Genomic DNA, 98,170 nt, shown 5'->3' on the forward strand with positions numbered 1-98,170 from the left:
GCGCGATCGCATTACTGACTCGTTTAATTACCGGGTAAGCCGCAGCAACAGCCTGCCCAGCCGGCTGCTGCCCACACTGAAGTTTCCCTTTGTGCTGCAAACCGGACAGAGTAAAACCCTGCTGTTGAGCGTAAAAGACAATGGCTTGGTGGCGCCGCAGGTTACCTTGTGGGAAAACCACGCGCTGGCAGTGCACGACCGCAATATGGTGTTGTTGTTCGGTGTGGCCATGGGCACTCTCTCCGTGCTGTTGGGGTATTTTCTTATTTCGTATTTATACCAGCGCACACCGGCGCGGTTCTGGCTGGCCACAACCTTTGCCATTCTGTTTGTGTTCGCTTTCGTTATACAAGGTGGGCTGGTTCATTGGCCGGCGCTCAGTAATCAGGTTGAGGCGGCCACGGTGATTTTACTGGCCGCTTTTCTGGCGGCGCAGGTAAGGGTCTGTCATACCCTGTTCCCGCGGATCCCGTTACCACTGCGGGTACTAACCCTGCTCGCGCCATTAGGGTTAGCCGCTGTGGTGCTTACCCAGTCAGCCTATCAGATGACCCTGGCCATATACCTGGGCAGCCCATTAATAGGTTTATTAATTATCCTGAGTGCCCTGCTCTTCCGCGACCGCCGCAACCCCACCCAAACCCGTACGTTTTTAATCGCCTGGCTGTTCCTGTTTGCTGTTTATGCGGTGCAGCTCGACCTGACGGTGAATGTCATGCCCGTCAACGTGCTTATCAGCCTGCAGTGTGTGGTACTGATGATGCTCGCCATGCTTAGTTTTGCGTTCAGCATTGAGGTAAAAGAAAAGAATTTAAACATTCAGCAACTGTCCGCACGGGAAAAAACCATTACCCAGCTGAACCAGTTCTACGACTTATTCCGCAATTCCGCGGAAGGCTTGTATACCTCTACCCTTGACGGAGAACTGCGCAGTATCAATCCGGCCATGTGCGCCCTGTTTGGCTATGAGGATGAAGACAGTATGTTGCGGGAAGTGGAAAACACCCGTAACTTTTATGCCTCCAAAGAAGATCGCGATCTGCTGGTGGGCGAAATCCTCGAAAAAGGTGCGGTGATGGGCCGTGAAATTAAAGGGATCCGGGCGGACGGCAGCGAATTTTGGTTCTCTCTGTCATGTCAGATCCGTAAAGAGGCTGCGGGGACCTTTTTGTATGGGTCCATTTTTGATGTGACTGAGCGTAAACAGTCGAGTATCAGCCTGGAATATCTGGCTACCCACGACTCGCTAACCGGCGTATTTAACCGCCGGGAGTTTGAGAAACGCCTGTATCAGGCACTGGATAGCCATAGCGAGCACGATTGTGTATGTCTGCTGTATCTGGACTTAGACCGCTTTAAGGTTGTTAACGACACCTGTGGCCACAAAGCCGGTGACGCGCTTATCAAGGACGTGGCCACGTTGTTTCAGGACACCGTGGGTAATCAGGGTGATCTGGCGCGACTCGGTGGCGACGAGTTTGCTATCCTCGTAACCGCCGCCTCGGAAGACGATGCCTACCTGCTGGGCGTAAAAATACTCAACGCGCTGCAGAGCTACCGCTTTGTATGGGAAAACCGCATTTTCTCAGTGGGTGTAAGTATTGGCCTGGTGGGCTGTGGCGATGACGGTGCCGGCCCTGAGCAGTACCTCAGTATGGCCGACGCCGCCTGTTATATTGCCAAAGAGCAGGGGCGCAACCAAATCCACCGCTATTCTAGTGACGACGACAGCCTCAAGCGTTACGAGGCGGAACTGGATTCGCTGGCGGCCATTAATGAAGCGCTGGAGCACAGCAAGTTTACCCTGTTCTACCAGCACTGCCGTCCGCTGCATACTCCCCTTGAGGGTGACAATTTTGAAATTTTGCTGCGCCTTGAAGGGGAAGAAGGTGAGCTCATTCCACCTAACGCATTCTTACCTTCGGCGGAGCGGTATAACCTGATGCCGAAAATTGACCGCTGGGTGGTGGAGAACAGCTTTCGCTGGCTGGCTGACCACCCCGATATTCTGGCCAGCCTGCAACGCTGCAGCATCAACCTGAGCGGCCAGTCACTGGGCGACCGCGACCTCAAGCTATTTATACTCAATGCGTTTGAAACCTATAGCATTCCCTACCATAAAATATGTTTTGAGATTACCGAAACGGTAGCCATCATTCGTATGGACGACACCAGATCATTTATGCACACCTTCCAGCGTCTGGGTTGCGAATTCTCGCTGGATGACTTTGGCAGCGGGTTTTCATCGTATACTTACCTTAAGCATCTGCCTGTTAACAGCGTGAAAATTGACGGCAGCTTTATTAAAGACATGCTTAACGACCCGGTTGATGCCGCCATGGTGGCCTCCATTAAAGATGTTGCAAAAGCACTGGGCATGAAAACCGTGGGCGAGTTTGTGGAAAATGAAGCTACCATGTCGCAGCTGGGCCGGATGGGGGTCGACTTTGCGCAGGGTTATGGGGTGGCGCGCCCTGCCCCGCTGAAAGAGTATCAGCCCCTGTAACTGAGCGTTGCATCGCTAGTGATACGTCAGTGACGGACCGCATGCGGGCATACCACGGTTCAAATAGGATTCTGCAGCCGCCCTTGCTATAATGCGATAATGTAACATTTATTAGCCAGCCGGCCTTGTAAACAGCAGGAACACCCCAAAGTTAACCGCTCCTGTGAATGGGTGTAGAAGTGTCATGACCATTAAACAACCTAAATATGAATATGTCAGCTCCGCAAAACTCCCCACCCGTATGGGCGAGTTCAGGATCCACGGCTTCGTGGAAGCCAGCGGGCAGGAGCACGTTGCGCTCTCTTACGGTGAGTGGCAGGAAAGCGATATTGTCCCTATTCGCATTCACTCGGAATGCCTGACCGGCGACGCCCTGTTCAGCACCCGTTGCGACTGTGGTTTTCAGCTGGAAAAAGCCTTGGCGAACATTGTCGAGCGCGGCTTTGGTGTGTTGTTATATCTGCGCCAGGAAGGCCGGGGTATCGGCCTGCTGAATAAAATCCGCGCCTATAACCTTCAGGACAGCGGCATGGACACTGTCGAGGCAAACGAACACTTAGGTTTCGACGCCGACCTGCGTAGTTATGACATTTGTAAGCTAATGCTGGATACCCTGAAGGTGGAGCAGGTTGAGCTGATGACCAATAACCCCCGCAAAATGGATGCGTTGCAGAAGCTGGGCGTGAAGGTGGCGGCCCGTAAACCCATCGACCACGGTATCACCAAAGACAATAAACACTACCTGAAAACCAAGACTGAAAAGCTCGGTCACGCCTTCGATCCGCACCTGCTGAAATAATTAACACAGTAACATTCCTGTACCAGGCTGAATCGGCCAGTTGGGTTCGATTCAGCTTAGGTTAATGCCCCACCGCCTATAACTTGTACAAGCTTTCAAGAAACCGCACCGGCATGTTGCCCACCGGTTTAAGGAGATTGTATGAAACAGTCCACACTGCCGCTGATTATATCGCTGGCGTTTTCCAGTCTGTTCCCGGTAGCCAACGTACAGGCGACGCCTGAGCCTCTGCCACAAATGGCCGAGAGTAGTTATAGCGATGCCGAACTGGATAGCCTGCTCGCGCCTATCGCGTTGTACCCTGACACGGTGCTCACCCATATCCTGATTGCCTCTACCTACCCACTGGAAGTGGTCGCGGCGGATCGCTGGCGCCAGGAAAATGCGCATCTGAATGCCGAACAGGTGGCCAACGCGGTGGAGGCCTATGACTGGGACCCCAGCGTAAAAGCCCTGGCGCCTTTTGACCAGGTATTACGCACCATGGCGGACGATCTTAACTGGTTGCAGTCGCTCGGCGATAATGTGCTGATCAGTCAGTCCAGGGTATTGGCCCGGGTGCAGGTGTTACGTCAGCACGCACTGTCGCAGGGTGCCTTGTCAGATAACGAATATCAGCGGGTAGAGCGCGATGCGGAGGTCATTGTCATTGAACCCCGTCGACGGGAAGTGGTGTATGTGCCCTATTATGATACCCGTGTGGTTTACGGGCACTGGTGGCATCCGGTGGCGCCGGTGCACTGGCACCACCCGGTCAACTATCGCAATCACTTTGGGTTTTACTGGAGCCCCAGTATCCGGCTCACCAGTTTCTTTTATTTCGGCGGCATTCACTGGCACAACCGCCATGTAGTAGTCACCCATCGCCCGGTTCGTCACTATCACCATGGGTATTCCCGTAAGCGGGTGTACAGCAAGGAATATCAGCGCTGGAACCATAATGTAAAACACCGCCGCATCCGGTATTCCGACCGGGTCGTGCGCAGTGCCCCAGAACGTTATGCGGTCGCACCGCAGCGCAAAGTGGTGCACAGTCAGTCGAAGTCCCGGCAGGTTGATTACCGGCAGCAACCCCGTCAGCGCCTGCAGGATGCTCGCAAAAATCACCGTCAGGTCACACCGGTGAAACCGAAGCAGGTCCGGACGCATGCGCCGGAGAAGTCCCGGGCACCTAAATATACCCGTGAACCGGTTCGCCACAGCAATGAGCGCGACGTGGTGAAGCCCAGGGTAAGTAAGCCAGAGGTGGTGCGCCGCCCTAACCAGGCCGCCCCGCGCACGCAACCAAAATCACCCCGTCAGTACACGAAGCCGGTGGAACGACCCACCTATCGCAGTGAAGCTAAACGTACTCACAAGCCGGCTGTACGTCAGCAGCGGCAGTCGACACACAAGGTGAAGCGTGACGTGGCCTCCCATAGCCGGCGGGCGGAGCGTTAAGCTCCCTCACATACGCGGCGTGTTTAGCCACCTGCGTGACGGCGGTTATAGCGGGAAAGGAAGGCCTCCACAAAACGGGGCGACGAGGCGTCATCCAGATTGAAGTACAGCGACGGCTCAATTAACTCAAGCTCCATGATGGCCCAGTGATTATCAAAGCGAATAATATCCACCCGGGCATACAAACTGTCGGTGGGCATGGCGGCCAATGCCTGCTCACACACCGCCAGAATATCATGGTCCGGCGTCACCGCCTGTAACGATCCCCCATGTTCTTCCTGCACTCTGAAATCGCCCTGTTTGGGTGTTTTCAGAATGGCATGACTGTAGCGGTTGTCACAATAGAACACCGAATATTCCCCGGCTTCGACCACGGCTTCGGCAAAGGGCTGGATCATAATTTGGCGTTGCTGATACAAGTCGCTGAGGGTGTCCTGTTGCATCACGGCCGTTTCGCCGGTGAGTAGAAACGTATCATCGGCATTCGCACTCAGCACCGGTTTCACAATGAGTTTATTGGTATTAAACCGGCTCCGTGCCTGCTCGATCGCATTCAAATCAAAGCCGCACTGCCACAGCGTGGGCAAGGTGGCGACCTCCTGTTCCTGCAGGACTTTCAGATAGGTCTTTTCCAGATTCCATTCCATCAGTGCCAGCGGATTTTCCAGATAAGCCGTGGAGCGCTCAATGTCACGTAAACACTGCAGAAACGACGCCGGGCTTTGCTGATAATCCCAGGGACTGCGCACAATTACCGCGTCGAAGTTATTCCAGTCGGTGGAATCCCGCCACGGTACCGATGTCACCTGCCAGCCCGCCTGTTCAAAATACGGGATCAGAAGTTCATCATAGACAAAAAAGTCGTCCAGGTTGTCCATAGATAAAAACGCAACGGATGGCATAGGTCCCTCCCCTAGAGTTCAATTACCAGGTGTTTATTTCTGATCTCAATGCGACGGGGCATCTGGTTACCGAATAACGGTAAGTTCAGCTCAGTAAAATCCAGCAGTAAAATCATCGGGAACTGGCGTCCCTGCATCTGATTAATTGCCTCAAGCAATTCACGGCTGTCTGACAGCGAGTTTTCCAGTACCCTGAAATCCACCAGCATGGGCTTTTCTATCTGCAGCTCTTTGCGGGCCGGGCGGTATTTCAGCAACCCTTGCATTTCACCTTCTGCCTCTAATGTCTGGTCGGCGCGCTCAGCACGGATCCTGACTTTCACGGCTACATCATCGTCCTCACTCCCCAGCGTCACCACGGGATCGGTAAAGGTAAGCTTAATGTCGTTGTAATACTGGGTTTGCGGAAAGGTCACTTTAACCATTTCATTGACATGTTTTTCCGACAGCGTGAACGTCACCGCCGACACCGGTAAGGCGAGTAACAGAAACAAAGCACACAGCAGTGGGCGCAGCATGGCAACCTCCAGATAATAAACCAGCCCGCACTTTACCATAACCACAAGCGTTGCCAGATGGGGGCGTACGCATTTTAATGTGATTATTTACAGCTCCCGTGATTTCCCGATAGTGCTCATAGACTTAGCCGGTTGCATGGCTGGTATTACGTCGGTGGGAGGGCTATGATGAAATTCTCATTTCCTTTACAGGACGTACCGTGAACGAGCTGATTATTCTCCTGCGCGAGACCTTGCAGACCGATGTATTCACGCTGTTCAACCATACCTTTAAGCTGGGCGAGCTGTTACTCGTGCCCTTGGCGCTGGTTGTCGGCTGGTGGCTGATTGATAAGCTGGCACACTTGGCCACCTACCGGCTGCGCAAAACCGGCGCCAGTGCTGACGCCGTGCATCTGTTTAAGCGTATTTTTTATATTTTCGCGTTTGCCGTACTTATTTTTACCTTGCTGGAAGTATTAAGCGTTCCGCTGACCGCCTTCGCGTTTTTATCCGGCGCCATCGCTATCGGGGTGGGGTTTGGCGCCCAAAATATCATTAATAACTTCATCAGCGGCTGGATCCTGATGTGGGAGCGCCCTATCCGTATTGGCGATTTTCTGGAAGTGGATGACGCCCGCGGTACCGTTGAAGCGATTAATACCCGGTCGACCCGTATTCGCCGGGTCGACGGTGTGCATATGCTGATCCCCAACAGTAAGCTGCTGGAAAACACGGTCATCAACTGGACCCTCATCGATACCCTTACCCGCACGTCGGTAAGAGTCGGCGTCGCCTATGGCTCGTCAACCCGGGACGTCGCCAGACTGATCGAAGAAGCCGCCGTGCAGCAGACCGATGTGCTGAGCGAGCCGAAGCCAGTGGTGATATTCGACGACTTCGGAGACAACGCGCTGGTGTTTGAAGTTTATTTCTGGGTAAACGCCACCATTGAACGTAATCTTCGCGTCATCCGTAGCCAGTTACGTTTCGATATAGACGAGAAATTTAATCAGGCCGGTATCGTCATTGCCTTTCCGCAACGGGATGTGCATCTGGATGGCACCCTGACCCTGCAACGCCGGCAACCGGGAGTATCTTCATGAGTGACAGTGGTGAAAGCAGCTTTCTGTGGGCATATCACATCTTGCCGTCAGGAGAAGTCAGCCGCTACGAGCCCCCCACTGCCCCCCCTGCGGTTCCGGACGAGGGTTTTTTATGGTTACACATGCAGTCAGACGCACCTGACAGTGCCGACATCATGGCGAACCTGGCTATGCCCGCCCCGGTCATCGACGCAATAACCCCACCGGAAACCCGTCCCCGGGCACTCGCGGTGCTGGAAGGAGCGGTGGTGTACCTGCGGGCGCTCAATCACAACCCGGATGCTGCCCTGGATGACATGGTGTCATTGCGGGTATGGATGACTGACCGGCTGATAGTGACCGCGCGTCGCCAGGGGCGCAGCGTACAGTCGCTGGCAGATGTGCGTAAACGTATTGAAGGTCGCCAGCCCCCGTTAACCGCGCCTGATCTTTTAATCAATATCATCGAGTCTGTGGCCGACCGCATTCACGAAGTCGTGGATGATATTGAGGATACCCTGGTAGCCTGCGAGACCGCCGAAGAGCTCGACCGCGACGATCGCGAGCAACTGGCCGCACTGCGCCGCCAGGCGGCCAGTCTGCGACGGTTTTTAGCGCCGCAACGGGATGCACTGGAGGCTTTGCATCGTCTGCCTGATCTGCTCACGTCTGAGCAAGCATTCGATTTGCGCGAAGAGTCTGACCGTATGACCCGCTATGTGGAAGAACTCGACCTTGCCCGCGAACGCGCCATCATGTTGCAGGACGAATTGCGCAACCGCATTGCTGATCGTCAAAACGTGCGCATGTATGTTCTGTCCATGGTCACCGCAATCTTTCTGCCGCTGTCATTTCTTACCGGGGTGTTTGGTATGAATGTGGCCGGATTACCGGGCACCGAATCTCCGGACGCTTTCAACACGCTTATGTGGTGGATGGGCGGATTAGCTGCCGTCATGCTGATTGCTATGTTATGGCGCCGCTGGTTGTAGCAACAGCCTCTCCCGGCTGAGCGCAATAGTTACTGACTGCGTTAATTTGTTGCCCACAATCCGCCCATTGGTATGTTATTTGTACAATACCGGTATACGGGCGTTTCTTAGGGTAGATCTCCGTAAGAAACGCAGACACCGCGCAAAAGTTACAGGAGGACAGCATGAGTAAAAAGGCCGTGTTATACCGTATGATGATGGAGAACCACGTGTGCCCCTTCGGCATTAAGTCGAAAGAGCTACTTGAGCGGGAAGGCTATACCGTAGACGACCGCCATCTGACTACCCGTGAAGAAACTGACGCATTTAAGGCAAAACATCAGGTAGATACCACCCCGCAGACCTTTATTGATGAAAAGCGGGTGGGTGGTTATGACGACTTAAGAGACTATTTTGGCAAGGAGCAGGAAGGCGAACGCAGCAGTTCTTACACGCCGGTTTTAATGATTTTCGCGCTGGCCGCGCTGATGGTGGTGGCGCTTTTGTCCTCTGGTCGGCTTAATGCGGCTCCCGCGCCGGTCATCATGCACTTTGTGGCATTCACTATGGTCATGCTGGCACTACAAAAGCTGCAGGACTTAACCTCCTTCTCCAACATGTTTATTACCTATGACCTGCTGGCCCGAAAACAGGTTCGGTACTCCTACGTGTACCCCTTTGCTGAAGCGTACGCCGGCATTGGTATGCTGGCCCTACTGCCCGCCTTGTGGGTCGCCCCTGTTTCGCTGTTCATCGGGACCATTGGCGCCGTATCGGTCATTAAGGCGGTGTACATTGATAAACGGGATCTCAAGTGTGCCTGTGTCGGCGGTGACAGCGATGTGCCCCTTGGGTTTATCTCCCTGAGTGAAAACCTGTTTATGGTCGGGGCCGGCTTATGGATGCTCTACCGCGACCTCGTATTGTTGGGCTAATCTGCCGCCGTGGCCTCACTTTGTCCGCTCAGACCGCGCAGGTGGGCCACCACACTGCGACCCAGCGCGCTGAGGTTATAGCCGCCTTCCAGCACACTCACAATTCGGCCGTGGCAGCACGCGTCAGCTACGGCGCGTAGCTCCCGGCTTATCCATTGATAATCCGCTGTGGTCAGCCGCAGGTGCGCCATCGGATCTTCAGCGTGACCATCAAAACCTGCAGAAATCAGAATAAGTTCGGGCTGAAAGTGCCGCAGTGCCGGCAACCAGTGCGCCACCTGTTGCCGAAACTCCTCACCACTGCAACCGGCTGCAAGGGGGACTGATAATATATTGCTGGCCAGCACCGGACTGCCGCTGTGCGGATAAAAGGGATGCTGAAAGCTTGAGCACAGCAGAATACGCTGATCACCTGCCACAATTTGCTCGGTACCGTTGCCGTGATGCACATCAAAATCGACAATCGCCACCCGCTTCAACTGATAGGTTTGCAAGGCATAGCGCGCGGCAATCGCCACGTTGTTAAATATACAAAAGCCCATGGCCCGGTCGTATTCAGCATGATGTCCGGGAGGCCGGGTTACACAAAAGGCCTGGCGGTCGTCTCCCGCCATAACCCAGTCCACGGCCTGACAACCGGCTCCGGCTGACTGCAAGGCGGCGGAAAGCGTGGCAGGAACCATCCCGGTATCGCCATCCAGCCAGTAACTGCCACTCTCCGGGGCCAGGTTCATGATCTCTTCTACGTAATCGGGCGCGTGGGCCAGGGACAGATATTCCCTGGCCAGCGGGCGGGCGTCGGCATGCTCACACACCATATCCAGCCCGGATGCCAGTAACTGATCATCAATGGCGTAAAGGCGGTCGGGGCTTTCCGGGTGTTCCGCACCCAAATCATGTTTCAGGGCGGCCTTAGCGCGGTAGATGCGTAATGTCATGCGTCCTTCTCCAGTGACAGTTGCAACTCTACATCGCTGGGATCATCCGAGACCCGCCGGGTAAAGTTCGCCTGTTCAAAAATCTTGATCATAGGACGGTTGTCCGCCCGCACCATAGCTACCATGCGGTCGATACCCCGCTGCCGGGCGATATCGATCAGCTGACTTAACAGCCGTTTGGCCATACCTTTGCCCTGCTGGTTCTCGCGGGTCACAAAGGCCGCTTCGCAGGAATTATCGTGAGGGTTGTAATAAAAACGCCCGACCGCGTGAATAGTGATCCGTGACCCCTCCTGACGCACAATACACAGCGCGGCGTCGGTGCTTTGATCCACACTCACCAAGTTACAGGACTTGGCCCGGGACATTTGCTTGGGATCGTGGTTGTAACGCAGTCGCAGGGTTTCTTTGGTATGGGAATAGAAAAACTCCTGCAACCGGCGCTCATCGGCCGGGTTAAGCGGGCGCATATAGAAGTTATCCCCTTGCAGAGTCAGCTTTTTCAGCTGAATATCACCCAGTTCCGGGATGTCCGTGGGATATTTGGCCTGATAGTGAGGTACCCAGTAATGCTGGCGCACTTCCTCAAGCAGCCCGGCTCGAAACTTCGGATGGGCCACCCGAATCAGCTCCAGCGCACGCTCCCGAATGCTCTTTCCTTTCAGAGAGGCGATGCCGTACTCGGTCACCACATATTGCACGTTGCCCCGGGAAGTCACCACCCCGGCCCCCGGTGTTACACAGGCGGTAATACGTGAAACCGTTTCATTCGCAGCCGTGGAAGGCAATGCGATAATGGCTTTACCATTTTTGCTCATAGCCGCACCACTGACAAAATCCACCTGTCCGCCGATGCCACTGTAAAAGTCATGCCCCAGCGAGTCGGCCACCACCTGGCCGGTCAGGTCCACTTCCAGCGCGCTGTTAATGGCAATCATGTTGTCATTTTTTGCAATATTCGCCGGTTTGTTAACGTAGCTGCTGGGGTAAAATTCAATGTGCGGATTATTATCAATCAGGTCGTACAACCGCTGGGTGCCAATCGCAAAGCTGGTAACCACTTTACCGGGGTGAAACGTCTTCTTGCGGTTGGTTATCGCACCGGCCTCAAGGGGGGCAAGGATACTGTCAGTCAGCATTTCGCTGTGGATCCCCAAGTCCTGATGCTTGGTCAGGTATTTAAGAGTGGCACTGGGAATTTTGCCTATGCCGAATTGCAGCGTGGCGCCGTTTTCCACCAGCATCGCCACATACTGGCCGATACGCTCGGTAACACTGTCAATGGGCGGCGTAGGCACCTCGACTAACGGTTCATCGGCTTCCAGGCACGCATCAATTTCACTGATATGAATATACGAATGGCCGGCGGTGCGCGGTACCTGCTTATTAATTTGCGCAATAACTTTGCCAGCCTGCCGGACCGCCGACATACAAATATCCACAGAGGTGCCCAGGGAGCAGTAGCCAAAGGGATCCGGCGGGCTTACGTTTACCAGCGCCGCATCCAGTGGCAGGGTGCCATCGCTGAATAAACCGGAAATTTCCGACAGAAAACATGGCGTGTAATCGGCCCGCCCTTCATCCACCGCCTTTCTGACTTCATCTCCGCCGATAAAAAAGGTATTGGCCTTAAACAAGGCCCGGTACTCTTCCCGTGCCCAGCGGGTATCCCCCAGCGTGAGCATATGCACCAGCTCAATGTCGGTAAAGCCAGTGCTGTGATCTATCAGGTGTTGGATAAGCGCGTAAGGGACTGCCGCATTCCCACCGACAAAGACCCGGCTGCCGGACTTAATTAACTCAGGCCAGTGCGGCGACGGAGGCAGTGAAACGGTCATTGGCGGGCTCCTGATAACGAACATTGCGCTAAACGTAGCGGGTAATGACCAGCCTAAGCAAGCTGGCGCTGAAAGACAATGCCCTGGCCAGTACAGACGGCCAGTTGGCATAAAAAACGCGGCACTCAGGCCGCGTTGTGATTAGTCTTTCTGGCCAGGAGCCTTGCCCCCGTGAAAGAGCTTCTCCACCATTACGTAGAACATAGGCACGAAGAAGATTGCCAGGAAGGTGGCCGCCAGCATACCGCCCATCACCGCAATACCGATGGCGTTCTGTGCGGCAGCACCGGCGCCGCTTGCCAGTGCCAGCGGCGTGACCCCTAAAATAAAGGCCATCGAGGTCATCAGTATGGGCCGGAACCGCTGCGAAGCCGCCTCTGACACTGCGGCCATCAGATCCTGCCCGGCTTCGTGACGGGTTTTCGCAAACTCCACTATCAGGATGGCATTTTTGGAGGCCAGCCCTACCGTGGTGAGGAAGGCCACCTGTAAGTACACGTCGTTCGGCAGGTTAAACAGGAAGGCCGCGGTGACCGAGCCGAGAATACCTAACGGCACCACCAGCATCACGGCGAAAGGCACCGACCAGCTTTCATACAGCGCCGCAAGACACAGGAACACCACGATGATAGAAATGGCATACAGCATTGGCGCCTGCGATCCGGCCTGTCGTTCTTCATATGACAAACCCGCCCATTCGATACCAAAGCCCTCCGGCAGTTTATCCACCAGCCTGGTCATTTCATCCATGGCTTCCCCTGACGACACGCCCTCGGCGGGACTGCCCTGAATGTTCACTGACGATAAGCCGTTGAAGCGTTCCAGTTTCGGTGAACCGTAGGACCACTGCTTGGTCGCAAACGCGCTGAAGGCCACCATGTCGCCGTCTTTATTGCGCACAAACCACTTGTTGAGATCGTCCGGGTTCATGCGATGCGGTGCATCGGCCTGCATGTACACCCGCTTAATGCGCCCGTTATCGATGAAGTCATTCACATAACTGGACCCCCAGGCAATTTGCAGGGTGGCATTAATCTCACTGAGGGAGACGCCCAGTGCGGAGGCTTTTTCCGAGTCGATATCAATTTTAAACTGCGGCACATCGCTCAGCCCGTTGGGGCGTACCCCGGTCAGTTTCGGACTCTGCGCCGCCATGCCTAATAATTGATTCCGGGCATCCATCAACGCTTCATGACCCAGTCCGGCTCTGTCAACCAACTGCATATTGAAGCCGGTAGCATTACCTAACTCCATGATGGGGGGCGGTATGATGGGAAACGCCATGGCATCCTCAATCAGCGACAGGGCACCATAGGCTTGTCCCTGCAGAGCAAACGCAGAATTATTCTCATCCCGTTCATCCCAGTCTACCAGGTGCAGAAAGCCCATGGCCGCGTTCTGCGCCGAACCGGCAAAGCTAAAGCCCACCACGGTAAACATGTCTTTAACTACGTCGCCCTTGGTCTCAAGGAAGAAATCTTCAGCTTGTTTTACCGACTCCAGCGTCCTGTCCGCCGTGGCTCCCGGCGGCGTGCTGATAAGCATCATCATCATTCCCTGGTCTTCGTTCGGAATGAAGGCCCCCGGCAAACGCATAAAAATGAGCGCCATACCGGCCACCAATACGCCGTACACCACGATGTAGCGTTTTACCCGCTTGGCCATATGACTGGCTGTGCGCTGATAGCGGTCGCGGCCTTTGTTGAAGTTACGGTTAAACCAGCCAAAGAACCCCTTATTTTTGTCGTAATCCGGGTCGTGTTTTTTCAGCAACGTGGCACACAGCGATGGCGATAAAATGATGGCCACCAGCACCGAAAAGGTCATGGCCGACACAATCGTTATTGAGAACTGCCGGTAAATTGCCCCGGCCGAGCCGCTGAAAAAGGCCATTGGAATAAATACAGTCGACAGCACTACCGCAATACCAATTAGTGCACTGGTAATTTGCGACATTGATTTTTTGGTCGCCTCACGGGGGGGCAAGCCCTCTTCTTCCATGATCCGCTCAACGTTTTCCACCACCACAATAGCATCGTCCACCAACAGGCCAATGGCCAATACCATGGCAAACATGGTGAGAACGTTAATACTGAAGCCAAAGGCATACAGCACGGCAAACGTGCCCAGCAGCACTACCGGTACCGCAATAGTGGGGATGAGCGTGGCCCGCCAGTTTTGCAAAAACAGCAGCATCACCAGAAATACCAGTACCACGGCTTCAATCAGGGTCTGTACCACCGACTCGATAGACAGTTCGATAAACGGCGAGCTGTCCAGCGGATAGACCACTTTGACGCCTTCCGGCAGGTTGCGTTTAAGCTCTTCAACCCGGGCTTTCACCCGGTCGATGGTTTCCAGCGCATTTGCCCCTGATGCCAGACTGACTGCCATACCGGCTGCCGGGTGGCGTTTGTACCGCGCAATGACATTGTACGACTCTGCGCCCAGCTCAACCCGGGCAACATCGCCCACCCGCACCTGGGAGCCGTCGGTATTTACCCGCAGTATTATATTTTCAAAATCTTCTACGCTTTGCAGACGGGACTGCGCCTGAATAGTGGCATTGATCTGCTGCCCTTCTATTGCCGGCAACCCGCCCAGCTGACCCGCAGACACATCAGTATTTTGTACCTGCACCGCAGATTGCACATCCACCGGGGTGAGGTTGTAGCTAAACAGCTTGTCCGGATCCAGCCAGATACGCATCGAGCGCTGGGCACCAAACACCCGCACACTGCCCACCCCGTTTACCCGGGATATCGGGTCCCGATACTGAGAAATCAGCGTGTCAGACAGGTCATACTGGGTCAGCTCACCGTTATCGGCATAAAACCCCACCACCAGTGCGAAGGAGTTATTCGACTTGGTGACCGTCACGCCTTGTTGCTGCACCTGCTGAGGCAGGAGGGAAATGACGCCCTGGACTTTGTTTTGTGTTTGGACCTGAGCAATGTCCGGGTCGGTGCCAGGGGCAAACGTGAGCGTGATGGACATGCTGCTGTTAGCACTACTGGCAGAAAAGTAACGCAGGTTATCGATACCAGACAGGCTCTGTTCAATAATCTGTGTGACTGAGTTCTCAACGGTTTTCGCTGACGCACCAGGGTAAGACGCACTGATGGATACCGACGGCGGCGCTACTTTGGGATATTGTTCTACCGGTAGCGACTGAATAGCCAGCACACCGGCCATCATGGTGATAATGGCAAGTACCCAGGCGAATACGGGTCTGTCTATAAAAAAGCGGGCCATATTAATCCTTGTCGCGATTACTGTGCGCGGGCGGTGTTACCCGCCGGCTGCCACTCGCTGGCATTTACCTGGGTACCCGGCTGTACTTTCTGGTAGCCGGTCACAATGACGCGCTCACCTTCACTGACGCCACCGGTCACAATGTACTGGTCGCGATACATGCCGGCTGTCTGCACTGTGCGGGTTTCAACTTTTTGCTCATCATTAACCACCGACAAGGTCAGAGACCCATCGGCCTGACGAGTGGTGGCACGCTGGGGCACCAGCAAGGCGTCCCGCTGGTCGGTCGTGACATGGGCCTTCACAAACATGCCCGGCATCAACAACCCGTCCGGATTAGGCACTAAGGCACGCAGCGTCACCGAGCCGGTGGACTGCTCCACGGTAACTTCCGAAAACTTCAGGGTGCCGGTATGGGGGTACTTACCTTCCATAGTTTCATCTAATGTCAGTGACACCGGCAGGGCATCATTTTTCTGCATGGCCCGGCGCAGCGTCAGCACGGCTTGACCCGACTCCTGCATATCCACATACACGGGATCGAGCTGAGTAATAGTGGCCAGTTGCTGGCTTTGACTGGCCGTGACCAGCGTACCTTCGGTCACATAAGAGCGGCTAATCTGGCCACTGATGGGCGCATACACCTTGGTGTAATCGGTATTTACCCGAGCCAGCTCTACTGCCGCTTCAGCAACCTTAATGGCGGCCTGAGCCTGATCTTTTTGCGCTACCACATCGTCATATTCCTGCTGACTGACGGCATTACGCCCCACCAGGTCTTCAAAACGGCGGGCCTTGGCCTGCAGCGTCTTCAGGTTTGCCTCGGCACTGCGCAAGTCGGCAATGGCGCTGTTTAGCTGTGCTTTATAGCGGGCGTCATCAATTTGATATAGCTGCTGGCCTTTTTCCACTGAGGCTCCTTCTTCAAACAAGCGCTCTGTAATGACCCCATTTACCTGCGGACGAATTTGCGACTGACGAAACGCGGTGACCCTGCCGGGCAACACCATATCCATAGCCACAGGCTGGCGACTGATGGTGGTTACAGAAACCTTGGGGGCCGGACGGGACTGGCCCTGCGCACCTGCCTTGGCCGGTTGCTCCGCATCGGAACAGGCGGCCAGAACCCCTGACAGAATTACTGCGCTGAGCAGCAAAAGGTGTCGTCTCATAATTTTTTCATTCCACTGATGTTAAGGCTGGACAAGCATACAAATTGTGTCTAATTTAAAAATACATTCATGTATGTATGTTGTCAATTTTTACTCAGGTAGTGTCATGCGTCGAACTAAAGCTGAAGCTGAACAAACCCGCCAGGCCATTCTGGATGCCGCCGTTGAAGTATTCAGCGAGCGGGGGGTAGCTAAGTCTACCTTAGAAAATATTGCCCAGGCGGCCGATGTGACCCGCGGTGCGGTATACTGGCACTTCAAAAACAAACAGGAAATCTTCGACGCCCTGCACGACAGGCTACATACTCCGTTTATTCAGAAAATTTTGGAAGGCCTGGAAGGTCAACACCCTGATCCTGTCGCTCAGTTGCAGATTATTTGTACGCAGGTGTTGGTGGATTTGTTCAACGAGCCTGACTCGCAGCGGGTGCTCACCCTGTTCTTGCTCAAATGTGACTACAGCGGCGATCTGGCCGCCAGTAAAACCGCCTTCAATGAGAAAAAACGTCGCACGTCTGAGGTGTTCACGGCGTATTTTGAAAAAGCGCTGGCCGCCGGCAAGCTGCCTGCCGATGCCAATCCGGCCATTCTTACCCGCGCACTGAACTGTTACTTTCGCGGTATCGTGGTGGAGTTTCTTGATGAACCGGAAGGGTTCGATCTCGCCCGCGAAGCACCGATGCTGATGGACATGTTTTTCCGCCCCTTGCGCACTGCCTCTGCGGCGTCTTAATCCACCAGCTGGGTGTAGAGTACCGAATAAGCACTCACGATAGCTTTGGTTTCCGCGGCGCTGCCGCCTTTATCCGGATGGCAGACGTGCAGCCGTTTGCGGTACTGTCGTTTGAGTTCAACAAGGCTGAGCACCTCATCTTCCGGCAGGGCCAGTTGCTGTTTCGCCTGGGCGACCGACTCTGCCCCCACGCTGTTTGCTGTTCTCTCACCCGCCATATTACGCCAGAAGCTATCCAGCAGTGCTTCCACATCCGCTTCCCCGGTTTGATCGAAGTGGGACCAGTCGAGATAAAACGCCCGCAGTGGATCCGGCTTAAGCAATCCCGCTTCACCGGCCGTATAGGGCTTCAGAACAATCCGGGTACCGGCAATATCCAGCTCCCCTGTCTGCTGCTGCCACCATTCGTCGCGCAACTGGTACAGGGCGTTATAGAGCGCAAAATGGGTTTGGAATAAGCGTAACGGATCGCGCAGGGCATCGGACGGGAAAAATTCCAGCGGCGGGCGCTGGAGCCGGGCAATGACATCGTATTCCGTGGTGCCGTCACGAAACCAGTCCTGCCAGTCGGCCAGAATGGCGATAAGGGGTGAGACAGGTTGCGTGGGTTCGGCAGTCATTAAGATTTTCCTTTAGTCCGGGTACTTGGTTTATTGGATGGTAAAAAGATACTTACAACACCCACACGCTCGACTTTTGCCCTACTTAAGATGCAATAATTTACATTCTAAATAAATACAAAATCTTGTACATGCTTGTCCAGCCCGTCACCCTCGCGAAAGCGAGGGTCTCCTTCGTGCCAGACGAAATCCGGTAATTGCTTCCGTCATCCCGGCGTCAGCATTGACTACCGTCATCCCGGCGAAGGCCGGGACCTCATCAACTGTCATTGTGCACGTGAAAAGAGTGATTATTGATATTGCGGTTAGTCGATGGAGGTTGCGGCCTTCGCCGCAATGACGCGTTTCCTTGAGCTAAAAACAGACCGTCATCCCGGCGAAGGCCGGGACCTCATCAACTGTCATTGTGCACGTGGAAAGAGTGATTATTAAGATTGCGGTTAGACGATGGGGGTTGCGGCCTTCGCCGCAATGACGCGTTTCTTCGAGCGAGTTAATTTCGTCAAAGTCAACTATCACTTAACGTCACCACCGCGAATACCATCATCGGGTAGCGACATGGCATTTTTTGTCCCAGCCTGCTTTTACGCACACGCCATTATTATTTGTTAGGTGCACACATTTATAGTGAATATTGTATAGAAGTAGCCCATATATAAGGTAAACATGAAATATACAGTGGTTATAGCGTAGAAACCGAATTTATTCTGATTCTTTCGGATGACGATTAACTTCATTAATGCACACTTATACTTTATAGCGGTAAAGGTCAAAGCAAGCGGGATGCTTGTGCTTAGCAGCAGGATACCATAGACCAATAAATTGTCATTCGTTGGTAATTCTTCACACCCTAAGGTTGTTAGCTGAATTATTAACAGGAAAAAGGAAGCTGAAAATAGGTATCCCAGGGTTTTAAAAAAAATCCTGAAGAACTTTCTTGCTATATATTTGTGTAATAATAACTCAAACATGCGTCACTGTACCTAACATTATAATGATGCAGACTCTAAGGGCCGGGTGTTAATTTGGTGACGGATGCTCTGAACTTTTCAGTCTAAGTGAAAAAATTAGCGCAATGGTAGAAGAAATCCAGACAATATTATTGGCACTAAACCCAAAGGCAATAACAGCTGGCTTTATAATAAACAGATGGAAAGCGAACGCCAAAGGCGCGAGCATTAGCAATATTTTCCAATCAACTGTCAGTTTTACTCTTGTAGAGCAATGAGTGCACAGGCGCTTTTTATTGAAGCCATTAGTTGTCTTTGAGAGGAGACCAATATTTCCTTTGCAGTGCGGGCACTTCATTATTTTTCCCTAGTTACATAACATTATAGTGAGGCGGCCCCTAAGGACCGCATTTTAATTTTTATCATACTGGACTTACTTTCGCTATCCCTGTCTGTGACTGCGATGGTATCACCTTAATTATTTTGCGAACCTGTTTATATGCGAATCACTATTGGCATAGTATAGCTTTACGATGCCATTCATAAAAAATGTTCTTTGGAATTAATTGAATTTACGTCGGGAAAACAATAATTGAAAAAACAATGCGAAACTTAGTTAAAGAGGCTCGAATATAGCCCTCTGCATGTGCAATATACCGAACCCCAATATAATTTACTATATTCTCTATAGGGACGATGGGTTTAAAGTTATCCGATCACGGATATATTCTAAATTTTCGTTTTTGAGACGTTTATTACCCACATCGACGATATTTAAAGTGTACTTTCTAAGTCACACAAGGCTTAGTAACAGTCAAACACTAGTTATAGGGCGGGAAATAAATTACTGAGGTCCCGGCCTTCGCCGGGATGACGGTAGCTAATACTGAGGCCGGGATGACGGGCTGTTTTTAACTCGAAGAAACGCGTCATTGCGGCGGAGGCCGCAACCTCCATCGTCTAACCGCGATATCAAAAATCACTCTTTTCGCGTGCACAATGACAGTTGAGGAGGTCCCGGCCTTCGCCGGGATGACGATAGGTATTACTGACGCCGGGATGACGGTAGCTTATACTGCGCTTCGGTAATGCCCGCTATTGGCGCATAGGAGACCCTCGCCTTCGCGAGGGTGACGGGCTGGTGCTGGCACCGAACGGACAGTCAAAACTTATTAAGCGCTACCATATTACGCCACCTGTCCGGCTGCCCAGCCGGATGACCATGCCCACTGGAAGTTGTAGCCGCCCAGCCAACCGGTCACGTCCACCACTTCACCAATGAAATACAAGCCTTCCACATTTTTCGCCATCATGGTTTTAGAGGACAGTTCATTGGTATCCACCCCGCCCAGCGTGACTTCCGCGGTGCGGTAGCCTTCGGTGCAGTTAGGCTTTATTTGCCAGTTGGCGAGCGTCTCGGCAATGGCCTCCAGCTCGCTGTGAGTAAGTTGCTTAACCGGCTTATTTGGCCAGTTGTGGTAGGCAATCAGGATTTGCACCATCCGTTTGGGGAACAGTCTGGCCAGGCAGGTCGCCAGCAGTGCATCCGGCGAGTCGGCTTTACTTTGTGTCAGCCAGGTATGGGCATTTTCGTGAGGCAGTGTATTCAGGTGCAGGGTGTCACCGGGTTGCCAGTAAGAGGAAATTTGCAGCATCGCCGGTCCGCTTAAACCGCGATGGGTAAATAGCATAGCTTCCCGAAAGGCGGTGTCATTGCAGCTGGCACTGACATCAACGGCCACGCCACTCAACTCACTGAGTACCTGTTTTTGTTCTTCATGCAGCGTAAAGGGCACCAGACCAGCGCGGGTCGGCAATACATTCAGACCAAACTGTTCAGCCAGCTTGTAACCGAACGGAGTCGCGCCCAGCTTAGGCATACTCAGTCCACCGGTGGCTATCACCAGCGACTCACACTGGTAGTCGCCCAGTGAGGTCGACAGCACATAGCCATCGGCCTGTTTGTCCACCGACAGGATCTCACAGCGGGTAGTCACTGTGGCACCCACGTCGGCGCACTCTTTCATCAGCATTTTTACAATATCGGAGGCCGCGTTGTCACAAAACAACTGACCGAGGGTCTTCTCGTGATAGGGAATACCGTGCTTGTTCACCAGCGCAATGAAGTCCCACTGGGTATAGCGGCTCAGCGCGGACTTACAGAAATGCGGGTTCTCGCTGAGGAAGTTCTCCGCACTGGCGTACATGTTGGTAAAGTTACAGCGTCCGCCACCGGACATCAGAATTTTGCGCCCGACCTTTTTAGCATGATCGAGGACTTCCACCCGGCGCCCGCGTTTACCCGCTTCGGCTGCGCAAAACAGACCGGCGGCACCCGCCCCAATCACTATCACATCTCGCTGAATCAACACTGTACTCCCGGTTAGATTGCAGGCGGATTATACGGGTAAACGGTGCCGGTCTCTACGTCACCAGCGCTTTTAGCGCTGTTCGCCTTAACCGGGACCCACATGCTGCATATAGTTCTGACTCCAGAACAGCAACTCGATGCGGTTTTTACAGTGGGTTTTACGAAAGATGCTGTAGATATGGGTTTTCACCGTGTTGATGCTGATATGCAGTTGCTCGGCGATGTCCCGGTTCTGCGCCCCCCGGGCGACCAGCTCCACGATAGCCCGCTCTCGTTTGGTGAGAACCGTTGACGGGGTTAGCAGATCATCACTGGTACGCGTTAACGGGCCAAAGGCTTGTTTCATTTTCTGGCGTAACACCCGCAGCGCACTGTTCAGTGACTGCCGACAGAACCATACATCGTGGTTGTGCACTTGCCGGAGCCCTTTGGCAACCAGCTCAGGCGGATCATCTGCGTAAAAGGCCCCTTCAATACCGGCCAGAATAGCACCGGACTCATCCAGCTCACCGCTGGGCAGGTTATACAGCACCCAGCGACCCGCACCCTGATACTGGCGGTAGGCAGGCATGATGGAGGCCGGATCGGTGGCATCAAAAAACACCAGGGCGTCATCTTCGGTTTCAGGTAGCTGGGCCACATCGGGGGTAACTGAGTAGCCGTACCCACACGAGCCCAGCAACCGGATGAAGGTTGCACCGGGTGCGTTCTGAGGTGCAGTCGGGGTAACAACGTAAATTGGTGTAGTAGTCATAGCATCACTCATTTTTTACCCTCCTTGGTAAACAACGAATGTGAACTGTCACGCATGTTCGTGACATACAAAGAAAAGATTCGAATGCGAAGACTGGCCAGACATGGCCACGCCAGGGGGCGTCCCCTGTTACCAGTATAAGCATACTACCAACAGGCTAAATTTCCACCAACAGTGGATTAAAAAAGGCGACCGGGCAGCCGCCTGTTTACCTAAAGGCTTTACAGCGCCTTGAGCATGGTTTCCGCGTCGCTGACTTCAAAGCGACCCGGATCTTCAATATTCAGCATTTCTACCCGGCAATCATTCACGATCATCGCGTAACGCAATGAACGGATCCCGCCGAATACGCTGGTGTCCATATCCAGGCCAATGGCTTTGGTGAACTCTGCGCTGCCGTCGCCTATCATTTCAATAGCGTCGGCATTGTGGGCTTTACCCCAGGCATCCATAACAAAGGCATCGTTTACAGCCAGACACACGATGGAGTCGATGCCTTTGGCTTTGATTTTATCTGCCAGCGCCACATAACCCGGCAAATGGGCATGGGAACAGGTGGGCGTGAACGCGCCGGGCACTGCAAATAATAGCACCCGCTTACCACCAAACAGGTCGTTGGTTTTCGGGTTAGTCATTTCGCCGTTTTTCAGTTGGCTAAAATCTGCTTCTGGCAGCGTACTTCCTTTTTGGATCATGGTGTTCTCCTAGGCTGTTTTTGTTATGTATACATCGAAACGATGCTTTTTGCCGCTAATTGCCATTGTGGGCGGTGTGTCGTTCAGCGCGCCAGCATGGTTGGGACGTTTCACCGCTACCCGGTAGTGGGCCAGTGCACACGCCGGGCTAAGTAAGTCACCCGCGTCATCATCCGGCCCCACCAATTGCTGAAATATGCGCATTTCTTTTTTCACCAACGCCGATTTCTTCTTGTGTGGAAACATAGGGTCAAGAAAGACTGCATCTACCCGTTCCGCATCCCAGTATTGCATTACCTGTGCGCTATTACCATGGTGCAATGAAAACCGCCCGGCGAGCTCACTATCGGCGCTGGCCAGCCGGCGAATACCGTCTTCCAGCAGGGCGGCTACCACCGCTGAGCGCTCTATCAGTGTGACCCGGCAACCCACACTGGCCAATACAAAGGCATCGCGCCCGAGTCCGGGCGTGGCATCCACCACATGGTAATCGGTATGGCCTTTCAGGCCGATGGCTTTCACAATAGGCTCACCCTTGCCCCCGCCGTGTTGTTTGCGGTAAATACTGCTGCCAGACAAAAAGTCTACCCGCACCGGGTGCAGCTTAGGCTCGGAAAAGTCTTTCAGGCTCAGACCCTGTTCATCCAGCAGCAGTCCAAATTCAGCGGGGGGCTGTGCAGAAACCACAAAGCCCCAGCGGTCGGCCAGCTGCCGGGCATGATCTTCCAACTGCGGGTCAGCTATATACAACTGCATTGATTCAGGCATGCCCATACTGCTCCTTCTGGCCTATCCAGCGGTTAATAATGGCCTGAGCGTGACTGGGGTAGTTCTCCCACAGATGACCAGCGATATTTTGTACCTGGGGAATAATGCCGGCATCGCGCACCAGGTCAGCGATTTTCAGTTCAGCCAGCCCCGTCTGTCGAGTGCCCATGAGTTCACCGGGGCCACGGATTTCCAAATCTTTCTGGGCGATAAAAAAGCCATCGTTAGACTCCCGTAATACCCCTAACCGCTGGGTCGCGGTTTTGGACAGCGGGCTTTGGTACATCAACACACACTGGCTCTCTGCCGTGCCCCGCCCTACCCGGCCACGCAACTGGTGAAGCTGCGCCAGACCCAGGCGTTCAGGGTTTTCAATAATCATAATACTGGCATTGGGCACGTCCACTCCGACTTCGATGACGGTGGTGGCCACCAGCAAATCCAGCCGGGCATGCTTAAAATCGTCCATGACCTGCTGTTTCTCGGCCGGTTTCAGACGCCCGTGCACCAGTCCTACCCGCAAATCGGGCAAAGCAGTGCGCAGGGTCACCGCGGCATCTTCGGCAGCCTGACATTCCAGCACGTCTGACTCATCAATTAAGGTACAAACCCAATACGCCTGGCGGCCCTGATCTTTACAGGCCTGTTGGACCCGGGCAATGACATCGGCACGCCGGGTATCTGGCAGTACCACAGTGGTCACCGGTGTCCGGCCAGGCGGCAACTCATCAATAATGGAGGTGTCTAAATCGGCATAGGCCGTCATCGCCAGGGTTCGCGGTATGGGGGTGGCCGTCATAATCAACTGATGAGGGAAGCGCCCCTGCAACTCCCCCTTTTCCCGTAATGCCAGGCGCTGATGCACTCCAAACCGGTGTTGTTCATCCACTATCACCAGTGCCAGGTGCTGATAGCTTACCTGTTCCTGAAAAATAGCATGGGTGCCCACCAGCATCTGAATGTCACCGCTTTGCAAGCGGGTGAGCACTTCATCCCGGGCTTTTCCTTTCAGCTTACCGGCCAGCCAGCCGACTTCAATGCCCAGCGGTGCCAGCCATTCGCGGAAGTTGTTGGCATGTTGCTCGGCTAACAGCTCAGTGGGCGCCATCAGCGCCACCTGATACCCAGCGCCAATAGCGGACAGCGCCGCCAGTGCGGCCACCAGTGTTTTACCTGAGCCTACATCACCTTGCACCAGACGCATCATAGGGCGCGACCGAGCCATGTCCTGCTGAATTTCTGCCACCACCCGCTGTTGCGCGCCAGTTGGGGCGAACGGCAAGGCACTGAGTAGCTTGTCTATCAGCCGGTGATCCACATCCACCGGAATGCCGGGCTGGGCATCGGATTGCTGACGGACTTTAAGCACACTGAGATGGTGGGCCAGCAGCTCTTCAATAATTAACCGGTACTGGGCCGGGTGGGCCCCTTCTTCCAGCTGGGTTAACGACACATCCGGCGGCGGCCGATGTACCAGATACAGGGCGTCGCGCAGGCTCACCTGTTGCTCGTACATACCATCCGGCAACAGATCGGCCAGCCCGCCTTTGTCGAGCAAGGCCAGGGCCTGGTCAGACATATTACGCAGGGTAAGCTGTTTAACGCCGTCGGTGGTGGGATAAACCGGGGTAAGGGTTTCTGCGACCGGTGCGGAGTCCGGGTCGACCAGGGCAAACTCCGGATGCATCATTTCCAGACCCCATTTGCCGGTACGAATTTCTCCGAAACACCGGACTTCGTTGCCGGGAGTCATAATATTACGCTGGGGTGCGCCGAAATGGAAAAACCGCAGGGTGATGGTGCCCGTGCCGTCCGACACTTTCACCACCAGCATCCGCTTCTTACCGTACTGAATGTCGGCGCTTTTCACTTCACCCTGAATACTTACATGGGTAAAGGGGCGGCAGTCCTGCACGGCATATATCCGGGTGCGATCTTCATAGCGAAGGGGTAAGTGAAACAGCACGTCCTGCACGGTAGCCAGATTCAGCTTCACCAGCTTTTCTGCCACCTTGGCACCCACGCCTTTTAGTGCCGTCACAGGCATCAATGCTAGAGATTGCATGGTGGTGATTATTCCTTCCCACTGCCGCTCCCGCCGCCTGACGCCGCTGCTACCGGTAAGTGCCAGGGTCTGGCCGGGTAGCGCGCAAAGGGGCTGGGTATGTGTTTAAAACTGTGCGGGAAGTGTAAAGGATTCTAAGATCGTTGGCGAGCCACCTGCCCGGCATTTATCCTTTCGGACAGGTAGCCGGGCGGGCTGGCAGCCATTAGCCGGCGGCTTCGTCAGCCTGCAAGGCGGCCACGGCCGCGGCAGATAACTGCATTTGCTGCCACCAGTCGTCGCTGGCGGCAATCTGGCCGTGCTCGTCGATAGGCGGATAAGGTAAGCCTTTGCGCACGCATAACTTTTGCAAGCGCGGGAAGCCCCCTTCAAACAACATCCGCTGGCATTCGTCTTCTGGCAAGTGTTGGGTGTCGTAGCACCCGGCAATCTGCCGCTGACGCTGAGCTTCATACAGCACCAGTGCGGCGGCCACCGACACATTCAGCGACTGCACCATGCCCACCATGGGGATCACAATGTCCTGATCGGCCATAGCGATGGCTTCATCGGTTACACCGTATTTCTCCTGCCCGAATAACACGGCGGTGGGTTTGGTGTAGTCCACATCACGAAAGTCCACGGCGCTGTCTGACAGGTGCGTGACCAGTACCTGCATGCCCTGTGATTTCAGGTTGCCGATAGCATCGGAAATATTGTCGTGGTTATCTACCCGTACCCACTGCTGGCTGCCCATTGCCGTGCCGCCGCGCAGTTTGTACTTTTCTTCCCATACGGTATGTACCCGGTGAATGCCGATAGCATCACAGGTACGCACAATAGCCGACACATTGTGAGGCTTGTGCACGTTTTCCAGGCATACCGTAAGGTCGGTCTGCCGTTTCGCCAGTACATCTCGGATGCGCTGGTATCGCTCTGGCGACATGTGCTTACTCCGGCAGCTCCATAACCCCATCAATTTCAATCTGCGCGCCTTTCGGCAACGCAGATACCTGTACCGCAGCACGGGCCGGATACGGCTTACTGAAATACTGGCTCATGATGTCGTTCACTGTGGCGAATTGCCCCAGGTCGGTCAGGAAAATATTGATTTTAACCAGGTCATTGGTGGTACCACCGGCAGCTTCGCACACGGCCTGAATGTTATTGAAAACCTGCGTGGCCTGCTCGGCAAACTCGTCAGAGACCATTTCCATGGTGTCTGGTACCAGCGGGATCTGGCCCGACAGATAAACGGTAGTGCCGGCTTTCACGGCCTGACTGTAAGTGCCAATAGCGGCGGGAGCGCGATCAGTCTGAATAATCGATTTCGACATAGTAGATCCTGTTCGTTGTCTCGTTAGTGTCTGGATTGACTGTGACGGGAGACGCGTTGCACCTCTGGCATGGTGCGTATTTTGCGCATGACGCGCGCCAGATGCACACGATTGTGCGTGGTAAGTTCAATATCAATGAAGTAGATATTGCTTTCTTTCTCTTCTGTTTGCAGCCCGATAATGTTCGAGTCGCAGCCAGAAATGGTGTTCGTGAGGGTCGCCAGAGTGCCCTGATGGTTGTACAGCTCAATACGCAGCGACGCTTTAAATTCACCCTGCAGTTTGTCGTCCCACTGCATGGGCAACACCCGCTGAGGCTCTTCACGGCTCAGTTTACGGATATTGGTACAGCCGGTCTGGTGAATAGTCATGCCTCGGCCGGGGCTTAGCACAGCCACAATCTCATCATCGGGGATGGGATAACAACAGCGCGCATAATGTACCAGTAAGCCTTCGGTGCCGCGAATGGCCACATGCCCTTTCTTGTCAGGCAAATCGCCGCTTTCGCCCAGTAACCGGCGCGCCACAATGGCACTCAGCTCGTTACCCAGCCCAATGTCCACCAGCAGCGAATCAAAATCACGGTGTTTGGTTTCTGCTACTACCCGTTCAATATCATCCTGATCGATGTTTTCCAGCTTCACCGCACCCAGTGCGTGACGCAGCAGACGGTTACCCATATTGACCGCCTCCTCAGAGTGTTGTTTTCTGAGGTACTGACGGATGCGGGTACGTGCCCGGGCACTGACCACAAAGTTCAGCCAGTTGGCGTTGGGTTTTGCCTTCGGCGAGGTAATAATTTCTACGGTCTGACCGTTTTCCAGCGGTTTACTGAGGCTGTAATTGCGCCGCTCTACCCGCACACCCACACAGGTGTTGCCGATATCGGAATGCACCGCGTAGGCAAAGTCGACGGCGGTAGCACCGGTGGGTAATTCTATAATCCGGCCATCCGGAGTAAATACGTAAATTTCATCGGGGAACAGATCGGTTTTGACCGACTCGATGAATTCAAACGATGAACTGGCCGACTGTTGCAACTCCAGCAGTGACTGCATCCACTTACGTGCCCGTAACTGGGCGGTGGTATCGCTGTCACCGGGCTCTTTGTACAACCAGTGGGCCGCCACCCCTTTATCGGCCATTTGATCCATGGCCTGGGTACGGATTTGCACTTCCACCGGGATCCCGTGGGGACCCACCAGCGAGGTATGCAGCGACTGATAGCCGTTGGTTCGGGGAATGGCAATGTAATCTTTAAAACGGGTTTCAATGGGCTTGTACAAACTGTGCATCGCGCCCAGCGAACGGTAACAGTTGTCTACCGTGTCGACCACAATCCGGAACGCATAGATGTCCATTACCTCGTTGAACATCAGTTCTTTGTTTTTCATTTTGCGGTAAATGGAGTACAGATGCTTTTCCCGGCCCAGCACCGTTGCGGCAATGCCGTATTCGGTGATGCGGGTTTCCAGCTCGTCGCGGATGTTATCGATAATTTCTTTACGGTTACCCCGGGCCTGCTTCACGGCTGACTTCAGCGCGCGGTGTCGCATGGGGTACATAGCCTGAAAACCTAAGTCTTCGAGCTCGTTTTTGACCTCATGAATACCCAGCCGGTGGGCGATGGGCGCGTAGATCTCGAGGGTCTCAAGGGCAATCCGGCGGCGTTTATCCGGCCGCAGCGCGCCTAAGGTGCGCATATTGTGGGTGCGGTCGGCCAGCTTGATGAGGATCACCCGAATGTCCTGCACCATCGCCATCATCATTTTGCGGAAGTTTTCGGCCTGGGCTTCCTGTTTGCTGTTAAAGGCAATTTTTTCCAGCTTACTCACGCCTTCCACCAGCTCTGCCACAGTGTCACCGAACGACGCCGCTAAATCTTCCTGGCTGTAGTGGGTATCTTCAATCACATCGTGAAGCAGCGCTGCCATCAGCGTTTCGTGATCCAGATGCATGTCGGCAAGAATGCCTGCCACCGCCACCGGGTGGGTAATGTACGGATCGCCACTGGAGCGCATTTGACCGTCATGGGCTTCATGCGCCAGCACGAACGCCTCCTGCACCAGTGTGACGCGGTCAGCTGGCAGGTACTCGGCGATTTTTTGTTTTAACCCTTCAAACAGATACACGGCAGGTAATGAAGTCCATTGAATTGTTAGTAAATGTCACCGTTAAGAATACGGTGAAATAAGGGGAAAGCCAATGCCAAAACGCCAGCGCACTTTGTTCAAGTACACTGGCGTTCTTAATGGGGTATTACGCGCGTGGGGCGTAATTACTGCTCAGAAAGGATATTGGCTACCGATGCAAACTCGGCGCTGTCCTGTTGTTCCTGATCGCGCAGATGTTCCTGTTCCAGCGTACTGGCATCTACCAGGCCTTCTTCAATTTCACGCAGCGCAGTAACCGTGGGCTTGTCATTCCCCACATCAACCAGCGGATCTTTTCCTTCAGTGGCAATTTGACGGGCACGGCGTGCTGCAACCAGCACCAGGTCAAAGCGGTTACCAATCTTATCTACAGCATCTTCTACGGTTACGCGAGCCATTAGTTTCTCCGAAAATAGGTTGAGCGAGTATTTCAAAAAACGGCCGCGTAGTATATAACACCGCTGGCCGCGATCCTAGTGTTTTGTGCGATTTAACAACAACGGGATCCGCGATCCTATTTGGCGCTGGTCAGCTGCGCCAGTAACACGTTATGGCGGATATCCTGCTTACTGGTACGTTGCCGCTGGGCACACACAATAGCTTCCAGTTCCTGCAGTGCAGTCGCAAAATCGTCGTTGACCAGCAAGTAATCAAATTCATTGTAGTGCGACATTTCCGACACTGCTTCGCGCATCCGCGCTGCAATAACATCGTCGCTGTCCTGTCCCCGCTTGGTCAGCCGTTCCCTCAGTACGTCTACGGACGGCGGCAGAATGAAGATCCCGCACGCATCCGGCAGCAACTTTTTCACCTGCCGGGCACCCTGCCAGTCAATATCCAGAAATACATCTATACCACGGTGCAGGGTTTGTTCGATGGTCACCCGGGAGGTACCGTAATAATTACCGAAGACTTCGGCCCACTCAAAGAACACGCCTTGTTCAATCAGGCTTTCAAATTGTTCGCGGCTGACAAAGTGATAATGCTCGCCGTCTACCTCGCCCGGGCGGGGTGCGCGGGTGGTGTGTGACACTGACACCTGCATCGGATACGGGGCATTTTCGCCATGCTTTTCCATTAACGCTTTGATCAAGCTGGACTTTCCAGCACCTGAGGGCGCCGCGAGTATAAACAGGTTACCGAGTAAAGAAGCCATAAGTTAATTAGTATTATCAGCAATTGGTCATTTCAGGGCACAATGGTAGCATAATGTGATGCTAAGCCGGAACGCTAGCCACAGACGGTTTTTGTGACGGTAACCACCACCCGAATTGCTGACAATTGAAAGGACAGGTTCAGATGAGTGAGAGTTTATTACCCTGCGTCGAGATTAACCCCGCCCAGGAGGCGACAGCCTGTGTTATCTGGCTGCATGGTCTGGGTGATTCCGGGCACGGCTTTGCCCCCATCGTGCCGGAACTGAAACTGCCCGACGAGCCCGCTATCCGGTTCCTGTTCCCCCATGCGCCTGAACGCCCGGTAACCATTAATAATGGTATGCGTATGCGCGCCTGGTACGACATTAAGTCGCTGGATTTTAACAGCCGCGCCGACTTAGACGGGGTGCTGGACTCAGCAGCTCAGGTAGAACGGTTAATCGAATCCGAGATTGAAAAGGGGATCCCCGCTGATCGTATTCTGCTGGCCGGGTTCTCTCAGGGCGGTGTGATTGCGTTGCACCTGGCTGCCCGCTATTCCCGCAAACTGGCAGGCGTATTGGCGCTGTCTACGTATATGTGTGAGCCTGACCGGCTGGCCAGTGAAGCCAGTGATGTGAATCGCGACACGCCCATCATGATGGCCCACGGCGAACAAGACGAAGTAGTGCCCATGGTACTGGGCAAGATGGCCTATGAGGCACTGAAAAGCAGTGACTTCACCGTGTCCTGGCACAGCTACACCATGCAGCACAACGTGTGTCTGCAGGAGCTTAAAGACATCAGCCACTTTATCAGCGAGCGCTTCGCCTAACCTGCCGTTACTGGCTGTGGGCATCCGGCAGCCAGCAATTGATTGACTGCGGTCACAGGTTCCCGGTGCGTGATGCAGTGGTTTTCGCTAGAATGCTCGTATTACTGAGCAGACATCACGCAGGACACCCATGACCGCGACCACTTCACGCACTATTCGTATTGCCACCCGCAAAAGTAAGCTGGCCATGTGGCAGGCCGAATTCGTCCAGGCTGAACTACTTAAACACCACCCTCACCTGACCGTGGAACTGGTGCCAATGAGCACCCAGGGCGACCGTATTCTGGATACGCCGCTGGCTAAAATTGGCGGTAAAGGGCTGTTTATTAAAGAACTGGAAGTGGCCATGCTGGAAGGACGCGCCGACATTGCGGTGCATTCAATGAAAGATGTGCCGGTGGCCTTCCCCGAAGAGTTTGGCCTGCACGCTATCTGTGAGCGGGAAAACCCCTTTGACGCATTTGTTTCCAACCACTTCGACTCACTGGATGCGCTGCCGGAAGGCGCGGTAGTCGGTACCTCCAGTCTGCGTCGGCAGTGCCAAATTCGTAAGCACCGGCCCGATCTGCAAATTCGCGACCTGCGCGGGAATGTGAATACCCGCCTGGCGAAACTCGATAACGGCGATTACGACGCCATTATTCTGGCCGCCGCCGGTTTGATCCGTCTGGAAATGGCAGACCGCATTAAGGCACCGCTGCCGCCGGAAATCTCCCTGCCCGCAGTTGGCCAGGGTGCCGTTGGCATTGAATGCCGTAATGACGATGCCGAGTTGATTGCGCTGCTGACCGACCTGAATCATCACGATACCCGCACCCGGGTTACCGCAGAGCGGGCCATGAACACCCGGCTGGAAGGCGGTTGCCAGGTGCCGATTGGCAGTTACGCCACCCTGGATAACGACGTGCTGACCATCACCGGTATGGTAGGCAAGCCAGACGGCACCACGCTGTTGTTTGCGTCTGCGACCGGCGACCGGTCGCGGGCCGAAGAGCTTGGCGTGGAAGTGGCAGAATCCCTGCTCGAACAAGGGGCGGGTGAAATCTTGCAGGCTCTGTACAACTAACCTTATGTACCTGATTACCCGCCCCCGTCCTAAGCTGAACGCCACTGCCACGGCTTTTACGGAGGCGGGGCTTACTGCCGCCGTTATTGCTACCAGTGATATTGACTATTGTCAGCCTGACATTGACGCTCTGCGTCAACGGTTGCAGGCTGAACCACCCCAGACGCCGCTCGTGGTAACCAGTGTGTTTGCCGCCCAGGTGTTGCTGGACCTGCCCGCTCAGTATATAGCTAAGCGACATATTGTTGCGGTGGGTGACGCTACAGCCCGTGCCTTGGCGCAATGCAACACAGTCATTGTGATCCCGCAGCCGCAGACATCCGAAGGCGTGCTGGCGCTGCCGGCACTGTCCGCAGCACAATGTCGGTCAGTGGTTATAATAAAGGGTGAAGGGGGACGTACCGCCATCGCTGATACACTAATATCGCGGGGCATTGCGGTAGCTGCGTACTGTGTATATCGCCGGGTGCGGTTAGCCGAACCGATACAATCGAACCATTGGCAGTGGTCGCACGTAAAAGGCATCATTGCCACCAGTGAAGAGATGGCGAGTCAGTTATGGCAACAGGCGCCACAGGCGCAAGCCGCTGCCCTTCCCTGGCTGACAGTCAGTGAACGGGTGGCCTGCGCTATTCGGGCACTGGGGGTTAAGGACGTTGCCGTTAGCGCTGGTGCTAGCGACCACGCATTGATAAAGTGGGTTAAGGAATTCTGGGAGTAGAACATGAGTAACCACAACGACAAGGACAAGCCGGAGGAGGCCTTACCGCCAGCTACCGTATCTGATGAGCCACCCGCCTCTGAGCATGTGGAACCCGCACCTACCGAAACCGACACCGAGTCAGAGACTGACAATCAACCCGAACCGCCTAAAAAAGCCAAAACCGGCGCGCTTTGGTTTATGGTGATAGTGTGTCTGCTATTAATTTTTGCCCTGGCTGGCGGTGCTTATTGGTACGAGACCCAGCGCACTGATAACTCCCAGGCGTTAGCGGATGCTCAGCGTACTCAGAGCGATCAGGTTAACGAGTTACAATCCACCTTGTCGACGCTGCGCAGTGAACTGGCCGCACTGAAAAATGAACGGCAGACCCTGCGCGGTGAACTGGATAATCTTGCCAGCAGTGATCAGGAAATTATTCAGCAGTCAAAGTCTGTGCAGCAACAAACCGAGTCACTGCAGCAGCAAATTGAAAACCTGGAAGGTCGCCGTCCTGCCGACTGGCTGATTGCAGAAGCCGACTACCTGGTGCGCATGGCCGGCCGCAAACTGTGGTTGGAACAGGATGTCCGCACCGCCATTATGCTGTTGGTGAATGCCGATAAGCGCTTGAAATCACTGGCCGACCCCTCCGTATTGCCGGTGCGGGCCAAACTGGCTGAAGATATTCAGGCATTGCAACAACTCAACCCTATTTCCCACACCTCTGTGGCGCTGGCCTTGTCTGGCATGCTCGGTCAGGTTAAGGCCCTGCCCCTGGATACCTTTGAAAAGCCCGCTGGCACCGGTGACACCAGTGGCAGTGAGGTGTCCGACTCACCTGACGACTGGCTGGCTAATCTGAAAGCGGTGTGGCGTTCGCTGGTTAACGACTTTTTGTCTGTGAAGGAACTGGATGGTCCGGTGGAGCCGGTGATGAGCCAGGAAACCCGTTGGCTCATAAAAGAGCAGCTGCGTTTTCAGCTAATGAATGCCCAGTCCGCCGCACTGAATGCCAACCAGCCACTGTATAACCAGTCGCTGCAAAACGCGCTGGCCATACTGAAAGAAAAATTCAGTATGGATGATGCCAAAGTGAGTGGCTTTATCACTGCCCTGAACAACCTCATCGAAACCGACGTCAGCCGTGAAATTCCTACCAAGCTGGCCGCTCAGCAGCCACTGGAAAATCTGCTCGAGCAAAGGGTTAAACAAGTCTTCGGGCAAGGAGCCAGTGCACTATGAGACGGTTGCTGATTGCCTTGTTATTTATTGTGGTCGTGGTGGCGGCAATGATTGCGGCACCCATGATCATTGGCGAAAAAGGTTATGTGCTCATTACCATGGGCAACACAGCCATAGAAATGACCGTGATCAGTCTGGTAATTTCGGTTGTGGTAGGGCTGGTTGCGCTGTGGATAGTACTTAAACTGGTGTTCTGGATAGCCAGCCTGTTCAAAGGCTCTCACCGTTGGTTTGGGAAACTGGGCGAGCGCCGTCGCAAGCGGGCGTTTTATCGTGGCCTGCAGGCGCTGGTAGAAGGTCAGTTAGAGGATGCCAAAAAGGCTTTTCAGCACACCACCGACGGTGACTTTGACGGCGTTAATTATTTAGCGGCCGCCCAGGTCGCCCGGGCGCTGGATGAGAAAGAGCGGGTGCGAGCCCTGCTGAGTGAAGCTCAAGACTACCCCAATGCAAAAGTCGCAGCCACCCTGGTACAGGCGCGGCTGGACATGGAAGAAGGCAACCATGAACACGCCTATGAGCGCTTAGACAAACTGGACGAGAAAAACGCCGACCATACTCAGGTAGTGAAGCTAAAAGCCGAGTGTCTGGCCCGGCTTGGCCGCTGGCAGACACTGGAAGACAATCTGCCGGGATGGAAAAAACACCTGGATAAACCCAGTTTCACCCGCTGGTCGCAGCAAATTGCCAAGGGTAAGTTTGCCGAGATAGCCAGCAAGCAGGGCGCCAATGCCCTGAAGCAGCACTGGCAAACGCTACCCCGTAAGTTACGGCACGATACCGCCTATCAGGCCGCCTACGTACAACAACTCCTGGAACAGGGTATGCACAGCGATGCGCAGGACTGTTTGTTGGAATGGCAAAAACGGGGGCCCGAGCCGGAATTTCTGCCGTTGATGAAACAGCTCAATCTGGCCAATGCGGCACCAACCCTGGCGGCACTGGAAAAGTGGATCAAGAAAGACAGTGACAACCCCGCGCTGTATTCCACACTGGGCCATGTGGCCTTCCATGCCGGCGATGATGCACTGGCGGAAAAGGCGCTGATGAAAGCCATCACGCTGTCAGAAGACAAGCAAGACTTGCTGGTGTTATCCCAGCTTAGTGAGCAGCATCATGATAGTGCCAAAGCACTGACGTTCTATAAGCAAGGTATGGCCCTGGCGGAGTAACCAGGCATTGGCATCACCGGCTGTGGCCGGTGATCTCATCAGGCTTCTTTGGCGAACGCCGCTAACGGGTGGGTAGTAGTGAGTTCCAGTTTGGCCCGTTCACCGGGCTGCAGGGCATTTTCGTGACTCACCCGTACTTTCATCTGGGTACCATTATCCAGCGTCACCGCATAGAGGCGGCTTTCCCCTTCGTAACGCTCCCAGTCTACGGTACTATTGGCAGCATCACTGTGCGAGACCAGTGACAAATCGTCCGGCCGCACCAGAATATCCACCGCCCCACTGGCACCATTTACCGGCGTACCCGGGACCTCACCGATATCTGTTTTGGCATTGCCGTCATGCAGCACGGCCGGTAAAAAACTGGCTTCTCCCAGAAAGCGTGCCACAAAGCGGCTGGCAGGCGTGGCATAACAGGTTTCCGGGGTGTCTATCTGATCCAGCACACCCTTATTCAGAATGCCTACCCGGTCGCCTACCGATAAGGCTTCTTCCTGATCATGGGTCACCCAGATAGCCGGCACACCGGCTTCTTTCAGGGCGCCACGAATTTCCCAGCGTAAGCTGTCTTTAAGGGCGGCATCCAGATTGGACAGCGGCTCGTCCAGCAGCACGAAGGCAGGTTCATGAGCCAACGTACGCGCCAACGCGACCCGCTGTTTTTGTCCACCGGAAAGCTGACCCGGCTTGGCATCGCGAAACTGCTCCATACCCAACAGCTCCAGCCAGTGATCGGCCAGCGACGTGTCCTTCAGCCGGAAGCAAACATTGTCTGCCACCGTCATATGCGGGAACAGGGCAAAGTCCTGAAACACCATGCCCACGTGACGCTTCTCCGGCGGCACCATTTTCTGGGGCGTAGCACGCCAGCGGCCCAGTTCAATGGCGCCGTCAGAAATAGGGATAAGCCCGGCCAGCGCCTGCAATATGGTGGTTTTGCCGCAACCGGTAGGGCCTACCAGCATCAGTATTTCGTCATGATCCAGCTCAATATTTAGGTTGTCTACCACCCGGGTAGCCCCATAATTCACACACAAATTACTGACTTTCAGCATTACCGCCCACCATCTTCAGACAGGGTGAATTCCGCCCGGCGTTCGCCGGACAACATCAACATTAAACCAATACCGGATAATAACACTAACAGCAGGCCAGGTACCGCCGCGCGACCGAAATAGCCAGCTTCGTAGACCCGCCACATATACGTAGCCAGGGTTTCATACCCGGTGGGCCCCAGCATCAGCGTGGCTGGCAGTTCCCGCATGGCTTCCAGAAAGACCAGCGCTGCCCCTGCCACCATGCCGCGCAGCGTGAGCGGCAGGGTAATTCGCAGGTAGGCTTCCCGGGGGCTGGCCCCCAATACCCGGGCTGCATTGACCAGCCCGCTATCCAGTTTTTCGGCGGTGGTACGCACGCTGCCGACTGCTAACGGCAGGAACCGCAACACATAGGCCACCACCAGCAGCGCCAGGGTTTGGTACAGCATGGGTAACTGTAGCCCCAGATACACCAGCGCCGTGCCCATGACAATGCCGGGCACACCAAAGCCGAAATAGGTAATGCGTTCCATTAACCGGCCGGCTTTTCCTGCCAGGGCAGCATAGGCCACCGGCAGCGCACAGATAATGGCCACGATAGCCGCCAGTACCGACGCGTACGCCGAGTTCCAGGCGAACTGCCATTCAAACCCGCCGGTACCTTCCCTGGCCAGCCAGGTCATAAACACCGCCAGCGGTAAAACTACGGCCAGCAACACAACCGGCATAGCCGCCACCAGCATGGCGGAATACTGCCAGCGTGAAGGCCATAACAATAAGTGTTTACCGGGGCGCTCTGAGGCACCGGCGACCCGGGATTCCAAGAATAATACCAGCGCCACGATGACCATCAGTTGCAACGACAACATAGCAGCCTGGCTCAGCCCAAACGCGTTGTATTCCACAAAAATGACCCGGGTAAAGGTGTCCAGCCCCATGATGGCAGGGGTACCAAAGTCTGACAGGGCATAAAGCGCCGCCAGCAGCGCCCCGGCGGCAATGCTGGTGCGCACCCGCGGTAACACCACCCGCCACAAACTGACCCACAGGGACTGCCCCAGCAGCCGCGCCGCATTAATTAAGCTGCCATCCAGGCTGAGCAGAGAGGCCCGGGTGGTCATCATGACAAACGGATAAGTGTACAGCGACATAACCAGCGCTGTGCCCCACAGGCCGCTGACAGAAAACATGGGAATACCGGTGAGCGATTCAATTTCGCCGCCGCGACCAAAGGAAAAATACATGGCGAAGGCGCCGATATAGCTGGGCAGCGCCAGGGGCGCGGCCAGTAAGATCAGCCACAGCCGTTTAAATGGCAGTTGGACATAGGCAGTAAACAGGGCCAGCGGCACCCCAATTAACACGGCGCCGATAATGGTGAGCACCATCAGGGCCAGGGTGTTGCCTAATACCCGCAGGTTGTGGCTGTCGAACAAGGACGCACTGTCGGCCGCCAGCTCAATTAATACTCCCACTGGCAAGAGGGCCAGTACCGCAATCAGGAACGCCAGCGGATACGGCTTCGGCCAGCGTGTCACAGTACGCCGACGTCCCGCATAATATTCAGGGTGGGGCGCAGGTCAGCCAGCTTACGTAAATCAATATCGGGTGGGGACAGGGTGTCCATCGCGGGCAAGCCCTGCGGCGGTGCCACGCCTTCAACCAAAGGAATTTCATAGGCTTCGGTGGCCAGATAAGACTGCACTTCCCGGCTTAGCAGGTAGCGCATGAAATTCACCGGCAAATCACCGTCACTGAGGGCCAGAATACCTGAGGCATTGACCAGGCAACCGGCGTCGTTTTTCGTGAATGCTAAGTCCACGTTAGCATCGGGCTTACCTGACTTCAGACGCAGCGTGTAATAATGATTGGCAAAACCAAGGTCAACTTCACCGCGCTCAACGCCCATCACCACACCCAGTTCACCGGCATACTTCTTGGCATTGCGGTTAACCCCGCGCAACCAGTTGGCGGTGGCTTTGTTGCCTTCCAGCAGGCGCATGGCGGTAACAAAAGACTGGAACGAGGCATAAGCCGGTGCCCAGCCAATAGCCAGATCACTGTCGGCCAGTGCCATAATGTCATCGGGGATAGCGTCGGGTTGCACCCGCTCGGTGTTATAAGGCAAGGTTCTTACCCGCCCGGTCACCGGGGTCCAGCCAGGATACTGAAAACCGGACTTAAGCTGACCGGTGAGATCTGACGGCAGCGGCTTTGCCAGCTGTTGGTCCGTCACCAGACCCACCGACCCGGTATCCACGGCCCAGAATAAATCGGCTCGCTTCACACCGGCCTTTGCTTCGGCAACAATGGTATTGGCCAGCGCGGCGCTGCCGCCCCGCCGAATGCGCAGATTTAGCTTGGGGTTGCGCTTTTGAATAGCTTCAAGAACATTTTCGTACAGACCACCTTCACCGCGGCCCAGATACAGGGTGAGATCGCCCACCAGCGGCGGCAGACTGTCTACCGATACGGCGCCGGGTGACGCCGCCCAACTCAGGCGACTGGCAAACGGCATGCTGCCAAATACGGCCGCCGCACCTAACCCCTGTAAAAATGTTCTTCTATGCATCACAAGCCCTTAAAATACGTCTTTGCGATTCTTCTCAGCGTCTGCCAGCAAGGTTTTGGCACGATCCAGCTTAGTTTGCATGGCTTCTACTATATCGCGCACTGCATCTACCCCGGCATCCTTTTCGATAGCCTGAGGCAGCGTTACGTTGAAGTCTTTTTCAAGATCTTCCACCAGCTCTGCATCATGCTCGATGAGGGCACCTTCGATGCCTTCAAAGCGCTGTAGATAGGTGTCGTGTACCAGTGTGGTGGCAACTTCGGTGAGCTGTTCCGCGTATTTCGCTACCACTTTGTGCAGGCGGTTCTTAATATCGTCTACCACTTCCGGCGCTGTCGTTGGCTCACTTTCGGTGGTACGTACCTTGTCTACCAGCCCTTGTTTCTGGTACTGGGCGGCAAGTTTAACCGCGCCCAGCGCCTGCCACAAGGCCTCTTTAAGCTTCTGCTCCTGCTCACGGACTACCGAAATATCCGCGCCGCCATCAATACCCTGCTTAATGCCGTAAATGGCTTGCCAGATAGAGGCGTAAATCGGTACATACTGGGTCTCGATAGCTGAGTGGAAGTTCACTTCTTCCCAGAATTCAATAAGCTGTGCCGTATCTACTTTACCTTTACCCTCATTGGCATAGGTATCTACCACGGCGCCATACTTGCCTTCCAGCCACTTTACTTCCTGGCTGTAATCGCCCAGGTGTTCAGACAGGTGATTTACCTGATCGGTAATTTCACCGTTGGCCAGAGCGGGCAAGCTCATGCTGCCGGCGGCCAGTGCTACAGCCAAAGCAATGTATCGGGGAGCTTTTGTAAACGTCATAGTATTCGTTCCTGCGTCTGAGTTCTCTGAAAATGATACTTATTATCATTAAGGGAGTAAAGCAAATGCGGATCAATCCGCTGCATACCGCGCGTAAAGAATGTAAACCTGCGCCACCGGCTTCGCTCAGCAGTGCGTATTGTGCGCGTCTCGTTTACGGGTTCAGGCCTGACCCAGTTCAGTTATCACTCGGCCCTCGTCCCGTTTTTGTAGTAAAAACCGCTGTTTTTTAGCTGGCAAGCTACTCGAAATTCGGGGTTGCATGGGCACCACAACAGCGGCGCAAACGGGCTAGCTGCGAAGCGTGAAAAAAATCTAAAAAAGACATTGTATTTCGTCAGCTTCCCACTAGAATCCGCGCAATAATTGGTCAGCATCCCGCTGACCTTCATCGTCTACTGAGAAGCCCGTGGATACCGCTGAATTTATCCAGATCCGAAAGTTTATTGTGAAGCTTGGCAAGATGCTGCACAAGTACGGCACGCCGTCGTTCCGGCTGGAAGCCTACCTGAATGAAGTGGCAACCTATCTGGGTGTGCACGCTTCGTTTATTTCTACCCCTACCTCACTCACGCTGGTTATCTGGAGTGACAAGCATGAAGACGAATATAACCATGCTGCCCGGCTGATGCCCGGCGAGCTGGATATGAACGCGCTGTCGCTTACCGACGAACTGGCCAGCTCGCTGCTGGCCGGGGAACTTACCCTGCAAGAAGCCGATAAGCGGCTCAGTGAAATTGATGTAATGCCCAGCCCGTATGGCAAGCTGGTAACCGGTGCCGCCTTCGGCCTGTCCACCGGCGCCTTTGCAATGCTGATGGGCGCATCGTGGCCGGAAATCTTCTGGTCAGGCTTACTGGGTCTGGTGGCGTATATATGGACGCTGTGGGCCATGCGCTCTAAACGGGTAAACCTGATGCTGGAGCCGGTCACCGCGTTTATCGCCGGTCTGCTGGCCTGCGCAATTGGCCGCTATCTGGACCCCGGCATCAATATACCGCTGATTGTACTATCGTCGGTCATTGTGTTTGTGCCCGGGCTGGCGCTGACCATGGGCCTGGCCGAACTCAGTTCCCGTAATATGGTTTCCGGCACCGCCCGCACTATGGACGCCGTGATGCAGCTGTTTAAACTGTACTTTGGTGCGTTTCTGGGGGTGTCCGCCGGCTTCAGCCTGTTTGGTGAAAACGTGTATCAGCCCGCCGAGTCACTGCCCTACTGGGCCACCTGGCTGGCCGTATTCCTGCTGTGTCTGTCGTTGGTGGCGATATTCCGGACCCGGCTTAAGCATTTGCCGTGGGCCATGACGTCGGCGTTCATTGCCTACAGCGCCACGGCATGGAGCTCTGAGTATCTGGATCAGGGGCTGGGCGCCTTCGTAGGTGCCTTCGCGCTGGGCGTATTTGCCAATGCCTTTACCCGCATTGCCAATCAGCCTGCCACCATTGTGGCCATGCACGGTCTGATCGTGCTGGTGCCTGGCTCAAAAACCTACATTGGCCTGAACTCGTTTATGACCGGCCAGGATTTTGTGCAGGCCGATCACGTAGGTCAGGAAGTATTTTTGATCTTCATGTCGCTGGTAGCCGGGCTGATCTTTGCCAATGTGGTGATGCCCACCAAGAAGGCTCTGTAGGCAGCTTACCGCAACAGTTTCATCAGTGCTTTGCCCAGCCGCACATTCAGTGCGCCGGCTGCCACGGCTTCGGCTGAGTTTTCCATAAAGCGGGCGGTTAGCGAGCCACTGATTTGATTGGCCACTTCGTCAGTGGCCAGGTCGAAAATACTCTGCGCGGCAATGTTCTGCGCCAGTACTTTAAACAGCTGCCAGTTACCCAGCGTGCCTGGCCGTAAACCGTAGACCTGGGCGACCCGCCGGATAGTACGAAAGCTTATCCATACAATCATCAGCGTTTGAATAAGGTGGTTGGGGCTGATAAACGTCAGGCTACCGGCGGTCATCGATTCTTTGTTAATGACCTCCTGCGCCCGCTTATCTACCGGTTTGACCACCGTACGCTGGTATAACGCCAGTGCTTCCTGGGCCGACACATCGCTGTTCAGCGCCTGGGTAAAGGTTTTATAACAGCGGGCGGCATAGCTGTGCGCCGAAAAACTGCTGGCGTGGCGTTTCAGGCTTGCCAGCAGCGCCGCTTTATCGCTGGTTTGCTCCAGTGCCTGATAATCCAGCTGCCGCGACAAATGCTTATTCACGTTCATAAAGCCTTTGGCTTCACGGCCCACCAGCGTCAGCATACATAGCACGAACCCGGCCAGCAGGCTGCCCAGCACCGTAGCCGTGATGGGATAGCTGTCAAAGTAACCCAGCACTGCCTCTACGGCGCTAACTACCCCAAAACCAATGGCGCAGGCGCCGCCCAGCAGTAAGGTGGTGGTGCCCAGCGACAGGCTGCGCTTTTCTGTGCCTGGCTGCCAGGTGGAGTCGTCAATTTTAGCCGGCATGTCGGCTTCAGGCTGCACGGTATTAATGGTGCGTTCGGTAACTTTAGAGCGATAGCGCTGCGTAGTGTCTGCTGACATGCTATGCCTCCTGATTCAGTAAAAATTCAAACAGCCGATCCAGTCCGCGCCCGTTTAACATGCGCGGCAGATGGTCTTTGGGCACCTGCGCCTGCAGTACCGGATAATGGGCATCACTTTCCATGTCTTTCAGGGTGCTGGGCAGCGGCTCGAAGTTGGCCTCCACATACGCGCCCGCCGGATTGGTATACCGCAGGGCGTTGTCGTGCTCGCCGCTATCGGTGGTTTGCATTGCCGACACCAGAAAGTGCTCAAACTGAATGGGCTTGTCGGCAAATTTTGCCACTGCCCCTTCGGTGATCTGCTGTAACAGACTGAGCAGGGCTGGTTTCTGCGACTCCGGGATAAGGTCGGTCTTGGTGGCCACAAACGCCACCCGGCCTATCTGCCGCTGCCGTAATACATTACGGGCAAACCAGCCCGGGTTACCGTACACAAAGGTTTCAGCCAGGTGGCTCAGGGTCTCTTTCAGCTGATACAGGTGCTGGCGGGAATGATTCAGCCCTTCGAACAGATCCACCAGAATAATTTGCTTATCGGTTTCCCGGAAAGTGCTTTCTTTCAACGGCGTCAGCCAGTTGTCCTGAAAGGCCGCGTAATGCTGTGCAAAGGCTTTGTACCATGGGTGTGAAATATCGCTGGTGATTTTGGCTGGCAGCGGCGCAAACCCTTCCGCCCGCCAGTCGAAGCCGGAGCCGTCGATGAGAAAGCTGCCCGGTTGTAACATGGAAATGCCGTGGGCTTTGGCGTGTTGCAGGTAGCGGCGATATTCGCTGACCACCTCCAGCACCGCTTCACGGGTGGGTGGCTGTTCAAAATCAAAGCCTTCCACGAAGGCGTGCCAGGCAGAGGAGTAATGTTTTTGCGGCTCGCTGGCCTGCTGCGCCCAGGCAGAGTCGCTCCATTGTGAAAATGACTTACCCAGCATGGGCATATCGGTGATCCACTCGCCCGGATAGTCGATAAATTCAAAGACCACGTCGGTATAGGGCATCAGCAGCTTTTTAATGTTGCCGGTTTGGCGCAGTCGTACAATGAGCTTAAAGCCGTAGGCCTGTTCAGTAGGCGCCGGCCAGTGACCGCTTTCCAGCGCCTGCAAGTGGGCATCGGCGGGAAACATGGCGTAACCAGGCAAAGGTTCAATCCGCATATGATCCACCAGCTCCATGGGCAGGCTTTCCAATAGCGGCAGGCAGTTGTATTTCTCTTCACTGCGGTACTTCAGAATGGTCATCAGGCTGGTAAACAGCATAGATTTACCGCTGCGGCTGAGCCCGGTAATGGTAAAGCGATGACGCTCCTGCAAAAACCAGGCGTCCACCTGCGACATCCCCTGACTGGATACCTGCTGTACCGGCTGCATCATTTGTTTCAACCAATCGCGCATGGTGCGCCTCACCTCCGTTTGGGTTAACTGCCCTGCTCTACCTGATAAGTAGTGGTGTTTTTACCGGCAAAAAGCAAGCCGCTGGCATATTTTGTTACAAGTCGTTCTGCAAAGCAGCAACCGTCTATCCTGCCCGCGCTGCGCTTAATCAGCGGGGCCGGGTGGTCGCAATTGGCGGTAATACAGTAAAAATCTTACTTTACAAATACCTGCAACATAGTGAATATATAAATATTAACTAATATAAGGAACATTACATGAGTAAGTCATATACAGAGATCACACAGCGTATTTCAAAGAACATGAAAACCCTGCGCAGTGACATTCCCGACACCATGTCAGGCTTTTCCGCCATGGCCAAAGCCGCCACTGCAGACGGCGTACTGGATAAGAAAACCAAAGAGCTGATCGCGCTGGCCATTGGTGTGTCTACCCGTTGTGATGGCTGCATTGGGTTTCATACCAAGGCGCTGGTAGAGCTGGGCGCCACCAAAGAAGAAGTGGAAGAAACTCTGGGGATGGCCATTTACATGGGTGGCGGCCCCTCGCTGATGTATGCCGCCGACGCCATGCAGGCATACGAAGAGTTTGCCCAAGGCAAAGCTTAACCGCCTACCTCTGTTACCGTCTACTCCCAACCCCAGGGGGCGGGCGGTGCAGCTACGGGTTTGGTCAGGTCAAAGTCCACCTGAAACGCCCTGCCCTCGCGTACCAGCTGATAACTCAGCGTGTCCGGATACACAAACAGCTTCCAGGTATTATTCAGCGACTGCGGCAACCCCTGTTCGGCAAACATCTGACGGGTATAGCTGTCCGCCGGAAACGCCTGTGCCTGAGCAAATCCGGCGTCGGTGGTAATACCGCCGTAATATGTCACCTTATCAATGCTGCCATCTTCATGACGGTGATTATGCTTTAACACCAGACCACTGCCGGTGCGGCTCAGGATCCAGGTGCGGGAGCGGTTTTCGCCGACATGAAACGGCATGGTCAGCGTGGTGTCGGTGCATTCCCGAAAATGCACAATAAGCTGCTTGCCGGTAAACGCATCCGACGGCGCGGTATCGTTAGTGACAGTGCCCGCGAATGCTTTACCGCAGTAACTGGCCAGCGTATCAAAAAACGCCTGATGAGTGGGATGGGAGCGCACGGGTAACTGTTCTGCCAGCGCCAGTGCGGGCAATAACAGCGCCATTAAAGCAACAATTTTCATAAGGTGTGTTCGGTAGTCTTAAAAAACTCAGCCTACCGGAAAATCACGCGCCACGCACCTGCCGCAAGCAAGAACTGCCAGCGCCGCTAATGCCGGGTCGTACTGAAGCCTAATTTACGGGCCAGCCGGTTCTTGGTGGAGTGCCAGTGGTTTTTCGGCAGGGTCGGTGCTTGTGCCAACACATCATCGAAGCTGATGTCGGTAACCGGTAAGGGCGGAACGTGGGCACAAAACAGGGTCTCCAGCTTCGCTTCGGCCATTCGCTGTAACGAGCGCTTATACTGGTTCGGATGACACACCGGATACGGTGGCACCAGCTGCCCTTTCACCTGCACAATGAGATCGGCCACATAGGCCTGGCGGGACGGCGTATGAATAAGGGATAGGTCGTGATCGGTGTGCCCGGGGGTGAACACCACCTGCCAGTCGCTAAATCCGGGCAGGGTCTGGCCGTCGGTTAACAGTTGGTCGGGCTTTAAAACGGGCGAATACCAGATGTGTTTTTTCGGTTTGCGTAAGCGGCTGGCCACCCACCAGGTGAGCGCCACATCAATGGCATGGGCGCTGCGCCCGGCCACGCCGCTATACCACTTACGGGCCTTCGGGTGGGCGGCGATGGGCGCGCCGGTCCGGGCCCGCAAGGCATGGGCGCCGCCCGCATGGTCCGGATGCATATGAGTGACTACAATTAACGCCAGATCGCTCAGTGGCCTACCCAGCGTAATTTGTATGTACTCACACACTGCATCCACATCGGCGCGGGAACAGCCGTCCAGCAAGAGCAGCTTGTCGCCGTCTTCCACCAGAAAAATAAACTGAATATAGCCCTGTAGGGTGTGAATTTTCATCGGTAAACCCAAAAATGACCGGGTCGTACAGTAGCAAATTTATAGTGGTTAGACCAGATACACTAATCCACTGGCCCGGCTATCAGTTCGTGCATAGCTTTCAATGACGGTAGTTTGTAGTCACCGTGGTAAAACAACCGGTTCAGCCTGCCCAGTAAGTTCACCGAACGGCTGGGATCGTGGGCTTTCACCCGATGCTCACTGGCCGTTTGTAAAAACTCCCAGGTATGCAGATCGAGCCGGGCAATGTCCTCAGGCGTAACACCCAGCCCGTGCACCGTACTTAAAATGCGCTCGGTCTTACTTTCTTCCAGCGGAATTAAAGTATTCGCGTAAGCGTCCAGAATAGGGTCGCCCACAGCGTTCAGGGTATGGTTAATGGCCGCCCAGATGTCATCGTGACTGTAATGCGCCCCCTGCGGGGCATAGAAGCCCATCACTTCCCACTCCAGTTCGGCATTGCTTACCGCAATAGAACTGGATACCGCGTCGGAGTAAGATAAGTCAGGCTGGGCGCCGATATTGTAAGCATCCACCGACATACCCAGACAAATCAACAGGTCGCCCATGTGCTGCTCATTCTGATACAGCGATTCAAACGCTGCCCGTTTCACGCCCATCCAGCCGTGCACCAGCGACGGCTGTTGCACAAACCGGCGAACGTCGTCCGGTAAGTCTTCCCCGTACTTTTCAATCAGCAGCGGTAACGCGTCCTGACGGGGTTCGTCCCCCGGCAGCCACACCTCATACTCCTGACGGTTGTCGCCCTTGCCACGACTTTTAATGCCGTAAGAAAGGTTAATAGGTCGGCAGATATCCCGATCTTCATCTACCTGATGAAAATATTCCGACCGCATGCGTTTAATAAAGGGCGCATCCTGGCCGGCCAGCGCCGCAGTGGGATAGCGATAACCAATATCACTGTGGCCCACATGCGTAAGGGTATGTACCCGTTCGGATAAGATGTGCTTCACCCCGGCCAGCTGGTACAGCTTTGGCACAATAATGCTGCGCTCCGGCTCGATGGTAAGGCGATCGCCGTTGGCCGCCACAAACTTAGGGATTTTATGGTATTCGTAGTTCGGCAAGCCAAGGTTCTCGACGGCCTGGTTCCGGTAACGGGCCAGTTCGGCGAATAACGTATTGTGGTCGCGGATATGTTTAAACAGTGGTCTGGAGTTGGTCATGGTGGTTTCGGAACATCCTTGCGTACTGGCAGTGTGCCATAAACACCGGGTGGGAACGACGGATTTAATGCTGGCCCGACAGGCGGGCCAGCATGGGTTTATAAACCTGCCTTCGTCAGGCAGGCAGCAGGCACCTTATTTTACGGTTACCGTGCCTTTCATCATGGCGATGTGGCCGGGGAACGAGCAGAAGAACATATATGATTCGTCTGCTGACAGACCTGACACATCAAACGTGACTGAGGTTTCTTCGCCGCCACCAATTACTTTGGTGTTAGCGATGACGCGTTCGTCACCCTGTTTAATATAATTGTTGTCCAGGCCGGCAGTCATACCGTCCTGCGCGATGCCCTGCATATCGGCTTTCTTAGACATGACCCAGTTGTGGCCCATTGCTGCTTTGCCCATGTTGCCACTGTGAGTCAACGTTACCGTGTATTCACCACACGACTTTGGAATGGTCATTTCTGAGGTATCGAACTTCATCATATCGTTACTGTCGATGGTGGTTTCACACTCATTCGCCAGTGTTGTACCCGAAGCACCTAACAGTAATGCACCAAATAGAATGTTCTTTAATTTCATTAACCTTACCTTCTTTCAACGTTGGGCACTGACGCTTAGCCCCAAGGAGCTGAGCCAATGCAATTCCCCCTGCCCAATGGCAGCAGGACACATCTGCATTGCAACACCGCGTGCTGGTATCAGATGTTGAGCTGTTGATAAGTATAAATGGGCACTTCAGATCATCTTGTGGCGCTGGCGATCCACCGATGATCGGTGGGATCTGAAAGATAAGTTTACAGTGGATAGCAGGTAGAAGTTTACCCAGACACAGGCCGTTCCGGTAACCTGCCATGCCAGTGGCTGCCTCTGCCGTTCTTGGCTGTATTAACTGGAAACCTCTGCCACTGGCGTTATTACGCGTGCACTTATACAGTGAACAAAAAAGCATCATGGAGGCGCTTATGCACCACAGTGAAGAGGGACAACGGATACGGCAGATTGTGGATGAATATCCGGCGATACGGTGCGTGATTAATCCGCACAGCGTGCAGCTTTATCACCACCTTATAGACTGGCCTTCGATGCACCAGTCGCTGCCCATCGACACCCTAACAGAAACAGCTATTCGCCAGTGCTGCGAGAGCCTGCAGCTTACCGAAGAACGTAAACAGCAACTGGCCGCTGAAATAAAAGCCTATGTGTTGGAAGAAGCCAGAGTGCTGTTCAAGGGGCTGGATTTCACAGATGAACAGCTTTGGCACATCGTGCGCGTGGCTGGCGGCAACGTCACTGAGTACGGCGACCTAGATTTACCCAATGGCGACAGCTGTGCGGTGGAAGATGTGTTTATGAGTGCCCGGGAGTACAACGTGGTGATGGGGAAATTATAGGCTGAAGTGTTGATGAGGTTGTTTATTCGGTGGGTATAGTCCAAGTGAGTGGATGACCAGCATGATGAAAAGAGCAACGCTCGGCAGCGGAAGCGTGTAGGACTTGGAGCAGGTATCAAGCAAGCCATTCACTGCCGTCACTGATTGCAAAACACTACCGATAGAAGGGTACACGCCCCGTCCTGACCGTTAATTTGCGTACTCGCTCTTTTCCAATAATGCACTCTGACATGTAGGTAGGTTCCTAGGTTAATGTAAAGGTGCATTTCTGATACGTGAAGGGAAGTGGCTTATCAATTATTAAATAACCTAGCCAAGATTTTTTTATAAGAGTTGTATGCTGCGCTTGACTTGCAACTCCCCCCCTCACAATAATAAGACTGATATTTAGAAAAACAAGAAAGTTGACGCTGTTTATCATTTAGGAAAATAAACTTGAAAAATAAAATGTTAAAACAGATGGAGGAACGGATTTCTCAAGCAGCCAGACTGCATTGCAAAGAAAGAAGACTTACTTATTCCAAGCTCCAAAAAGAAATAGAAGTCAGAGCCAAATCTTACTTGCCGAAGTTCGAATTTCAGAGGCCTACTATTTTAAGTGACCTTGCGAATGGAAAGCGCAGGCTAAATCTTGAAGAAGCTTTAGTAATGTCTAAAGCACTTGGGTTCGAAAATGAGTTTTTTGAAAGCTGGATAGATAATGAAGTTCCCTACCCTTTGAATATTCATTGGAAAAAATCCTTCCGTAATTGGGTCGATAAAATAGATAAAGAAAAAATTAATCAGCTAGAGACAAATTCTCACAGTAAACATAAAAGCTATGGCTATTACTTTGAAATGGATCATGGTGCTCTTTTTGAAATTCCACACGGCGACTTGACAAGCGAAAACCCTTATTTTAAAGAGGTAGATAAAAAAAGAAAGACGCAGGCACGTTGCACCGCTGCGGATTTTGAAAGGCATATGCTGTCAGGCGGTCGAACAAGAGCCATTTGTATAAGGAAGGACAAAAATGGAAAGTTAAAGAAACAACACAATATGTATAGCATTAATACGAAAGGAGTAAGGTCGCTAATAAAGCGTGAACTGAGAGGAAAAAAATTAAAAGAGGAAGTGATCTGGTCTAAATCTCATTAGAACAATTGAGCCGCTCGTCAAGCTCAATACGAAGTTTTTGTGTTTGAAGACTGATTATGCTTGATCAATAGTGCTCTTGGGAGTTGATATTAAGAGTTATACTATTTCACTTGAAAACGACGTGCATAATGAGGAGATAAAGATGCTCATTCAGTTGAGAATTTAAATATGATGCAGTAAACATGTTTCTCGCCAGCGTAAAATGATAAAGGAGACTAGACACGAAGTTAAGGTGTATGGTTAGTTCTATCTACATGTCGAACCAGCCGGTAGATCTGCAACATTTGTAAATCTTGAAATGGCTATTGCTCAGCTTTTATCAATATCGAAGATGGTGGCTATTCGAATGGTACTAAAGAGACAAAGTTTTTCAAAAGAGCAGCTGAAAGTCAATAAAATGACCTACCGCGGGTCGCATATGATAACCGTGTATCGGTATATAAGGAAAGTAAAAAAGCAAAAAAAGAGAGTTTTTATTCTTGACGTTTTTTTGATTTTTAAGGAAGTTGTATGATTGATAAAAATAAGAAAATGGAGATCCTTGAGGGAGCTCGTCGTTGGTTTCGAGAGGTAATTGCGAAAAACCATATTCGCAACACTCTTAAGTTAACTAATCCAAAAGAGTTTAACATCCATCCATTCTTGGCCTCTTACTTAGCTAACTTTTTGTCAGGTAATTCAAACCCAACCAATATTGCTAAAGCGCTAGTTTACCCTAGAGTTTTAGGTACTTCGATTACCACTTCATTTGGACAAAACATACAAAGCTTTACTAGTGTTCTACTCGATGCGTTCGGGAGTACGACTTCAGGTATTGACATTGAGTTTATTGACCAAGTTGATGGTTACAAGAAGTATTGTCAGCTCAAGTCTGGTCCAAATACGATTAACAAGGATGATGTTGAAACAATTGCTGAGCATTTCAAAGGTGTTATTAATCTTGCTAGGACTAATAATAAGCGTATTCCTCGTGATGACATGATCGTTGGTGTTGTATATGGGACTAAAAACGACTTGAGTTCCCACTATCGTCGAATCACATATCAGTATGATTATCCTGTATACGCGGGTGAGGATTTTTGGCTTCGACTGACGGGGGATAGCAATTTCTATCACGACTTGATTGAAGCAATTGGCTCCGTAGCATTGGAGTCTGATTTCAGTTCAGACCTTGAGTATGTAATAAAAGAGCTCTCAGAAACTGAGGAAATAAAAAAACTTAGTAATATTATGTAAGGTCTGGCAATCCTGACCTGCTAATTATATTAGCTATGCCCAAGGATTGCCGAACACCTCCCTGACATTTATTCTAAATCGGAGGCCTTATATTTTCTTTGATTTTGTAAAGCCTCCCTAATAAATTAAACCTAAACCTATAGGTTACGCAATATCATTTTTCTTTAATATTCCAATAGCGTCAGAGTGTTTATTCGTCAAGTAAACGCCATAGTAAGCCGTTTAACATAGTTTCTCAAAATATCTTAGCACAGGAAGACAATTCACAGGTGGGTTTTTATAGTACCTTCGTACGGTTAACATGGTGAATTTTTGCAAGTATTATCCTAATTAAGCGCTAACCCTTACGACATAAGAATATTAAAGCTACGGTTTTTACAGCCAGATTTTTCGAGCTACGTGAAAATCTTTCTAAACGTCATCGTCCTACGATTTAAGCGAGTATAAGGTAATTAGTATTACTTTGTGAGAGAGTGCACGACCCGGACTGCATGTATTGATGTTTTTATACTCCTTTATCGTGATAATAATGATACAACTTGTAAATTAAGCTATGAGAATTAGGTCGTTACGTAATTCTATTAAAAACGTATTTTACTGTACATGTAAATAGAAAATTTGTGACTGAATGCTTACTTACATAGCATATTGAAAGAAAGTCTGACCAACTTAGCCACTGAAGTGCTGAATAAAGGGTCGATAAGTAAGCATGGTGCTGAGAAGAAGTTTCATGAAAATATTTATCGACAGAAGTAACTTCGTGTTGGTGGTGAGATTGATTAAAGAATGACGGTGAAAATATCATTGCTGGCATTGAGAATAAATATAATACCCTTTCAGGCGGAAATGCGGCTGACTATTATTATATTATTGTGGAAACAATTTTTAAAAAGCCTGCGGCTATTACGGCTGCACTGCTTATGTTTTAAACATAGTGCCGAAGAAGCCTGAAAGGTCTGATGTAGCTTTTACCCCATCGGATCCTTCTACCGGGTCAAGAGTTCCATCGAGGAATGATGTTCGGATTATAGATGGAGCGAGCTTCTATACGCTGGTAACAGGAAGAGAAAACGCGTTGCAAGAGCTTTATGACGCACTGCCGGAGGTTATTGAATATTGCTTTGAACACGTTCTCGATAAGGGAAAAGTGCCTGTGAAAGACGTGGATGATTTCAAAGAATACTTTAGTTTAGCCTACAAGTAACCATGTGTAATGTTTGACATGGTTACTGTACATACGTACACTTGTAACCATGATCAAACTTTAAGGTAAAAACGTGGAAAACGAATTATACACTATCGCTCAGGTTGCCGACATATTGAGTGTCTCAAAAGAAACACTCAGGCGTTGGGAAGAATCAGGAAAGCTCATTCCTAAGCGTGATCAAGACAATAATTATAGATTGTATAGCAAAGACCAATTAGAACAGTTCGACGAGGCTAAAATACTCTTCTCAACAAAGTGGGATGAAGAGAAAATTACGGAGTCGATCAGGCCATATAGAGCTATCGAACTTTTTGCAGGTGCGGGTGGTCTCGCACTTGGCATGGAGCAGGCAGGACTAAAATCAATTCTCTTAAGTGAAATAGACAACCATGCATGTGACACACTTGAAAAAAATCGCCCTGATTGGAACGTAGTACGGGGTGATGTCAGTGATATTGACTTCACGCCGCATAGAGATAAGGTTGATATCCTGTCAGGAGGCTTCCCCTGCCAAGCTTTTTCGTATGCGGGTAAAAAATTAGGATTTGAAGACGCGCGCGGCACGCTCTTTTTTGAGTTTGCGAGAGCAGTCAAAGAGACTAATCCAAAGGTGATTCTTGCCGAAAATGTTAGAGGGTTATTAAATCACGACGATGGTAAAACCCTTGAAGCTATTAAAGGAATTATAGACGAGCTAGGGTATGAACTAGTCGAACCCAAGGTACTAAAAGCAGTCTTCTATCGCGTTCCTCAGAAACGAGAAAGACTCATACTAGTAGCAATTAGAAAAGATTTATTTAGTAATGTGACTTTCCAGTGGCCATCTCCATACAAACGCATTATGACAATGAAGGATGCGCTTAAAGCTGGGGAGCTATTTGCTACTGATGTACCTGAATCAATCGGACAAAAGTATCCTGCATCCAAAGCAGAGGTGCTTAAGCAAGTTCCCCCCGGTGGTTACTGGAGAGATTTGCCTATTGAAGTCCAAAAAGACTACATGAAAAAAAGTTTCTTTTTGGGAGGGGGGAAAACAGGCATGGCACGACGGCTGAGCTGGGATGAGCCAAGTCTGACGCTTACTTGCTCGCCAGCTCAAAAGCAAACTGAGCGATGTCACCCAGATGAAACTAGACCTTTGACAGTAAGGGAATATGCACGTATTCAGACTTTCCCTGATGACTGGGTTTTCTCTGGTCCAATAACCTCACAGTATAAGCAAATCGGCAATGCCGTTCCCGTGAACCTTGCAAGTGCAGTTGCGCGGTCAGTCGTACGACTGTTAAACCAAATAGAAATGGCAGGGTTAAAAAAGCAAAAGAAAATAGCGTAACCGACATACTTAGAAAAGTCAGGAAATCAATGCCTTTAAAATGAATAATTTAAGTGAATAAAAACATAAGCAAGATGTTTGGGGAATACGCCAGCTTCAACAAGACGATGCAGGCGCTGTAACACTTATGGGCGGCGTGTTTTGTAAACGCGCAGACCAGCCTGTAAAGCCTTTGTACCTTGAAAAAGTGGATAAAGAGAGCGGCGAGATAAAGCAGAGCTACTTCGACAAAGAAATTGCTTTTGCACTAAAGGGAGTTCAGTACACTGGTAGTCAATTGGTTACACGAATTCACGAATGGCGAATCGAGCATAGCACTGAAAGAGTCGCATAGCGGCTCATCTGCTTTTACTTGGAGTTCTGTAAATAAGTGTACGCAAATATTAATTATCACCAGTAACGACTAGACTATGGATAGTCTCACCTAAAATTTTTATATATTGGCTCGATCTATGTGCATCTTCGGTACTCAGAGGTAATTTTGTATTCGAAGATATTTCAATATCAGCTTCATGAACTATAGCGTTCCGCCTTTTAAATATGTTTCTTAGTTCCCGAGCGGCCATCTGCCTTTCGAGCATCATCTCTGATGCTATTGCGGCCCATCTGTCGTTTTCATTCCAGACCATCGCTAAACCATCTGCTAGCTTCTTAGGGTCCATAAAGCTGATGTGCGCAAATTTATTTCTAACAATTTTTTCAAATAAAATTTCTTTAGGCTCTTCGGTTTCACCTGTTAGCTGTTGATGCTCATCGAATGACAACCTTTCAGACAAGTATTTCGGAGTAGGGACTCGTCGACCAATATAAATTTCAACCATCTCATGAACGATGACATCGTGTATTAGCTTATCGAGAGCACTCATGGAGAATACTAGGCTCATCCGAAGTAGGTCGCTGTAATCGCCCGGAAGCTGTTGACCATCCTTACAGTGCCTGTAAAGTTCTATTAAATGCTCTGTATCTTTTAATGTGTTTCTAAAATTCGCAAGCAAATCACAAATCCGTCAATCGAACCACTTCTGCAGCAAAGTTTTCAAACACCTCGTCAAAAACTGTGCGTTTGCCTTTGAGCTGTTCAAGCACTGGTCCAGTCTCTCTAATTTCCTGATCTTCTAGAGCAAAAACGGGGACGCCGTTATCCATAGCTTTTGGCAACAGACTTTGGAAATCGGATATTTCGGCCAAGCATAGTGAATGCTCTGTGAGCAAATTCCCATAATCAGAGGCGTCAAATGCCATATTTTCGATCTGTAGCGCTGGTAAAAGCTCATTAATGACCTTCTGTTTTATCTCTTCCATATTGTCTCTGAAAGGCAAGGCAGCTCTACCCTTTCTTATATTAAACCTTTGTATCACAGAGCCTAACAGTTTAGGTGGCGTCTCTTTCATAGGATAAGAGGAATGCTCAAAAAGCTCGTAACTTTGCTTCTGCCACTTCGCCCACTTGGGTAGAACAACTTTTAACGTATCAATAGCCATTATGGAAAAAGGATCTGGATTTGTTGGCACAATAATAAAATCAGATGAAACGACAAAGTTTTGGTTTATGGAACTTAGGCCAGGATTCAAATCGATTAACGTGTAGTCGATATCATACTTTTGCTCAACCTCTTTTAATAGCGCATGAAAAGCACCAGGAAGGTTTTCAAGTGTAGCTATAGCATTATTTGCATTTTGAGCAAAAGTGAGCGAAGCATCATACTCGGTCAAATTCGGATGACCGGGCAAAAGGAAAAGGTTTGGAGCTCTGGTTGGTGTAAAGCAATCAATAGCTTGAATTGGTGCAGGGCGTCCTTTGAAAGCTACTTCGACGGCATCTCGCAAATTATGATGCTTTGTACTGGGCTCTAAATAGTACTCATCAAAGTTTTCAATAATCATGCTCGATAGGTTGCATTGGGGGTCTGCGTCGACTAACAAGACCTTACTACGCTCAGCTAGCTTCCAACCTAAGTTGTAAGTAGTTGTCGTTTTACTAACACCACCCTTGTGATTAAAAAAAACTATTCTCTTGGCCATTCTTCGGACATCCTTTCGTATAAGAGTGGTGAAGCTAACTTAAATTATAAATAGCTTCAAATACAATGAACATTCAATGCTACACATTTGCTATATATTTCGAAAAGGAGAATTTTAGAAGAGATGAGTCGGGGCATAGCCCTTTAAAAATGGCGCACCCGATAGGATTCGAACCTATGACCTTTGCCTCCGGAGGGCAACGCTCTATCCAGCTGAGCTACGGGTGCGTATTGTCACGTGTGGCTGGTTTCTCTTACGCATTCTTAATGCGTGGCGGTAATACCAGTAACGTTGAGCGCCGTAATGATACTGATGCTCGTGGCTGGCTTCAACTCATTTATACCGAAACCTGCAATTTCACTGTGTTTGATTACTTTTTAAACCTTACTTTTTACAGGTATTTGCCAGCAAAGAGTTGTCCACACCAGATTTACCGTTATAATCTGGCCTGCTAACGAATATACAAGATTGCCTGGAGACAGATGTGAAAGTGAAAACCTGGTTAAGTATGATGGCGGCGGCACTCACCGTCTTTGCAGTTCAGGCGCAGGATATGTCTGAAGAAGCCATTGCCGAGCGCATCAAACCGATGGGCGATGTTCACGTTGCCGGTGCAGCCAGCGAGTCTGCCGCGGCCGGTGGTGGCGGTGCCATGTCTGGCGAAGACGTGTATAACCAGGCGTGTGTGGCCTGTCACGGTGCTGGTGTACTGGGTGCGCCGAAACTTCAGGTAGCTGCCGACTGGCAACCGCGTCTGGACGAGCGTGGCCTGGACGGTATCTGGCAAAATGCGTTGGACGGTATCAACGCCATGCCCCCTCGCGGTACCTGTGGTCAGTGTTCTGACGACGAAATTAAAGCGGCCATTGAATACATGATCGAGGGCATTTAAGCCCTTCTTTCGTCGCAAATTGTTGCAAAAAGTAGCGTTTTTGTAACAAATAGGGTAGCTTAAATAGATTAACAGTCATCTACTATTATTATTCTAATTTGGCTACCGAAATGTCATCAGATTCAACGCAGTTGGAGCTATCCGAGGATGAGTTACGCGAACTCATCCCGCAGCTCCAGCAACTTACTGATAAGTATAAGCGCGCCGAACGCGTGCAGAAGGCGCTATTTGATATTTCTGAGCTAGCCAGCTCGGTAAGCCATCTCAACAGACTGTATTCCGCTATTCACGAAATCATCGGCGACTTTATGAACGCCGACAACTTCTTTGTTGCCTTTTATGAGCGCGACGCCAACGTCATCGATTTTGCCTACTTCGTTGATGAGTTTGACGAACAAACCATTAAGCAGCTGCCTGCCGACCAACTGATGGACGGTATTACCGGGCATATCCTGCGTACCGGTAATCACATATTTTTCCGCCGCGAAGAAGAAGCTGACTTCAGTCAGGCCACCGGCGTACAATTATATGGCTCTCAGCCGCACCAGTTGTTAGGTGTACCGTTGAAACGGGGCACCCAGGTTATCGGGGCCATGGTGGTACAAACCTATGACGAAGAAGTCTGTTATACCCAGGAAGACTTAGAAGTACTACTGTTCGTGTCCCAGCACATTGTGACCACGGTAGACCGGGTAAAAAGCCGCGAGTTAACTGAACGCACTATTCGCGACCGCACCCGTCAGCTACGCAAAATTAATGATGATCTGCAGGAAGAAATTCTCGAACGCCAAAAAGTCGAGTCGCTTCAGCAGGCCCTGTTTGAAATATCAGAACTGGCCGCCAAGCTGGATGGCGACATGACCGTGTTCTATTCCAGCCTGCACGATATTCTGGCGCGGCTGATCAGCGCCCCCAACTGTTTTATCGCCATTTTGGACGACTCCCGGGAGTATCTGGAGTTTCCGTACTTCAGTGACTCCCAGAATGACAGCGCAGAGAAGCGTCCGCTGGGCCTGGGACTCACCGAATTTGTCCTGCGTACCGGTCAGGCAGAGTTGATTAACCCTCCGCGGGTACTGGAACTGGCTGAAGCCGGCGAACTGGATGTGTCAGTTGCACAGAACATGCTGAGCAGCGCCAACTCCTGGCTGGGCTCGCCGCTGGTGGTCGATGGAGAGATATCCGGTATTATCGCGGTGCAAACCTACGGTAAGCATGCCAAGTACACGTCTCGCGATTTAGAGCTGCTACGCTTTGTCTCCCACCACATTGCCGTGGCCATGGAGCGTAAACGCAGCACCGAAGCCATTCAGCGCTATAACGTACAGCTGGAAGCGCGGGTACAAGAGCGCACCGCCGAACTCGACAAAGCCAACCAGTTTCTGAAACAGCAAATTGAAGAGCGGAAGGAAATTGAGTTAAAGCTTATTCACGACGCCCATCACGATTCTCTGACCGACCTGCCCAACCGCGCCATGTTTACCAGCCGGCTGGAGCTGGCCATTGCCAGTAAGCAGCGTTATGCGGAAAACCTGTTTGCGGTTCTGTTTATCGATCTCGACCGTTTTAAAGTGATTAACGACACCCTTGGTCACCACGCCGGCGACGAATTTCTGGTGGAAGTATCGAAACGTATTACCAAATGTATTCGCGGGCACGACCTACTGGCGCGCCTGGGCGGCGATGAATTTGTGGTGCTGCTGGACAACTTTGACGACCTTGAGGATGTTGAGGAAGTTTCATCACGTATTATCGATGCTATTTCCGAGCCCTTCGTGCTGGAAGGTAAAGAAATGTATTCCGGTGCCAGCATTGGCATTGCACATCTGGAAAGTTATTACCGCAGTGCCGATGAAGTGCTGCGCGACGCCGACGCCGCCATGTATCAGGCCAAAACCTTGGGCCGCGGGCGCTTCGTGATGTTTGATAAGAGCATGCGTGATCGCTTGCTGGAAGAGCTGGAACTGGAAAATGACTTCCGCCGTGCCTTGCGGGAAGAGCAGTTTGAATGCTATTTGCAGCCGGTAATTAACCTCAACACCAATGAAGCGCTGTACCATGAAATGTATGTGCGCTGGGAACATGCTTCCCATGGCCGGGTGCCCCGTGAGCAGTTCCGCGAAGTGGCAGAACAAAGCGGGCTGACCCTCGAGCTGGATATCTTTCAGCTACGAAAAGCCTGCGAGCTGTTAATTGGCTGGCGGGAAGAACACGATAAACCGCACCGCATTGCCGTGAACGTGTCTATTCACCACCTGCTGCAGGCGTCGCTGGTGAATAAAATTGTCGAGTTAATAGAAGAATACGGCATTTCTGCCAATGAGCTGGTGTTTGAGTTTGATGAGAACGACCTGAACCGCCGCTCTCACTACATTTTACCGGCCATTAAGAAGCTGAAACGGGCTGGGATTACGCTGGTACTGGATAACTTCGGCAGCGGGCTGGCATCACTCAGCTACCTGTTCGCCTACCCCTTCGACTTTATCAAGATTGATCACCGGTTTGTGAAATCGCTGCCCCGCTCGCAGCGCAACCTGAAGCTCATCCAGTCGGTGATGCTGATCAGCGAACATTTACGCTTTAAGGTGATTGCTGAAGGTGTGGATGCCCGGGCGCAACAAGAGGCGCTCAGTGAAATCGGCTGCAACTATGCGCAGGGCAAAGTGCTGAGCGCGGCCCGGCCGCTGGCCTTAAAACAACTGGCCGGCTAACTACTTATTCAGCATATCCCGCAGGTTAGCGATGCTGGCCTTGCCCTTTTGCTGACGCACCTCGGGGCTGTCTTTTGGCTTCTGATTTTCCCACTGCACATCATCTACCGGCAATTCATACAGGAACCGGCTGGGCTCCGGCTGCAACACCTCACCAAACTGACGCCGCTCTTTGGCTAAGCTGAAGATAAGTTCCCGCTGTGCCCGGGTAATACCTACATAAGCCAAGCGCCGCTCTTCTTCCACGTTATCTTCGTCTATGCTGCTCTGGTGTGGCAGTAAGCCTTCTTCCATACCCACCAGAAACACAATCGGAAATTCCAGTCCTTTGGAGGCATGCAGGGTCATCAGTTGGACCTGATCGGCTTCGGCATCATCTTCACCCCGCTCCATCATATCCCGCAGAATAAGTCGGTTGACCACTTCCTCCAGCGTCATAGGCTGATCCAGTTCATTGCCTTCCAGCATGTCGGTGATCCAGCCAAACAAGGTACTCACGTTGGCCATAGCCATTTCAGCGGCTTTCGGGCTGGGGCTGTGTTCGTACAGCCACTCTTCATAGCCCATGGATTTGATCATGCTGCGCAAGGCGTCTGCGGTGTCACCGCGGGCCGCGTTATCAGATAACTCCACAATCCAGCGCGCAAACCCCGATACGGCCTGATAGGCCTTACCCGACAACACCCCGGACAACCCGCTGTGGGTAGCCGCACTGAACATAGACTGATTCAGGGTATTGGCAAAATTACCAAGTTTTTCTAAGGTGGCGCGGCCGATGCCCCGGTTCGGGGTGTTGATCACCCGCAACAGCGCGTTATCGTCATCCTGATTCACCAGCAACCGCAGGTAGGCCATGATGTCTTTTACTTCGCTACGCCCGAAGAACGACATGCCGCCACTGATTTTATAGGGAATGCGGTTACTCATCAGTAGCTTTTCAAACAGCCGGCTCTGGTGATTCCCGCGATATAATATGGCGTAGTCCTGAAATTTGGTGCGGTTCATGAACTTATGCGCTATCAGTTCCGCCACCACCCGTTCGGCTTCATGTTCTTCGTTTTTGGCGGTAATCACCTTAAGCGGCTCGCCGTACTGCAGTTCAGAAAACAGGGTTTTATCGAACAAGTGCGGGTTATTCTGAATAAGAATATTGGCGCAATGCAAAATACGCCCGGACGACCGGTAGTTCTGCTGCAACTTAATGACATTGAGCCGGGGGAAGTCCTGCTGTAGCAGGTTCAGGTTCTGTGGCCGGGCACCCCGCCAGGAATAAATACTCTGATCGTCGTCGCCGACCACCGTAAAGCGGGCGCGCTCGCCGACCATCAGCTTAACCAGCTCGTACTGACTGGTATTGGTGTCCTGATATTCATCCACCAGCAGATAGCGAATTTTATTCTGCCATTTAAGCCGGGCCTGCTCATTGTTCTTCAGCAGCAGCGTAGGCAGCAGAATAAGATCATCGAAGTCCAGCGCGTTATAGGCTTTCAGGTGGTTCTGGTATTGTTTATAGGCTTCCGCAAACTCTTTTTCACCGGTACTGGTGGCCGTACGTAGCAGTGCATCGGGCAGCAGCAGGTCATTTTTCCAGTTCGATATGCAGCTTTGCAGTAATGACAACTGATCTTTGTCACCGTCCAGGGTATCGGCCGTCAGGTCGGTGAGCAGTGCCAGCGAGTCTTTATCGTCAAACAGCGAGAAGCCGGGCTTCAGCCCTAAGTCTTTGACATGCGACTTGATAATATTCAGGCCCAGGGTGTGAAAGGTAGACACCTTGAGGCCCCGTGCCTCTTTTTTGCCAAGGGTCTGGGCCACCCGCTCTTTCATCTCACGGGCCGCTTTGTTGGTAAACGTGACCGCCGCGATATACCGGGCCGGCATGTCACAGTTTCTTACCAGATAGGCAATTTTATTGGTGATCACGCGGGTTTTGCCACTTCCGGCACCCGCCAGCACCAGGCACGGCCCTGACACGTAAGTCACAGCAGATTGTTGCGCGTCGTTCATCTTCATGGAAAGTCAGATACCCGCTTGTTAACCCAGACACGCGCCACAGGGGAGTAGACCCACCGCAGCGGTTTTCATTGCATGTCGACTGTATCGCTATAGAATGGAGGCATCGTCGACGACGCGCATTATAAAGGAAAATCCATGCTTGATCCGAAGAAACTGGAAGAATTGGCTAAACAAATTGCCGACGCCGTGCCTCCTGGTGTCCGCAATATGGCAGAAGAAGCCGAAGGCCGGGTGAAACACGTTTTGCAGTCGCAGCTGTCTAAGCTGGACCTGGTCACCCGTGAAGAATTTGATATCCAAAGCCAGGTACTCATTCGTACCCGCGAGAAGCTGGAAGCACTGGAAGTGCGTCTGGCCGAGCTGGAGAATAAGGCCGACTAACCCGGCCTGTGGGGCGGCTCAGGTCAGCAGGTAATGCGCCAGCAGCCCCACCGTGATCACCATCCCCACGTAATGACTTTCTAAAAACGCCTTAAAGCAGGCCTGACGCTCACGGGCGCGAATACGCAGATAACTGTGCGCGAACAGCAGCACCGTGACGCCCAGCGCTGCATAGTAAGGCCAGCTTGCGTCTATCATCCATCCCGCCATTGCCAGTAGTGCCAGCGTTATCAGCTGCAGCAGCACGATCATGGCCTTGTCGAAGCGCCCGAACAGCACCGCGGTAGATTTTATTCCCACCTTGATATCGTCGTCCCGGTCGACCATGGCATACATGGTGTCGTAGGCCACCGTCCAGCACAGATTGGCGAAGAACAATAGCCAGCCCCAAACCGGCACGCTGCCGGTCACGGCGGTAAATGCCATGGGAATAGACCAGCCAAATGCCGCCCCCAGCATCACCTGGGGTAAATGGGTATAGCGCTTCATAAACGGATAGCTGGCGGCCAGCAGCAAGGCCACTACCGACATTGCAATGGTTTGCCAGTTGAGCATCAGCACCAGCATAAAGGCTATCACGATGTGTAGGCCAAAGAGTTGCAGCGCTTCAGTTTCCGACACCTCGCCGCTGACCAGCGGCCGGCCCGACGTGCGCTTCACTGCACCGTCTACCTTACGGTCGGCGTAGTCGTTGATAATGCAGCCGGCCGAACGCATCACCACTACCCCGGCAACGAAAATGGCGACTACCGGCCACGCGGGAATGCCCTTGGCGGCGACAATAAGCGCCCACAAGGTGGGCCACAACAGTAAATAAATACCCACCGGTTTGTCTATGCGCATCAGTCTGCCGTAGGCGTTAAGGTTGGTGAGCGTTAACTGATTAGTCATGGTGATAACCCTCGTTGTACACAGGGGCACCGGGTAAGAAGACTTCCGCCACCAGCATATGCTGATCGTGAAGTGAAAATTTGGAACGCCGTCCCCACAGCGGCCGGGTAATGTCCATATTCAGGCGCGCCACGGTAACTGGCGGCACCTCACACAATTCAAAGGCCGAGCGGATAAACCGGCTGTCGTTGAAAATGCGCTTCCCCAGCGGCTCGGCACCTAAGTTTGCCAGCTCGTCATCTATCAGGGTTTGTGGGATCACCGAGCGGGCATATACCCATGGGGTGTCGTCGGCGCACAACAGCACTTCCCGCACCTGATAGGAATCTGCCGGCCCAGGTAAGCGGGCACACTCGCTGGCATGTAGCGGTGCGCTACCCTGCCCAAGTTTAACCAGGGTAAACTGCCGGCACAGCGACTGCACACGCTCGGTCAGCGAGCCGGTGTCTGATAACCAGTTTTTCAGGTAGGGATTGGGTAGCCACACGTCGTCTTCCGGCGACCAGCTGACCTCTAAACCCACAGGGAAATCAGGAGTAACTTTCAACGCTTTGCTCATATTCATTCAGGAAGCCGCATCTTAGCACTGCCTGGCGGCTTTCGCCCAGTATACGGGGCAGTCTTTCCACCCAGACACTGTATTTTATCGTACAACAACTCTATACTTTTGCAGTAGTGCGTAGTTAGCTGATTTTGCTACACTAACAACACTACTCACACGCCTTGTTCCATCACTATACTGATAAAATATTTATGAATTTGCGCTTTTTGTTTCGCACATTGCTAGTTTCGTTTGTTCTGCTTGCCGGCGTTAGCTCCAACGCACAGGCGCAGGGTAAGCCAAATTATGCGTACCTGGGTTTAGAGCCGGACATTGTTACCAACTACGTGGGTACCACGGCCCGTAAGCTGGGCTATGTGCGCGTGACAGTAGAATTGATGATTAACGATGTTGAGTTGCTGGAAATAGCCGAGCACCACATGCCGCTGTTACGGGCCACCGCTATTGAAATTTTCGGCCGTCAGCCGGAAGAAAAAGTGAAATCACTGACCGGGCGGGAAGACATCCGCCGCGCTATTCTCACTGCCCTGCAGGATCACATGAAGCAGGAGACCGGCGGCGAAGTGGTGCGCGACGTTATCTTTACCAAATACCTGTATCAGGGCGGTTAACCCGCCCGTTTATCCGCCCCTACACTCAGTATAAAGGCTAGTGCACAGCCGGTGATAAGGCCAACGGTATGCGCGGCATTTGCCATACTGACCCACAGCACATCGGCATATCCCAGTACCAGCCACACCAGCATAAAGCCGATAATGGCGCGGGGGATACTCAGCCCCCACTGGGGCTTCAGCCAGCCCAGCCACCATACAAACCCCATCAGGGCATAAACGACGCCGGACAAGCCGCCAAAGGGCAGTAAGCCGTTGGGTAAGGGCGCTGTGAAAAACGACTGACCCACGCTTGATGCCACCGCGGACACCACAAACACCATCAGCAACATGCTGACCCCTAAGGTACGCTCAATCTGAGCGCCCAGCATGCCCCACCACAACAAGTTAAACACGATGTGCAGGATGGAGAAGTGGATAAAGGCCGGGCCAAGCAGACGCCACCATTCGTGATTCTGCATCAGCAGCGACATGGGCTGCATCATCAGTTCGCTGGCAATGGGTGAGAACAGCCCCACCAGCGACAGCGCATATATGACCACGCATATCACCAGTACCGTGGCGGTAAAGGGTGACGTCATGGCGTTACGCAGCATACTGGCAATGCTGTTGCCGCCTTGCGGTGTTAAGCGAACCCGTTCGCCGCGCTGCCAGGCAGCTTGCTGGTATTTGGGGTCGCGGGGATTTTGCAGGAAATCTTCGGTGATATCCCGGGCACGCAGTACGTCGTCGTTATTTTCCAGGATGAGCGCAAATTCGTCACCGACGTCAGTGCGCTCTACCTTCACCTTAATGCCCTGACTCTGCAGATAATTCGCCAGCAGATGGGCCGCGCCTTCCTGCCGAAAGGCGATTAACGGCGAGCTCACGAATTACTACTTTCAAAAGGCTGCGAGGCGCGCCAGGCTTCAAAGCCTCCGTCCATGCTGTAGACTTCTTCAAAGCCCTGCCCGGCGATGACCTGTGCGGCCTGCTGGCTGCTGATACCGTGATAGCACACCACTACCACTGGTTTGTCTTTGGGCGTGTTAGCCACAAACTCAGCCAGATTGTTGTTATGCAAATGGAGCGCGTCACGCATGTGCCCGTTGGCAAACGACTGCGGGTCGCGAATATCCACCACCGCATAGTCGTCTTGCTTAGCGGCCACATCCGCCACACTGATATGAGAAAACTGCGTCATTATTGCCAGTCCAGAATAACTTTACCTGATTCACCTGAGCCCATGGTATCAAAGCCTTTCTGGAAGTCATCCACTGAAAACTGGTGGGTAATGATAGGCGTCAGATCCAGACCGCTCTGAATGAGGCTGGCCATTTTGTACCAGGTCTCAAACATTTCGCGCCCGTAAATGCCTTTAATGGTCAGCCCTTTAAAGATCACTTCGTTCCAGTTAATGGCCACGTCCTGCGGCGGAATGCCGAGCATGGCCACCTTGCCACCATTATTCATGCAGGCCAGCATGTCGCGGAACGCAGAAGGCACACCCGACATTTCCATGCCGACATCGAACCCTTCTGACATACCCAGCTCATTCATAACATCTTCTAGCTTGGTTTTCGCCACGTTAACGGCGCGGCTGGCACCCATTTTTTCTGCCAGCGCCAGACGGTAAGGATTAACGTCTGTGATGACCACATGCCGTGCACCGACGTGCCGGGCGACGGCAGCGGCCATAATGCCGATGGGGCCAGCGCCGGTGATCAGCACGTCTTCGCCCACCAGATCGAAGCTCAGCGCCGTGTGAACGGCGTTACCGAACGGGTCGAATATGGAGGCCAGGTCGTCGCTGATGTTGTCAGGAATCTTAAATGCGTTGAACGCCGGGATCACCAGGTATTCCGCAAAGGCACCGGGACGGTTAACCCCCACCCCGGACTCGTTACGGCATAAGTGACGACGGCCCGCGCGGCAGTTGCGGCAATGCCCGCAGGTAATGTGCCCTTCGCCGGAGACCCGGTCGCCCACTTTAAAGCCGGCCACTTCTTCGCCCATGCCAACGACTTCACCCACGTACTCATGACCCACTACCATGGGCACCGGAATGGTGTTTTGTGCCCACCCATCCCAGTTATAAATGTGCATGTCGGTGCCGCAAATTGCGGTTTTACGAATTTTGATCAGCAGGTCGTTATGGCCTACTTCCGGCTTGGGCGTATCTTCCAGCCAGATGCCTTTTTCACTGTGTGCTTTTACCAATGATTTCATTTAATCACTCCCAGCTCGCGGCCTACTTCAATGAACGCATCCACGGCGCGATCCACATGCTCAAGGGTATGTCCGGCAGACATCTGAGTACGGATACGGGCCTGCCCTTTGGGGACCACCGGGTAGGAGAAGCCAATCACATAAATGCCTTTTTCAAGCAACTTGTCAGCCATCTCGCTGGCCAGTCGCGCATCGCCCAGCATCACTGGAATAATCGGGTGATCTTTGCCGGCCAGCGTAAAGCCGGCTTCTTCCATGCGGGTACGGAAATGTTCTGCATTACGCCACAGCTGTTCGCGCAGCTTGCTGCCGTTGCTCATCATATCGAACACTTCCAGAGAGGCAGCCACAATCGGCGGCGCCACGGAGTTTGAGAATAAATACGGACGCGAACGCTGACGCAGCCACTCAATCACTTCTTTTTTACCTGAGGTATAACCGCCAGACGCGCCGCCTAATGCTTTACCCAGCGTGCCGGTGATAATGTCTACCCGGTCCAGTACACCGCAGTACTCGTGGCTCCCGCGGCCGTTTTCACCCAGGAAACCAGTGGCGTGGCAGTCATCAATCATCACCAGTGCATCGTATTTGTCGGCCAGGTCGCATACGCCTTTCAGGTTGGCAATCACGCCGTCCATCGAGAACACGCCGTCGGTGGCGATAATTTTGAACCGGGCACCGTCAGCGTTGGCTTGCTTGAGCTGATCTTCCAACGCTTCCATGTCATTGTTCGCGTAGCGGTAGCGCTTGGCTTTCGATAAGCGAACACCGTCAATAATACTGGCATGGTTCAGGGCGTCGGAGATGATTGCATCTTCTTTGCTGAGCAGGGTTTCGAACAACCCGCCGTTGGCGTCGAAACATGACGGATACAGGATTGTGTCTTCGGTGCCCAGAAACTCACTGATTTTGCCTTCCAGCTGCTTGTGAATATCCTGCGTACCGCAAATAAAACGTACCGAGGCCACGCCAAAGCCATGACTCTCCAGGCCTGCTTTCGCAGCGCTGAGCAGGTCGGGGTGGTTGGCCAGTCCCAGGTAATTATTGGCACAAAAGTTAATGACATGATCGCCGTTTACGTCGATGTCGGCCTGCTGTTGTGACGTAATAACCCGTTCACGTTTATACAGCCCTTCTTCTTTCGTACTCGCAATCTGCTCCTGCAAATGTGCAATAAATGCCTCAGACATGCTGATCTCCCGGTTCGCTAAAAGCGTGTATTTTAATGAATGCAGTAATGGGGGTATAGCCCGGCCTGGTGATCTCCCCTGCCCTGGCCCCCTAACGTGTAAAGGAAACCGCACAGCGGGAATACTCACGCTGTGCGGTTCAGGCCCTGTTTGCCTTAAATACCGGCAGTTCGGTGGCCCATACGCCGCCAATTACTTGTTGCTGTAGTGTAGCCCAAAGGTCGGCCTCAGGAATAGGCTTGCTGATAAGATAACCCTGGCCCTGATGGCAGTCGAAGTGACAAAGCAGCTCGTATTGGGCGTTAACTTCAATGCCCTCGGCAATCACCAGTAACCCCATGTTTCTTACCATGCTAATAGTAGAATACACGATAGAACGATCATCCGGGCTGTCTACCATGCCGGCGATAAACGACTGGTCAATTTTAATGTAATCTGCCGGCAACGACTTCAGATAACTCAGTGACGAGTAGCCGGTACCGAAGTCGTCTATGGCAATCAGACAGCCCATAGCGCGGATACGCTCCATGACACTGGTTGCCCTGGCAATGTCGGTCACCAGCACGGTCTCAGTCAGCTCCAGCGACACCATAGAAGGCGCGATCCCCTGCTCGATGATTTGCTGCTCCAGGAAGTCAGGCAGGCTGGGATCAAGAAAGTGCCCTGAAGACAGGTTGATGGCCATCTTCACGTCGCTGAAACCGTTGGATTTCAGTTCCCGCAGGATGCGTGTGGCCCGGGCAATCACCCAGTAATCCAGCTCCAGCATAAATGCCGTGTTTTCCAGCAAGGGGATAAATTCATTGGGGGGGATGAACCCCTTCGTGGGGTGCTGCCAGCGTAACAGCGCTTCAAACCCAACCAGCTTGCGGGTTTTCAGTTCTATCTGGGGTTGCAGTGCCAGCCAGAACTGGTCGTCGCGCAGGGCTATCCGTGCCTCACTTTCCAGCTCTACCTTGCGCATTACTTTAAGGTTCATGGTCGCATCGTAAATACGAAACGATGCCCCCTGCTGTTCTTTCGCCTCGTACATGGCAATGTCGGCATGGCGCAGTAAATCCACTGACTTACCCTGCGACTGCTTGGTAATGGCGATACCGATACTCACCGTGACATAAAACTGCATGCCATCCACATCGATGGGCGTGGAGAACGCCTCAAGCAGCTTTTTAGCCACCACTTCTGCCTGCTCACGGTTAGCAATGTGTGACAACAGCACCACAAACTCATCGCCACCAAATCGCGACGCGATATCAGTATCACGGAGCGGCGCGGTAATGCGGGCCGCTGCCGCTTTCAGCAGCCGGTCGCCCACGTCATGGCCATGGCTGTCGTTGACTTTTTTGAAGTCATCCAGATCCAGAAACATCAGCGCCACAATGCGATCGTCTCTGGCCGCGCCTGCCAGCTGCTTTTCTATCTGATAGGTGAGCATATTACGGTTAGGCAGCCCGGTCAGTGTGTCGAACATGGCCATTTTTTCCAGCTGCGCGGTGTTCATGGCCATGCGGCTGTCGATGTCTTCCAGGGTTTGCGCTAAGTCGTCGGCGGTCGCTTCCAGTACATCCAGTTCGTCGGTGAACCGGGTGCTGCGCCAGGAGGCAGCCTGCCGGGTGGCCTTTTTAAAGTCATCGTAACGCTGCTGCGCCAGCATGGGGAGGCGACTGGCAATGGCCAGCAGTTTATTGCGGTACTGGTTAATGAACAGATACACCAGAATGGCAAACAGCGCGAACAACACCACCGCACTGCCTACCACCAGGGTTTTATAGCGTGCTGCCTGTTTCATCTGTGCCGTAATATCCTGCACCAGCAAGATAAAGGTTTCCCGGCCCCTGCCCGGTGACATGGGCAGCAGATTCACCAGGTAACTATCATGGCCCATCTCCACTCTGCGCCCTTCTTCAATGAGCGCGGAAATACTGCCTCCCGCTAACTTTTCAATTATCTTTTCTATATCAGCGCGATAGCTTTGCGACAGCCGGCTGGCAATGGTTAACGGTGGTGCGCCGGGCTGGTCCCGTTGCTGCACCAGCGCCAGGCGGGTGCCGGTAGACTCCCCCAGCAGTGAAAGCAGTTCCTGTAACCGCATAGATACGACGATAACCGGCAAGGCATCGCCCTGGGACATTACCGGTATGAACAAATATTGTTTGCACAATGCTTCGCAGTACAGCATGGAGGTGGTGGTAAATTCCTGCTGGGTTGTCTTCACGTTCGGGGTCAGCAGTGCCATAGGGGGCGGGGTTTCCGCGAAGCGCACTTCACCGGTACCATCAAATAGCCAGATATCATCCACCTGCATATTGATATACAGATATTCCCTGGAGTCGCGAAGTGACGTTACCAGGTTTTCGAGGCTCTGTTCCTGTGCCAGGGAGATGTTGGTAAAAGCATCCAGCCAGATTACCGTACGGTTATTCAGCTCCCGGTTAAACAGTGCGTAACGTTGCTCATTCTCTACCTGGGTCTGATAGTGTTGACGCTGAATGTTTTCACTCGACTGACGAATGAGAATGGTCGCAATCACCACGGTAACCGTGAGCATCATCAACAGCAGGATCACCATTACCTTGGTGGTAAATGATACCTGTACGCGCATATCAGAACCAATACATCAATTGCACTGCCCACATGCGCCATTCCGGGTGGGTAGACAACTGGGTACGGGGGTCAAACAACCCTTTTACTCTGGCCCCGCCGCGTACCCAGTGATGTTCTGCCTGAAGTCGCCAGTTTGGCGCCATATCCCACCGCAGACCTAAAGTAGTGGTATCCATATAACCGAAGTACGCGGGTACCATACCACCGGTTTGTTCCATCAGTTGCGAACCGTCCCGATCATTGCGATTGAGATCGTAGGTGTCACGCATGACCAGTCCGCTCCACTGGTCATTGAACAAATAGCGCAGCTGCACATAGCCGCCTTCGCTGATGCGGCTATTGATGTAATTGGGCGCGAACGCCCCGGTGTCACGCTGCCTTTCTCTGATTAGCTCGGCACTGATCTCCCAGTTTTCGCTGTAGTATTCCATGGACACCATGGTACGGAAGATTTCGCTCTCACCTTTAAACAGATTGTCGACCGGCGCTGGTTCATAACGGAAGTCTGAGTCGAGCAGGCTCACCCCAAAGCGCCAGTTCATGCTGGGCGGCTGCCAGTACACACTAAACTGGTGCACGAAATCCTGCTTCGCCTGACCACGGGCATCCACCCCCAGATAAGCTTTGGTTTGCTCTTTACTGATTCTAGACCGGCCGTAACTCCAGTTTACTTCCCAGGAGCCCGCATCGGTGAGACGGTTTAAATGCAAAAGCGCACCGTCGCTGCCCAGGGCAATATCCCGAAAGCCATCGTAATATACCGACTGCGGCAGCACCGCCGAGGCCCGGGTATGGGGAACATCCCGGGTGGCAGAGTACAGCCAGTGTTGATTCTTAAACCGCCCCAGGTGCAGGTGGCCACTCCATTTGGCAATGTCTGGCAGGGTTATGTCGACAAACAGATAGTCGAGGCGAAGCCCCTGATCGTAGCGGTTCGCCCCGTCCAAATATACCACCTGGCCGACCACGGCTACCCGCTGATCGAAGGCATACCTGCCATTCAGCCCCAGTTCGGTCAGCTCAGTGGTAATGTCGCCATCATCAGTCATAAACTCGCTGTCCACTGACTGGGTAATACCCTGTGACAAATACCCGTGCCAACTGCCGGTGCCCGCCACGGCGGGCAAGCTGAGCATACTGATAACTGTGAAAGCCAGCGATGCTAATGATTTCATTGTTGTTCTGCCTTCAACTGACTGTATTCTTTCATACCGGCGGGCGAGGCATACCCAATAGCCCCCGGTGTAGTTAGCACTGCGTTAATAAGTGCCCGTTCTGAATTGACGGTGGTCGGGGGGTCGCCCTGCCCTGAATAGGTAATCTGATTCCACAGCCGGTCTAGCTGGTAGGGAAACATGCGTAACTGTTCGCGACAGAATTGTTTATGCAACGGCATATCAGATTGCAGCATGAATACGGTGATTTTACTGCCATCATCCCAGTACTGACGATTACCGGTAAAAATTTTGAGTACATCGGAATGGCTCAGACGCACGTTGTCATTCTGCTGGGAATAGATAATCTGGGTGGCGTTGGCCGCCTGGGCAGGCGTGCACACTGTCATGCATGCAGTTAACACCGCAAACAGGCAGCAATATATTTGGCTGGCGTGATTGTCCATTCTACTCAACTCAACCTCTCCCTGGCAGGAACTTTTAACGCCATGGCTGTGAATAATGTTAAGTGTAGATAATCCTGAAGCAATTTACCGCAATTAGTCCGCAGGCGCCTGCAGGAGGCTGTCCACTGTGTGGATAACACTGTCGAGGGAAATTTTTTGCATGAGGTCTTCGCCTTTGGCGCGAGCGCCCCATGGCAATTCCTGCCAGGGCTTTCCTCGTTGTGCAGCAATGCACTCATCATAAACCGATACCACATGATTCAGGTTATTGTAGGGGCCTGTCCGGCGGGGGTTAGAATGCGCGTATAACCCCACTACGGGCGTGCCCACTGTCGTTGCCATATGCGCTGGCCCTGTATCTGGCGCAATAACCAGTTCTGCATGCGACAGCAGCGCGAGCAATTGATGCAACGAGGTCTGCCCCACCATATTCGCCGTGACGGGCGGTTGATGAGCCAGTATCGCCTGAGCCGTTTGTTTATCTAATTCGCCCGGCCCTCCACACAGTACAACAGACTTGCCACGAGAATGCAGATGCTTAGCTATACCTGCGTATCGTTCCGGCAACCAATTGCGTTCCGCTTTGCTGGCGGCCGGACTAATGACCACAAACGGCCCCAGCTCCGCGGCTTTGGCTTTGGCCCAGGCGGCATCTTCCTTACTGACCGGAATGTGCCAGCTAGGTGCGTCAGTTTTGGGCACCCCCAGGGCATCGGCAAAGTCCATAAACCCGTCCAGCACATGGGCGTGCTTGCGAGGCGCCACCCGTTCGTTGGCAAATAACCAGTGCAGCTCTTTGCTGCGTCCCCAGTCAAACCCAATGCGACGGCGGGCATTGATAACCCGAGAGGCCAGATTTGCCCGCAGTGCCACCTGCATCATCAGCAGCGCATCAAATACGGTATCTTTGAGTGTTGCCTTGAGCTGGGCGACAGCCGCTTTACCCTGGGATTTATCGAAGACCACAAAGCGGATCCCCGGCATCAGCCTTACCAGCTGATATTCGACTTTACCAATTACCCAGGTGATTTCAGCCTCAGGCCAGTGCCGTTGGATTCGGTTCACCATGGCGGCGGCGTGACACACATCACCGATAGCCGATAACCGCATCACACAAATCTTTTTCCCCACGCTCTCACTCACTTTCGCTGAAAAAATTGTCATAAATCATTACAATGAGTAAATTTACCATAAGATGAAGAGCACATGGCGATAAAACAGTGGTCTGGTGAGCCCGGGCACACCATTTTATACGATGACACCCTGTGGCCATCGCCCAGCACCGCTGCGTTCACCGCAGATTTCTGGGAAAGCCGGGATCTAATTACCGGTCAGGCAGCCGGACGGGGCACCACCCTCTTTATCCAGCACGACGAGCAGCAGTGGGTGTTGCGACACTACCAGCGCGGCGGCTTGCCCGGTAAAGTTTTACAGGATCAGTACCTGTTCACCGGCATTGAGGCCACCCGGGCAATCCGGGAGTTTCGGCTGTTGCATCTGATGCGTGAGAAAGACTTAGCGGTGCCGACGCCGGTGGCCGCCCACGTGAGCCGAAGCGGCCTGGCCTACCGGGCTGATCTCATCACCGCCATGATCCCCAACAGTGCCGACCTGCATCAGGTGCTTTGTCAGCGCGCGCTTAGCGATAATGAGTGGTTTACGGTCGGCGCCGCCATTGCCCGCCTGCAGCATGCCCAGGTGTATCATCACGACCTCAACGTGCGCAATATAATGCGTGATGATGAAGGCACTATCTGGATCATTGATTTCGATCGCTGCTACGTACGCCGGGGTCTGCGCTGGAAAGGCAAACCGCTGGCCAGGTTGCTGCGCTCGTTACGCAAAGAAGCGGCCCGCAATACTGACTTCCACTATGCTGATGAAAACTGGGCGACAATCATGGACGGGTACATAGAAACCCAGTCGGAACTGACGCTACAGCGCACCTCATCATGACGACAGACCATTGCAACCCATGGACATTCTCGGTAGTGTTCCGTTAAAACTCACACTGATTGGTTATTATGCATACCAGAGCCCTTTATCCCGGTACGTTCGACCCGATTACTAACGGACATGCCGATTTAATTGAGCGCGCCTCGCGCATGTTTTCCCATGTGATTGTGGCGATAGCGTCGAACCCCAGCAAACAGCCGCTGTTTACCCTAGATGAGCGGGTAGCCTTGATCCAGGCGGTCACCTCTAATCTGCCTAACGTGGAAGTAATGGGGTTTACCGGCTTACTGGCGGATTTTGCAGATCAGCAGAATTCCACGATTTTAATTCGCGGACTGCGAGCGGTGTCTGACTTTGAATACGAATTTCAGCTGGCGAATATGAACCGCCGTCTGAACCCGAAACTGGAAAGTGTTTTCCTCACCCCGGCGGAAGAAAATTCCTTTATTTCCTCCACCCTGGTCAAGGAAGTAGCCCTGCATAAAGGCAATGTCAGTGGCTTTTGTCACCCGGTAGTGGAAAAAGCCTTAGTGGACCGGGTTCAGGAAAACCGTAACAAGCAGGGTAAGTCGTAAACTCAGCGCTGGCAGCCGGTACAGAAGAACGTATTCCGCTGCCCTATCACCTTGCTTTTGATCTCTCCGCCACACCGTGAGCAGGCCTTGCCGGCTTTGCCGTACACATGCAGGTGCTGCGCGAAATAGCCCGGATTGCCATCGCTCTGGGCGAAATCTTTCAGCGTGGTGCCCCCTTCATTAATGGCTTTTTGTAACACCGCTTTAATTGCCTCAGTAAGCGCTGCATAGCGCGCACCGCTCACCCGCCCGGCTGCGCGGCGGGGATCGATACCGGCCAGGAACAGCGCCTCGTTCGCATAGATATTGCCTACGCCTACCACCACGTCGTTATCCATGATGAATGACTTCACCGGGACCTTGCGGCCCCGTGACAGCGTATACAACCGCTGCTCATCAAACGCGTCTGTCAGCGGCTCGGGACCCAGTTTACTGAAATGCGGCAGTTGCTCGCCTTTAGGTTGCCACAGACAGGCACCGAAGCGACGGGGATCGTTAAACCGCAGGCACTTACCTGAATTCAGTACGATATCCAGGTGATCGTGTTTAACCACCTGCTTGGTGCTGTCTACGACTCGCAGCTTGCCTGACATTCCCAGGTGCAACACGATATCTGCCTGCCCGACATCAATTAGCAGGTACTTGGCCCGCCGGGTGACATCAGCAATGGTATGGCCCTGCGCGTGGTGCACTTCGTCAGGCACCGGCCAGCGCAACCGTTTATCGCGTACAATAATCTTTGTGATGGTGTGACCAATCAGCCAGGGCGAGATCCCCAGCCGGCTGACTTCCACCTCGGGTAATTCAGGCATAGTTACTCCGCATTATTGCCATACCAGGGGATAAGACCGGACAGCGACACCTCCGTCAGGCGATACCACTGACCGTTGTGTGATACCAAAGTCTCTGCAGGGGTGGGATAAAACGCATACACCAGCCCCTGTGCGTTACCGGCCACCCACACCACCACGATCATGGGTGTCATCTGCCGGGTGCTGGACTCGGCAGCCGGGTATGGCACAAGCTGGCCCCGTTGCCACGCTTCCAGCTGACGCTGGGCCAGGGCCTGAGTGTCGCTGCTCAATGGCTTATCTGTGATATAACGCCATTGCTGTCCCGCCCGTTCGAGGCGCTGCTGATCCTGCTCCACTTTTAGCACATACGCACCTTCAGGCATCAGAGGTTGCGGCGTACCTGCCTTCTCAGCGGGTAAAAAGCTGTCTATATTGAACAGCGCAATCATAATCAGCATGGCAAAAATCACCACGTTATTCATTGCGCGTTGCGACATACGGGCCACTGGCGAATCCATCCTGTTAATTATTCTACGGTTATCATATACCACACAGAGGCGGCAGGTGATCATAAACTACCGCATGGCGACGGGTGATGTACACACGCCGAATTTTAGCCTGCCCTAAACGCAAAAAACCCGGCCTGAGCCGGGTTTTCGTGGAGACAAAAGCAAGTTGTTTTACTTGATTTTTGCCTCTTTGAACATAACGTGCTTACGCACAACGGGATCAAACTTTTTGATCTCCATTTTGCCAGGCATGTTACGCTTGTTCTTATCTGTGGTGTAGAAGAAGCCAGTACCTGCAGAAGAAACTAATTTAATTTTATCACGCATTGTAAGCTTCCTTAGATTTTCTCACCACGGGCACGCATGTCAGTCAGTACTGAATCGATACCCTTCTTGTCGATGATACGCATGCCTTTAGTAGACAGACGCAGTTTAACGAAACGGTTTTCACTCTCAACCCAGAAGCGGTGAGACTGAAGGTTAGGCAAAAAGCGACGACGGGTCGCGTTTCTTGCGTGCGAACGGTTATTACCAACCGTAGGACGCTTACCTGTTACTTGACATACTTTTGACATTGTATTTGTCTCCAGAACAACGATAACTGTCGCGTCAATCGATCCCACCGCTCAATCAGTCACTGGGCCAAATGACGTATTACTATAAATAAGAGGGCGCATTTTATACAGTAAAAGGCCCTCCGGTTCAATAAGAAAGTGAAAAAAGTCGCGGTTTTCGACCAGAAAACGCACATTTTTGTCGTTTTCGGACACTTACCTGATCCTGTTCACGCGGCCGCGATCCTATCACAGTTCATCTCGGGCGACTCGTAAGATTGGAGTAATTGTGATACTTTTCTTTCTTCAGCGTGACACTTAAGAGCAAGTAACTTGATTTACAGCTGACAATAATAACAACCTGGAAGGTAAGTCCGGCAATGTCTCTATCCGTGCAATTTGATACCCAACATCTGTACTACCTCCCGCAGTATCTGCCTGTTGCCCAAGCGCTTAAAAAGCAAGGTGCAAAGTGCGAGTTCATTTTTTATAAAGAAGGGCAACTAGACAGTATTAAAGACGAGGCAATCGCCAAGAGCGGTTTTTCGGCCTTATACTTGGATAGCCCTCTGCAATCGCTTTCATTTTATCAACAAAGTACGGCCGACTGGGTAATATTTGGTAACAAACCAGCGTTTTCGGTCTCCGATAAACCGACCATCTCCGCTCAATTAGCACTCATGCAACACGGTATAGGGCCTAAAGCATGTTATTACGACGTGTCGGAATTTCCGTTCGATGTACGCTTCGTAGAAGGGAGTGAGCGTCTCTCACGCTTACAGCAACGGTTTCCCGATCTAAACTTTGTCGATACTGGCTACGCGAAGCTAGATCCGCTATTTAAAAGCGACAGCACAAATACGATGTCGATTGAAGATTTAGATCTGGACCAATCCAAAAAAACCTTACTTTATGCACCAACCTTTTTTCCCTCCAGCATAGAATATTTATCCGAACACTGGCCTGAACAACTGTCCGATTACAATATCATTGTAAAGCCTCACTTTTTCAGCCATACCAAACAAAAGTATCAGGCTCATCGTTCCCTTTTTAGCACCTGGCAGAAGTACTCAAATGTCTACGTGACCAGCGTAGATGAATATAACTTACTGCCATTTATGCAAATCGCTGACATTATGTTATCTGATGCCTCCTCTGCCATATTTGAGTTCGCAGCGTTAAACAAACCCGTGGTTTGGTGCGATTTCTACCACACGCGATGGAGCTATAAAGGGTTACTCTCGTTTCGATTAAAACGACGATTGGATCCTGATATCTCCCTTTTTCACAAGCTTACTACCCGCGCAGCATCAGCTAATAAAATAAAATCTGCATTGAACATGAGTCAGCAGTCCACGAAAGCTCGCCAAGCTGCGAGGAAAAAGATGTTGAATGATATGGTTGGTCGCACTGACGGAAAGTGTGGAGAACGCATTGTGGATTTTTTACTTTCACACTCATTATCAGGAGGCCGGCTTGCGTAAAATCATTACCTTTGGCACATTTGATGTGCTACATATTGGTCACATCCGAATATTAAATCGCGCAAGGGAACACGGTGATCACCTGACAGAAGGGATCTCTTCTGACGAACTAAATTTCAGTAAAAAAGGACGCTACCCCATTTATGATTTTGACAGTCGCATGGAAATGGTTGCCTCGCTTCGCTGTGTAGATAATGTATTTAAAGAAGAGTCGCTTGAGGATAAGCGTGAATATATTATCCAGCACAACGCAGATGCTCTGGTGATGGGTAACGACTGGGAAAGTAAGTTCGATGAGTTCCGCGATATCTGTGAGGTAATATACTTGTCCCGAACGCCTTCAATTTCCACAACAGAAATTATAGAAGTGATAAAGGAGCAACCATAAATAGTTTTCCGGCGACCACGAACTATTCACTGCGATTGACGAGCGGCTTATAGGGCTGGATAAAACCTATTCTGGATTACCCAGTTTGAAATTTCCCAGTATTGTTAGCTAGTATTTTATTCTTCATAGCCGTTTGCTGGGGCAAGCTTATTTATTGCCCCCATCTCCTTTATCTTTAACAATGCCATAAGGAGTGCGCGTGACTTTATGCTGTTTGGTGTACTGACGAATTGCCCGGTTCTTATCCCGCATTTCCTGCTTCACATAACCCCGGGCATGGTCAAGATGAACACAAATTGCAGAATAGCGGATCTGTTTCGATTTAATCCCTCGATTAAAAAGACGTTCGCCCAGCTCCCGATCTTCCCCGCCGTATTGCATACGCTCATCAAATCCGTTAGCCGCAAAGATATCCTCTCGCCAACCTGACACATTATGCCCGTTCCAGGTTGCCTTGGTGGGGGTGAGCCGGTTTAACCACTTTGCCTTCCGGCCCGTGGCCGTGAGCTTCATGGTTTTATGGGTTTTAGTCAGTCCATTGGCAACGAGCCAGTCGATTTCAAAAGCGCGACCGGTTTTGATGTCATCCCGGCTAATGGCACGGCTGGTGGTCATCGGCAATTTGAAATAGCCGCCGGAAAGAAAGTAGCCCCGCTCCCGGTAATCCATATGTACCGCAAGGAAATCGTTGCGCAGGATACAATCACCGTCGGTAAACACAATATAGTCGCCCTCAGAAGCCACCAGCGCCTTATTCAGGATGCGGGTTTTCTGAAAGCCCTCATCAGGTTGCCAGACATATTTAACCTGGCGGCCTGATTCGGCTTCGAACCTGTTTATACGCGCTTTGGTCTCTGCCGTTGAGCCATCATCCGCAATAACAATTTCAAAGTCCTGAAAGGTCTGATAGTGCAGCCCCCACAGTGTTTTTTCCATCCAGTCAGGGGAGTTGTAGGTCGAAAAAATTACAGACACAGTCATAACAGAGATCTCGATGTTTACTCACAGGCAAAAGCTGTCAGCTTATTTTTCTATTTATTTTTTAGTCAGCTTGCTAGTCATAAAAAGGCGAACGGGGTTCAGTGAACTCAATTAACCGCACAGGCCGGCGCAGCAGCTGACCGCCGTCCCGGGAAATAGGTATCCAGGGGAACATCCCCCGCCCTTTGGCTGGGCGCAACACAAACAGGTCCAGCGGGATCGACAGATAAAACCCTTTGGTAAAGCTGCCCTCGCCATAATCTTCCGAAGACACATCGGTAAACGCCGCGTACGCGCCCACCACAATGCCACTGTCGAAACGCTTGGCAAAGTCGATATTTACCCCTTTGTCACCGGCCAGAAAGCGCCCGGCACTCATGGTAATCTGGGTATCGGGGAGCATCTCTGGCTGCCAGTACACACTGGCGTGGCCGGTTACTGTGTCATAGTCGAGAAATTCAAACTGGTTGTCGTAATCCCGTTGCTTCACGTAATTAATATCAACCCCATACGCGATGTTACTGTCGACTGCGCGATATAACAACTCACCGCCCAGGCCTGCGAACATGCGTTCAAGGTAGCCGCCATAGACTTGCCCAAACAGGTTATCTGAGAGCTGATCTTTATACTGCAGGAATGCGGTGTCCACGCTAAACCGGTTATTAGAGACATACTCACGGACCCGCGTTCTTACCCGGGGTAGCGGCGTGTCTTCTTTATCAACGGTGAAGTTAAACTTATCAAAGTTATCGAATACGGTGGCGCTCAGGCTGCCCATGGCGGTCCAGTTCTCATCAAAGGCATAACCGCCGCTGAAGATAAGGCCGGTCTGATACAGATAAAAGTCTTCCGGACTACCAAAGGTCTGGGTCCAGAAAAAGTCTGTGGAATGGAAGAATCCGGACGTGGAGGCGGGTTTAAAATCCTCCCGCACCTCTGGCGCAGGATTTTGCCGCTGCCAGGTGTTAGTAATGTCGGCATCCAGTGATTCGTAACGGGCCGCTGCAATAAAGGCGTCCGCATCTATAACCGTATCCACCATGGGGATATTGCCGTTGAGTTCCACCAGATGGTAGGTTTTTACAGAATCTGGCAGTTCGGAGGCAATCACCCGTCCGGTGCGCTCGTTTGCTTCGGCAATATCACGGTAAGCAGATTGTCGTCCATAGAACACAGCTTCGTCTTCCTGAATATCTACATCGGATAATATAAATGCAGCATCCCGTTGCAATTCGGTGTACAGCCGGTAGCGATTAATGTCTTCAACTTTTTCCGGAGGCTTACGGGTCATCAGCTCCCGGGGAGGCTCATCTACTTTCACCTGCTCAAAGGTGTGCATATTGAATTGATATGTCACACCGAAGCCCACGGTATTGCCCCGCTGGTAATTCAGGCTGAAGTCGAAGTTATTCCACTTATACACCGCGCCCACATTTAACCGGGTGTCCTGCTCTAGCTCACCGGCACGATCAAACTCGTAGGTGTTCCCCTCGTACTCCAGCTTCAGACGCAAGGGCGCCCACGGGGTTTGATATTCCACGCCCCCATACACTGCCATGGTACCTTTGAAGAACTGATTATAATCGACCTTGCCGCCCAGTCCGGAGTACCCCACTGGCCGTTCACAGAAACTGTCTTTTAGATTGCAGAAGGGGTTGGTGATATCGTCCGCAGAGCCCATATAGCCCCAGCCTACCCCAAGGTGAAAGTCGAATGGCCCCACTGCTTTACTCGCCGTAATGTATTCACTTTCAAAAAAGCCGGTACCACCGAAATCACGGAACCCCACGGAGATGTCGGGAAGATAATAGCTTTCTTCCCACACCCGGAATTTCACATCCAGCCCTTTGTCTTTCAGGGTTTGATCGCCACTGAATGACTCCACCTGACTATACAGCTGGGTACGGACATCGGTGTATCGGGCGGTCGCTTCCATCCACTCAAACAGTTGCAAACTGACCGACCAGAAGCGGTATTCGTGATTGTCGGTATAGTTGATCGCCAGATCGCCCGCCGGCCGCATTCTTGCGGTAGGCGTCTGAATAAGACCAGTACCGCCCTGCACCATCTGAGAGGGTTGCACATTGCGGGTTTGCTGTGCCTGTGCCGGGCTATGAAGAAGCGTCGCAGCCACGGCCAGCGACACTGCACTTTTGGTATAGGGTAAACGATACAACATCAGGGCAATACTCGGTGCACAGCAAGCTGCGCTATCTTTTTATTCAGGGAGGTTTTTGCCGGTGACCATACCGACGAGGCAAGCGGCACAATAAGCTGGCTGCCCGGTGCTAACTGCGCGTAAGACGCGTTCCAGTAGGCGATGCCCACTTTTTCCACCTGGCCGGCGGGAGTCACCACATACACATAATCACGTTCTGCGCCCTCAAGGGTACGGAGGCGCTCAAGATAATCGGGAATACTGGTATTCGCAGTATGGGCATAGCTGCCCGGACGAATAACCGCGCCCACCAGATGCACATCATCCGGGCGTGCGGTAAGCCGCACAAGATAATTACCGTCAGTAAATTGGGGGTTGTGATCAACAAACAGTCTGGCCTCATTATAATTGACCGCAACGTCTATTCTGTCGGCTACCGACCAGGCTGTGATTTGCTCGGCCATGGCACTGAGCACCAGATAGTCATCATCCTGCGGCGATGCCTGGGCAAGTAAAGCCTGAATATCGCTCAGTACCTCCTGGCGTAACTGCTCGGCCTGGTTCTTGTCCAGGTTATACACCGCGCTTGCCGGCCAGTACCAGTCGGCCGCATTGGCGACCGGCTGCAATACATTCGCCATCCTCACAGGCGCCGGATAGCTAAACTGCAATTGATTAATTTGGATTTCCACACTGGCCCGGGCACTCATTGTGGCCACCAGCAACACTACGCTCAGCAATAGTTTCATTGTGCTTCCTCCATGTGGCGCACGGCCCGGCTGAGGTAAGTCATTTCATACCAGTCACCTTGGGGAGAAAACTTCTGACGACTGGACAGCAGGGTTTTAGTAGCGCTGTCCAGCCAGTATTGGTTTTGCCAGGTACGGTCCGGGTCCAGAAAGGGCGTCGCGGCTGCCACAGTCACCTGCTCTGTGACCAACAGGGTGTTAAAAGTCGTATCCAGTATCTCGAGCCGGGTCTCGCCGGCAAACTCCCACCGTGAGCTGACCGGAATGCCGTAGCCGGTGCCTGCAATATCTATTTTTCGTTGCCACTGAAAAGCCAGTTTACCTTGCTGGGCAAGTGGGTTACTGCCCAGGTTGGAGGTATGTTGCAGGTCATTCGCTAACCCCTGGGTAGTCACCAGCACGCCATGATGCATTGTGAATACCACGTCGTCCCCAGATTTCCATCTGTAACGGTCATTTTCAATATAAGCCAGCGCCATGACGGCAGCGGGGCGCTCACCACTTTTAACCTGAAGTAAATCCCCGCGGCTTTGCTTAATTTGCGCCACGGTTAATTGTGCACTTCTGTCTTCAAAGGCCAGCTGTAAACTATCCAGATAGGCTCTGTTAGTACTGGAACAGGCTGCCAATAGAAAAAGGCTGAGAGAGACCAGGAAAAATTTAACGTTTACATTCATGAGATAACAACTGCTGCCAAACCCTGCGCTAAGCGGTATTGTCGCTTTTTTAAGGCAAATAAAAAAGCCGCACTAGGCGGCTTTTTTCGTATCTTGCAACACCTTACTGAGGTGCGTAAGTAAACGTCACAGGTACCGTTACTGGTACAGTGATTGTTTGTGTGCCCGATACAGTAACAGTGTTTGTTACTGTACTGGTTGTACCCACACACACGCCGTCTACTAACGGATCGTCGCCTTCACAACCAAGAGGCGGTGGTGGCGGTGGTGGTGGCTCAATTTTCGCGTCGCCACGATTATTAGCAATAATAGCAAGTGTTGTTCCCGCTACTACTGCACCTGTAGCCACCAGCCCTGTATTAACGCCACCAAATGTTGCGTTATCAGGATTGGCATTGTCTTGCGCATTTACGCCAGCAGTCAGTGCTGCTGTTGCAAATAATGCAATGATTGACTTTTTCATAACAGTCCTTTTTGATAAACCCACTAATACACCAGTTTATAGTAGTTTACTTACGTTGACTACTATTCGATCGGTGAATTACATTAAATTCCTTGCGCTTAACAGCACATTACGGACTTACATCAGTCCACGCTGTGCCAGCGACACACAAAGCGTATCACCAACTATAATATGATCAAGTACATCTACATCGATTAATGCCATGGCGCTGCGGATCTCCCGGGTTAATGTCACATCGGCGTCACTGGGGTCAGCAATACCTGATGGGTGATTATGCACCAGAATAAGTGCCGCGGCATTAGCCCTGATTACTTCACGCACTACCTCCCGAGGATACACCGCTGCACTGTTTACAGTGCCGGTAAACAGAATTTTAAACTCAATTAACTGGTGCTGGCTGTCGAGCAGCAATACCCCGAAGCGTTCCTGTGGGCAATGGCGCAGACTGGCACGCAAATACGCGGTGACATCGTCGGCACGATGAAACACGCTATCCTTTTTAAGTGGTTCAGCCAGCTGTCGCCGAAATATTTCCCGGGCGGCCTGAAACTGTACGTATCTCACTGCGCCCATCCCTGCGACCTGGGTAAAGTCGGTTTCGCCGGCTTCGGTTACCCCCCGCAATGAACCGAAGCGCTGGAGTAACGCACAGGCCATGGTGTAGGCACATTTACCGCCCTGACCACTGCTTATAAAGGCAGCCAGCAGCTCAGCATCAGTCAGCGTGACGCTCCCCTGCCGTAATAGTTTTTCCCGGGGTCGGTCGGCAACGGGTCGCAGTGAAATGGTCGTCATGGTACTCGGTCAGTTTACAATGGTCGGTCTTTTATAGCGTGGGAGGCCCTACATAGCGACTGTACTCTGGATGGGTTCAGTGACAACTGCCTACCCTATGAAGAGCAGTCATGGTAGGCTGTTGTGCATAAAATCAGCCTTTTTAGCAGCTATGTTGTTATCAAATAAAAATGTGTTATTAGGTGTGACTGGCGGTATTGCTGCCTATAAAGCACCGGATCTGGTGCGCAAGCTCACCGCCCAGGGCGCCAGGGTGCGCGTGGTGCTTACCCGGTCTGCCACCGAGTTCGTCAGCCCGATGGCGCTGCAGGCGGTATCAGGTAACCCTGTCCACCAGCACCTGCTTGATGCTGATGCCGAAGCGGCCATGGGCCATATTGAGCTGGCAAAGTGGGCGGATATTCTGCTCATTGCGCCCGCTACCGCCAATATCATGGCAAAACTGGCCAATGGCGTTGCCGATGACTTACTGACCACACTGTACCTGGCCACCACTGCCGAGATTTACCTGGCACCGGCCATGAATCAGCAAATGTGGCGGGCGGCCCCGACGTTACGCAACCTGCAAACGCTCCAACTCGATGGTGTGACGGTGCTGGGGCCGGACAGCGGAGAACAAGCCTGCGGCGATGTGGGGCCAGGCCGCATGCTGGAGCCACCAGAGATTGTGAGTCGCTTGCAGGATAACGCCGCGCAGGAGCTGGCTGGCCTGAATATTGTGATCACCGCCGGGCCCACCCGAGAAGCACTGGATCCTGTCCGTTATATTTCCAATCACAGCTCGGGAAAAATGGGCTTTGCCATTGCCCATGCGGCCCGTCGCGCAGGCGCCACCGTCACCCTAATCTGCGGGCCGGTGAACCTGCCAACCCCGGCTCACTGCACCAGAGTGGATGTCACCAGCGCGGAAGAAATGCTGGCTGCAGCCGAACAACATATGCCGAACTGCGATATCTTTATTTCTACTGCGGCAGTGGCAGATTATCGTGCAGCCACAGTGGCCGATAATAAGATTAAGAAATCATCAGATGAGTTAACACTTACTTTTATTAAAAACCCTGATATTCTAGCTACGATTGCCGCCAGGCCTGATGCACCCTTTACCGTGGGTTTTGCGGCCGAAAGTCAGCATGTCGAAGCCTACGCTAAAGATAAAATGAAAAGAAAACGGCTCGACATGATTGCTGCCAATGACATTACCCGTGAGGGGCTGGGCTTTAACAGCGATAATAACGCCTTGCACGTATTCTGGGACGGTGGCGATGAAGCGCTGCCGGAAGGCAGTAAGCAAGCGCTGGCAACGTCGCTGCTTCAACGGGTCGCGGCGCAATATAATAACAAGAAGTCAAAGTAACGGCCTGACCGGTCGATAACCTGACAACGAAATAACACACACTCTATTAAACATGGAAATACGAACCTGTCAGGGTTCGGTAGCGGAGGAATTACTCTCGTTATGCCTGCTGTAAAAAAAACCAATCGCCGTGCGCAAATTTTGCAAGCACTGGCAGGGATGCTCGAGACCAGTCCAGGGCAACGGATCACAACGGCAAAGCTGGCTGAAAAAGTTGGCGTATCGGAAGCGGCGCTCTATCGTCACTTTCCGAGCAAAGCCCGTATGTTCGAAGGTCTGATTGAGTTTATCGAAGAAACCCTGTTCACGCGCATCAACAAAATTGTAAACGAAGAAAAAGACTCTGCGGCCCGCTGTCAGTTAATTCTGCACCTTATTTTAGGCTTCGCCGAGAAAAACCCTGGCATTACCCGTATTCTCAATGGTGATGCCCTGTTAGGCGAGCAAGATCGCCTGCGGGCGCGGATTGCGAAGTTATTTGAGCGGCTGGAAACCCAGCTTAAACAGATACTACGGGAACGCAAATTACGTGAGGGCAAAACCCTGGCCGCCGACGAAGGGGTCATTGCCAACATGCTTATTTGCTACACCGATGGCCGTATTAACCTGTTCATCCGCAGTGATTTCACCCGTAAACCTACTGAACAGTTTAACGAACAGTGGCAGATATTTAAGCAGTTGTTCGTATAGTTATTCGCCAGCCCGAATATGTGCGGCTGGCGAGTTTATCTAACTGCACGCTAATGGTGCTCAATATGCTATTTGTTCTTACTTTCAGAAAGTAATTTAGCTTCTTTTAAAAAGGCATAATGGGCATTTAATATCGACAAAATAAATCCTCTTACTCCGAATGTGAAATGCCTTTGCAATAAGTACTTGCGCCAGAACTCGATTGCACAAATTAGCGAGAGCTTAATGAGTGACCCTCGTTTGCCCCGTTGATATTTTTCTTTCGCTTTTAATGAAGAATAATGATTAAACTTCAGGACTAAGGTAGCAATATCATTATAACCGTAATGGTCAAAACTCGCTTTTACATGAATCTCCCGACCATCCACCCTTGCTGATTCATGTACCTTTTGGGTGGTATCAAACTTCGCTTTTGCACGGCGATATAATCTGACATTGTTAGGTTTTTTCATCCACTTAGGGGGCATCTTCCCCAGAAATAGATCATTACGATTGAACCTGACGGCATCCACGTTGGCGTCTTTTATCACCTCAGCAATTGCTTTAAACATTTCAGCAGTTACTACTTCATCGGCATCAAGATTTAGTACCCAGTCGTTTTTACACTGTTCCATTGCCCACTGCTTTTGTGCAGCGAAACCAAGCCAGGTTTGATGAAATACTTTTGCACCATGCTGTCTGGCGATAGCAGGCGTGTCATCTGTGCTACCTGAGTCAACCACTACCACTTCATCAAAATGCGTCAGACTTCTCATTAAACGAGTGATATTAGATTCTTCATTCTGCGCGACAATAAATACACTCACCGGAAGTTTTGTTTGTTCGGTGACATTCATCATAGACCTCATATCTTACGTGAACCTTCAGCTTGAGGTGATGGCGTTTCGCGCGAAGGAAGTGTTTATGAAGCATGGGATGTGATTCGTGTTGACAGGGATTGCCAATCGAATCATATCCCACACGTATGCAAGGCTAAGTTTTAACGACCAAAGACATCGCCGAAGAAGTCGCCTTCATTCCAGCTGGGTTTGTTTTCCTGATTCGCCAGCGTCCAGCCAATCTGCGCATTCACCGTAGTAAAGGTTTCTGCCGCATCCCAGTTAAAGGGCTGATTCAGATCATCACTGGGCTTGTGATAGTGGGTAGACAGGAACTGCCCAAATACCTTGCTGCCATCCACGCTGGGATCTTTGGATTTCAGGCCTGGTACCATGAACACCGAAGGAACCCCTTGTTTTACGAAGGCATAGTGATCTGAGCGTGTGAACAGTGCCTGCTCTGGCCACGGATCAGGGCTCAGTTCAATATGGGCATTGGCCGCCGCTTTTTCTACCGACGCCTGCAGGTCGCTGTGGTTCGCTCCAAACGCAATTACGTCGGCAAACTCATAAGTTAATATCGGCATATCCAGATTCACGTTGGCGACCATAGATGTGACCGGCACCGTGGGGTTACGGGCGAAATAGTCAGCCCCTAACAGACCTTTTTCCTCACCGGTAACAGCCACAAACAAGATTGAACGCTTGGGTTTTTGTTCCATTTCACTGAAGACACGGGCGGTTTCCAGCATGACTGCGGTACCTGAGGCATTGTCCATGGCGCCATTATTGATGTTGTCTTTTTTCACGGTTTTGGCAAAACCGATGTGATCAGAGTGGGCAGAAAACACCACGTACTCGTCTTTAAGCTCTGGATCAGACCCTTCCAGAATACCCACCACATTCGGGCTGGTAATGCGTTCGTGCTGGCTTTTACGCGCCATAGATACAGTGCCATTTAAGGCAAATCCGGCCGGCGACTTATCTTCTTCCAGCTCGGCATAGACCTCTTCCAGCGAGCGTGGCGCCCCCTCGAATAAGGTTTTGGCTGCCCCTTCGCTCAGGTAGGCGGCGCCTTTCAGCTGAGGAAAGCGATTTGCCGGTGTGCCGTCTTCATGCAACCAAGCCATGCTGGGAGTATGAATGTAGTTAAGACGGGTTTGGTACGGGCGCACTTTCTCATTTTTTGGTGTAGTAACCGTAATTACCCCTACCGCACCGCGGTCGGCGGCATATTTACGCTTTTGATAACCAGAGGCAAAGTGCGCACCCTCTTCAGAAGGAAACGACGCAGGTTTGCCTGCCAGCATCACCACGACCTTGCCCTCGACATCCAGATCGGTGTAGTCGTTGTGATCAAGTTCATCAGCGACAATCCCGTAGCCCACAAACACCATTTCTGCCGACACTGCCGCCTCTTTTGACAGCAGGCTGGGGCCCATCAGGTACTGTTTAGGATAGTTAAGCGTCGTAGTGCCGGCATCGGTAGTAATGGAAAACGAGGGTGACTCCTGCACCAGCGTCGCTTTACGAAAAGCAACCTGTTGCATGTAGCCGTCAGTCCCGGCGGGCGTTAATCCGTATTTCGCAAATTCAGTGGCTATGTACAGGGACGCAATGTCATGCCCCCGGGAGCCGGTATCCCGCCCTTCCAGTAAGTCGTCTGCCAGGAAAAACAGGTGCGACTTAATGCGCTGGGTATCAGGCTTAAACTGGGTACTTGACGCACCCTCATTATGTGCAGTGGCTGTCAGACTCAATGCGGTCAACAGGCCACCCAGTAAGGCTTTTTTTATCATAATCATCTGTTTGGTAATTCATCCGGCATGCATGTTAACGCAGCTGGTCAGATTAGCCAATTTGGCATCACCGGCTTTGCGTTATATGGCTTGACCGCGGGATAAGTTACGCCAGGCGCAGGGGTAGGCCTCTGTGCAAGGCAGCCTTACTTTATTAGCATGTGCAAACTGAATGTGCATGCTATTTTTACTGACAGTGCTGATGCGCTGTCTATGGCTACTCAGAACCTACTCTCACCTTTGCAGAACACCGCACATTCGGGGTAATATTTGGCGTCTGCCTGCCAGTTGTAGCAGGGGGTCAGCAGTGAGGAAAGTCATTTCATGAGTAACAAACCCGAGCCTATTTATCGTGTGCAGTTTGTCAGTAATGGCGAGCGCTATGAGTTGTATGTACGCGAGTTGTCACAAGGCAGTCTGTTCGGTTTTATCGAAATTGGTGATTTCGTTTGGGACACCCACACCAGCGTCGTGGTCGATCCGAGCCACGAAAAATTAAAAGATGAGTTTGCTGATGTCACCAGTACCTATGTGCCAATGCACAATGTGTTGCGAATTGACGCGGTAAAGCGACAAGGAACCGCCAAAATCAGTCAGGTGTCTGATAAAGTAACCGCGTTCCCTAACCCTATTTACACACCAAAAAAAGAATAATACGCCCACTGCGGGACGTATTGCCGGAGACATTATGGTTAAGCGCACCCCTTTAACCCAGCTACTGGCGGTGGTCATGCTGCTGGCGACTGTTTCATTTAACAGTCAGGCCGCATCACCTTCTAACCAGAAACTGCATGCCCTGCTGGACGAAATCTGGCAGTATGAACTCAGTATTTCTCCCATTATGGCCAGCCGCGAAGGTGAACCAGGTTACAACGACCAGCTGCCAGATATTTCACCATCAGCATTAGCCCGCCAGCACCAACAATGGCAACAATTTGCAGAGAAACTACAGGCCATTGATGCAGCCTCACTTTCAAAAGAAGACCGTATCTCGCTGTTGATGCAGCAGTATCGCATTAATAATTATATCGACGAATACCGCTTTGAAGCCCATCTGGTACCGATTACTTCAGAGTATGGTTTTCACAGCGCAATGAGTGCACTCCCTAACAGCGTGATGTTCAGAACCGCCCAGGATTACCGGGACTACCTTAGCCGGCTAAGTGCTTTAAAGGAGTACTTCGGCCAGCAAATAAGCTACATGCGCACCGGTCTTAAAAAGGGCTATAGCCAACCCAAAGTTGTGCTTCAGGGGTTTGAAGACTCTGTACTGCCATTCATTGTAGAAAAGCCCACTGAGAGTCAGTTTTATACCCCTTTCACTAATATGCCTGAGCATATTGATAAGGCCACCCGGGAGGCCCTGACTGAGCGTGCCGGTAAGGTGATCATGAATGACGTAGTACCGGCTTATCAGCAGGTTTACGATTTCCTGACCAGCGAATATATTCCGGCTGCCAAAGACACCATTGCCGCCAAAGACTGGCCGAACGGTGAAGCGCTGTACCGCAACCGGGCAAAACATTACACCACCACTGATATGACCCCCAGAGAAATCCATGAGCTGGGAAAACAAGAGGTGAAGCGTATCCGGGCCCAGATGCAGGCTATTGTAGACGAGCTGGAATACGAGGGCAGTATTGATGACTTCATTGAATTTCTGCGTACCGATCCACAGTTCTATGCCAGCAGTGCAGAAGAATTGTTAAAAGAAGCCTCGTACATTGCCAAACAGATGGATGCTCGCCTGCCCCAATTGTTTGAGCTGTTGCCACGCACGCCTTATGGTGTTGCGCCGGTGCCGGAAAGCATAGCCCCCAAATACACCACTGGCCGCTATATTCACCCGTCACGGGATGATCAACCCGGTTACTACTGGGTAAATACCTACGCGCTGGATAAGCGGCCGCTGTATGCGTTGCCTGCCCTGACCCTGCATGAGGCGGTACCCGGACATCACTTACAGATATCGCTGGCGGCTGAACTGTCCGACTTACCGAAAGTGCGTCAGGATACCTATATCTCAGCATTTGGTGAGGGATGGGGATTGTATTCCGAGTTTCTGGGCATTGAAGTGGGTATGTATGAAGACCCCTACGATGACTTTGGTCGTTTGAGTTATGAGATGTGGCGGGCTTGCCGGCTGGTTGTCGACACCGGTATGCACATGTTCGGCTGGAGCCGGGATGAGGCGCTGGCTTACATGATGAAAAACACCGCCTTGTCTGAGCATAACGTGCGTACTGAAATCGACCGCTATATTTCCTGGCCTGCTCAGGCACTGTCTTACAAAATTGGCGAAATTAAAATAAAGGAACTTCGCCAGCTCGCCGAACAGGAGTTAGGGGCCAGCTTTGATGTGCGCAAATTTCACAATGCCGTACTCGCGCATGGCTCGGTTCCCTTGTATGTTCTGGAAGAAAATATTCATCAGTTCATTGCCTCGCAAAAGGAGACCACACAATGATAATCATATTAGGTAGCGTGGTAGCCGGTCTGGTTATTCTACTGACCTTTCTGATAGTCCGGGGTCAGAATATGCAGCGGGAACTGGCGCTTACCCGCCACTCGGCTAAAACGCATGCCACTAAAGTCAGGTATGCCTTTACCAGCCTGGTGGTGGTGACCAATAACTTACAACAAATCTTCATCTCGCGGGTAGAGCGCGCTCACCAGAAGAAATTAATCAACGAAGAAGACTATGCCGCCGCCCGCGCCCTGGCCAATCAGTATTCCCGGATAATGATGGACTGCTGTGAAAAAGGCGCCACGGTGGAAGAAGCCGTTAAAAAGTCTATGCAGCCTTATCAGATCAGCATGCTGGATTTAAAAAACCTGATAAAAAATCAGCCTAACGATGTGCGGGTGTCATGGACGAAAAATACCCCCGATGGCTTTACAGCTGCCATGAATAACCTGACAAACTATATCAACGGTGACCATAAAAAAGCAGAAGAAGATCAAGCATCTGAGATCCGCGCTTCGTAACCTGCTTGATAATGCACCAGCCTGACCTATAATGCTGTACATACGTACAGTATTATATGGTTATGACTGAATTACTTTCTGAAATCAATAAGCACCCACTGATTTGGCGTGGCCGGGACACGGCTGCACCCAGTGCCAAGCTTGCCACCGGACATGCTATCTTAGATCGTCACCTTGCCGGCGGCCTGCCGTCGGCCGGGATGGTGAGAGTGCAGTCGGTAGCAGGCATCGGTGAGCTGGCCGTGTTTAAAGGGGTCATCACTGGCGCTCGCCAGCATAAGCTGTGCGTGTTTATTAATCCGCCGGGCAAGGTGCAATCGCCATGGTTGCGTCAGTTCGGCTTGCCATTATCTCAGGTCTTCACCGTAAGTTGCCGCCCCGACGAGGCTCTTTGGGCTGCTGAACAAGCGCTTAAAAGTGGTTCATGTCACTGCGTGCTACTCTGGGCAACAACCCTGTCAGCTAAACAGGCCCGGCGCTTACAGGTGGCGGCCAGTTACAATCATGCGCTTTGTCTGACTTTTCAGGCTGACCGAATTGAAGCTGGGTTGCCAGTGGCACTGGATCTCAGGCTGGTGCCTCATGTCCATGGCCTGAGTATTGAAATTGTTAAACAGCAAGGCCGCTGGACAGCCCGGGAGATCACCATTCCGCTGCGGCATACGCCGACCAATGCCGCTATAACCCGTGCCATGACCGGCGCTCACGACAAACCTCAGCACCTGTCTTCGGTGGGGTAAGATAAGCAATGTTGTGGGTATATATTCAGTTTACCAGGCTGACACTGGATTTTCTGGCCCGCACCGCCGGTCACCCTGATCACGAGCCGGTGGTGATTTATCATCCTCAGAATAACACTCTGGTTCAGTGCAATGATGCTGCATTAGAGGCTGAGCTGAAACCTGGGATGGGGCTGGCCCACGCCGCGGCTCTGGCTTCCAACCTGCAAATATTGAATTATTCAGAAGACACTGAGCGAGCACATTTACAGGCCATTGCTGCCCGGTTATATCAGGTCGCCTCCGATATTGTGGTGTTTAACCCTGCTGCGCTGGCGGTTCGGCTGGATAATCTCAGTCAGTATTACGGCACCCTGACCGCAGCCTGGTCTACGCTAACCCGTGAATTATCCCCTATGGGGGTCACTTTCTCATTCGGCAGTGGCTGGTCTGTGGAATGTGCCCGGGTACTGGCTATGGCCAACAGCAATGCGCTGAACACTGACAGTCAATCTATACGCAGTTGTCTGGCACGCTGCACGGTTGCTTGTCTGCAACTCGACAATAAGCAAGCTGCATCCTTCAGCAGAGTGGGGATCCAGACAGTTAAACAACTGTTGGCGCTTCCTCTTGCTGAGCTGGGCCAACGCTTTTCAAACGAGCTAATACGCTATATTACCGCTGTACGGGGCGAAACCTTCCCCACCCATCCCCTGTTCCGGCCCGGTGATACTTTTCAGCGCCGTGTCGACGTGGGTTACGAAATAGATAACACGCAGCATCTGCAGCCCTATATTACTGGTCTGCTGGAAGAGCTCTGCGTCTATTTACGGCTGAGTAACCGCTGTACCAGTGAATTGTCTTTCACCCTGTATTACCGCGAGACGGACGCCGATACGATTCAGGTACGCTCAGCAGAGCCGCAGTTTCAGGTTGAACAATGGCGTACACTCACTGAGCTGCAACTCGACACTGTCCAGCTCAGTGCACCTGTTATCAGTGTAGGGCTGGAAGTGAAGCAACTGGAAGCACTCAACCCGGACAGTCAGGATTTTTTTGAGAACAGGCAACAATACTTTGCTCACAAACAATTAATATCCCGCCTGCAGGCCCGTCTGGGGGAGCAGAGTGTAAGCCAGCCACATCTGGCTAATGAGCACCGGGTAGAAAAGCTCAGTGAGCCTGACGATTTACCTGAGCCAACCAGTCCCAGTCGCTGGCAGCCTGCATTCTTACTGGATCCCCCATTGCCGCTCACCACCGCCACTCAGATCACTTTTGGCCCGGTTCGCATTCACACCGGCTGGTGGGACAAGCAGTCGGTAAAACGGGATTATTTCATCGCAAAATCTGAAGATGGGCGTTATCTGCAAGTGTATCGTGATCATCACCAACAGTGGTGGGTACAGGGTCTGTACGCCTGAGCAATCATGATCAGTGAACTCTTTTGTCAGTCGAATTTCAGTTTCCTCACCGGCGCCTCCTCACCAGAAGAGCTGGTCACCACTGCATCTTTTTTAGGGTACCAGTCGCTGGCGCTCACTGATGAATGCTCGGTAGCGGGCGTGGTCAGAGCTTACGCTGAAATTAAGCGCTCTAACTTGCCGGTGAATCTGATTGTGGGTAGCTTTTTTCGCTATCACAAGTTCGAGTTTGTCTTGCTCTGCCCTACCCGCTCCGCCTACTCTGAACTCTGTCGCATTATCACCCAGGCCAGACGACGCGCTGATAAGGGCGAGTATATACTGGAAGAATGGGATCTGGCCTCAATCCGTCATTGCCTTATCCTCTGGCTGCCCAGTGGTAATGCCGAAACCGATAACGAACGTGCCGACTGGCTGGTTCGTTTTCACGCCCAGCGCTGCTGGATTGCTGCCCAGCGTTTACTGGATGGCGCGGATCATGAACGCTTCGAGAACTACACCCGCTTGAGCCAGACATATACGTTACCGGTGGTAGCCTGTACCGGTGTGCTTATGCACCACCGTGACCGACTGCCAACGCAACATGTGCTGCACGCTATCAGAGAGCGCACCACCGTGGCTAAGCTGGGGCAACACGCACTGGCCAACGCTGAACGTGCCCTGCGCCCCGCCCAAAAAATGCGCAAATTGTATCCTGCAGACTGGATCCAAACAGCGTCAGAGCTTGCCGGTCAGTGCCATTTTTCCTTGCAGGAACTCAAATATCAGTACCCGGCGGAATTGGTGCCCGCCGGGCATACCCCCGGCTCTTACCTGCGGGAATGTGTGGAAGCCGGGATCCAGCGACGTTTTCCCGAGGGGGTAAGCGAAGACATCCGAGCGCTTATCGAAAAGGAACTGACATTAATTGCGGAGCAGCAGTACGAGTATTTTTTTCTTACCCTGTACGACATTGTGCAGTTCGCCCAGTCACAGTCTATTTTGTATCAGGGCCGGGGCTCAGCGGCAAATTCGGTGGTTTGCTATTGCCTGGAAATTACCGCAGTGGATCCCCGGCAAATCAATGTGTTATTTGAGCGTTTCATTTCTAAAGAGCGGGACGAACCGCCCGATATCGATGTGGACTTTGAGCACGAACGTCGTGAAGAAGTGATTCAGTATATTTATCAAAAGTACGGTCGGGAGCGCACCGCTCTGGCAGCCACTGTGATTTGTTATCGCTTCAAAAGCGCGTTTCGGGACGTAGGTAAAGCTCTGGGTTTTGCCGAATCACAACTTAGCTACATTATTACTAAAATCAACCGCCGGGATCGCACCATCCCCTGGCAGAGTCAACTCAGTAAACTTGGGCTGGCGCCGGACAATCCAGCGGTTAAGCAACTGGTGGTACTGGTTGAGAGCCTGCTTGGCTTTCCCAGGCACTTGTCTCAGCATGTCGGGGGGTTTGTGATTTCCTCCGGCCCGTTACATGAACTGGTCCCCATAGAGAATGCGTCGATGCCGGAACGCACGGTGATCCAATGGGACAAAGACGATCTGGAAACCCTCGGACTGCTCAAGGTGGATGTGCTGGCACTGGGCATGCTTACCGCTATCCGTAAAACCTTCGATTATTTAAAGGCGCGGTATCCGGTGGCGCCGGATATTCCTTTTATTACCAGGCTGGGCGATGATCCCCAGGTTTATGACATGATTTGTGAGGCCGACACGGTCGGGGTATTTCAGATTGAGTCGCGCGCACAAATGAGCATGCTGCCCCGTTTACGCCCACGTTGCTATTACGATCTGGTAGTGCAAATAGCCATTGTACGTCCGGGCCCGATCCAGGGAGATATGGTTCATCCCTACCTACTGCGTCGCCATGGCCGGGAGCCGGTCAGTTATCCCTCCGACGCCGTGGCCGGGGTTCTGTCTCGGACTATGGGTGTGCCCATCTTTCAGGAACAGGTGATCCAGCTGGCCATGGTCGCCGCCGGTTTCTCAGGTGGCGAAGCCGATCAGTTGCGCCGCGCCATGGCCAGCTGGAAAAAAGACGGCCGGATATACGAGTTCCGGGATAAGCTTGTAAGGGGCATGCAACAGAAAGGCTATGATGAAGCGTATGCTACCCAGGTGTTTGAGCAAATTAAGGGGTTTGGCGGTTATGGTTTCCCGGAATCACACTCTGCATCCTTTGCAGTGCTGGCGTATGTTTCCTGCTGGTTAAAGCACTATTTTCCGGCAGAGTTTTATACCGGATTACTGAACAGCTGGCCGATGGGATTTTATACCCCCAGCCAACTCATTCAGGACGCCAGGCGGCATAATATTGAGGTGCGCCCGGTATGCGTAAATCATTCAGACTATGATCACAGTCTGGAGCAGCATCAGCAAAACGTGGCTATCCGGCTCGGCCTACGCCTGGTAAAGGGGCTATCTGAACAGGGGGCTCGACAGGTAGCCAGCTGTCGGCCAGAGCACGGCTATACATCAGTGAATGCGCTGAACCATCTTGGCCTCCACCGGGATGATATGGAGGCGCTGGCCAGTGCCGATGCCCTGCGTGCATTTGGCAACAACCGCTACGCTGCACGCTGGGAGCTGATGGATACACAACGCTCTCTGCCTCTTTTTGAAGAGCAAAACGGGTATTCTACGTTTGCCCTGACCCCGTCCAAATCAGATAGCCTGGTTGAAGACTACGCGGCCACTTCCGTGTCACTGAATGCCCACCCCATAGGCTTACTGCGTGAGTATCATGACTTCTCAAAGTTGACGTCGGCCAGCCAGCTTAGCCAGGTCCCCAATAAAGGGGTCGTGCATGTGATTGGCTGTGTAACCGGCAGGCAGGCGCCCGGCACCGCTTCCGGGGTCACATTTCTCACCCTCGAGGATGATACCGGCAATATTAACACGGTGATCTGGCAAGCCACCGCCAGAGCACAGCAAGCAGCGTACCTGAATGCATCCATTTTGCAGGTCGACGGCATACTGGAGCGTTCACCGGAAGGGGTGATCCATGTCATTGCAGGCAAGCTGACCGACCGGTCGGCATGGCTGGATAATCTGCACGTCCCGTCAAGAGACTTTCACTGATAAATTTAATTTTTCGGAAATTTACACTTTGCGATCTTTACGGTAACTTGACCTTACCGAAAGGGAGTAAGTATGAAGTATGGTGTTATTACCGTTTTAGTGATCGCACTCAGCAGCAAGCTTTGGGCGGAGACCTACGTGGTAGGGGCGCAGGACATCCAGTATTACCCCCATTACGATTTTTCAAAACCGGATGACAAAGGGTTAGCCTGGGCCATACTTCAGGTGTTTGCCGAACAGTCCGGACACACCCTGGTTTATCATCACATGCCGGTAAAGCGCCTGCAGCTTGAATTACGCAAGGGAAACGTGGATTTTGTCTATCCCGATAACCCTAAATGGTATAACCAGAACGTACCCGCCGAAGAAAAGTTTTTTTCTACTCCTCTTACCCGTGCGCTAGGCGGCACTATTGTGAGACCTGAAGACGTCGGCCGGGGCATTGATAGTATTCGACGATTGGCCATACCGCTGGGGTTTACGCCGGTAAACTGGCAACACCGGGTAGACGCACGTCAAACGCAGCTTGTGCATGTGACTGACACTCTCTCTGCACTGTATCTGCTTGAACGGGGCCGGGTGGATGCTGCTAATCTTGAATATTCGGTGACGCAATATTTAACGTCAACTGCAGTTAATTACGGCCCTTTCACACTGGACCCTGCATTACCACACGACAATGTGGGGTTTATGCTTTCCACCATGCACCACCCTGACATCATTGATGAGCTAAACACTTTCCTTGCCACTCATCGGGATGTGATTAACAGCCTGCAGAGCAAATACCTGCTACAAAGGCCCGACAGTATACTCGAGCAACTACAGCAACGTTTCTACGGGAGTGAATCGGGCTAGGTTATGCGTGTCCGCATAAAGGGTTAAGGCATCTATCAATTCCCATTTCCATTTCCCGCTATTCGCGACGCCATAGAAAGTATCTATTTCAGCCAGCTCCTGTACCTCAATCCTTTTCGGTAACGAGAAGTGGGATTTAGAAATGTAATAACGGTAAGGCTGTAAATAGGTCAGTAAGTGGGAAGTCCGTTCCTTGAAGAACAATCTGCTCGCTGCCTCACCGGTATTAAGATTCACGAACTGAAATCCCGTCGAAGCAAGCGAATCTCTAATTCCCTGGTAGTCATAACCCCGTATAGCCGAAATGGTTTGGCTTTTAGCAATTGCAGGATTAGAAAACAGCACGAGTTTTAGTTTAACAAAAGGTACGTCATGAAATGTCACCACACCCTGTAGCGCCTCATGGCTTTTAATGGTGACGGTCAGATCGATGGCGTCCTGCTTAATTAATGAGGTCAGCCTGGCCGCCGGTGCACATACCACATCAATCACAAAGCCCTGAGGCTCAAGAACATTTTTGGTCAGGTCGATGGCTGGCCCGGTACAGGGGCTGTACCCATCTCCCTGCAATACTAAAGGCGGAAACGTGACCAGACCGAGGGTAATGCGTTTACGCTGACTATTTTCTGAATGCACTACAAACGATATGCAGATCAAAGCATATAATATGGCACTTCGCACCAACCACCTGATCATTTCATGCCTCTTGCCAATTACATATCCTATATAACCTTAGCAGTGGTTAATATTTAATCACTGCAACTTTCGGACTTGTTAATCTTTTCATCAGTTAATCACATGCGTATCGATAACCACATAGCTACCTGTATTAGTCTAAAGTCCTAAATTCATAGAGTAAGGATAGGTAACTTTTTACCTATTCCGTGGCATTTTAGCGACAGATCCAGGCATGGTGACATTAGGCTTTATTGTTCAACATACTGAAAGTTAGCTAGTTATTTCTATGGCATGAATTATGGATAGTCTACAGAGAACACCGTGCGGTCTTCCCGGTATAAAAATACTGGCCTGTGTCGCCTATATTTTTATTCAATGAACCGGGTAACCGATATACAGTCATAAAGTAGGAGATTAACCATGAAAATTGTAATCGCAGGCCTGACTACCGTCGCATTCGCTGCTTTCCCCTTGTTATCAGTTGCCACCCCGCAAGACAGCATCACTGCGCAGACGACTGAATCACTCGAGGCGCAAAGCGAAGTAACTTTAAATAAAGAGGCCGTTGAAGCTCAAATGCAAGCCGAGGCAGAGCAACATGCTGTGGCGAAAAACGAATTCGAGTCTTTGGACGTCGATGGTGACGGCCAGGTAACGATGAAAGAAGCCGGTGAACTCGGTGTAGGCACCACCTTTGAAGACATGGATGCCGACGGCAACGGTAAAGTATCACGTATGGAGTATGTAGAGTTCAGACAACGAGGCGGTGTCTCGGAAAAGGACTTTAAATAAAGCCTGAGCAGCAACTAACCTCATACACAAAGCCTACTCAACTGAGCAGGCTTCTTATCGAATATAAGTTTAGCGATGCTACTCACACTGGGGGTTCAGCACGGTCGTCGCAGACGATAAGGAATGCCTAATGGCATTCCGCTATTGATGAACGGTCGAGCTCTGCGAGACCATGGGATCCCCCTTCGGGATCGGATGACCGCGGGGTAGCATTTGGCCAGTTTGCTGGGAGCTAAAACGAAAAAAGCCCGCTCAACTGAGCGGGCTTCTTATCGAATAGGAGCTTGGCGATGTGCTACTCTCACATGGGGAATCCCCACACTACCATCGCCGCTAACATGTTTCACTTCTGAGT

General features: G+C 52.3%; 89 protein-coding genes, 1 tRNA gene and 1 pseudogene (1 of these 91 running past the window's edge). 37 read left to right on the forward strand and 54 right to left on the reverse strand.

The features are described from left to right. From OCL06_RS09030 to OCL06_RS09040, 3 genes are all read left to right on the forward strand, one after another. A protein-coding gene (locus tag OCL06_RS09030; protein WP_262993657.1) for an EAL domain-containing protein crosses the window boundary here: on the forward strand, positions 1-2,506 show its 3' portion. 416 nt of this gene lie to the left of the window's left edge; only the last 2,506 of its 2,922 coding nucleotides appear in the window; its start codon lies off the left edge, out of view; its stop codon occupies positions 2,504-2,506. A gap of 184 nt (positions 2,507-2,690) precedes the next feature. Further along, positions 2,691-3,305: a GTP cyclohydrolase II gene (gene ribA / locus OCL06_RS09035; protein WP_262993659.1), complete on the forward strand. Its 615-nt coding sequence runs from the start codon at positions 2,691-2,693 to the stop codon at positions 3,303-3,305. Positions 3,306-3,446: 141 nt separating this feature from the next. Beyond that, positions 3,447-4,745 (forward strand): DUF3300 domain-containing protein, encoded by a 1,299-nt coding sequence (locus tag OCL06_RS09040; protein WP_262993661.1) that lies wholly within the window; start codon positions 3,447-3,449, stop codon positions 4,743-4,745. 23 nt (positions 4,746-4,768) lie between these two features. Here OCL06_RS09040 and OCL06_RS09045 read toward each other — a convergent pair whose 3' ends face one another. Continuing rightward, complete coding sequence (locus OCL06_RS09045) at positions 4,769-5,647, reverse strand: ATP-grasp domain-containing protein (protein ID WP_262993663.1); 879 nt, start codon at positions 5,645-5,647, stop codon at positions 4,769-4,771. A gap of 11 nt (positions 5,648-5,658) precedes the next feature. After that, entirely contained in the window at positions 5,659-6,210 is a 552-nt protein-coding gene (locus tag OCL06_RS09050; RefSeq protein WP_262993665.1) for a hypothetical protein, read from the reverse strand. A gap of 155 nt (positions 6,211-6,365) precedes the next feature. Between OCL06_RS09050 and OCL06_RS09055 the strand changes: the two genes are divergently transcribed. The 3 genes from OCL06_RS09055 (at position 6,366) to OCL06_RS09065 (ending at position 9,135) form a co-directional block, all read left to right on the forward strand. Then, positions 6,366-7,250 carry a mechanosensitive ion channel family protein gene (locus OCL06_RS09055; protein WP_373318464.1) on the forward strand — a complete coding sequence of 295 codons (885 nt, stop codon included), beginning with the start codon at positions 6,366-6,368 and terminating at the stop codon, positions 7,248-7,250. Then, entirely contained in the window at positions 7,247-8,221 is a 975-nt protein-coding gene (locus tag OCL06_RS09060; protein WP_262993667.1) for a zinc transporter ZntB, read from the forward strand. The genes OCL06_RS09055 and OCL06_RS09060 overlap by 4 nt, the downstream gene beginning before the upstream one ends. A 164-nt stretch (positions 8,222-8,385) precedes the next feature. Beyond that, complete coding sequence (locus OCL06_RS09065; RefSeq protein ID WP_262993669.1) at positions 8,386-9,135, forward strand: MauE/DoxX family redox-associated membrane protein; 750 nt, start codon at positions 8,386-8,388, stop codon at positions 9,133-9,135. Here OCL06_RS09065 and OCL06_RS09070 read toward each other — a convergent pair. The 4 genes from OCL06_RS09070 to OCL06_RS09085 form a co-directional block, all read right to left on the reverse strand. Continuing rightward, entirely contained in the window at positions 9,132-10,073 is a 942-nt protein-coding gene (locus OCL06_RS09070) for a histone deacetylase family protein (RefSeq protein WP_262993671.1), read from the reverse strand. The genes OCL06_RS09065 and OCL06_RS09070 overlap by 4 nt on opposite strands. After that, entirely contained in the window at positions 10,070-11,911 is a 1,842-nt protein-coding gene (locus tag OCL06_RS09075; RefSeq protein WP_262993673.1) for a bifunctional acetyl-CoA hydrolase/transferase family protein/GNAT family N-acetyltransferase, read from the reverse strand. Before OCL06_RS09075 ends, OCL06_RS09070 begins: the two co-directional genes overlap by 4 nt. A 141-nt stretch (positions 11,912-12,052) precedes the next feature. Next, positions 12,053-15,166 (reverse strand): efflux RND transporter permease subunit, encoded by a 3,114-nt coding sequence (locus OCL06_RS09080; RefSeq protein ID WP_262993675.1) that lies wholly within the window; start codon positions 15,164-15,166, stop codon positions 12,053-12,055. Positions 15,167-15,183: 17 nt separating this feature from the next. After that, positions 15,184-16,338 carry an efflux RND transporter periplasmic adaptor subunit gene (locus OCL06_RS09085; RefSeq protein WP_262993677.1) on the reverse strand — a complete coding sequence of 385 codons (1,155 nt, stop codon included), beginning with the start codon at positions 16,336-16,338 and terminating at the stop codon, positions 15,184-15,186. A 106-nt stretch (positions 16,339-16,444) separates the two neighbouring features. Here OCL06_RS09085 and OCL06_RS09090 point away from each other — a divergent pair, with 106 nt between their 5' ends. Beyond that, positions 16,445-17,071 carry a TetR family transcriptional regulator gene (locus OCL06_RS09090; RefSeq protein ID WP_262993679.1) on the forward strand — a complete coding sequence of 209 codons (627 nt, stop codon included), beginning with the start codon at positions 16,445-16,447 and terminating at the stop codon, positions 17,069-17,071. Here OCL06_RS09090 and OCL06_RS09095 read toward each other — a convergent pair. The 11 genes from OCL06_RS09095 to gmk form a co-directional block, all read right to left on the reverse strand. Beyond that, complete coding sequence (locus OCL06_RS09095; RefSeq protein ID WP_262993681.1) at positions 17,068-17,691, reverse strand: DNA-J related domain-containing protein; 624 nt, start codon at positions 17,689-17,691, stop codon at positions 17,068-17,070. The two genes, OCL06_RS09090 and OCL06_RS09095, sit on opposite strands and share 4 nt — an antisense overlap. 2,137 nt (positions 17,692-19,828) lie before the next feature. Further along, entirely contained in the window at positions 19,829-21,010 is a 1,182-nt protein-coding gene (locus OCL06_RS09100) for a BaiN/RdsA family NAD(P)/FAD-dependent oxidoreductase (protein WP_262993891.1), read from the reverse strand. Positions 21,011-21,097: 87 nt separating this feature from the next. Beyond that, on the reverse strand, positions 21,098-21,778 hold the full coding sequence (locus OCL06_RS09105) for a response regulator transcription factor (protein ID WP_262993683.1): 681 nt from the start codon (positions 21,776-21,778) through the stop codon (positions 21,098-21,100). Positions 21,779-21,987: 209 nt separating this feature from the next. Continuing rightward, complete coding sequence (locus OCL06_RS09110; RefSeq protein ID WP_262993685.1) at positions 21,988-22,461, reverse strand: peroxiredoxin; 474 nt, start codon at positions 22,459-22,461, stop codon at positions 21,988-21,990. A gap of 9 nt (positions 22,462-22,470) precedes the next feature. After that, positions 22,471-23,229 (reverse strand): class I SAM-dependent methyltransferase, encoded by a 759-nt coding sequence (locus OCL06_RS09115; RefSeq protein ID WP_262993687.1) that lies wholly within the window; start codon positions 23,227-23,229, stop codon positions 22,471-22,473. Then, a complete protein-coding gene (recG, locus tag OCL06_RS09120) occupies positions 23,222-25,294 on the reverse strand; it encodes an ATP-dependent DNA helicase RecG (RefSeq protein ID WP_262993689.1) in 2,073 nt (690 codons plus the stop codon). The genes OCL06_RS09115 and recG overlap by 8 nt, the downstream gene beginning before the upstream one ends. Positions 25,295-25,499: 205 nt before the next feature. Then, the gene (gene trmH, locus OCL06_RS09125) at positions 25,500-26,219 is read right to left on the reverse strand and encodes a tRNA (guanosine(18)-2'-O)-methyltransferase TrmH (protein WP_262993691.1); all 720 of its coding nucleotides are present in this window, start codon (positions 26,217-26,219) and stop codon (positions 25,500-25,502) included. 4 nt (positions 26,220-26,223) lie between these two features. Beyond that, positions 26,224-26,610, reverse strand: a complete 387-nt coding sequence (gene ridA / locus OCL06_RS09130; protein ID WP_262993693.1) for a deaminase RidA — start codon at positions 26,608-26,610, stop codon at positions 26,224-26,226. Positions 26,611-26,633: 23 nt separating this feature from the next. Then, a complete protein-coding gene (gene spoT / locus OCL06_RS09135; protein ID WP_262993694.1) occupies positions 26,634-28,742 on the reverse strand; it encodes a bifunctional GTP diphosphokinase/guanosine-3',5'-bis pyrophosphate 3'-pyrophosphohydrolase in 2,109 nt (702 codons plus the stop codon). Positions 28,743-28,888: 146 nt separating this feature from the next. Next, complete coding sequence (rpoZ, locus tag OCL06_RS09140) at positions 28,889-29,161, reverse strand: DNA-directed RNA polymerase subunit omega (protein WP_262993696.1); 273 nt, start codon at positions 29,159-29,161, stop codon at positions 28,889-28,891. Positions 29,162-29,277: 116 nt separating this feature from the next. Continuing rightward, positions 29,278-29,919 carry a guanylate kinase gene (gene gmk / locus OCL06_RS09145; protein ID WP_262993698.1) on the reverse strand — a complete coding sequence of 214 codons (642 nt, stop codon included), beginning with the start codon at positions 29,917-29,919 and terminating at the stop codon, positions 29,278-29,280. Between the two features lie 143 nt (positions 29,920-30,062). Between gmk and OCL06_RS09150 the strand changes: the two genes are divergently transcribed. The 5 genes from OCL06_RS09150 (at position 30,063) to OCL06_RS09170 (ending at position 34,917) form a co-directional block, all read left to right on the forward strand. Continuing rightward, positions 30,063-30,734: an alpha/beta fold hydrolase gene (locus tag OCL06_RS09150; RefSeq protein WP_262993700.1), complete on the forward strand. Its 672-nt coding sequence runs from the start codon at positions 30,063-30,065 to the stop codon at positions 30,732-30,734. Between the two features lie 130 nt (positions 30,735-30,864). Continuing rightward, entirely contained in the window at positions 30,865-31,800 is a 936-nt protein-coding gene (gene hemC / locus OCL06_RS09155; RefSeq protein WP_262993702.1) for a hydroxymethylbilane synthase, read from the forward strand. Positions 31,801-31,804: 4 nt separating this feature from the next. Next, positions 31,805-32,521, forward strand: a complete 717-nt coding sequence (locus OCL06_RS09160) for a uroporphyrinogen-III synthase (protein ID WP_262993704.1) — start codon at positions 31,805-31,807, stop codon at positions 32,519-32,521. Positions 32,522-32,524: 3 nt separating this feature from the next. Then, positions 32,525-33,745 carry a uroporphyrinogen-III C-methyltransferase gene (locus tag OCL06_RS09165; protein ID WP_262993706.1) on the forward strand — a complete coding sequence of 407 codons (1,221 nt, stop codon included), beginning with the start codon at positions 32,525-32,527 and terminating at the stop codon, positions 33,743-33,745. After that, positions 33,742-34,917 carry a heme biosynthesis HemY N-terminal domain-containing protein gene (locus OCL06_RS09170; RefSeq protein ID WP_262993708.1) on the forward strand — a complete coding sequence of 392 codons (1,176 nt, stop codon included), beginning with the start codon at positions 33,742-33,744 and terminating at the stop codon, positions 34,915-34,917. Before OCL06_RS09165 ends, OCL06_RS09170 begins: the two co-directional genes overlap by 4 nt. Before the next feature lie 38 nt (positions 34,918-34,955). On the opposite strand, the gene OCL06_RS09175 is transcribed toward OCL06_RS09170, so the two are convergent. From OCL06_RS09175 to OCL06_RS09190, 4 genes are read right to left on the reverse strand one after another with little or no spacing between them, the layout of a single operon-like run. Beyond that, the gene (locus OCL06_RS09175) at positions 34,956-35,972 is read right to left on the reverse strand and encodes an ABC transporter ATP-binding protein (protein ID WP_262993711.1); all 1,017 of its coding nucleotides are present in this window, start codon (positions 35,970-35,972) and stop codon (positions 34,956-34,958) included. Beyond that, on the reverse strand, positions 35,972-37,492 hold the full coding sequence (locus tag OCL06_RS09180; RefSeq protein WP_262993713.1) for an ABC transporter permease: 1,521 nt from the start codon (positions 37,490-37,492) through the stop codon (positions 35,972-35,974). The genes OCL06_RS09175 and OCL06_RS09180 overlap by 1 nt, the downstream gene beginning before the upstream one ends. Further along, on the reverse strand, positions 37,489-38,526 hold the full coding sequence (locus OCL06_RS09185; protein ID WP_262993715.1) for an extracellular solute-binding protein: 1,038 nt from the start codon (positions 38,524-38,526) through the stop codon (positions 37,489-37,491). Before OCL06_RS09185 ends, OCL06_RS09180 begins: the two co-directional genes overlap by 4 nt. 9 nt (positions 38,527-38,535) lie before the next feature. Continuing rightward, positions 38,536-39,345, reverse strand: coding sequence for a hypothetical protein (locus tag OCL06_RS09190; RefSeq protein ID WP_262993717.1), 810 nt, complete (start codon positions 39,343-39,345; stop codon positions 38,536-38,538). Between the two features lie 409 nt (positions 39,346-39,754). Between OCL06_RS09190 and OCL06_RS09195 the strand changes: the two genes are divergently transcribed. Next, positions 39,755-40,981, forward strand: a complete 1,227-nt coding sequence (locus OCL06_RS09195) for a threonine/serine exporter family protein (RefSeq protein WP_262993720.1) — start codon at positions 39,755-39,757, stop codon at positions 40,979-40,981. 5 nt (positions 40,982-40,986) lie between these two features. On the opposite strand, the gene OCL06_RS09200 is transcribed toward OCL06_RS09195, so the two are convergent. Then, positions 40,987-41,886 carry a YcjF family protein gene (locus OCL06_RS09200; protein WP_262993722.1) on the reverse strand — a complete coding sequence of 300 codons (900 nt, stop codon included), beginning with the start codon at positions 41,884-41,886 and terminating at the stop codon, positions 40,987-40,989. Position 41,887: 1 nt separating this feature from the next. Then, entirely contained in the window at positions 41,888-43,273 is a 1,386-nt protein-coding gene (locus OCL06_RS09205) for a YcjX family protein (RefSeq protein WP_262993724.1), read from the reverse strand. 257 nt (positions 43,274-43,530) lie between these two features. On the opposite strand from OCL06_RS09205, the gene OCL06_RS09210 reads away from it, so the two are divergent. Further along, entirely contained in the window at positions 43,531-43,881 is a 351-nt protein-coding gene (locus OCL06_RS09210; RefSeq protein ID WP_262993726.1) for a carboxymuconolactone decarboxylase family protein, read from the forward strand. 20 nt (positions 43,882-43,901) lie between these two features. On the opposite strand, the gene OCL06_RS09215 is transcribed toward OCL06_RS09210, so the two are convergent. From OCL06_RS09215 to azu, 4 genes are all read right to left on the reverse strand, one after another. Then, on the reverse strand, positions 43,902-44,486 hold the full coding sequence (locus tag OCL06_RS09215; protein ID WP_262993728.1) for a hypothetical protein: 585 nt from the start codon (positions 44,484-44,486) through the stop codon (positions 43,902-43,904). 86 nt (positions 44,487-44,572) lie between these two features. Further along, positions 44,573-45,334 carry an MBL fold metallo-hydrolase gene (locus OCL06_RS09220; RefSeq protein ID WP_262993730.1) on the reverse strand — a complete coding sequence of 254 codons (762 nt, stop codon included), beginning with the start codon at positions 45,332-45,334 and terminating at the stop codon, positions 44,573-44,575. A 62-nt stretch (positions 45,335-45,396) separates the two neighbouring features. Then, complete coding sequence (locus tag OCL06_RS09225; protein WP_262993732.1) at positions 45,397-46,521, reverse strand: hypothetical protein; 1,125 nt, start codon at positions 46,519-46,521, stop codon at positions 45,397-45,399. Positions 46,522-46,656: 135 nt separating this feature from the next. Next, the gene (gene azu, locus OCL06_RS09230) at positions 46,657-47,106 is read right to left on the reverse strand and encodes an azurin (protein WP_262993734.1); all 450 of its coding nucleotides are present in this window, start codon (positions 47,104-47,106) and stop codon (positions 46,657-46,659) included. A gap of 272 nt (positions 47,107-47,378) precedes the next feature. On the opposite strand from azu, the gene OCL06_RS09235 reads away from it, so the two are divergent. The 5 genes and pseudogenes from OCL06_RS09235 (at position 47,379) to dcm (ending at position 52,831) form a co-directional block, all read left to right on the forward strand. Further along, entirely contained in the window at positions 47,379-47,918 is a 540-nt protein-coding gene (locus OCL06_RS09235; RefSeq protein ID WP_262993736.1) for a hypothetical protein, read from the forward strand. Positions 47,919-48,353: 435 nt separating this feature from the next. Further along, positions 48,354-49,055 carry a hypothetical protein gene (locus OCL06_RS09240; RefSeq protein WP_262993738.1) on the forward strand — a complete coding sequence of 234 codons (702 nt, stop codon included), beginning with the start codon at positions 48,354-48,356 and terminating at the stop codon, positions 49,053-49,055. A 510-nt stretch (positions 49,056-49,565) separates the two neighbouring features. Further along, the gene (locus OCL06_RS09245) at positions 49,566-50,291 is read left to right on the forward strand and encodes a PmeII family type II restriction endonuclease (RefSeq protein ID WP_262993740.1); all 726 of its coding nucleotides are present in this window, start codon (positions 49,566-49,568) and stop codon (positions 50,289-50,291) included. A 922-nt stretch (positions 50,292-51,213) separates the two neighbouring features. Continuing rightward, positions 51,214-51,495, forward strand: a pseudogene (locus OCL06_RS16210) (Eco47II family restriction endonuclease); the annotation flags it as partial. Between the two features lie 73 nt (positions 51,496-51,568). Next, positions 51,569-52,831, forward strand: a complete 1,263-nt coding sequence (gene dcm, locus OCL06_RS09250) for a DNA (cytosine-5-)-methyltransferase (RefSeq protein WP_262993742.1) — start codon at positions 51,569-51,571, stop codon at positions 52,829-52,831. A 383-nt stretch (positions 52,832-53,214) separates the two neighbouring features. Here the strand turns inward: dcm and OCL06_RS09255 are convergent, their stop codons facing one another. The 3 genes from OCL06_RS09255 to OCL06_RS09265 all read right to left on the reverse strand — a co-directional run bounded on the left by OCL06_RS09255 (position 53,215) and on the right by OCL06_RS09265 (position 55,080). Continuing rightward, positions 53,215-53,826 (reverse strand): HEPN domain-containing protein, encoded by a 612-nt coding sequence (locus tag OCL06_RS09255; RefSeq protein WP_262993744.1) that lies wholly within the window; start codon positions 53,824-53,826, stop codon positions 53,215-53,217. 1 nt (position 53,827) lies between these two features. Then, on the reverse strand, positions 53,828-54,853 hold the full coding sequence (locus OCL06_RS09260; protein ID WP_262993746.1) for a ParA family protein: 1,026 nt from the start codon (positions 54,851-54,853) through the stop codon (positions 53,828-53,830). A gap of 150 nt (positions 54,854-55,003) precedes the next feature. Then, a tRNA-Arg gene (locus OCL06_RS09265) sits at positions 55,004-55,080 on the reverse strand. Positions 55,081-55,337: 257 nt separating this feature from the next. Between OCL06_RS09265 and OCL06_RS09270 the strand changes: the two genes are divergently transcribed. Together OCL06_RS09270 and OCL06_RS09275 are read left to right on the forward strand one after the other, a co-directional pair. Then, positions 55,338-55,745 (forward strand): c-type cytochrome, encoded by a 408-nt coding sequence (locus OCL06_RS09270; protein WP_262993748.1) that lies wholly within the window; start codon positions 55,338-55,340, stop codon positions 55,743-55,745. Positions 55,746-55,855: 110 nt separating this feature from the next. Continuing rightward, entirely contained in the window at positions 55,856-58,456 is a 2,601-nt protein-coding gene (locus OCL06_RS09275) for an EAL domain-containing protein (protein ID WP_262993750.1), read from the forward strand. Here OCL06_RS09275 and rep read toward each other — a convergent pair whose 3' ends face one another. Next, entirely contained in the window at positions 58,457-60,469 is a 2,013-nt protein-coding gene (rep, locus tag OCL06_RS09280) for a DNA helicase Rep (RefSeq protein WP_262993752.1), read from the reverse strand. A gap of 138 nt (positions 60,470-60,607) precedes the next feature. On the opposite strand from rep, the gene ubiK reads away from it, so the two are divergent. After that, complete coding sequence (gene ubiK / locus OCL06_RS09285; protein WP_262993754.1) at positions 60,608-60,853, forward strand: ubiquinone biosynthesis accessory factor UbiK; 246 nt, start codon at positions 60,608-60,610, stop codon at positions 60,851-60,853. An 18-nt stretch (positions 60,854-60,871) separates the two neighbouring features. On the opposite strand, the gene ubiA is transcribed toward ubiK, so the two are convergent. Then, positions 60,872-61,744, reverse strand: coding sequence for a 4-hydroxybenzoate octaprenyltransferase (ubiA, locus tag OCL06_RS09290; RefSeq protein ID WP_262993756.1), 873 nt, complete (start codon positions 61,742-61,744; stop codon positions 60,872-60,874). After that, a complete protein-coding gene (locus OCL06_RS09295; protein WP_262993758.1) occupies positions 61,737-62,303 on the reverse strand; it encodes a chorismate--pyruvate lyase family protein in 567 nt (188 codons plus the stop codon). The genes ubiA and OCL06_RS09295 overlap by 8 nt, the downstream gene beginning before the upstream one ends. A gap of 194 nt (positions 62,304-62,497) precedes the next feature. Here OCL06_RS09295 and OCL06_RS09300 point away from each other — a divergent pair, with 194 nt between their 5' ends. Continuing rightward, positions 62,498-62,917, forward strand: coding sequence for a flagellar basal body-associated protein FliL (locus tag OCL06_RS09300; protein ID WP_262993760.1), 420 nt, complete (start codon positions 62,498-62,500; stop codon positions 62,915-62,917). Here the strand turns inward: OCL06_RS09300 and glpG are convergent. The 8 genes from glpG to OCL06_RS09340 form a co-directional block, all read right to left on the reverse strand. Beyond that, positions 62,914-63,786: a rhomboid family intramembrane serine protease GlpG gene (glpG, locus tag OCL06_RS09305; RefSeq protein ID WP_262993762.1), complete on the reverse strand. Its 873-nt coding sequence runs from the start codon at positions 63,784-63,786 to the stop codon at positions 62,914-62,916. The genes OCL06_RS09300 and glpG overlap by 4 nt on opposite strands. After that, positions 63,783-64,100, reverse strand: a complete 318-nt coding sequence (gene glpE / locus OCL06_RS09310) for a thiosulfate sulfurtransferase GlpE (RefSeq protein WP_262993764.1) — start codon at positions 64,098-64,100, stop codon at positions 63,783-63,785. Before glpE ends, glpG begins: the two co-directional genes overlap by 4 nt. After that, positions 64,100-65,125 (reverse strand): L-threonine 3-dehydrogenase, encoded by a 1,026-nt coding sequence (gene tdh, locus OCL06_RS09315; RefSeq protein WP_262993766.1) that lies wholly within the window; start codon positions 65,123-65,125, stop codon positions 64,100-64,102. Before tdh ends, glpE begins: the two co-directional genes overlap by 1 nt. After that, the gene (locus OCL06_RS09320; RefSeq protein WP_262993769.1) at positions 65,122-66,315 is read right to left on the reverse strand and encodes a glycine C-acetyltransferase; all 1,194 of its coding nucleotides are present in this window, start codon (positions 66,313-66,315) and stop codon (positions 65,122-65,124) included. Before OCL06_RS09320 ends, tdh begins: the two co-directional genes overlap by 4 nt. A 139-nt stretch (positions 66,316-66,454) precedes the next feature. Further along, complete coding sequence (locus OCL06_RS09325; protein ID WP_262993771.1) at positions 66,455-68,917, reverse strand: putative bifunctional diguanylate cyclase/phosphodiesterase; 2,463 nt, start codon at positions 68,915-68,917, stop codon at positions 66,455-66,457. A gap of 1 nt (position 68,918) precedes the next feature. Continuing rightward, positions 68,919-70,094: a hypothetical protein gene (locus OCL06_RS09330; protein WP_262993772.1), complete on the reverse strand. Its 1,176-nt coding sequence runs from the start codon at positions 70,092-70,094 to the stop codon at positions 68,919-68,921. Beyond that, complete coding sequence (locus OCL06_RS09335) at positions 70,091-70,483, reverse strand: hypothetical protein (RefSeq protein WP_262993775.1); 393 nt, start codon at positions 70,481-70,483, stop codon at positions 70,091-70,093. Before OCL06_RS09335 ends, OCL06_RS09330 begins: the two co-directional genes overlap by 4 nt. A 150-nt stretch (positions 70,484-70,633) precedes the next feature. Further along, the gene (locus OCL06_RS09340) at positions 70,634-71,704 is read right to left on the reverse strand and encodes a glycosyltransferase family 9 protein (RefSeq protein ID WP_262993776.1); all 1,071 of its coding nucleotides are present in this window, start codon (positions 71,702-71,704) and stop codon (positions 70,634-70,636) included. Between the two features lie 42 nt (positions 71,705-71,746). Here OCL06_RS09340 and OCL06_RS09345 point away from each other — a divergent pair, with 42 nt between their 5' ends. Then, the gene (locus tag OCL06_RS09345; protein ID WP_262993778.1) at positions 71,747-72,496 is read left to right on the forward strand and encodes a 3-deoxy-D-manno-octulosonic acid kinase; all 750 of its coding nucleotides are present in this window, start codon (positions 71,747-71,749) and stop codon (positions 72,494-72,496) included. Between the two features lie 68 nt (positions 72,497-72,564). Continuing rightward, positions 72,565-73,071, forward strand: coding sequence for a pantetheine-phosphate adenylyltransferase (gene coaD / locus OCL06_RS09350; protein WP_262993780.1), 507 nt, complete (start codon positions 72,565-72,567; stop codon positions 73,069-73,071). A 2-nt stretch (positions 73,072-73,073) separates the two neighbouring features. Here the strand turns inward: coaD and mutM are convergent, their stop codons facing one another. From mutM to rpmB, 4 genes are all read right to left on the reverse strand, one after another. After that, the gene (gene mutM / locus OCL06_RS09355) at positions 73,074-73,883 is read right to left on the reverse strand and encodes a bifunctional DNA-formamidopyrimidine glycosylase/DNA-(apurinic or apyrimidinic site) lyase (protein WP_262993783.1); all 810 of its coding nucleotides are present in this window, start codon (positions 73,881-73,883) and stop codon (positions 73,074-73,076) included. 2 nt (positions 73,884-73,885) lie between these two features. After that, complete coding sequence (locus OCL06_RS09360) at positions 73,886-74,362, reverse strand: hypothetical protein (protein ID WP_262993785.1); 477 nt, start codon at positions 74,360-74,362, stop codon at positions 73,886-73,888. A 183-nt stretch (positions 74,363-74,545) separates the two neighbouring features. Next, the gene (gene rpmG, locus OCL06_RS09365; protein ID WP_013786148.1) at positions 74,546-74,701 is read right to left on the reverse strand and encodes a 50S ribosomal protein L33; all 156 of its coding nucleotides are present in this window, start codon (positions 74,699-74,701) and stop codon (positions 74,546-74,548) included. 11 nt (positions 74,702-74,712) lie between these two features. After that, a complete protein-coding gene (rpmB, locus tag OCL06_RS09370; protein WP_262993800.1) occupies positions 74,713-74,949 on the reverse strand; it encodes a 50S ribosomal protein L28 in 237 nt (78 codons plus the stop codon). 359 nt (positions 74,950-75,308) lie between these two features. Between rpmB and OCL06_RS09375 the strand changes: the two genes are divergently transcribed. Together OCL06_RS09375 and OCL06_RS09380 are read left to right on the forward strand one after the other, a co-directional pair. Next, the gene (locus OCL06_RS09375; RefSeq protein ID WP_262993803.1) at positions 75,309-76,412 is read left to right on the forward strand and encodes a CDP-glycerol glycerophosphotransferase family protein; all 1,104 of its coding nucleotides are present in this window, start codon (positions 75,309-75,311) and stop codon (positions 76,410-76,412) included. After that, positions 76,405-76,800: an FAD synthase family protein gene (locus OCL06_RS09380; protein WP_262993804.1), complete on the forward strand. Its 396-nt coding sequence runs from the start codon at positions 76,405-76,407 to the stop codon at positions 76,798-76,800. The genes OCL06_RS09375 and OCL06_RS09380 overlap by 8 nt, the downstream gene beginning before the upstream one ends. Positions 76,801-76,947: 147 nt before the next feature. Here the strand turns inward: OCL06_RS09380 and OCL06_RS09385 are convergent, their stop codons facing one another. From OCL06_RS09385 to radC, 6 genes are all read right to left on the reverse strand, one after another. Further along, positions 76,948-77,781, reverse strand: coding sequence for a glycosyltransferase family 2 protein (locus OCL06_RS09385; RefSeq protein WP_262993806.1), 834 nt, complete (start codon positions 77,779-77,781; stop codon positions 76,948-76,950). Positions 77,782-77,854: 73 nt separating this feature from the next. Then, positions 77,855-79,960, reverse strand: coding sequence for a YjbH domain-containing protein (locus OCL06_RS09390; protein WP_308446007.1), 2,106 nt, complete (start codon positions 79,958-79,960; stop codon positions 77,855-77,857). Beyond that, positions 79,960-80,688, reverse strand: coding sequence for a capsule biosynthesis GfcC family protein (locus OCL06_RS09395; protein ID WP_262993808.1), 729 nt, complete (start codon positions 80,686-80,688; stop codon positions 79,960-79,962). Before OCL06_RS09395 ends, OCL06_RS09390 begins: the two co-directional genes overlap by 1 nt. Next, positions 80,685-81,365 carry a YjbF family lipoprotein gene (locus tag OCL06_RS09400; RefSeq protein WP_262993810.1) on the reverse strand — a complete coding sequence of 227 codons (681 nt, stop codon included), beginning with the start codon at positions 81,363-81,365 and terminating at the stop codon, positions 80,685-80,687. The genes OCL06_RS09395 and OCL06_RS09400 overlap by 4 nt, the downstream gene beginning before the upstream one ends. 103 nt (positions 81,366-81,468) lie before the next feature. Beyond that, positions 81,469-81,852 (reverse strand): hypothetical protein, encoded by a 384-nt coding sequence (locus tag OCL06_RS09405; RefSeq protein WP_262993812.1) that lies wholly within the window; start codon positions 81,850-81,852, stop codon positions 81,469-81,471. A 93-nt stretch (positions 81,853-81,945) separates the two neighbouring features. Further along, entirely contained in the window at positions 81,946-82,623 is a 678-nt protein-coding gene (gene radC, locus OCL06_RS09410) for a RadC family protein (RefSeq protein ID WP_262993814.1), read from the reverse strand. 151 nt (positions 82,624-82,774) lie between these two features. Between radC and coaBC the strand changes: the two genes are divergently transcribed. Together coaBC and slmA are read left to right on the forward strand one after the other, a co-directional pair. Further along, positions 82,775-83,977 carry a bifunctional phosphopantothenoylcysteine decarboxylase/phosphopantothenate--cysteine ligase CoaBC gene (coaBC, locus tag OCL06_RS09415; RefSeq protein WP_262993816.1) on the forward strand — a complete coding sequence of 401 codons (1,203 nt, stop codon included), beginning with the start codon at positions 82,775-82,777 and terminating at the stop codon, positions 83,975-83,977. Between the two features lie 102 nt (positions 83,978-84,079). Continuing rightward, entirely contained in the window at positions 84,080-84,667 is a 588-nt protein-coding gene (slmA, locus tag OCL06_RS09420) for a nucleoid occlusion factor SlmA (protein ID WP_262993818.1), read from the forward strand. Positions 84,668-84,735: 68 nt separating this feature from the next. Here the strand turns inward: slmA and OCL06_RS09425 are convergent, their stop codons facing one another. Beyond that, positions 84,736-85,506 carry a glycosyltransferase family 2 protein gene (locus OCL06_RS09425; RefSeq protein ID WP_262993820.1) on the reverse strand — a complete coding sequence of 257 codons (771 nt, stop codon included), beginning with the start codon at positions 85,504-85,506 and terminating at the stop codon, positions 84,736-84,738. Positions 85,507-85,646: 140 nt separating this feature from the next. Further along, positions 85,647-87,284, reverse strand: a complete 1,638-nt coding sequence (locus OCL06_RS09430) for a M28 family metallopeptidase (RefSeq protein WP_262993822.1) — start codon at positions 87,282-87,284, stop codon at positions 85,647-85,649. Between the two features lie 324 nt (positions 87,285-87,608). On the opposite strand from OCL06_RS09430, the gene OCL06_RS09435 reads away from it, so the two are divergent. The 7 genes from OCL06_RS09435 (at position 87,609) to OCL06_RS09465 (ending at position 96,345) form a co-directional block, all read left to right on the forward strand. Beyond that, the gene (locus OCL06_RS09435) at positions 87,609-87,938 is read left to right on the forward strand and encodes a DUF1820 family protein (RefSeq protein WP_262993824.1); all 330 of its coding nucleotides are present in this window, start codon (positions 87,609-87,611) and stop codon (positions 87,936-87,938) included. Positions 87,939-87,972: 34 nt separating this feature from the next. Then, positions 87,973-89,751, forward strand: a complete 1,779-nt coding sequence (locus OCL06_RS09440) for a DUF885 domain-containing protein (protein ID WP_262993826.1) — start codon at positions 87,973-87,975, stop codon at positions 89,749-89,751. Then, positions 89,748-90,272 carry a hypothetical protein gene (locus OCL06_RS09445; RefSeq protein ID WP_262993828.1) on the forward strand — a complete coding sequence of 175 codons (525 nt, stop codon included), beginning with the start codon at positions 89,748-89,750 and terminating at the stop codon, positions 90,270-90,272. The genes OCL06_RS09440 and OCL06_RS09445 overlap by 4 nt, the downstream gene beginning before the upstream one ends. Positions 90,273-90,334: 62 nt before the next feature. After that, positions 90,335-91,012, forward strand: a complete 678-nt coding sequence (locus tag OCL06_RS09450; RefSeq protein WP_262993830.1) for a SulA-like leucine-rich domain-containing protein — start codon at positions 90,335-90,337, stop codon at positions 91,010-91,012. An 8-nt stretch (positions 91,013-91,020) separates the two neighbouring features. Then, positions 91,021-92,415 carry a Y-family DNA polymerase gene (locus OCL06_RS09455; RefSeq protein WP_262993832.1) on the forward strand — a complete coding sequence of 465 codons (1,395 nt, stop codon included), beginning with the start codon at positions 91,021-91,023 and terminating at the stop codon, positions 92,413-92,415. 6 nt (positions 92,416-92,421) lie between these two features. After that, on the forward strand, positions 92,422-95,490 hold the full coding sequence (locus tag OCL06_RS09460; protein WP_262993834.1) for an error-prone DNA polymerase: 3,069 nt from the start codon (positions 92,422-92,424) through the stop codon (positions 95,488-95,490). A 72-nt stretch (positions 95,491-95,562) separates the two neighbouring features. Next, positions 95,563-96,345: a substrate-binding periplasmic protein gene (locus tag OCL06_RS09465; RefSeq protein WP_262993836.1), complete on the forward strand. Its 783-nt coding sequence runs from the start codon at positions 95,563-95,565 to the stop codon at positions 96,343-96,345. Here OCL06_RS09465 and OCL06_RS09470 read toward each other — a convergent pair. Next, positions 96,310-97,041 (reverse strand): hypothetical protein, encoded by a 732-nt coding sequence (locus tag OCL06_RS09470; RefSeq protein WP_262993838.1) that lies wholly within the window; start codon positions 97,039-97,041, stop codon positions 96,310-96,312. The genes OCL06_RS09465 and OCL06_RS09470 overlap by 36 nt on opposite strands. Positions 97,042-97,443: 402 nt before the next feature. Between OCL06_RS09470 and OCL06_RS09475 the strand changes: the two genes are divergently transcribed. Then, complete coding sequence (locus OCL06_RS09475) at positions 97,444-97,815, forward strand: EF-hand domain-containing protein (protein WP_262993840.1); 372 nt, start codon at positions 97,444-97,446, stop codon at positions 97,813-97,815. The last annotated feature ends 355 nt before the right edge of the window (positions 97,816-98,170 follow it).

The sequence above is a fragment of the Alteromonas salexigens genome, from assembly GCF_025628895.1.
Lineage (GTDB): Bacteria > Pseudomonadota > Gammaproteobacteria > Enterobacterales > Alteromonadaceae > Alteromonas > Alteromonas salexigens.

Bases quoted from the DNA above. Each gene is read 5' to 3' on its own strand.
- ribA (WP_262993659.1), top strand. From the start codon at position 2,691: ATGACCATTAAACAACCTAAATATGAATATGTCAGCTCCGCAAAACTC.
- OCL06_RS09040 (WP_262993661.1), top strand. From the start codon at position 3,447: ATGAAACAGTCCACACTGCCGCTGATTATATCGCTGGCGTTTTCCAGT.
- OCL06_RS09045 (WP_262993663.1), bottom strand. From the start codon at position 5,647: ATGCCATCCGTTGCGTTTTTATCTATGGACAACCTGGACGACTTTTTT.
- OCL06_RS09060 (WP_262993667.1), top strand. From the start codon at position 7,247: ATGAGTGACAGTGGTGAAAGCAGCTTTCTGTGGGCATATCACATCTTG.
- OCL06_RS09065 (WP_262993669.1), top strand. From the start codon at position 8,386: ATGAGTAAAAAGGCCGTGTTATACCGTATGATGATGGAGAACCACGTG.
- OCL06_RS09070 (WP_262993671.1), bottom strand. From the start codon at position 10,073: ATGACATTACGCATCTACCGCGCTAAGGCCGCCCTGAAACATGATTTG.
- OCL06_RS09075 (WP_262993673.1), bottom strand. From the start codon at position 11,911: ATGACCGTTTCACTGCCTCCGTCGCCGCACTGGCCTGAGTTAATTAAG.
- OCL06_RS09080 (WP_262993675.1), bottom strand. From the start codon at position 15,166: ATGGCCCGCTTTTTTATAGACAGACCCGTATTCGCCTGGGTACTTGCC.
- OCL06_RS09085 (WP_262993677.1), bottom strand. From the start codon at position 16,338: ATGAGACGACACCTTTTGCTGCTCAGCGCAGTAATTCTGTCAGGGGTT.
- OCL06_RS09090 (WP_262993679.1), top strand. From the start codon at position 16,445: ATGCGTCGAACTAAAGCTGAAGCTGAACAAACCCGCCAGGCCATTCTG.
- OCL06_RS09095 (WP_262993681.1), bottom strand. From the start codon at position 17,691: ATGACTGCCGAACCCACGCAACCTGTCTCACCCCTTATCGCCATTCTG.
- OCL06_RS09105 (WP_262993683.1), bottom strand. From the start codon at position 21,778: ATGAGTGATGCTATGACTACTACACCAATTTACGTTGTTACCCCGACT.
- OCL06_RS09110 (WP_262993685.1), bottom strand. From the start codon at position 22,461: ATGATCCAAAAAGGAAGTACGCTGCCAGAAGCAGATTTTAGCCAACTG.
- OCL06_RS09115 (WP_262993687.1), bottom strand. From the start codon at position 23,229: ATGCCTGAATCAATGCAGTTGTATATAGCTGACCCGCAGTTGGAAGAT.
- recG (WP_262993689.1), bottom strand. From the start codon at position 25,294: ATGCAATCTCTAGCATTGATGCCTGTGACGGCACTAAAAGGCGTGGGT.
- trmH (WP_262993691.1), bottom strand. From the start codon at position 26,219: ATGTCGCCAGAGCGATACCAGCGCATCCGAGATGTACTGGCGAAACGG.
- ridA (WP_262993693.1), bottom strand. From the start codon at position 26,610: ATGTCGAAATCGATTATTCAGACTGATCGCGCTCCCGCCGCTATTGGC.
- rpoZ (WP_262993696.1), bottom strand. From the start codon at position 29,161: ATGGCTCGCGTAACCGTAGAAGATGCTGTAGATAAGATTGGTAACCGC.
- gmk (WP_262993698.1), bottom strand. From the start codon at position 29,919: ATGGCTTCTTTACTCGGTAACCTGTTTATACTCGCGGCGCCCTCAGGT.
- OCL06_RS09150 (WP_262993700.1), top strand. From the start codon at position 30,063: ATGAGTGAGAGTTTATTACCCTGCGTCGAGATTAACCCCGCCCAGGAG.
- hemC (WP_262993702.1), top strand. From the start codon at position 30,865: ATGACCGCGACCACTTCACGCACTATTCGTATTGCCACCCGCAAAAGT.
- OCL06_RS09160 (WP_262993704.1), top strand. From the start codon at position 31,805: ATGTACCTGATTACCCGCCCCCGTCCTAAGCTGAACGCCACTGCCACG.
- OCL06_RS09165 (WP_262993706.1), top strand. From the start codon at position 32,525: ATGAGTAACCACAACGACAAGGACAAGCCGGAGGAGGCCTTACCGCCA.
- OCL06_RS09170 (WP_262993708.1), top strand. From the start codon at position 33,742: ATGAGACGGTTGCTGATTGCCTTGTTATTTATTGTGGTCGTGGTGGCG.
- OCL06_RS09175 (WP_262993711.1), bottom strand. From the start codon at position 35,972: ATGCTGAAAGTCAGTAATTTGTGTGTGAATTATGGGGCTACCCGGGTG.
- OCL06_RS09185 (WP_262993715.1), bottom strand. From the start codon at position 38,526: ATGCATAGAAGAACATTTTTACAGGGGTTAGGTGCGGCGGCCGTATTT.
- OCL06_RS09190 (WP_262993717.1), bottom strand. From the start codon at position 39,345: ATGACGTTTACAAAAGCTCCCCGATACATTGCTTTGGCTGTAGCACTG.
- OCL06_RS09200 (WP_262993722.1), bottom strand. From the start codon at position 41,886: ATGTCAGCAGACACTACGCAGCGCTATCGCTCTAAAGTTACCGAACGC.
- OCL06_RS09205 (WP_262993724.1), bottom strand. From the start codon at position 43,273: ATGCGCGATTGGTTGAAACAAATGATGCAGCCGGTACAGCAGGTATCC.
- OCL06_RS09210 (WP_262993726.1), top strand. From the start codon at position 43,531: ATGAGTAAGTCATATACAGAGATCACACAGCGTATTTCAAAGAACATG.
- OCL06_RS09215 (WP_262993728.1), bottom strand. From the start codon at position 44,486: ATGAAAATTGTTGCTTTAATGGCGCTGTTATTGCCCGCACTGGCGCTG.
- OCL06_RS09220 (WP_262993730.1), bottom strand. From the start codon at position 45,334: ATGAAAATTCACACCCTACAGGGCTATATTCAGTTTATTTTTCTGGTG.
- OCL06_RS09225 (WP_262993732.1), bottom strand. From the start codon at position 46,521: ATGACCAACTCCAGACCACTGTTTAAACATATCCGCGACCACAATACG.
- azu (WP_262993734.1), bottom strand. From the start codon at position 47,106: ATGAAATTAAAGAACATTCTATTTGGTGCATTACTGTTAGGTGCTTCG.
- OCL06_RS09235 (WP_262993736.1), top strand. From the start codon at position 47,379: ATGCCAGTGGCTGCCTCTGCCGTTCTTGGCTGTATTAACTGGAAACCT.
- OCL06_RS09245 (WP_262993740.1), top strand. From the start codon at position 49,566: ATGATTGATAAAAATAAGAAAATGGAGATCCTTGAGGGAGCTCGTCGT.
- OCL06_RS09260 (WP_262993746.1), bottom strand. From the start codon at position 54,853: ATGGCCAAGAGAATAGTTTTTTTTAATCACAAGGGTGGTGTTAGTAAA.
- OCL06_RS09275 (WP_262993750.1), top strand. From the start codon at position 55,856: ATGTCATCAGATTCAACGCAGTTGGAGCTATCCGAGGATGAGTTACGC.
- rep (WP_262993752.1), bottom strand. From the start codon at position 60,469: ATGAAGATGAACGACGCGCAACAATCTGCTGTGACTTACGTGTCAGGG.
- ubiK (WP_262993754.1), top strand. From the start codon at position 60,608: ATGCTTGATCCGAAGAAACTGGAAGAATTGGCTAAACAAATTGCCGAC.
- ubiA (WP_262993756.1), bottom strand. From the start codon at position 61,744: ATGACTAATCAGTTAACGCTCACCAACCTTAACGCCTACGGCAGACTG.
- OCL06_RS09295 (WP_262993758.1), bottom strand. From the start codon at position 62,303: ATGAGCAAAGCGTTGAAAGTTACTCCTGATTTCCCTGTGGGTTTAGAG.
- OCL06_RS09300 (WP_262993760.1), top strand. From the start codon at position 62,498: ATGAATTTGCGCTTTTTGTTTCGCACATTGCTAGTTTCGTTTGTTCTG.
- glpE (WP_262993764.1), bottom strand. From the start codon at position 64,100: ATGACGCAGTTTTCTCATATCAGTGTGGCGGATGTGGCCGCTAAGCAA.
- tdh (WP_262993766.1), bottom strand. From the start codon at position 65,125: ATGAAATCATTGGTAAAAGCACACAGTGAAAAAGGCATCTGGCTGGAA.
- OCL06_RS09320 (WP_262993769.1), bottom strand. From the start codon at position 66,315: ATGTCTGAGGCATTTATTGCACATTTGCAGGAGCAGATTGCGAGTACG.
- OCL06_RS09325 (WP_262993771.1), bottom strand. From the start codon at position 68,917: ATGCGCGTACAGGTATCATTTACCACCAAGGTAATGGTGATCCTGCTG.
- OCL06_RS09330 (WP_262993772.1), bottom strand. From the start codon at position 70,094: ATGAAATCATTAGCATCGCTGGCTTTCACAGTTATCAGTATGCTCAGC.
- OCL06_RS09335 (WP_262993775.1), bottom strand. From the start codon at position 70,483: ATGACAGTGTGCACGCCTGCCCAGGCGGCCAACGCCACCCAGATTATC.
- OCL06_RS09340 (WP_262993776.1), bottom strand. From the start codon at position 71,704: ATGACAATTTTTTCAGCGAAAGTGAGTGAGAGCGTGGGGAAAAAGATT.
- OCL06_RS09345 (WP_262993778.1), top strand. From the start codon at position 71,747: ATGGCGATAAAACAGTGGTCTGGTGAGCCCGGGCACACCATTTTATAC.
- coaD (WP_262993780.1), top strand. From the start codon at position 72,565: ATGCATACCAGAGCCCTTTATCCCGGTACGTTCGACCCGATTACTAAC.
- mutM (WP_262993783.1), bottom strand. From the start codon at position 73,883: ATGCCTGAATTACCCGAGGTGGAAGTCAGCCGGCTGGGGATCTCGCCC.
- OCL06_RS09360 (WP_262993785.1), bottom strand. From the start codon at position 74,362: ATGTCGCAACGCGCAATGAATAACGTGGTGATTTTTGCCATGCTGATT.
- rpmG (WP_013786148.1), bottom strand. From the start codon at position 74,701: ATGCGTGATAAAATTAAATTAGTTTCTTCTGCAGGTACTGGCTTCTTC.
- rpmB (WP_262993800.1), bottom strand. From the start codon at position 74,949: ATGTCAAAAGTATGTCAAGTAACAGGTAAGCGTCCTACGGTTGGTAAT.
- OCL06_RS09375 (WP_262993803.1), top strand. From the start codon at position 75,309: ATGTCTCTATCCGTGCAATTTGATACCCAACATCTGTACTACCTCCCG.
- OCL06_RS09385 (WP_262993806.1), bottom strand. From the start codon at position 77,781: ATGACTGTGTCTGTAATTTTTTCGACCTACAACTCCCCTGACTGGATG.
- OCL06_RS09390 (WP_308446007.1), bottom strand. From the start codon at position 79,960: ATGTTGTATCGTTTACCCTATACCAAAAGTGCAGTGTCGCTGGCCGTG.
- OCL06_RS09395 (WP_262993808.1), bottom strand. From the start codon at position 80,688: ATGAAACTATTGCTGAGCGTAGTGTTGCTGGTGGCCACAATGAGTGCC.
- OCL06_RS09400 (WP_262993810.1), bottom strand. From the start codon at position 81,365: ATGAATGTAAACGTTAAATTTTTCCTGGTCTCTCTCAGCCTTTTTCTA.
- radC (WP_262993814.1), bottom strand. From the start codon at position 82,623: ATGACGACCATTTCACTGCGACCCGTTGCCGACCGACCCCGGGAAAAA.
- coaBC (WP_262993816.1), top strand. From the start codon at position 82,775: ATGTTGTTATCAAATAAAAATGTGTTATTAGGTGTGACTGGCGGTATT.
- slmA (WP_262993818.1), top strand. From the start codon at position 84,080: ATGCCTGCTGTAAAAAAAACCAATCGCCGTGCGCAAATTTTGCAAGCA.
- OCL06_RS09425 (WP_262993820.1), bottom strand. From the start codon at position 85,506: ATGATGAATGTCACCGAACAAACAAAACTTCCGGTGAGTGTATTTATT.
- OCL06_RS09430 (WP_262993822.1), bottom strand. From the start codon at position 87,284: ATGATAAAAAAAGCCTTACTGGGTGGCCTGTTGACCGCATTGAGTCTG.
- OCL06_RS09435 (WP_262993824.1), top strand. From the start codon at position 87,609: ATGAGTAACAAACCCGAGCCTATTTATCGTGTGCAGTTTGTCAGTAAT.
- OCL06_RS09440 (WP_262993826.1), top strand. From the start codon at position 87,973: ATGGTTAAGCGCACCCCTTTAACCCAGCTACTGGCGGTGGTCATGCTG.
- OCL06_RS09445 (WP_262993828.1), top strand. From the start codon at position 89,748: ATGATAATCATATTAGGTAGCGTGGTAGCCGGTCTGGTTATTCTACTG.
- OCL06_RS09450 (WP_262993830.1), top strand. From the start codon at position 90,335: ATGACTGAATTACTTTCTGAAATCAATAAGCACCCACTGATTTGGCGT.
- OCL06_RS09455 (WP_262993832.1), top strand. From the start codon at position 91,021: ATGTTGTGGGTATATATTCAGTTTACCAGGCTGACACTGGATTTTCTG.
- OCL06_RS09460 (WP_262993834.1), top strand. From the start codon at position 92,422: ATGATCAGTGAACTCTTTTGTCAGTCGAATTTCAGTTTCCTCACCGGC.
- OCL06_RS09465 (WP_262993836.1), top strand. From the start codon at position 95,563: ATGAAGTATGGTGTTATTACCGTTTTAGTGATCGCACTCAGCAGCAAG.
- OCL06_RS09470 (WP_262993838.1), bottom strand. From the start codon at position 97,041: ATGATCAGGTGGTTGGTGCGAAGTGCCATATTATATGCTTTGATCTGC.
- OCL06_RS09475 (WP_262993840.1), top strand. From the start codon at position 97,444: ATGAAAATTGTAATCGCAGGCCTGACTACCGTCGCATTCGCTGCTTTC.